At 69.6% G+C, this 112,016-nt stretch carries 104 protein-coding genes and 9 pseudogenes (1 of these 113 running past the window's edge); 50 read left to right on the plus strand and 63 right to left on the minus strand.

From position 1 onward, the window contains the following. Positions 1–219: 219 nt before the first annotated feature. Complete coding sequence (locus tag ACFY0T_RS37255) at positions 220–375, minus strand: VOC family protein (RefSeq protein ID WP_388881174.1); 156 nt, start codon at positions 373–375, stop codon at positions 220–222. A 161-nt stretch (positions 376–536) separates the two neighbouring features. Here ACFY0T_RS37255 and ACFY0T_RS37260 point away from each other — a divergent pair. Then, positions 537–1,064: pseudogene (locus tag ACFY0T_RS37260) on the plus strand (hypothetical protein); the annotation flags it as partial. Between the two features lie 81 nt (positions 1,065–1,145). Here ACFY0T_RS37260 and ACFY0T_RS37265 read toward each other — a convergent pair. Next, a complete protein-coding gene (locus tag ACFY0T_RS37265) occupies positions 1,146–1,997 on the minus strand; it encodes a DUF2182 domain-containing protein (protein WP_388881177.1) in 852 nt (283 codons plus the stop codon). Between the two features lie 205 nt (positions 1,998–2,202). Further along, positions 2,203–2,862: a TetR/AcrR family transcriptional regulator gene (locus ACFY0T_RS37270; protein WP_388881180.1), complete on the minus strand. Its 660-nt coding sequence runs from the start codon at positions 2,860–2,862 to the stop codon at positions 2,203–2,205. Between the two features lie 89 nt (positions 2,863–2,951). Here ACFY0T_RS37270 and ACFY0T_RS37275 point away from each other — a divergent pair, with 89 nt between their 5' ends. Next, positions 2,952–3,599, plus strand: coding sequence for a class I SAM-dependent methyltransferase (locus ACFY0T_RS37275; protein ID WP_388881183.1), 648 nt, complete (start codon positions 2,952–2,954; stop codon positions 3,597–3,599). Between the two features lie 232 nt (positions 3,600–3,831). Here the strand turns inward: ACFY0T_RS37275 and ACFY0T_RS37280 are convergent, their stop codons facing one another. Then, the gene (locus ACFY0T_RS37280; protein WP_388881186.1) at positions 3,832–5,097 is read right to left on the minus strand and encodes an MFS transporter; all 1,266 of its coding nucleotides are present in this window, start codon (positions 5,095–5,097) and stop codon (positions 3,832–3,834) included. Beyond that, positions 5,094–6,452, minus strand: a complete 1,359-nt coding sequence (locus ACFY0T_RS37285) for a rhodanese-like domain-containing protein (RefSeq protein WP_388881189.1) — start codon at positions 6,450–6,452, stop codon at positions 5,094–5,096. Before ACFY0T_RS37285 ends, ACFY0T_RS37280 begins: the two co-directional genes overlap by 4 nt. 86 nt (positions 6,453–6,538) lie before the next feature. Between ACFY0T_RS37285 and ACFY0T_RS37290 the strand changes: the two genes are divergently transcribed. The 3 genes from ACFY0T_RS37290 to phoU all read left to right on the plus strand — a co-directional run bounded on the left by ACFY0T_RS37290 (position 6,539) and on the right by phoU (position 10,631). Continuing rightward, entirely contained in the window at positions 6,539–7,207 is a 669-nt protein-coding gene (locus ACFY0T_RS37290) for an ArsR/SmtB family transcription factor (RefSeq protein WP_388881192.1), read from the plus strand. A 386-nt stretch (positions 7,208–7,593) separates the two neighbouring features. Then, positions 7,594–9,660: a SpoIIE family protein phosphatase gene (locus ACFY0T_RS37295; RefSeq protein WP_388881195.1), complete on the plus strand. Its 2,067-nt coding sequence runs from the start codon at positions 7,594–7,596 to the stop codon at positions 9,658–9,660. 296 nt (positions 9,661–9,956) lie between these two features. Then, positions 9,957–10,631: a phosphate signaling complex protein PhoU gene (phoU, locus tag ACFY0T_RS37300; protein ID WP_388881197.1), complete on the plus strand. Its 675-nt coding sequence runs from the start codon at positions 9,957–9,959 to the stop codon at positions 10,629–10,631. A gap of 203 nt (positions 10,632–10,834) precedes the next feature. Here phoU and ACFY0T_RS37305 read toward each other — a convergent pair. Both ACFY0T_RS37305 and ACFY0T_RS37310 read right to left on the minus strand, forming a co-directional pair. Then, positions 10,835–11,069: pseudogene (locus tag ACFY0T_RS37305) on the minus strand (DNA mismatch repair protein MutT); the annotation flags it as partial. Positions 11,070–11,086: 17 nt separating this feature from the next. Continuing rightward, a pseudogene (locus ACFY0T_RS37310) lies at positions 11,087–11,353 on the minus strand (tetratricopeptide repeat protein); the annotation flags it as partial. A gap of 112 nt (positions 11,354–11,465) precedes the next feature. Between ACFY0T_RS37310 and ACFY0T_RS37315 the strand changes: the two are divergent. Both ACFY0T_RS37315 and ACFY0T_RS37320 read left to right on the plus strand, forming a co-directional pair. Then, positions 11,466–11,615 carry a hypothetical protein gene (locus ACFY0T_RS37315; protein WP_388881200.1) on the plus strand — a complete coding sequence of 50 codons (150 nt, stop codon included), beginning with the start codon at positions 11,466–11,468 and terminating at the stop codon, positions 11,613–11,615. 469 nt (positions 11,616–12,084) lie between these two features. Then, positions 12,085–12,294 (plus strand): hypothetical protein, encoded by a 210-nt coding sequence (locus ACFY0T_RS37320; RefSeq protein ID WP_388881203.1) that lies wholly within the window; start codon positions 12,085–12,087, stop codon positions 12,292–12,294. 491 nt (positions 12,295–12,785) lie between these two features. Here ACFY0T_RS37320 and ACFY0T_RS37325 read toward each other — a convergent pair whose 3' ends face one another. The 17 genes from ACFY0T_RS37325 to ACFY0T_RS37405 form a co-directional block, all read right to left on the minus strand. Then, complete coding sequence (locus ACFY0T_RS37325) at positions 12,786–14,081, minus strand: ammonium transporter (RefSeq protein ID WP_388881206.1); 1,296 nt, start codon at positions 14,079–14,081, stop codon at positions 12,786–12,788. Between the two features lie 102 nt (positions 14,082–14,183). Next, positions 14,184–14,798 carry a helix-turn-helix domain-containing protein gene (locus ACFY0T_RS37330; protein WP_388881209.1) on the minus strand — a complete coding sequence of 205 codons (615 nt, stop codon included), beginning with the start codon at positions 14,796–14,798 and terminating at the stop codon, positions 14,184–14,186. Between the two features lie 9 nt (positions 14,799–14,807). Beyond that, positions 14,808–15,896: an N-methyl-L-tryptophan oxidase gene (gene solA / locus ACFY0T_RS37335; RefSeq protein WP_388881212.1), complete on the minus strand. Its 1,089-nt coding sequence runs from the start codon at positions 15,894–15,896 to the stop codon at positions 14,808–14,810. Continuing rightward, positions 15,893–17,212, minus strand: a complete 1,320-nt coding sequence (locus ACFY0T_RS37340; protein ID WP_388881215.1) for an FMN-binding glutamate synthase family protein — start codon at positions 17,210–17,212, stop codon at positions 15,893–15,895. The genes solA and ACFY0T_RS37340 overlap by 4 nt, the downstream gene beginning before the upstream one ends. 15 nt (positions 17,213–17,227) lie before the next feature. After that, positions 17,228–17,902 carry a glutamate synthase gene (locus ACFY0T_RS37345; protein WP_388881218.1) on the minus strand — a complete coding sequence of 225 codons (675 nt, stop codon included), beginning with the start codon at positions 17,900–17,902 and terminating at the stop codon, positions 17,228–17,230. Continuing rightward, positions 17,890–18,756 carry a glutamine amidotransferase family protein gene (locus ACFY0T_RS37350; RefSeq protein WP_388881221.1) on the minus strand — a complete coding sequence of 289 codons (867 nt, stop codon included), beginning with the start codon at positions 18,754–18,756 and terminating at the stop codon, positions 17,890–17,892. The genes ACFY0T_RS37345 and ACFY0T_RS37350 overlap by 13 nt, the downstream gene beginning before the upstream one ends. Positions 18,757–18,767: 11 nt before the next feature. Next, entirely contained in the window at positions 18,768–20,096 is a 1,329-nt protein-coding gene (gene glnT, locus ACFY0T_RS37355; protein ID WP_388881224.1) for a type III glutamate--ammonia ligase, read from the minus strand. A 1,535-nt stretch (positions 20,097–21,631) separates the two neighbouring features. Further along, positions 21,632–22,237, minus strand: a complete 606-nt coding sequence (locus ACFY0T_RS37360; RefSeq protein ID WP_388881227.1) for a DUF5994 family protein — start codon at positions 22,235–22,237, stop codon at positions 21,632–21,634. 199 nt (positions 22,238–22,436) lie between these two features. After that, positions 22,437–22,607: a hypothetical protein gene (locus ACFY0T_RS37365; RefSeq protein ID WP_388881230.1), complete on the minus strand. Its 171-nt coding sequence runs from the start codon at positions 22,605–22,607 to the stop codon at positions 22,437–22,439. A gap of 33 nt (positions 22,608–22,640) precedes the next feature. Then, the gene (locus ACFY0T_RS37370) at positions 22,641–22,997 is read right to left on the minus strand and encodes a PRC-barrel domain-containing protein (protein ID WP_388881233.1); all 357 of its coding nucleotides are present in this window, start codon (positions 22,995–22,997) and stop codon (positions 22,641–22,643) included. A 232-nt stretch (positions 22,998–23,229) separates the two neighbouring features. Further along, complete coding sequence (locus tag ACFY0T_RS37375; protein WP_388881236.1) at positions 23,230–23,556, minus strand: hypothetical protein; 327 nt, start codon at positions 23,554–23,556, stop codon at positions 23,230–23,232. Between the two features lie 719 nt (positions 23,557–24,275). Then, positions 24,276–25,463 (minus strand): fatty acid desaturase family protein, encoded by a 1,188-nt coding sequence (locus ACFY0T_RS37380; RefSeq protein WP_388881239.1) that lies wholly within the window; start codon positions 25,461–25,463, stop codon positions 24,276–24,278. A 19-nt stretch (positions 25,464–25,482) separates the two neighbouring features. Further along, positions 25,483–26,691: a ferredoxin reductase gene (locus ACFY0T_RS37385; RefSeq protein WP_388881242.1), complete on the minus strand. Its 1,209-nt coding sequence runs from the start codon at positions 26,689–26,691 to the stop codon at positions 25,483–25,485. Positions 26,692–27,176: 485 nt separating this feature from the next. Next, complete coding sequence (locus ACFY0T_RS37390; protein ID WP_388881245.1) at positions 27,177–27,614, minus strand: hypothetical protein; 438 nt, start codon at positions 27,612–27,614, stop codon at positions 27,177–27,179. Further along, positions 27,614–28,237 (minus strand): hypothetical protein, encoded by a 624-nt coding sequence (locus ACFY0T_RS37395; RefSeq protein ID WP_388881248.1) that lies wholly within the window; start codon positions 28,235–28,237, stop codon positions 27,614–27,616. Before ACFY0T_RS37395 ends, ACFY0T_RS37390 begins: the two co-directional genes overlap by 1 nt. A gap of 210 nt (positions 28,238–28,447) precedes the next feature. Further along, positions 28,448–28,597 carry a hydrophobic protein gene (locus tag ACFY0T_RS37400; RefSeq protein WP_356770226.1) on the minus strand — a complete coding sequence of 50 codons (150 nt, stop codon included), beginning with the start codon at positions 28,595–28,597 and terminating at the stop codon, positions 28,448–28,450. Positions 28,598–28,716: 119 nt separating this feature from the next. Next, complete coding sequence (locus ACFY0T_RS37405; protein ID WP_388881251.1) at positions 28,717–28,929, minus strand: hypothetical protein; 213 nt, start codon at positions 28,927–28,929, stop codon at positions 28,717–28,719. A gap of 380 nt (positions 28,930–29,309) precedes the next feature. Between ACFY0T_RS37405 and ACFY0T_RS37410 the strand changes: the two genes are divergently transcribed. Together ACFY0T_RS37410 and ACFY0T_RS37415 are read left to right on the plus strand one after the other, a co-directional pair. Further along, positions 29,310–29,579: a hypothetical protein gene (locus ACFY0T_RS37410; protein WP_388881254.1), complete on the plus strand. Its 270-nt coding sequence runs from the start codon at positions 29,310–29,312 to the stop codon at positions 29,577–29,579. 101 nt (positions 29,580–29,680) lie between these two features. Next, positions 29,681–30,040, plus strand: coding sequence for an ANTAR domain-containing protein (locus ACFY0T_RS37415; protein WP_388881257.1), 360 nt, complete (start codon positions 29,681–29,683; stop codon positions 30,038–30,040). Between the two features lie 52 nt (positions 30,041–30,092). Here ACFY0T_RS37415 and ACFY0T_RS37420 read toward each other — a convergent pair whose 3' ends face one another. The 7 genes from ACFY0T_RS37420 to ACFY0T_RS37450 form a co-directional block, all read right to left on the minus strand. Beyond that, positions 30,093–31,511: a PP2C family protein-serine/threonine phosphatase gene (locus ACFY0T_RS37420; RefSeq protein WP_388881260.1), complete on the minus strand. Its 1,419-nt coding sequence runs from the start codon at positions 31,509–31,511 to the stop codon at positions 30,093–30,095. Between the two features lie 46 nt (positions 31,512–31,557). Next, positions 31,558–32,214 carry a hypothetical protein gene (locus ACFY0T_RS37425; protein WP_388881263.1) on the minus strand — a complete coding sequence of 219 codons (657 nt, stop codon included), beginning with the start codon at positions 32,212–32,214 and terminating at the stop codon, positions 31,558–31,560. A gap of 478 nt (positions 32,215–32,692) precedes the next feature. Further along, positions 32,693–32,836, minus strand: a complete 144-nt coding sequence (locus ACFY0T_RS37430; RefSeq protein ID WP_388881266.1) for a hypothetical protein — start codon at positions 32,834–32,836, stop codon at positions 32,693–32,695. Between the two features lie 906 nt (positions 32,837–33,742). Continuing rightward, positions 33,743–34,459, minus strand: a complete 717-nt coding sequence (locus ACFY0T_RS37435) for an ANTAR domain-containing protein (protein ID WP_388881269.1) — start codon at positions 34,457–34,459, stop codon at positions 33,743–33,745. A 79-nt stretch (positions 34,460–34,538) separates the two neighbouring features. Beyond that, positions 34,539–35,318 carry an ANTAR domain-containing protein gene (locus ACFY0T_RS37440; protein WP_388881272.1) on the minus strand — a complete coding sequence of 260 codons (780 nt, stop codon included), beginning with the start codon at positions 35,316–35,318 and terminating at the stop codon, positions 34,539–34,541. Further along, entirely contained in the window at positions 35,315–35,980 is a 666-nt protein-coding gene (locus ACFY0T_RS37445) for a hypothetical protein (RefSeq protein WP_388881275.1), read from the minus strand. The genes ACFY0T_RS37440 and ACFY0T_RS37445 overlap by 4 nt, the downstream gene beginning before the upstream one ends. Further along, positions 35,977–36,411 (minus strand): STAS domain-containing protein, encoded by a 435-nt coding sequence (locus ACFY0T_RS37450; protein ID WP_388881278.1) that lies wholly within the window; start codon positions 36,409–36,411, stop codon positions 35,977–35,979. The genes ACFY0T_RS37445 and ACFY0T_RS37450 overlap by 4 nt, the downstream gene beginning before the upstream one ends. Positions 36,412–36,842: 431 nt before the next feature. Here ACFY0T_RS37450 and ACFY0T_RS37455 point away from each other — a divergent pair, with 431 nt between their 5' ends. From ACFY0T_RS37455 to argG, 4 genes are all read left to right on the plus strand, one after another. Further along, the gene (locus tag ACFY0T_RS37455; protein ID WP_388881281.1) at positions 36,843–37,337 is read left to right on the plus strand and encodes an Asp23/Gls24 family envelope stress response protein; all 495 of its coding nucleotides are present in this window, start codon (positions 36,843–36,845) and stop codon (positions 37,335–37,337) included. Positions 37,338–37,578: 241 nt separating this feature from the next. Further along, positions 37,579–38,445 (plus strand): PaaX family transcriptional regulator C-terminal domain-containing protein, encoded by an 867-nt coding sequence (locus ACFY0T_RS37460; protein WP_388881284.1) that lies wholly within the window; start codon positions 37,579–37,581, stop codon positions 38,443–38,445. A 228-nt stretch (positions 38,446–38,673) separates the two neighbouring features. After that, positions 38,674–40,278: an MFS transporter gene (locus ACFY0T_RS37465; protein WP_388881287.1), complete on the plus strand. Its 1,605-nt coding sequence runs from the start codon at positions 38,674–38,676 to the stop codon at positions 40,276–40,278. 247 nt (positions 40,279–40,525) lie between these two features. Next, complete coding sequence (argG, locus tag ACFY0T_RS37470; protein WP_388881290.1) at positions 40,526–41,980, plus strand: argininosuccinate synthase; 1,455 nt, start codon at positions 40,526–40,528, stop codon at positions 41,978–41,980. 202 nt (positions 41,981–42,182) lie between these two features. Here argG and ACFY0T_RS37475 read toward each other — a convergent pair whose 3' ends face one another. Further along, on the minus strand, positions 42,183–43,388 hold the full coding sequence (locus ACFY0T_RS37475) for a PucR family transcriptional regulator (protein WP_388881293.1): 1,206 nt from the start codon (positions 43,386–43,388) through the stop codon (positions 42,183–42,185). 150 nt (positions 43,389–43,538) lie between these two features. On the opposite strand from ACFY0T_RS37475, the gene ACFY0T_RS37480 reads away from it, so the two are divergent. Next, positions 43,539–45,026, plus strand: a complete 1,488-nt coding sequence (locus ACFY0T_RS37480; RefSeq protein ID WP_388881296.1) for a long-chain fatty acid--CoA ligase — start codon at positions 43,539–43,541, stop codon at positions 45,024–45,026. Positions 45,027–45,222: 196 nt separating this feature from the next. Here the strand turns inward: ACFY0T_RS37480 and ACFY0T_RS37485 are convergent, their stop codons facing one another. Continuing rightward, a complete protein-coding gene (locus ACFY0T_RS37485; protein WP_388881299.1) occupies positions 45,223–46,230 on the minus strand; it encodes a sigma-70 family RNA polymerase sigma factor in 1,008 nt (335 codons plus the stop codon). A gap of 155 nt (positions 46,231–46,385) precedes the next feature. Between ACFY0T_RS37485 and ACFY0T_RS37490 the strand changes: the two genes are divergently transcribed. From ACFY0T_RS37490 to ACFY0T_RS37500, 3 genes are all read left to right on the plus strand, one after another. Further along, the gene (locus ACFY0T_RS37490; protein ID WP_388881302.1) at positions 46,386–47,114 is read left to right on the plus strand and encodes an SDR family NAD(P)-dependent oxidoreductase; all 729 of its coding nucleotides are present in this window, start codon (positions 46,386–46,388) and stop codon (positions 47,112–47,114) included. 509 nt (positions 47,115–47,623) lie between these two features. After that, a complete protein-coding gene (locus ACFY0T_RS37495) occupies positions 47,624–48,442 on the plus strand; it encodes a DUF899 domain-containing protein (protein ID WP_388881305.1) in 819 nt (272 codons plus the stop codon). After that, a complete protein-coding gene (locus ACFY0T_RS37500) occupies positions 48,439–49,125 on the plus strand; it encodes an SDR family oxidoreductase (protein WP_388881309.1) in 687 nt (228 codons plus the stop codon). Before ACFY0T_RS37495 ends, ACFY0T_RS37500 begins: the two co-directional genes overlap by 4 nt. A 36-nt stretch (positions 49,126–49,161) precedes the next feature. Here the strand turns inward: ACFY0T_RS37500 and ACFY0T_RS37505 are convergent, their stop codons facing one another. Then, a complete protein-coding gene (locus tag ACFY0T_RS37505) occupies positions 49,162–49,320 on the minus strand; it encodes a hypothetical protein (RefSeq protein ID WP_388881312.1) in 159 nt (52 codons plus the stop codon). 17 nt (positions 49,321–49,337) lie between these two features. Here ACFY0T_RS37505 and ACFY0T_RS37510 point away from each other — a divergent pair, with 17 nt between their 5' ends. Further along, a complete protein-coding gene (locus ACFY0T_RS37510; RefSeq protein WP_388881315.1) occupies positions 49,338–49,646 on the plus strand; it encodes a hypothetical protein in 309 nt (102 codons plus the stop codon). Between the two features lie 86 nt (positions 49,647–49,732). Here the strand turns inward: ACFY0T_RS37510 and ACFY0T_RS37515 are convergent, their stop codons facing one another. Then, positions 49,733–50,704 (minus strand): sigma-70 family RNA polymerase sigma factor, encoded by a 972-nt coding sequence (locus ACFY0T_RS37515; RefSeq protein ID WP_388881318.1) that lies wholly within the window; start codon positions 50,702–50,704, stop codon positions 49,733–49,735. Between the two features lie 96 nt (positions 50,705–50,800). On the opposite strand from ACFY0T_RS37515, the gene ACFY0T_RS37520 reads away from it, so the two are divergent. Further along, positions 50,801–52,201 carry an MFS transporter gene (locus ACFY0T_RS37520; RefSeq protein WP_388881321.1) on the plus strand — a complete coding sequence of 467 codons (1,401 nt, stop codon included), beginning with the start codon at positions 50,801–50,803 and terminating at the stop codon, positions 52,199–52,201. Positions 52,202–52,422: 221 nt separating this feature from the next. Here the strand turns inward: ACFY0T_RS37520 and ACFY0T_RS37525 are convergent, their stop codons facing one another. Further along, complete coding sequence (locus ACFY0T_RS37525; protein WP_388881324.1) at positions 52,423–52,770, minus strand: hypothetical protein; 348 nt, start codon at positions 52,768–52,770, stop codon at positions 52,423–52,425. On the opposite strand from ACFY0T_RS37525, the gene ACFY0T_RS37530 reads away from it, so the two are divergent. The 3 genes from ACFY0T_RS37530 to ACFY0T_RS37540 all read left to right on the plus strand — a co-directional run bounded on the left by ACFY0T_RS37530 (position 52,750) and on the right by ACFY0T_RS37540 (position 56,945). Beyond that, the gene (locus ACFY0T_RS37530) at positions 52,750–53,709 is read left to right on the plus strand and encodes a LysR family transcriptional regulator (RefSeq protein ID WP_388881327.1); all 960 of its coding nucleotides are present in this window, start codon (positions 52,750–52,752) and stop codon (positions 53,707–53,709) included. The two genes, ACFY0T_RS37525 and ACFY0T_RS37530, sit on opposite strands and share 21 nt — an antisense overlap. Before the next feature lie 248 nt (positions 53,710–53,957). Continuing rightward, entirely contained in the window at positions 53,958–55,937 is a 1,980-nt protein-coding gene (locus tag ACFY0T_RS37535) for a collagenase (RefSeq protein ID WP_388881330.1), read from the plus strand. A 186-nt stretch (positions 55,938–56,123) separates the two neighbouring features. Next, positions 56,124–56,945, plus strand: a complete 822-nt coding sequence (locus ACFY0T_RS37540) for an SAM-dependent methyltransferase (protein ID WP_388881333.1) — start codon at positions 56,124–56,126, stop codon at positions 56,943–56,945. Between the two features lie 178 nt (positions 56,946–57,123). On the opposite strand, the gene ACFY0T_RS37545 is transcribed toward ACFY0T_RS37540, so the two are convergent. The 6 genes and pseudogenes from ACFY0T_RS37545 to ACFY0T_RS37570 form a co-directional block, all read right to left on the minus strand. After that, positions 57,124–57,666, minus strand: a complete 543-nt coding sequence (locus ACFY0T_RS37545; RefSeq protein ID WP_388881336.1) for an FABP family protein — start codon at positions 57,664–57,666, stop codon at positions 57,124–57,126. Positions 57,667–58,001: 335 nt separating this feature from the next. Next, positions 58,002–58,525 (minus strand): annotated as a pseudogene (locus ACFY0T_RS37550) (LysR substrate-binding domain-containing protein); the annotation flags it as partial. A gap of 339 nt (positions 58,526–58,864) precedes the next feature. Then, entirely contained in the window at positions 58,865–59,845 is a 981-nt protein-coding gene (locus tag ACFY0T_RS37555; RefSeq protein ID WP_388881691.1) for a phosphotransferase enzyme family protein, read from the minus strand. Positions 59,846–59,930: 85 nt separating this feature from the next. Further along, complete coding sequence (locus ACFY0T_RS37560) at positions 59,931–60,923, minus strand: aldo/keto reductase (protein WP_388881339.1); 993 nt, start codon at positions 60,921–60,923, stop codon at positions 59,931–59,933. A 99-nt stretch (positions 60,924–61,022) separates the two neighbouring features. Next, positions 61,023–62,645, minus strand: a complete 1,623-nt coding sequence (locus ACFY0T_RS37565; protein ID WP_388881342.1) for an acyltransferase family protein — start codon at positions 62,643–62,645, stop codon at positions 61,023–61,025. 49 nt (positions 62,646–62,694) lie between these two features. Continuing rightward, positions 62,695–63,714, minus strand: coding sequence for a hypothetical protein (locus ACFY0T_RS37570; RefSeq protein ID WP_388881345.1), 1,020 nt, complete (start codon positions 63,712–63,714; stop codon positions 62,695–62,697). 417 nt (positions 63,715–64,131) lie between these two features. Between ACFY0T_RS37570 and ACFY0T_RS37575 the strand changes: the two genes are divergently transcribed. Beyond that, positions 64,132–64,716, plus strand: a complete 585-nt coding sequence (locus ACFY0T_RS37575; protein ID WP_388881348.1) for an RNA polymerase sigma factor — start codon at positions 64,132–64,134, stop codon at positions 64,714–64,716. Next, entirely contained in the window at positions 64,709–65,455 is a 747-nt protein-coding gene (locus ACFY0T_RS37580) for a hypothetical protein (RefSeq protein ID WP_388881351.1), read from the plus strand. Before ACFY0T_RS37575 ends, ACFY0T_RS37580 begins: the two co-directional genes overlap by 8 nt. Before the next feature lie 60 nt (positions 65,456–65,515). Here the strand turns inward: ACFY0T_RS37580 and ACFY0T_RS37585 are convergent, their stop codons facing one another. After that, the gene (locus ACFY0T_RS37585; protein WP_388881353.1) at positions 65,516–66,436 is read right to left on the minus strand and encodes a serine/threonine-protein kinase; all 921 of its coding nucleotides are present in this window, start codon (positions 66,434–66,436) and stop codon (positions 65,516–65,518) included. Beyond that, positions 66,433–68,289, minus strand: a complete 1,857-nt coding sequence (locus tag ACFY0T_RS37590; protein ID WP_388881356.1) for an ABC transporter ATP-binding protein — start codon at positions 68,287–68,289, stop codon at positions 66,433–66,435. The genes ACFY0T_RS37585 and ACFY0T_RS37590 overlap by 4 nt, the downstream gene beginning before the upstream one ends. A 513-nt stretch (positions 68,290–68,802) precedes the next feature. Between ACFY0T_RS37590 and ACFY0T_RS37595 the strand changes: the two genes are divergently transcribed. Further along, positions 68,803–69,627, plus strand: coding sequence for an SDR family oxidoreductase (locus ACFY0T_RS37595; RefSeq protein ID WP_388881359.1), 825 nt, complete (start codon positions 68,803–68,805; stop codon positions 69,625–69,627). A gap of 530 nt (positions 69,628–70,157) precedes the next feature. Here the strand turns inward: ACFY0T_RS37595 and ACFY0T_RS37600 are convergent. The 3 genes and pseudogenes from ACFY0T_RS37600 to ACFY0T_RS37610 form a co-directional block, all read right to left on the minus strand. Continuing rightward, a pseudogene (locus tag ACFY0T_RS37600) lies at positions 70,158–70,418 on the minus strand (AMP-binding protein); the annotation flags it as partial. Beyond that, positions 70,304–70,831, minus strand: a complete 528-nt coding sequence (locus ACFY0T_RS37605) for an AMP-binding protein (RefSeq protein WP_388881362.1) — start codon at positions 70,829–70,831, stop codon at positions 70,304–70,306. The pseudogene ACFY0T_RS37600 and the gene ACFY0T_RS37605, both read right to left, overlap by 115 nt. Then, positions 70,828–71,940: a TauD/TfdA family dioxygenase gene (locus ACFY0T_RS37610; RefSeq protein ID WP_388881365.1), complete on the minus strand. Its 1,113-nt coding sequence runs from the start codon at positions 71,938–71,940 to the stop codon at positions 70,828–70,830. Before ACFY0T_RS37610 ends, ACFY0T_RS37605 begins: the two co-directional genes overlap by 4 nt. 170 nt (positions 71,941–72,110) lie before the next feature. Here ACFY0T_RS37610 and ACFY0T_RS37615 point away from each other — a divergent pair, with 170 nt between their 5' ends. The 7 genes from ACFY0T_RS37615 (at position 72,111) to ACFY0T_RS37645 (ending at position 80,525) form a co-directional block, all read left to right on the plus strand. Beyond that, entirely contained in the window at positions 72,111–73,121 is a 1,011-nt protein-coding gene (locus ACFY0T_RS37615) for an AraC family transcriptional regulator ligand-binding domain-containing protein (RefSeq protein ID WP_388881368.1), read from the plus strand. 336 nt (positions 73,122–73,457) lie between these two features. Further along, complete coding sequence (locus tag ACFY0T_RS37620) at positions 73,458–74,510, plus strand: 3-keto-5-aminohexanoate cleavage protein (RefSeq protein ID WP_388881371.1); 1,053 nt, start codon at positions 73,458–73,460, stop codon at positions 74,508–74,510. 107 nt (positions 74,511–74,617) lie between these two features. Then, the gene (locus tag ACFY0T_RS37625) at positions 74,618–75,592 is read left to right on the plus strand and encodes a quinone oxidoreductase family protein (protein ID WP_388881374.1); all 975 of its coding nucleotides are present in this window, start codon (positions 74,618–74,620) and stop codon (positions 75,590–75,592) included. Between the two features lie 39 nt (positions 75,593–75,631). Then, complete coding sequence (locus tag ACFY0T_RS37630; RefSeq protein WP_388881377.1) at positions 75,632–76,546, plus strand: TauD/TfdA dioxygenase family protein; 915 nt, start codon at positions 75,632–75,634, stop codon at positions 76,544–76,546. Positions 76,547–76,577: 31 nt separating this feature from the next. Then, positions 76,578–77,927 (plus strand): MFS transporter, encoded by a 1,350-nt coding sequence (locus ACFY0T_RS37635; RefSeq protein ID WP_388881380.1) that lies wholly within the window; start codon positions 76,578–76,580, stop codon positions 77,925–77,927. Continuing rightward, positions 77,924–78,502 (plus strand): RBBP9/YdeN family alpha/beta hydrolase, encoded by a 579-nt coding sequence (locus ACFY0T_RS37640; RefSeq protein ID WP_388881383.1) that lies wholly within the window; start codon positions 77,924–77,926, stop codon positions 78,500–78,502. Before ACFY0T_RS37635 ends, ACFY0T_RS37640 begins: the two co-directional genes overlap by 4 nt. A gap of 31 nt (positions 78,503–78,533) precedes the next feature. Continuing rightward, entirely contained in the window at positions 78,534–80,525 is a 1,992-nt protein-coding gene (locus tag ACFY0T_RS37645) for an acetoacetate--CoA ligase (RefSeq protein ID WP_388881386.1), read from the plus strand. A gap of 136 nt (positions 80,526–80,661) precedes the next feature. Here the strand turns inward: ACFY0T_RS37645 and ACFY0T_RS37650 are convergent, their stop codons facing one another. Continuing rightward, positions 80,662–81,285: a hypothetical protein gene (locus ACFY0T_RS37650; RefSeq protein WP_388881389.1), complete on the minus strand. Its 624-nt coding sequence runs from the start codon at positions 81,283–81,285 to the stop codon at positions 80,662–80,664. A gap of 10 nt (positions 81,286–81,295) precedes the next feature. On the opposite strand from ACFY0T_RS37650, the pseudogene ACFY0T_RS37655 reads away from it, so the two are divergent. Beyond that, positions 81,296–81,981: pseudogene (locus ACFY0T_RS37655) on the plus strand (HAD family hydrolase). A 7-nt stretch (positions 81,982–81,988) separates the two neighbouring features. Beyond that, positions 81,989–82,289: pseudogene (locus ACFY0T_RS37660) on the plus strand (IS5/IS1182 family transposase); the annotation flags it as partial. 11 nt (positions 82,290–82,300) lie between these two features. Here ACFY0T_RS37660 and ACFY0T_RS37665 read toward each other — a convergent pair. Continuing rightward, positions 82,301–82,756, minus strand: a complete 456-nt coding sequence (locus tag ACFY0T_RS37665) for an RpiB/LacA/LacB family sugar-phosphate isomerase (protein WP_388881392.1) — start codon at positions 82,754–82,756, stop codon at positions 82,301–82,303. 40 nt (positions 82,757–82,796) lie between these two features. Here ACFY0T_RS37665 and ACFY0T_RS37670 point away from each other — a divergent pair. Both ACFY0T_RS37670 and ACFY0T_RS37675 read left to right on the plus strand, forming a co-directional pair. Continuing rightward, positions 82,797–82,958, plus strand: a pseudogene (locus ACFY0T_RS37670) (TetR-like C-terminal domain-containing protein); the annotation flags it as partial. A gap of 360 nt (positions 82,959–83,318) precedes the next feature. Beyond that, complete coding sequence (locus tag ACFY0T_RS37675; protein WP_388881395.1) at positions 83,319–84,521, plus strand: PP2C family protein-serine/threonine phosphatase; 1,203 nt, start codon at positions 83,319–83,321, stop codon at positions 84,519–84,521. Here ACFY0T_RS37675 and ACFY0T_RS37680 read toward each other — a convergent pair. Next, on the minus strand, positions 84,518–85,528 hold the full coding sequence (locus ACFY0T_RS37680) for a serine/threonine-protein kinase (protein WP_388881398.1): 1,011 nt from the start codon (positions 85,526–85,528) through the stop codon (positions 84,518–84,520). The two genes, ACFY0T_RS37675 and ACFY0T_RS37680, sit on opposite strands and share 4 nt — an antisense overlap. Positions 85,529–86,154: 626 nt before the next feature. On the opposite strand from ACFY0T_RS37680, the gene ACFY0T_RS37685 reads away from it, so the two are divergent. The 3 genes from ACFY0T_RS37685 to ACFY0T_RS37695 all read left to right on the plus strand — a co-directional run bounded on the left by ACFY0T_RS37685 (position 86,155) and on the right by ACFY0T_RS37695 (position 89,575). Further along, complete coding sequence (locus ACFY0T_RS37685; RefSeq protein WP_388881401.1) at positions 86,155–86,628, plus strand: hypothetical protein; 474 nt, start codon at positions 86,155–86,157, stop codon at positions 86,626–86,628. A 578-nt stretch (positions 86,629–87,206) separates the two neighbouring features. Further along, a complete protein-coding gene (locus ACFY0T_RS37690; RefSeq protein ID WP_388881404.1) occupies positions 87,207–87,713 on the plus strand; it encodes a hypothetical protein in 507 nt (168 codons plus the stop codon). A gap of 1,163 nt (positions 87,714–88,876) precedes the next feature. Next, entirely contained in the window at positions 88,877–89,575 is a 699-nt protein-coding gene (locus tag ACFY0T_RS37695; RefSeq protein WP_388881407.1) for a CAP domain-containing protein, read from the plus strand. Positions 89,576–89,775: 200 nt separating this feature from the next. On the opposite strand, the gene ykgO is transcribed toward ACFY0T_RS37695, so the two are convergent. The 3 genes from ykgO to rpmG are packed head-to-tail and all read right to left on the minus strand — an operon-like array spanning position 89,776 to position 90,407. Then, on the minus strand, positions 89,776–89,898 hold the full coding sequence (gene ykgO, locus ACFY0T_RS37700; protein ID WP_020132570.1) for a type B 50S ribosomal protein L36: 123 nt from the start codon (positions 89,896–89,898) through the stop codon (positions 89,776–89,778). Positions 89,899–89,934: 36 nt separating this feature from the next. Beyond that, a complete protein-coding gene (locus ACFY0T_RS37705; RefSeq protein ID WP_388881410.1) occupies positions 89,935–90,195 on the minus strand; it encodes a type B 50S ribosomal protein L31 in 261 nt (86 codons plus the stop codon). Positions 90,196–90,242: 47 nt separating this feature from the next. Next, positions 90,243–90,407: a 50S ribosomal protein L33 gene (gene rpmG / locus ACFY0T_RS37710; RefSeq protein ID WP_388881413.1), complete on the minus strand. Its 165-nt coding sequence runs from the start codon at positions 90,405–90,407 to the stop codon at positions 90,243–90,245. A 455-nt stretch (positions 90,408–90,862) separates the two neighbouring features. Here rpmG and ACFY0T_RS37715 point away from each other — a divergent pair, with 455 nt between their 5' ends. After that, positions 90,863–91,405 (plus strand): hypothetical protein, encoded by a 543-nt coding sequence (locus ACFY0T_RS37715; RefSeq protein WP_388881416.1) that lies wholly within the window; start codon positions 90,863–90,865, stop codon positions 91,403–91,405. 282 nt (positions 91,406–91,687) lie between these two features. On the opposite strand, the pseudogene ACFY0T_RS37720 reads toward ACFY0T_RS37715, so the two are convergent. The 3 genes and pseudogenes from ACFY0T_RS37720 to ACFY0T_RS37730 form a co-directional block, all read right to left on the minus strand. Continuing rightward, positions 91,688–92,605 (minus strand): annotated as a pseudogene (locus tag ACFY0T_RS37720) (phosphotransferase). Between the two features lie 90 nt (positions 92,606–92,695). Beyond that, entirely contained in the window at positions 92,696–93,142 is a 447-nt protein-coding gene (locus tag ACFY0T_RS37725; RefSeq protein WP_388881694.1) for a PaaI family thioesterase, read from the minus strand. Positions 93,143–93,316: 174 nt separating this feature from the next. After that, positions 93,317–93,841: a hypothetical protein gene (locus tag ACFY0T_RS37730; RefSeq protein ID WP_388881419.1), complete on the minus strand. Its 525-nt coding sequence runs from the start codon at positions 93,839–93,841 to the stop codon at positions 93,317–93,319. 631 nt (positions 93,842–94,472) lie between these two features. Between ACFY0T_RS37730 and ACFY0T_RS37735 the strand changes: the two genes are divergently transcribed. Next, positions 94,473–94,886, plus strand: coding sequence for a VOC family protein (locus ACFY0T_RS37735; RefSeq protein WP_388881422.1), 414 nt, complete (start codon positions 94,473–94,475; stop codon positions 94,884–94,886). Positions 94,887–95,072: 186 nt separating this feature from the next. Here the strand turns inward: ACFY0T_RS37735 and ACFY0T_RS37740 are convergent, their stop codons facing one another. The 5 genes from ACFY0T_RS37740 to ACFY0T_RS37760 form a co-directional block, all read right to left on the minus strand. After that, positions 95,073–96,845: an RICIN domain-containing protein gene (locus tag ACFY0T_RS37740; RefSeq protein WP_388881425.1), complete on the minus strand. Its 1,773-nt coding sequence runs from the start codon at positions 96,843–96,845 to the stop codon at positions 95,073–95,075. Between the two features lie 52 nt (positions 96,846–96,897). Further along, positions 96,898–97,719, minus strand: coding sequence for a carbohydrate ABC transporter permease (locus tag ACFY0T_RS37745; protein WP_388881428.1), 822 nt, complete (start codon positions 97,717–97,719; stop codon positions 96,898–96,900). Then, positions 97,716–98,693: a carbohydrate ABC transporter permease gene (locus ACFY0T_RS37750; RefSeq protein WP_388881431.1), complete on the minus strand. Its 978-nt coding sequence runs from the start codon at positions 98,691–98,693 to the stop codon at positions 97,716–97,718. Before ACFY0T_RS37750 ends, ACFY0T_RS37745 begins: the two co-directional genes overlap by 4 nt. Before the next feature lie 51 nt (positions 98,694–98,744). Then, positions 98,745–99,995, minus strand: a complete 1,251-nt coding sequence (locus ACFY0T_RS37755) for an extracellular solute-binding protein (RefSeq protein WP_388881433.1) — start codon at positions 99,993–99,995, stop codon at positions 98,745–98,747. A gap of 64 nt (positions 99,996–100,059) precedes the next feature. Further along, positions 100,060–102,027, minus strand: a complete 1,968-nt coding sequence (locus tag ACFY0T_RS37760) for a glycoside hydrolase family 127 protein (RefSeq protein ID WP_388881436.1) — start codon at positions 102,025–102,027, stop codon at positions 100,060–100,062. Between the two features lie 251 nt (positions 102,028–102,278). Between ACFY0T_RS37760 and ACFY0T_RS37765 the strand changes: the two genes are divergently transcribed. The 6 genes from ACFY0T_RS37765 to ACFY0T_RS37790 all read left to right on the plus strand — a co-directional run bounded on the left by ACFY0T_RS37765 (position 102,279) and on the right by ACFY0T_RS37790 (position 106,273). Next, positions 102,279–103,298, plus strand: coding sequence for a LacI family DNA-binding transcriptional regulator (locus ACFY0T_RS37765; protein ID WP_388881439.1), 1,020 nt, complete (start codon positions 102,279–102,281; stop codon positions 103,296–103,298). 274 nt (positions 103,299–103,572) lie between these two features. Further along, on the plus strand, positions 103,573–103,752 hold the full coding sequence (locus ACFY0T_RS37770) for a hypothetical protein (RefSeq protein ID WP_388881442.1): 180 nt from the start codon (positions 103,573–103,575) through the stop codon (positions 103,750–103,752). Next, positions 103,749–103,880 (plus strand): hypothetical protein, encoded by a 132-nt coding sequence (locus tag ACFY0T_RS37775; protein WP_388881446.1) that lies wholly within the window; start codon positions 103,749–103,751, stop codon positions 103,878–103,880. Before ACFY0T_RS37770 ends, ACFY0T_RS37775 begins: the two co-directional genes overlap by 4 nt. A gap of 153 nt (positions 103,881–104,033) precedes the next feature. Further along, entirely contained in the window at positions 104,034–104,459 is a 426-nt protein-coding gene (locus tag ACFY0T_RS37780) for a VOC family protein (protein ID WP_388881448.1), read from the plus strand. 407 nt (positions 104,460–104,866) lie between these two features. Continuing rightward, on the plus strand, positions 104,867–105,649 hold the full coding sequence (locus tag ACFY0T_RS37785) for a class I SAM-dependent methyltransferase (RefSeq protein ID WP_388881451.1): 783 nt from the start codon (positions 104,867–104,869) through the stop codon (positions 105,647–105,649). Positions 105,650–105,802: 153 nt separating this feature from the next. Further along, positions 105,803–106,273, plus strand: coding sequence for a hypothetical protein (locus tag ACFY0T_RS37790; protein WP_388881454.1), 471 nt, complete (start codon positions 105,803–105,805; stop codon positions 106,271–106,273). Positions 106,274–106,469: 196 nt separating this feature from the next. Here the strand turns inward: ACFY0T_RS37790 and ACFY0T_RS37795 are convergent, their stop codons facing one another. Next, positions 106,470–107,444, minus strand: coding sequence for an XRE family transcriptional regulator (locus ACFY0T_RS37795; RefSeq protein WP_388881457.1), 975 nt, complete (start codon positions 107,442–107,444; stop codon positions 106,470–106,472). A gap of 355 nt (positions 107,445–107,799) precedes the next feature. On the opposite strand from ACFY0T_RS37795, the gene ACFY0T_RS37800 reads away from it, so the two are divergent. Beyond that, a complete protein-coding gene (locus tag ACFY0T_RS37800; protein ID WP_388881460.1) occupies positions 107,800–108,885 on the plus strand; it encodes a hypothetical protein in 1,086 nt (361 codons plus the stop codon). Positions 108,886–109,263: 378 nt separating this feature from the next. Here the strand turns inward: ACFY0T_RS37800 and ACFY0T_RS37805 are convergent, their stop codons facing one another. Then, positions 109,264–110,397: a glutathione-independent formaldehyde dehydrogenase gene (locus tag ACFY0T_RS37805; RefSeq protein WP_388881463.1), complete on the minus strand. Its 1,134-nt coding sequence runs from the start codon at positions 110,395–110,397 to the stop codon at positions 109,264–109,266. A gap of 171 nt (positions 110,398–110,568) precedes the next feature. Between ACFY0T_RS37805 and ACFY0T_RS37810 the strand changes: the two genes are divergently transcribed. Together ACFY0T_RS37810 and ACFY0T_RS37815 are read left to right on the plus strand one after the other, a co-directional pair. Continuing rightward, a complete protein-coding gene (locus tag ACFY0T_RS37810) occupies positions 110,569–110,760 on the plus strand; it encodes a hypothetical protein (protein WP_030190387.1) in 192 nt (63 codons plus the stop codon). 424 nt (positions 110,761–111,184) lie between these two features. Continuing rightward, a protein-coding gene (locus ACFY0T_RS37815; RefSeq protein ID WP_388881466.1) for a SpoIIE family protein phosphatase crosses the window boundary here: on the plus strand, positions 111,185–112,016 show its beginning. Its footprint extends 1,685 nt past the window's final position; 832 of the gene's 2,517 nt are visible here — the first part of the coding sequence; it begins with the start codon at positions 111,185–111,187; its stop codon lies off the right edge, out of view.

Genomic DNA, 112,016 nt, shown 5'->3' on the forward strand with positions numbered 1-112,016 from the left:
CAGATGTACGGCAGAGCAGGCTTCACCCTGCTCCGCCACCGAATCCTCCTCGGGTAACGTCACCCTCCGCTACCACCGAATGTGAGCCAGGGTCGAAAACATGACAGCCGCCCGGACGCCTTCGGATGTCACGACTGCCCGAACTGTCCCATGTTCGCGGATCAGCAGTCCGCCGTTCGTCGTGCGCTCAGCTCGAACCGCCGCCCGCGCTCGCGATGCTCATCCCATGTTCCCCTTCAACGACCTGGACCCCTGACCGAAGTTCTCGTCGGTGGCGATGTCCGCGTCGAGCCTCCAGCCCAACGCCGTGTAGAAATCCTTGGCCCGGTCGACGTCGGACACTGGCACCACGACGACTTTAAGTTTCATGTCCATGACTTGCTCCTCCCGCACTCGTAGAAGATGCCGATGCGACGAGATTCGCGCGGTCGGCCGCCGATTCGCGCCAGGGAATCTCACCGATAGACGGCCGGGGAAATTCCCCGGGGGGAACGCATCGTGTCCGAGCGTGAGGGCGGTGCGTTCGGGAGTTCTCGCAGTTCTACGGCGAGAACCTGGGCGTGGAGCGGGCGAGCATCTCCCTCACGGGCGGGGAGAAGCCCCGGCTCAGTGTCAACGGGAAGACGCAGCTCGAGTTCAAGGCCCTCCGCGGGCCCGACGGCGGACCGACGACGGTGAAGAACACGATGTTCGGATTCGCACCCGAGTTCACGATCGGCACCACCACCGGCAGCTCGCAGGCGTTCGGCCTGTCCTTCGAGCCGGTGTACGGCGAAGTGTCCGACTACACGTTCACAAGCGAACAGCCCGAGGGTGTGCGCCCACCGGTCGCGCGTAGCCGCGCAGGACACCGTGGCGTCGCACACGGTCAGCACGGGAGGCCGGTCACGTCTCCTCCCCCGCAGGCGCCGCCCCGGCTGCTGGCAACGGTGTTCTCCCGCGCGTCCTTGAGGCGATGCGTACCGATCGCACTCCTGGTCGGCACCGTGCTGTCCCTGGTCAATCAGGGTTCCGTCACGCGTCGGGCGACGCCGACGTGGCCACGGCCGTGCGCGTGGCGGTGAATTTCGTGGTGCCGTTCTGCGTGTCGAGCGCGGGATTCTTCAGCTGCCGACAGGCCGCATGGAGGGGGAAGCGGCAGCCGCTCAGGGCGCCTGCCCCATCATCTGGTCCATCGACGGAAACATCTGGTCCATCGACGGATCGGACATCTCCAGGCCGGGCAACAGCCAGTCCTGGAACGGGGCGAGCACGGCCAGGACGAGGAAGGCGAGGCCCACCGCCCAGCTGAGCCAGGGGCCGCCGCGCCACAGCTTCTCCAGAAAGATCACCACCGCCAGCCCCGCCATCGCGGCCACGTTCATGAAGCCGAGCGGGATCAGAACGATCATCAGGCCCCAGCAGCAGCCGACGCAGTAAACCCCGTGGTGAGCACCCACCCGCAGGTCCTTCGCCCGGGGCCGGAAACGCGCGTACCGCAGCAGCTGGAACATCGGGTTGCGGCAGTGCCGCAGGCAGACCCGCTTCAGGGGCCCGAACTGCTGCAGTCCCGCGAGCAGGAACGCGGCCGAGCCGATCCAGCGGCCCGCGTCGGGATGGCTGTCCACCAGCCGCCCGCTGGCCGCCAGGGCCCCGTACGCGAGGAGCCCGAACCCGGCCCAGGCGATCAGGTAGCCGCCGACGAATTCCGTGATGCGCAGCGCACGGACACGGCCCGCCGTGCTGCGGCTGATCGCCTGGACCCAGGTGAGAGCGACGGGTGCCAGCGACGGCAGCATCATCGCTGCCATCATGACCACCCACAGCAGCAGGAAGAGCGGAAGCGCCAGGCCCATGGTGCCCGGCTCCATCCCCATGTCGCGGGACTGGGCGATCGTGAGTATCCACGCCAGAGCGGCGATCAGCACCATCAGAGTCCAGCCGAGGGCCAGGTCACGCCTGGGCAGGAGGATTCCCGGCCGGGTGGGTGCCGGTGCGGCGAGATGGAGATGCGGCATCGCATGCCTCCCAGGAGCACCCGCCGCGGAGAGCGACAAACAGTCCGAAGACCTCTCCAGCAGATCACAGAATCGGAGGGCTCAAAAGCGGGGGCTTGGGGAGTGTGCTCGCGCCGGTCGGAGCGGTATTCGGATGGGACAGCCGTGGGAAGGCCGAGGGCTGCGGCGCCGCGGCAGGGGCGTCAGCCGGTTCGGTCCGCCCAGGTCAGCGGGCCGGACGGGTGAGCGCCTCCAGGGCGAGGTCGGTGAGCGCGGGTTCGATCGCGGTGCGCCGTGGCATGACCGCGCCTCGGAAGCCGTGCGCGTGCAGCAGGGTCATCAGCCACCACGCACCGGCCTCCGCATCCAGGTCGAGGCGGATGTCGCCGGCCTCCTGTCCCCGCCGCAGCAGATCGGCGATGGCGGTGGCGACATGACGTACGGAGCGCCGGGCCGCGTGGTCGATCTCCGGCCCGGCGGAGTGCGTCGTGGCGTCGGCGAACAGCACGCCCAGTGAGCCGCGGGAGTGCAGGCGGTCGATGTGGCCGGGGGAGAACCAGTCGGCGAGCAGCTCCGGAACCGGCTGCCCCGCCTCGACCGCCTCCCGCAGTTGTCCCGCGATGGTCGCCGCAGCCCTCTCCAGGACGGCGGCGAACAGGGCTGCCTTGGTGCCGAAGTTCTGGAAGACGACCGGCTCGCTGACGCCGACCCGGCGGGCGATGTCGGAGACCTTGCCGCGCTGGTAGCCGTGCTCGGTGAAGATCTCGGTGGCGGCGTCGAGGATCACCGCGCGGCGCTGCTCGGCCGTCATACGCGTACGACGAGTCGACGCCGTCACGGTCGGGGGCAGGGACTCGCGCGGCGACGGGGCGGGTGACTGGCTCACGCCCTTCAGGCTAGCCGCTCTTGCCCGCTTACTTAGTGGCGACTAAGCTCGAACCAACTTCTTAGTCGTGACTAAGTAAGGAGCCTCTCATGGCGCTCGGACACCTCCTGCACGGCAGCCATGACCCGGCGGCGCCCGGCGCCCTCGGGAACGCCCGCGGATACGAACTCTTCTGCAAGGTCGTGCTGTTCGGCCGACGGCGACGGATGTACGGGCAGCTCGTCGCGCTCAGCGGAGCCCGCCCCGGCGACCGCGTGCTCGATGTCGGCTGCGGCCCCGGCTACCTGACCCGCATGATGGCGCGCGCGGTCGCCCCGGACGGCTCGGCACTGGGCGTCGACGCGGCGCCCACCATGATCGGGTACGCGATCCAGCACACGCGCGAGTCCCACTGCACCTTCGTCCAAGGGCTCGGTGAGGCGCTGGACCTGGCGGACTCCTCCTTCGACGTCGTGGTGACCAGCCTGGCCGTGCACCACATCCCGGCGGACAAGCGGGCGCGTGCCGTCGAAGAGATGTACCGGGTGCTGCGGCCCGGCGGCCGCGTCCTCATCGCCGACTTCCGCCCTCCGTCCGGCAGGACGGCGTGGCATCTGGTGGGGCGGGCCGCAGGCCCGGAGATGGCGCACAACCCGATCCACATCCTCGGACCGCTCGCCGAATCGGCCGGATTCACGGAACTGAGCGGCGGAGACGTACGGCCGTTCCTGGCCTACGTGCGTGGCGTGAAGCCCTGACCTGCGCCGCTGCGGCCCGCCTCAGACCGGCACGTGATGGCCGATGCCAGGTGCGGGTCCACCTCACCGGGGACCGGGGCGGGATCGACGTGGCATCTCGCGTCGGCACCGCTGCGCCGCGACACCGACTGCGTCACCCTGTGCGGAGAGATCCTGGCGATGCCCGCCGAATCGCCTGCTTCGGACGGGTGCCGGCTTCGGACGGGTGATGGGCGTGGACCGGTCCCCCTGCTCAGGCGCCTGAGGGAGCGGGCCGTGGGTGCGTTTCGTACATCCGGATCGCAACGATCAGCCCGGAGGCCGCGGTAAGGGCGGCGACGGCCCAGATGGCGGTCGTGAGGCCGTAGGCATCGGCGAGGACGCCGGCGAACAGAGCGCCGATGGCGAAGCCGCCGTCGCGCCACAGGCGGTAGACGCCGACGGAACGGGCCCGCCAGGCGGGGTGCGCGACGTCGCCGATGACGGCCAGCAGGGTCGGGTAGACGAGGGCGGTGCCGAGGCCCAACAGGACCTGGGCGGTGGCCCAGACGCCGAAGGTGGTGCCGGTGGCGACCAGGGCGATCGCGGCGGCCTGCAGCAGCATGCCGGTGGTGATGAGGTGTTTGCGGCCGATGCGGTCGGACCACCAGCCGGTGAGGAGCTGGCCTGCGCCCCACACGGCCGGATAGAGGGCGGCCAGGACGCCGATCTGTCCGATGGACAGGCCGTGGGCGGCGAAGAGCAGGGGGAAGATGCCCCAGGCCAGGGCGTCGTTGAGGTTGTTGACCAGGCCGGCCTGACTGGCGGCGGACAGGGCCTTGTCGGTGAAGCTGGTCCGGCGGGCGATCTGTGCGGTGGTCAACTCCCGCTCGGTCAGGTCCTGTACGGGATGCAGGGCCGCTTCGGCGCGGGCGTGGTCGCGGGTCTCGCGGACGACGAGGGTGGACAGACCGAGGCCGAGCGCGGCGTATGCGGCGCCGAGCAGGAAGGGCTCGGGGCGTAGCCCCGCGTGGTCGGCGATGGCGCCGGTGGCCATCGCGGTGACGGCGACCGCGCCGTATCCGGCCGCCTCGTTGAGGCCCATGGCCAGGCCACGGCGGGCGGGTCCGGCGAGGTCGATCTTCATGATGACGGTGGTGGACCAGGTCAGGCCCTGGGAGGCGCCGAGCAGGATGTTCGCGGCGACGATCCAGGCCCAGCTGGGACCCCAGGCGAGCATGACGGGCACGGGCAGGGCGACCAGCCAGCCACCGACCAGGACGGGCTTACGGCCGTGACGGTCGGAGAGGGTGCCGGCGAAGAAGTTGGTGATCGCCTTGGTGGCGCCGAAGGCCAGGATGTAGGTGAGCGCGGCGGTGTAGGCGGTGAGGCCGAAGACCTGGTCGGCCAGCGGGGAGAGCACCGTGCGTTCTTGGCCGAGCATGCCGCCGACCAGGGCGTTGACGGCGACGAGCAGGGTGAACTGGGCGAGGTTGGCGCGCAGTCCGAGCCGTATGCCGCCGGGGGCGGTCGTGGTCACGCGCCCTCCTCGAGCGCGCGTCCGGTGGTCTTGGCCCAGTCGGCGGGGCCCCCGGCGAGGACGGCGAGGCCTCGATGCCCGGCGCGCCGCAGGAGGCTGGCGGCGGTCATGGCACGTTCGCCGTGTCCGCAGGCGACCACGGCACCGGTTGGTGCCTCGTCACTGCGGGCGGCCAGTTCGCCGAGTTCGATCCCCAGGGCTCCGGGGATGTGTCCGGCGAGATGCTCGGAGTGCTGGCGGATGTCGAGGACCGGGCGGTCGGCGATGCGGTCGGCGGTGAGGAGTTCGATGGCTTCCTGCTCGCCGCCGTCAGCCGTCCAGGCGCACATGTCCAAGTGGCCGCTCAGCCGCTCGTACCCGATCTTCAGGGCCTGCCAGGTGAGTTCGGTCAGGTCCTGGCCGGGTGCGGTGACGAACACGAGCGGAGTGTCATCGGGCAGCAGCCAACCCAGCCAGGTGGCGAACTGGTCGCGCAGCGGGATGGAGACCGCGCCGGGGATGTGTCCGGCGGCGAAGTCGGCGACCGGGCGGACGTCGACGAGCTGTGCGCCCTGGCCGAGCAGGCGGCGCACCTCGGACGCCGAGAGCGGGGCGAGGGTGGTGGCGGCATCCAGGACTTCGGGCCCACGCCGGTTGATCTCACCCAGCCGGTCGAAGTACGCCGGGTAGGAGCCGAGGCTGTCCAGCAACCGCCGTACGAAGGTGTCCTCGTCCGGCGCGGCGAGCAGGGCGTTGGCCCGCTTCTGGTCGCCGATGGTGGTGGTGCGCTCGGCGCCCGGCGGTGCGGAGCAGAAGGAACCGGCGCCATGGGTGGGCCACACCGCCGTCGCGTCCGGGAATTCGGCCAGCCGCCGCAGTGACCGGTACTGGGCGCGCGCCAGCTCCTCCGCGCGGTCGGCGCCGAGCAGGTCGGTCCGGGCCGCGGAGCCGACGATCAGGGAGCCGCCGGTGAACACCCCCAACTCCCGCGTGCCGTCCAGGAGCAGGAAGGACAGATGCTCGTCGGTGTGGCCGGGGGTGGCCAGGGCCCGCAGCGTCAGGCCGCCCAGGTCCGCCTCGTCGCCGTCGACGAGCGCGGCGTGCGGGAAGGCGCGGTGCCCGGCGGCGGAGGCCAGCACAGTGGCGCCGTCGTCTGCGGCGAGCTGGAGCGCGCCGGTGAGGAAGTCGGCGTGCAGGTGGGTGTCGGCAGCGAACGCGACGTTGAGCCCGCGCCGCTCGGCGGCGGTGCGCAGGGCACGCAGGTCCCGGCTCGCGTCCACGCCCAGCGCGCGACCGTCGCCGAGGTCGACGAGATAGGCGCTGTTGCCGAGCCCGGTGTCGACCAGCGGTATGACGTGGTCGTCGGCGAAGCCCATGGGGTCCTCCAGGTATCACGGTACGGACCGGGTGGCCTCCACGCTCACCCACATCTACAATATTCCATGGATTTATGGAGGATGCCATGGGAGACACCGCGCGCAAGACCGCGCTGTACGACGCCTTCGCCCGCACCGGCAAGGCGCTGAGTAGCGGAAAGCGCCTGGAACTGCTCGATCTGCTGGCCCAGGGCGAGCGCACCGTCGACGCCCTCGCCAAGGCCGCCGGGCTGAACCTGACCACCGCCTCGGCCCATCTGCAGACCCTCAAGCAGGCCGGACTCGTGAACACCCGTCGCGACGGCGTACGCATCCACTACCGGCTGGCCGGAGACGACGTCGCCGCCCTCTACGCCCTGCTGCGCCGGGTCGCCCAGGCCCACCAGACCGCCGTCGAGCCCGCCCGCACCGCCTACCTCGGCACGGACGACGCGGAAGAGGTCGACCGCGAGGAGCTGCTGGCCCGCGCGGCGGCGGGCGAGGTCGTCATCCTCGATGTGCGTCCGGCACAGGAGTACGCCGCCGGACACATCCCCGGCGCCCTCTCCATCCCGGTGGAGGAACTCGCCGACCGGATCGCCGAGTTGCCGCCGGAGACGGAGGTCGTGGCGTACTGCCGGGGCGCCTACTGCGTGCTGGCCTACGACGCCGTACGCCTACTGCGCGAGCGAGGACGCCGAGCCATCCGGCTCATGGACGGGATGCTGGAGTGGCGGCTGGCCGAGCTGCCCGTGGAGACGGAGACCGCCGCGTGATCCCCGCACACCCGGGCCTGGCGGACGGGCCGGTGTTTCTGGACTACGCCGGTGTACCTGGACTACAACGCCACACCGCGTAACCGCCGAGCGGACCGGCCGACCAACGCAGCTCACGCAAACGGTATGAGAGCGGTGGCAACGGGGACTGGAGCGGCCAGCGAGCAGACGCTCCAGGTCTGGCAAAGCGTCGTCGCGCCACATGGGGGTACCTGATCAGCGTGGCTCCACCCCGCTCGGCCTGGACATGCAAAAGCAGCTCGTACTGGGTTGGGCCGGCCACACCAAACAGAGGCAGCATGGAAATACCGGTAGCCAGTGACCGAGCGTGAAGCGGTGCCTGGACAGGTCGGCGCGTCCTGCCTGCGGGCGAAGGAGGATCTGGGATGACAGCAGAATCCTTCCAGCCCAGCGGTGACGAGTCCGGCCCCGAACCGCCCCGACCGACCGGCCTGCTGGACGTGCTCAGCGTCGCCGCGGTGGTTCTGGACGCCGACGGACGCATCGTGTTCTGGACCCCGCAGGCCGAGGAGCTCTTCGGCTACACCGCGGAAGAGGCCCTGGGCAAGTACGCAGCGCGACTGCTGATCCACCCGGACCACCTGCAGGCGGTCCTGAGTCTGTTCGCGGAGGTGCTCGCGACCGGCCGGAGCTGGGCCGGCGCCTTCCCCATCCTGCACAAGGACGGCAGCACCCGCCTGATGGAGTTCCGCAACATGCGGCTGCTGAACGACCTCGGGGATGTCTACGCCCTCGGTATCGCGGCCGACCACACCCTGCTCCAGCGCGTCGAGACCGACCTGGCCCTGTGCGAGCGGCTGATCAACCAGTCCCCGATCGGCCTGGCCCTCATGGACCCCGACCTGCGCTATCTCCTGGTCAACCCCGCCCTGGAGCGCATCGACGGCATACCCGCCGAAGACCACGTCGGCCGCCACCTGAGGGAGACCCTGCCCTTCCCGGACGTCGACACCATCGAGTCCGCTCTGCACCAAGTGCTCACCACCGGCACCCCGCTGCTCGACCAGTACCACGTGGGCCGCCCCCTGACCGACCCCGACCACGATCACGCCTGGTCCCTCTCCTTCTACCGGCTGGAGGATCCCGGCGGGCGCGTCCTGGGTGCCGCCGCCTCGGTCGTCGACGTCACCGAGCGGCACCGTGCGGCCATCGAGGCCGACCGGGCGCGACGTCGCCTTGCCCTCATTGCCGACGCCTCCACCCGCGTCGGCACCACTCTGGAGGTGGAGCAGACCGCCCGCGAACTGGCCGAGATCGCGACCCCCGAGCTCGCGGACGTGGTCGCCGTGGACGTCCTCGACTCCGCCCTGGCCTGCCGCCGCACACGCAAACCGGACAACGGCCCGGAGCTCTTCCGCGCGCTGGCCCTCAAAGCGGCCCATCCCACTCCGGCCCTCCGCGCCGCCGACCCTCCCGGTGACCTCGCCGCCTACGACGGCGACCGCCTGGTCACCCTGTGTGTCCACACCGGCCGACCGGTCCTCGTGCGCCACGTGGGCGAGCAGGATCTACCGCGCATCGCCCGCGACAAGGAGGCCACCACGCTCCTGGCCCGCGCCGGCGTCCACTCCTACCTCGCCGTGCCGCTGATCGCCCACGGCGAGGTGCTCGGCGCCCTCGACCTCAAGCGCACCCGCAATCCCCTCCCGTTCGACCAGGACGACGTCGTCCTGGCCAGTGAGCTCGCCAGCCGCGCCGCCGTGGCCATCGACAACGCCCGATGGTTCCAGAGCGTGCGCAACACCGCCCTCACCCTCCAGCGCAGCCTGCTGCCCGACCACCCGCCGCACCACACCGGCCTGGAACTCGCCTCCCGCTACCAGCCCGCCCAGGCCACCAGCGAAGTCGGCGGTGACTGGTACGACGTCATCCCCCTGACCGACGACAAGACCGCACTGGTCGTCGGCGACGTCATGGGCAACGGAATCGACGCCGCCGCCACCATGGGCCGACTGCGCACCGCCACCTGCGCCTACGCGGACCTCGACCTCGCCCCCGACGCTGTGCTCCAGCACCTGGACAAAATCACCTGCGACCTGGAGCACTACATCGTCACCTGCATCTACGCCGTGTACGACCCCCATCGCGGGCAGTGCCGCATCGCCAACGCAGGACACATGCCGCCCGCGCTGGCCCGACCAGGCCACGCCCCCACACTGCTCGACCTGCCCACCGGAGCCCCGCTCGGCGTTGGCGGCATCCCCTTCGAGACCACCACCGTCGACCTCAGCCCCGGCGACCTGCTGGTCCTCTACACCGACGGCCTCGTGGAGACCCGACACCACCCGATCGACGACCGTCTGAACGTCCTCCTCAGCTTCCTCGACGAGCCCCACCGCCCCCTTGAGCAGACCTGCGACCTCCTGCTGTACGGCCTGCGCCACCCCGACGACCACGACGACGTCGCGCTCCTCGTCGCTCGGGCCCTTTAGGTCACACGACGGCCGACCACCGTCCGCTCAATCTCACTCGTCGTCGGCAGCACCGGTCGTCTCAATCTCCAGTACACCGTCGTCCTGCAGGAGTTCGGCAGTCAGATGCCGCGCGTCGCCCGTGCCCTCCAGTCGCAGCAGCATGTGAGCAGCGGGATCGGTCCACTCCGGCAGCCGTTCAACCTTGACTACCAGTCCGAGAGTCCCCCGCCACAGGCAATGACGCGGCCGTACTCAGATGTGCAAGGCTGGGACGGCGGAAGCGGACGCCCACAGAAGGGGGCGGGAGGCGCACAATGCGGGACGCGTATCACGAGGAGCTTGACTCGATCAACGACGGTCTGGTCGAGATGGCGATGCTGACCGGCTCGGCCATCGGCCGGGCGACCACCGCCCTCCTCGATGCCGACCTCCAGCTCGCCGAAAGCGTGATCTCGGGCGATGAACGGATCGACGGCCTCCAGCGCGACCTGGAGGACAAGGCCATCGCGCTCCTGGCGCGCCAGCAGCCGGTCGCCACGGACCTGCGGGTCGTGGTCACCTCGCTACGGATGAGCGCGGATCTGGAACGTTCGGGCGACCTGGCCCAGCACCTGGCCAAACTGGCCCGCATGCGCTTCCCCGAAGCCTCCATACCCGCCGACCTCCACCGCACGATCCTGGAAATGGGCCAGCTCGCACAGCGCCTCATGGCCCAGGCAGCGGAAGTACTGATCACCAAAGATGTCGACGCGGCTCTCCAATTGGAGCAGGACGACGACCGCATGGACGAGCTGCACCGCGCCGTCTTCCAGCACCTCCTCGACGACCGCTGGAAGCACGGCGTCGAGACGGCAGTCGACGTCACCCTGGTCGGCCGCTACTACGAGCGCTTCGCCGACCACGCGGTGTCCGTCGCCCGCCGCATGGTCTACCTGGTCACCGGCGAACACGCGGACGAACTGCTAAGAGACCCGCCAGTCGCCCCGTGATCCCGCACCCACAGCCCCGCCGGGGGGGGCACACGAGCACGGGAAACGCACAGACCGGTGAGGACTACGGATGTTTTCGCTGTCCAGCGCACATCTCGCCGAGAAGCCCCAGGCCAGCACACCACCGCTGCCAATCTCTGCATCAATGGCAGGACGACTGACTGCACCGAGTTGGTGACACTGAGTCGCCCGTGTGGTGCCGTCTACCTCCAATCGTCCAACGACACCTGAGGACCGTTCGAGAGGTAGCGGTGAAGGGCATCGGCGGTGGTGTCCACGAACTCCTCGGGGATGGCGTCGGCGTCGACCCAGCAGACCTGCGCGTGCTTGCGCGGCTCGCGGTTCTCGGGTTCCCCCGTCCATTCGTGGGTGGCGAAGACGACGGTGAGGAAGCCGTTGGGGCTCGACGCCCCAGGCTCCGTGGATGATGCGGACGATGTCGGCTGCGACCAGTGTGCGAGGGCTGATCGGAGCGAGGTGATGACCTTGCGGGTGCGGTCGGAGGTCATGCCCGCCATGAGAGTCAGGGCCTGGGCCCAGGCGGCGACGGCCTCTTCGGCGCGGGCCTGGGCGGCGAGGCTGTCGCCGAGGCCCGCGTAGGTAAGGGCATCGACGCGCTTGTACTTCTCGGGGTCCCAGCGGGTGAGGGCGTCGCGGTGCTGTTGCTCGGTGCCGATGTGGTCGGTGAGAGTGCGGGCGGTGTGGCTGGCCACAGTTCCGGCTGGTGAGGCGTCGCGGCCCTGTCACACTGGAACGTCCGTCCGGTGCCCCACGTGGCCACCACGACCATCCGCAGCGTTCTGGCGACAGGGCTTCCGCCCAGGCTCCAGGCAGGTGCCAGACATCGAGGTGTCAGAAGGGAATCAAGTCTTCGACCGCAGCTACCTCTCCGAAGCCTCCATGGCCGAACTCCTCACCGCCAAACCGACCAAGGGCGACCACCAGCTTCCCCCACAGCCGGAACCGAATCAGCTCGACCGCTGACTACACCACAAGCCGGGACACCATCCGCGCCTGAGGTCGTCATGGACGTCCTGGTACGCGTCTGCCGGTACTCCGGCTTCAGTGAATCTGCACATCGAATGCGCAACCGCGTCTCGGTGCGCGATGCATCTGCACAAGGGATGCCGGATGCCGCTCTGTTGGTGTGGAGTGTCCTGTTCGGAATCTTGGTGGCAATGTCATTCGCGTCCCAGTGCCGCGCGGCATGTAGAGAAGCTGTCCTCAGACTGTGTGCGCGCCTGCACGGATGTGCAGCCTGCTCGTTCAACTTCCTGGGTGTGTATGCCGGTTGATTGGATGCCTGGCGTGCTCCGTGCTTTGATCTCTGCGCCGCGGGGCCCCGCGCGAAAGTCTCCGTAAACGGCTGTCGCACGCCTGCGGCCGAGGCCCGCTATCTGTCCCCAGCGGGGCCGCCCCCCTTGTGGATCACCATACGAAGGGAAGTTTCATCATGAACTCCGCTCCCCAGGTTGAGACCGTTGAGATCTCCGACGCCGAGCTCGACAACGTCTCCGGCGGCCTGAACCCGCACGCCAGCCTCGTCGTCGGCCCCACGGCGATCAGTGACGCGGATGTCCTGGCCCAGATCGACGCCGCCAAGAACGAGGCCCTGGGCGCCGCCGGCCAGTACAACCAGGTCGGCGTCAGCGCCTCCCTCTGATCCGCAGCCCGAACTCCAGTCGGTGAGCCCCGTCCAAGGTGTGGTTGGGGTGTTGGCGGATGGAGGCAGTGCGGAAAGGCAAAGCTCCTGGCAGCAACGGCCTCTTGACCGAGATCACCCGTGTCTGCCAGGAGCTTCGCGTGCTTGTTCACCCGTCGTCGATCTGTCTGGCCGCCCGTGGTACCTGAGGGTAACTCCGCACCCGACTGCACGAGAATGGGACACGGGGGTGACGCCGGCCAGCCGTCAAACCCGCAGCGGCCAGGGCCGCATCGCGGGCGCGGCCATCACGCGGGCCCAGGAAGGCGACGAGATCGCCTTCGCGGTCGCGTACCGGCTCGTGCAGGTCGGCCTCCTCGAGCCGCTGCCGTTCGGCGCCCGCCGTGCCGCTGTCCGCCACCATCGCCAGCCTCGTCGCAACCCGGCATTGCTCCCGGACGCGGACGTCCCAGACGGGGCCGCAATGGCTGGGCGGCGGAGGGTGGGCCTCCCTATCCCGCAGCGGCAGGCTCGGGGGTCGGGGCGGTGGTCGGCGAGTGGGTGAGGTCGTAGGCGCTCTCCGCGTGCAGGTGGACGTCGACGCCCTCCTGCTCCACCTCGGGGCGGACCCGCAGGCCCATCGTCTTGTCGAGCACCTTGGCGATCAGCCAGGTCACGCAGAAGGAGTACGCCAGTACGGCGAAGGCGCCGACCGCCTGCTTGCCGAGGAGAGAGAGGCCGCCGCCGTAGAGGAGGCCGGCTACGCCGTTCGGGGCGTCGGCCGTGCCGAGGATGCCGACCAGCAGAGTGCCGGTGACGCCTCCGACGAGGTGGATGCCGACGACGTCGAGGGAGTCGTCGTAGCCGAACTTGTACTTCAGACCGACGGCGAGGGCGCAGACCGCGCCGCCGATCGCGCCGAGGACGAGGGCGCCCACCGGGGAGACCGCGCCGCAGGACGGGGTGATGGCGACCAGTCCGGCGATCGCGCCGGACGCGGCGCCGAGGCTGGTGGAGTGGCCGTCGCGGAGCTTCTCGACGAGGAGCCAGCCGAGCATCGCGGAGCAGGTGGCGGTGAAGGTGTTCAGTACGACGACGGAGGCGGCGTTGCTCGACGTCAGCGCGGAGCCGCCGTTGAAGCCGAACCAGCCGAACCACAGCAGGCCCGCGCCGAGCATCACCAGGGGGAGGTTGTGCGGGCGTTCCTGGCCGCCCTCCTTCTGCCAGCCGATGCGCTTGCCGAGGACGAGGATCACGGCCAGGGCCGCCGCGCCGGAGTTGATGTGGACGGCCGTACCGCCGGCGAAGTCGATGGCGCCGAGCTTGTTCACGATCCAGCCGCCTACCACGCCCTTGCCGTCGAAGGCGAACACCCAGTGGGCGACCGGCAGATAGACCAGCGTCACCCAGATGCCGGTGAAGGCCATCCAGGCGCCGAACTTGATGCGGTCCGAGATCGCACCGCAGATCAGGGCGGCGGTGAGGGCCGCGAACAGGGCCTGGAAGGCGGCGAAGACCGAGAGCGGGATGACGGCCTTCGGGTCGTCCTTCATGACGCCGCTCAGGCCGAAGTACTCGGAGACGTCACCGAGGATTCCGGCGCCTCCGATCGAGTCGCCGAAGGAGGCCGAGAAGCCGTAGAGGACCCAGATGCAGCCGACCAGGGCGACGGCCCCGAAGGTCATCATGATCATGTTCAGGACGCTCTTGGCGGCGACCATGCCGCCGTAGAAGAGTGCGAGGCCCGGCACCATCAGACAGACGAGTGCTGTGCTCGCGAGCATCCAAGCGGTACTTCCGGTGTCCATGCGCACACTCCACAGAGAAGTCCAGCAGAAGGAAACGATGTTTCACCGCAGTAGACCGAGGGTGCGTTACAGGACAGCTGCATGGCCGGTTAAAGCCGGGTTTCAGTGCTGCGGGCTGTCCCCGAAGGCCGTCACCGTCAGGAAGCGGATCGGCAACTCGACCAGCCGCTCGGGGCCGTGCGGGGCCTCGCCGTCGAACTGGAGGGCGTCGCCGGGGCGCAGGGTGTAGCTGGACTTGCCGTGGCCGTAGACCATGACGCCCTCGAGCATGTAGATGATCTCGGTGCCGGCGTGCTGGAAGAGCGGGAAGACCTCGCTCTGTTCGGTCAGCGTGACCAGCAGGGCGTCCATCCGTTTGTGGGTGCCCCGCAGTGAGCCGAGCTGGGCGTACTCGTGACCGACGCGGGTGCCGCGCCGCACGATCCGGGCGCCGTGCCCCGCGGGGACGAAGACCGCCTCGCGTTCGTCGTCCATGCCGCGGAACAGGGCGGTGACCGGGACGTCGAGACCGCGCGCGAGCCGGGAGAGCGTGGTGAGGCTGCACGCGGTCTGGGCGTTCTCGATCTTCGACAGCATGGCCTTGGAGATGCCGACCCGCTGCGCCATCTCGCCGACCGAGAGCCCGGCCGCCTGCCGGTACTCGCGGGCCCGGACCGCGATGATGCGCTCCAGCGCCTTGTCGTCGGAGTCGTCGCCGTCTTCGTGGTGCTCGGTCACCGGCCGATCCTAGCCCGCACGGCCCAGCCGGAACCGAGGGTGGGGCTCGGCGCGGCCCGTGGCGAGGTCGGCGGCCATCGCGCCGACGAGCGGGGCGAACTTGGCGCCGTGACCGGAGCACGGGGAGACGATGACGAAGGGACCGTGGCGGTCGAGGACGAAGTCCTCGTCGGGGGTGGTGGTGTAGAGGCAGGTCGCTTCGGCCACGGGGTCGGGCTCGAGGCCCGGGAGCCGGTCACGGACGAAGCCGCTCACCCGCGTCCGCGACGACGGGTCGACGACCCCGTTGCGGGTGCGGGCGGTGGTGGGGGTGCCGCGGTCGTGCTCGGCGACCTTGACCGCGGGGAGCGGGCCGCCGTCGCTTCCCGACGGCAGGCCGTAGAGGTGCAGCGCCCCGTCCCAGATCAGGGTCGGCCACTTGACGGACGGGTCCCGCTGCCGGAAGTGGAAGACCTGCTGCTGGGTCACCTGCAACGGCGGCAGGGCGACGGGCAGTTCGAGCTCGGGCAGCCAGGCGCCGGCCGCGATCACGACCGTGTCGGCGACGACCTCGCGGCCGTCGTCGGTGTGCAGGAGCACCTTCTCGCTCGCCCGGGCGTCGATGCCGGTGACGCGGGTGCCGATGATCGCTTGCGCCCCGTGTTCGATCGCCCGTCGTACGCAGGCCGCGACCGTCTCATCGGCGTCGACCACGCCCGCGTCCGGGTGATAGAGCACTGGGCCAGTGATGCGGATGTACGGCCAGCGCTCCAAGGCGGCTTTAGGGCCGAGGAGTTCATGGGGCACTCCGGCCGCACCGAGGAGGTCGGCGATCGCCTTCGCGTCGCGTTCCTCGCCCATGTCGAGGCCACCGGTCGTGCGCAGCAAGGGAGTCGAGCTGTCGTCTTCCAGTTCCCGCCACTGTTCGTACGCCTGTCCGGTCAGCCGGACGTAGAAGGGGTCGGCGTACGCCCGCCGGAAGATCCGCGAGCTGCCGTGCGAACTGCCGTGCTTGTGGCCGATGTCGTACGCCTCGATCAGCGTGACCTCGTGGCCGCGCCGGGCCAGTTGCCAGGCGGTGGCCGCGCCCATCAGTCCGGCGCCGACGACGGCGATCACAGTCCCTCCCCGGGGATCCAGTTCGTGCCCGCGAGCGGGACGCGGGCCATGGCAGCGGACTCGATGGTAAGGGCAACCAGGTCCTCGGGCTCCAGGTGCAGGAGGTGGGCCTTGCCGCAGGCGCGGGCGAGGGTCTGGGCCTCCATAGTCATCACGCGGAGGAAGTTGGCGAGCCGGCGGCCGGCCTCGGCGGGGTCGAGGCGGGCGGCGAGGTCCTCGTCCTGGGTGGAGATGCCGACCGGGTCGCGGCCGTCCTGGTAGTCGTCGAAGTAGCCAGCCGCGGAGCCGAGTTGGCGGTACTCGGCGTCGTACTTCGGGTGGTTGTCGCCGAGCGCGATCAGCGCGGCCGTGCCGATCGCGACCGCGTCCGCACCCAGGGCGAGGGCCTTTGCCATATCGGCGCCGCTGCGGATGCCGCCGGAGACGATCAGCTGGACGTCTCGGTGGACTCCCAGCTCCTGCAGCGCTTGGACGGCTTGGGGCAGGGCGGCCAGGGTGGGGATGCCGACGTGCTCGATGAAGACGTCCTGGGTGGCGGCCGTGCCGCCCTGCATGCCGTCGACGACCACGACGTCGGCGCCGGCGTGGACGGCGAGCTTCACGTCGTAGTACGTCCGTGTCGCGCCGACCTTCACATAGATCGGCTTCTCCCAGTCGGTGATCTCGCGCAGCTCGAGGATCTTGATGGCGAGGTCGTCGGGGCCGGTCCAGTCGGGGTGGCGGCAGGCGCTGCGCTGGTCGATGCCGACGGGCAGGTTGCGCATCCCGGCGACCCGTTCGGTGATCTTCTGGCCGAGCAGCATGCCTCCGCCGCCGGGCTTGGCACCCTGGCCGAGGACGACCTCGATGGCGTCGGCGGCGCGCAGGTCGTCGGGGTTCATGCCGTAGCGGGACGGGAGGTACTGGTAGACGAGGTGCTTGGAGTGGCCGCGTTCCTCGGGGGTCATGCCGCCGTCGCCGGTGGTCGTCGAGGTGCCCGCCTCGCTGGCACCGCGGCCGAGGGCCTCCTTGGCCTGGGCGGACAGGGCACCGAAACTCATACCGGCGATGGTGACGGGGGTGGCGAGCCGCAGGGGGTGCTTGGCGTGCCGAGTGCCGAGCACAACGTCCGTGTCGCAGCGTTCGCGGTAGCCCTCCAGCGGATAGCGGGACATGGAGGCGCCGAGCAACAGCAGGTCGTCGAAGTGCGGGAGTTTCCGCTTGGCGCCCCAGCCGCGGATGTCGTAGATGCCGGTCTCGGCGGCGCGCTGGATGGCGTGGATGGTGGCGCGGTCGAAGGTCGCCGACTCGCGCAGGCCGTGGGATGCGGGTTCCATGTTCTTCGAACTCCCTCAGTACGCGGCCGAGTTGTCGACCTTGAAGTGGTACAGCTCCCGGGCCGATCCGTAACGGCGGAACTCGGTGGGGTCCTCGTCTCGCTCGGCTGCCTTGAGCAACTCGGCGAGCTCGGCGAGGTGTTCGGCGCGCATCTCCTTCTCGACGCAGTCGGCACCCAGGGACTTGACCGTGCCCCGGACGTATATCCGGGCCTCATAGAGGGAGTCACCCAACGCGTCGCCCGCGTCGCCGCAAACGACCAGGCGCCCGGCCTGGCCCATGAAGGCGCTCATGTGGCCGACGTCTCCGCCGACGACGATGTCCACGCCCTTCATGGAGATGCCGCAGCGGGCGGAGGCGTCGCCGTCGATCACCAGAAGACCGCCATGGGCGGTGGCGCCGGCGCACTGGGAGGCGTTGCCTCGCACCCGGACGGTGCCGGACATCATGTTCTCGGCGACTCCGGTGCCCGCGTTGCCGTGGACGGTGACCGTGGCGCGCTGGTTCATGCCGGCGCAGTAGTAGCCGACGTGACCTTCGATGTCCACGGCGAGATCCTCCCGGATCCCGCAGGCCACGGCGTGCGCGCCGCGCGGATTGAGGACCCGCCAGGACGTCGCGTCGGGGGCGTGCAGGGCCTGGTTGAGTTCCCGTACGGGGGTCTCGGCCAGGTCGATCAGCGTCGCCATACGTACACCTCTTCCGGCTCGGGTTCGAAGATGCGGGCGTTCTCGATGCCCGGCAGGACGTCCAGCGCCCGGTACTCGGAGGCCATCGCGACCCACGCGTCGGTTTCGGCGACGAGCGCCGGCTTGCAGGCGATGGCGTCGCGGACGACCGCGAAGGAGTCGCTGGTGGACACCAGCAGCGTGTAGAAGCCGTCGAACCGCTCGCACAGCAGCCGCAGCGCCTTCTCCAGGTCGGCGCCCTGCTCCAGTTGGTGGGCGATGAAGCGGGCGCCGACCTCGGAGTCGTTCTCGCTGTCGAACTCGACGCCCTGGGCGCGCAGTTCACGGCGGATGGTGGCGTGGTTGGCGAAGGAGCCGTTGTGCACCAGGCACTGTCCGGGGCCGACAGAGAAGGGATGGGCCCCCTCGGGTGTGACGGCGGACTCGGTGGCCATGCGGGTGTGGCCGACACCCTGCCATCCGGTGACGGTGGAGAGTCCGAAGGCGTCCGCCAACTCCACAGGGTTTCCCGTGCCCTTGAGTACGGCCATGTCGGGGCCGGAGCCGATGACGGTGGCGTGGGGCAACGCGGCCGGGATGGCTGTGAGCAGGTCGGTGTCCCCGTGCACCACCGTGGTGGCGTCGGCCGCGACGGCCACGGCACCGGGCAGCGCCGCCTCCGCCTCGGTCGGCGTGACCCCTAGCAGCGAGACGACGGCGCGTCCCGGCGGGGACAGCCGCGGGTCGCCGTAGACCGCGACCCCCGCCGAGTCCGGCCCGCGTTCGACGACCTGCCCCAGCATCGCGGTCAGCAACTCGCCGAGCCGCGGTTCAAGAGAGGACTCCCGTAGATGGAGCCCCACGATTCCGCACATCTCAAGTCCCTTCAGAAGGCGGTCAGATAGCGGTCGAGCTCCCAGGGGCCGACCGTGGCGTGCCAGTCGAAGAACTCCTCGCGCTTGAGGTCGGCGAAGTACCGGCTCACCCCGGTCCCGGCCGCGTCCAGCGCGCCGCTGATCACGTCGTCCGCCTGGAGGGCCTCGACGGCATGCAGCAGGGTGGGCGGGAGTTCCGGGCCCTTGCCGGCCGCGCCGGGCTCGCCCGGGTCGAGGCCGCGTTCGATGCCGTCGAGGCCCGCGGCGAGGGCGGCGGCCGCGGCGAGGTAGGGGTTGGCGGCACCGTCTCCGCCGCGCAGCTCGATGCGGTTGCCGTCGGGGACGCGGACGAAGTGGGTGCGGTCGTTGCCGCCGTAGCCCGCCATGCGCGGCGACCAGGTGGCACCCGAGCGGGTGGAAACCGCGCCGGTGCGCTTGTACGAGTTGACCGTCGGCGCGATGACGGCCTGGAGCGCCCGCGCGTGCTCGACGATCCCGGCGACGAAGGAGTAGGCGAGCGGGGAGAGACCGAGCCCGCGCCCGTCGGTCGCGTCGGGAAAGGCCGGCTCGTCGCCCCGCCACAGCGACATGTGCAGGTGCATGCCGGTGCCGGTGCGGTCGGTGAACGGCTTCGGCATGAACGTGGCCGTCATGCCGCGCTGTTCGGCCAGCACCGACACCAGGTACCGCATGGTGATGACCCGGTCGGCGGTGGTGAGGGCGTCGGCGTGCTTGAAGTTCTGCTCGAACTGGCCGTTGCCGTCCTCGTGGTCGTTGGCGTAGTTGCCCCAGCCGAGGGAGTTCATGGCGCTGGAGACCGCGGTGAGGTGGTCGTACATCCGGGTCAGGCCGCGCGCGTCGTAACAAGGCTGCGGCGCGGTGTCCTTGGCGTCGGCGACGCTGAGCACTCCGTGCTCGTCCCGGTTGACCAGGAAGTACTCGACCTCGGCGCCCACGGCCAGGGACAGCCCCTGGGCCGCGGCCCGCTCCAGCAGCCTGCGCAGGATGACGCGCGGGGCGTAGGGCCAGGGTTCGCCCTCCACGTACGGGTCGCAGTGGACGAGGGCGAGGCCGGGCTTGATGAAGGGGACGGGTGTGTACGAGGCGGCGTCCGGCCGGGCGATGACGTCGGGGTCGCTGGGCTGCTGGCCGAGAGCGCCGGCCGCGTACCCGGCGAACCCGACGCCCTCGTCGCGGAGTTCCTCGACGGCTTGGGCCGGGACGAGCTTGGCGCACGGCTTGCCGGTCAGGTCGACGAAGACGGCCAGCACGAACTCGATGCCGTCGGCGCGGACCAGCTCGGCGAGATCGGGGGCGTCCGCTGCTGGGTCGGTCGTCATGGGGCCTCCCTGGTCACGATGGAGCGTCTACTGTGATGAATCATCGTTGCATATGAGTAGACACCCCTGGAGTTACGGGAGCATTTCAGCGATGGAAGGTCCCCGTAAGCCGAAGGGAGGCCCCCGCAAGCCGAAGGGCCGGGCACCGCCCCCGAAGAGGCGGAACCCGGCCCTGAATCACCGTCAGGAGATGGCGGCGGACGGCTCGTTGGCAGCCAGATCGGGCGAACCGCCGGACGGCCCCCGCACCCACAGCGGCTTCAGGCGGTACGTCAGCAGGTACAGCACCGCACCCGCCCCGGCGGCGACGAGGAGCTGCTGGAGGGCGCCGCGGCCCGGCTGCTGGCCTTCCGGGGCAACGTTCCCGAGGTGGAGCGCCTGGCCGACAACATGCGCGAGGCCGACGAGGCGGTACGCAAGGGCGACGCCGAGCGGTCGCCCAACTGGTCCACGAGTTCCACGACCTGATCGTCGCCGGAGAGGACAACACCAAGCTGGAGGCGCACTACCTTCGGACACTTACGAGTCCGCCGCACCGGCGGCCGGCGGCTCACAGCTGCCCCCGGACGGCGACAGGTCCCGAGACGCCCGGCACCGGAGTCGTGCGCCCGCCACCCGTGTCCACAGTGACCTGGCCACCCCCGAAGCCTCGGATCACCAGTCCCGCCAACGGCGGAATCGCCGGCTCGTGCCACGCTCCCGGAGCACAACGACCGGCTCCCCGGACTTGAGTACCGTCGTTCCCCACATACGAATCGATCCAAAGCACCGTGTCCCCCTCGGCCCTCCTGCGCGGCCACTCCGACGGGACAACAGGCATCGGCACAGACATCCTTGACACTAGGTCAGTTTTCCCGGCCCGATGAGAGCGAGCGCCCTTTTCGGCCACGCCTGCCTCGATCGGTCCACACAGCATCCACGGACGTCCGGCCCCCGGACCGAACGAGTCTTCGGCAAACCATCCAGGTCAGGCCGTTGGGCAACCGGCCGCGCCGAACACTCGCGGGCTCCGGCGGAACGACGTCGACCAGAACTCATGAACAGCGCTTCCGCCACTCGTCCCGTAGACCAAAGGACTCGCACCCGAACCGTGGTACGTCACCTCAACCGCGCCTCGCCCGTCGCGTGCCCCCACGGCACACGCGTCCCCATCGGGTGGACCCTCGCCTGGGGGTGCGAAATCCGAGCGGGACTCAAACGGTGAGTCAGAGTACGTTCCGCCATTCCGGGCGGACCAACGATGCCCGGCGCCGACCAGAGCCGTCGCCTCACTTGTGTCCGGCGGGCGGTGCCCTGGACGGCTGGACGTGCCGTCACTCATTTCCCGGTGCGACGCCACGGCCGGAACCGTCGCAGTCCGCTCCTCACCGTGCGTGCTGCCGTCCGCCCCGAACCCCTGCCCGGCGACCTGGACCGGCCGGAGGGCAGAGTCGCGATGCGATCGCTGTGGCTCGTGGTGAACAGCTGAATCGCGAGTGCGCCCAGAGCGATCATCGCCAGGAGCATGATGACGGTCGCGAAGGTCTCCATGCCTGTCACATTCCTTCCGCCGGAATCGGCACGCGGTCGAGGCCGACCGATGCGGGGCTGCGAGAGGCCGTACGACGGGCGTCCTGCCCGCCTTCGGAGTCCCAGACTCGCTCCCGGGCAAAGTCCCAGTCGGCCTCGGCCGCGGTCCGGAAGAACTCCGCCTCCTGGATCAGGCCGCTCGCGGTGAGACTCCACGAGGGATCCGTGGCTGTGGTCATCAGCCGAGCGGCTGTGACGGCACTGGTCCCGGGCGGGATCACCAGGAGGTCCCAGCGGCCGACGGTGTAGGAGAACAGAAGCAGTTTGTGCGGGTCCTGCTCGGCCCTGAACCAGCCGACCTTCACCACATGCCCGTGGACAGGGACCGTACGGGGGATGACCGGCCAGCACGGGGGGTTCACGGTGACGTGCGTGATCCGCCCCCACAGCGGGTCCAGAACCGCGACGAGCGCCGGAAGTTCAGCCGTCAGATCGCGGGAGCGCGGCCACCATGCGCCGTCGATCAAGGCAGGGGCACTGCCGGTCGGCGCCAACCGGAGCCGAAGGAGCGGCGAAGCAGAAGAAGGGACCCGGTCTTCGACCGCAGGCTTGTGGAACATGGTTGCGGTCATGACGCGGACCCTGCCCCGGGCCGGTCTGCACCGGCCCGGCGTTGTGACTCGCCGAGAGCGACACGAGCGGGAAAGCCCATGTACGAAGTGTTCTCGGTATTTGCAGAGTACTCCCGGCCAGGGCCCGACAGAGGTTTGCAGCCGTACGAGTTGAACGGCACGCGGCAAGGTCGTGGTCGTCCGCTGCCACCCGTCGCCGTCAGCGGAGAGGACGCCGCCGGGCGCGCCGGGACAGCCGCACGGCGACTACGGTCACATCGGCCACGAGAACCACGATGCCGATGATCAGCAGATAGCCCAGACCTTCGGCTGTCGCGCCGATGATTCCCAGGACGACGGCAACAAGGACGAGCAAGAGGAAGTACGCCACGACTCGGACACCTCCCTTGGACCGTGCCGTCGCTCAGCGGCGTGCAAGCTTTCGTTCGCCGTTCGTGCCCGGCTGGTACGTCATCCCGTAGTGCTGGAAGATCGCTTCCTCCTGCTCGGCGGGCAGGATGTCGTCCGTGCCGATCGAAGGAGCCTTCCTGACCAGGCTCCTGGTGTAGGCGATCTTTACGTAGCCCGGCCCCAGGAGTGCGTCGTCGAGGGGCACGAAGACCAGGCGCCGGCGAGTCGGCAGCCCGGTCCGTACGGTGACCACGGCCGGTTCGTCGGTGGCGGTATCCACGTAGACCGCTTCGAGCACGCCGATCCTGTGCCCCTTCGGGTCGACGACGTCATGGGTGCGCCACTCTCGGATGTCGGCTGCCTGGATCATGCGCTGTCCCTCCTGAGCGGGACACCGGTCGACGCGAGCCGCGTCCCTTGGAAGGCCGCGGCCTGGCCGGAACCGGCAGTACGGCTGTGACAACGACTCCGGCGCAAACACGCCGGAGTCGCCCTTCCGGGCGGCTGCACGTGAGAGTGAGCCAACCCACGATCCATGCTACTGCGGCTGGTGCGGCTCGCACTCTTGATGGATACGCCAGTGCGGTGGATCCATGACCCGCTCACATGCGCAGCAGCCGTTGCGTGATCTCCCGGTACCCCCTCAGCGCGAGCCGGAGTCCGTCCGACTGCGTATCGGGGTCCGGGTCCTGCCAGCCCTCGTGGAGGACGCGCCGCCGTTCCGCGAGGGTGTTCGTGAGACGGACGACGGCTTCGTCGAAGGAGTCCTCGGCCTCTTCCAACGCCTGACGCGGACTGTCGGCGAAGGTGTTGAGGGCGTGCTGGAGGCGCGGGGTGCTCGGCCCGTTCGTCCGACGGGAGCAGCGGCTCCGGGCCCGGAGTGCGGCGTCCGGTGGAGCCAGAGAGTCTGTCCGGGGGCTGGTGAGCACGTGTCTGGTCGTACATGACGGCGGACCGGAGATGACGGCGCACGCGGTCCGCTCCTCGCGCTGTGAGCTCAACTCTCCGGTGCCTTCGCCCGGGCCAGGCCGCCGGACGCCTCTGCTGGGTGTCCCGCCCCGTGCATCCCAAACACCGGCCCGGCATTTCCTCGACCGTTCTGTCTTGTCCGTCGCCGAGGGTTTTCAGGGCAGCGTGGGCGTGCGGGCCGAGGTGACGCGCGAGGAGCGGACCGACCGGGCGCACCGGCGGCCCGGAGCCGCACCCCGATCGGACCATCAGATCGGGCCTCAGGTCTCGATCGTGTACGGGCCCCGATCCGGGCGTGGTTGAGGGCTGTGGTCGGGTAGGCGTCCCAGACCCCGGAGGCTTGTCGCTCAGCACCGATGACGGTGGCGATCGGAACCTTGGTCCGGTCACCCGGCGCATCGCCCTGGGGGGAACCCGGCCGTTTCAAGTCCGGAGCAGAAGTCGCCGGATCGGTTGCCGCTCCGCCTCCGCCGCACGTACACCCGACCGCGCCGGAAGCGCGCCACGAGGGGCCGGGAGCCCGGCGTCCCGCCTGCCTCGCTGCCCGGACGGTCTCCTGCGCTGTACAAGCTGTCCGGTCGAACAGGTCGTAAGGCATCCTCGCGGAGCGCCGGCAGACCTCGACGGACAAGGCGACGGACAAGGCGTTCGAGGCATTCCGCCGCCACGCCCGCGCCCGTCAGCTGCGGCTCCGGGACCTGGCCGGGCGTGTCGTCGACGGCGCCTTCGGCGCCTCGGCCACCCCCGTGCCGGCCGCCGCCCGGGCCGAAGTCCGGCGACGCCGGGACGCATCCGGCAGCGAGTGACGCAGGACGCGGCCCCACATGGACGCATACTGGCGCCACAGCGGCGCGCTCACGTACGTGATCCCGTGCCGGGCGCAGATCTCGCGCACCCGTGGCGCGAGTTCGGCGTAGCGGTTGCTGGGCAGGTCGGGGAAGACGTGGTGTTCGATCTGGTGGCTCAGGTTGCCGGTGAGGACGTGGAGGAGGAAACCGCCCTCGATGTTCGCCGAGCCCTGGATCTGGCGCAGGTACCACTGGCCGCGCGTCTCGCCCTCCAGCTGCTCCTCCTCGTACGAGAAGGTCTGGACGTCGCTCGGGAAGTGGCCGCAGAAGATCACGGTGTGCGCCCAGATGTTGCGGAGCCCGTTCGCGGTGACGTTGCCCAGCAGGCAGGGCAGTGCGGACGGCCCGGCGAGCAGGGGGAAGAGGACGTAGTCCTTGGCCGCCTGGCGTACGGCCTTGCGGGCCAGGCCGGCCAGGTCGCTGAGGAAGGCTCGCACGCTCTTGCGGCCGGACGGCACGGCGTCCGCCTCCAGGTCGTAGAGGGCGATGCCCCACTCGAAGACGGGGGCGAGCAGAGCGGTGTACAGCGGCTGGAGGAGGTGGCCCGGATGCCAGCGCTGGTCCGGGCTCATGCGCAGGATCGTGTAGCCGAGATCCCGGTCGAGGCCTACGACGTTGGTGTAGGTGTGGTGCAGGTGGTTGTGGGTGTGTTTCCAGGCGTCGGCGGGGGTGAGGAAGTCCCACTCCCAGGTGGTGGAGTGGATCGCCGGGTCGCCCATCCAGTCCCACTGGCCGTGCAGGATGTTGTGGCCCAGCTCCATGTTCTCCAGGATCTTGGCGGTGGTCAGCATCGCGGTGCCCGCGAGCCAGGCGGGCGGAAAGAGGGATACGGCGAGGGCGGCGCGACCGCCGGCCTCCAGACCGCGCTGGGCGGCGATCACCGTACGGATGTAGCGGGCGTCCTCGGCGCCGCGCGCCGCGACGACCTCGGCGCGGATCCGGTCGAGCTCCTCGCCAAGCAGCTCCGTGTGATCTTCGAGCGACTTAAAGGGTGTGACAGGTACGGCAGTTGTGGACATCGCAGGTTCCTTGAGGGGCCTAGAGAGCGAGGGCGAGCGGACCTGCCGCACCATTGACGCAGGTCTGGATCAACTCGCCTGGTTCACCGTGCAGTTCACCGGTCCGCAGATCGCGGACACGGCCGTGGACCAGCGGGACGAGGCAGCCGAAGCAGATCCCCCGGCGGCAGCCGTACGGCATCGCCACACCCGCCGCCTCGCCGGTCTCCAGGAGGGGGACGGCCGCGGCCGAGTCGGCCTCGACGCCGCTGCGGTCGAACCGGACCCGGCCGCCGGTCGTGCCGGCGCCCGGCGACAGCACGGGGGCCAGCCGGAAACGCTCCACGCGCAGCCGCTCACCGGCCCCGGCCGCCGCCCAGTGCCGCTCCAGTGCGTCGAGCAGTCCGTCCGGACCGCAGGCCCAGGTCTCCCGGTCGTACCAGTCCGGACAGAGCACGCCCATGTGCTCCGGGACCAGCCGGCCTGCGGTACGGGTGTACCGCGCGTGGACGCTCAGCCAGGGCAACCGAGCTGCCAGCCCGGCCAGTTCGGCACGGAAGAGGAACTCGTCCGGGCCGGGTGCGCTGTGCAGGAGTACGACGTCGGGGGCGGGCCCGGAGAAGCGGCGGCGCGCGAGGGTGCGCAGCATGCCCGCCACCGGGGTGATGCCGCTGCCCGCCGTCACCATCAGCATCCGCGGCGGCAGCGGATCCTCCGGCAACGTGAACTCGCCCTGCGCGGGGCCGAGTCGGAGCACCGCCCCGGGACGGGTCCGGTGCACCAGGTGCGGGGAGACCCGGCCGCCGGGTTCCTCCTTGACCGTGATCGTCAGTGTCCGGCCCGGCGCCTCGGGGGGTGAGGTGATCGAGTACGTACGCCAGTGCCGTACGCCGTCGATCTCCACCCCCACCGGCAGGTACTGCCCGGCCCGGTGCGCCGCCCAGCCGCGCCCGGGACGGATCTCCAGCGTGGCCGCCTCGGCGCACTCCGGCCGCACGGCGACCACCCGGCCCGCGGGATGGCGGGCGGACAGCAGCGGGTCGATCAGGCCGAGGTAGTCGTCCGGGGCGAGGGGACTCACCAGAGGGCTCACGAGAGCACTGGTGATCCGGCCCGCCACCGGCGGCACACGGCCGCCGCCCCACTCGGCGAGCTTGTCAGCAAGATCGACGAGAACGGCGAACAAGTCGGCCGTCGTACCGGAGACGGCCGACAGCGTCGACGGGGTCGGCGCGCGCAGAACCGGCATGGGATGAAACCCCTTTCTCACCACAGGGCACACGCAGCCGCCGGGCGCGTCGGGCGCATCACCAAACGCTAGCTCGCCGGGCGCATCACCGCATCACGTACTCGGGTTCGCCTCGGTCACGTACGTCGGCCGTCGGGTGGACGGCCGCAGCCGGCGTCCCGCCAGAGAACCACAACGACACGGCCCTCGGCGGACGAGGAATCAGATTCCGCCACCCCATACGTCCCTCCCCCACCCACGCCGAGCGGCACGCACGATCCCGCCCCGCGCACGGGGAAGGACCTCGCGAGCAACGCGTACGAACACCGCGCCCGTCCGACGCACCATGGCCGAATCCCGTCTGAGCACACGCCGTGTCAGTGCCCGTGCGGCCCGACGCACGCCAGTCCCCGGGCGCTGGGCGCAACCTGCTGAAGACGGTCCTGGACCACACCTCCGGGCGCCGCGACTACTGCGGCGGCTGTGCTTCTTTCGGGGTGACAGTGTCACTGACCGGCAGGCGCCGACATGTGCAGCAGCCGTTCGGCGATCCCCCGGTACTGCCTCAGCACGAGCCGTAGTTCCTCGGTCTCCGCTGCGGTGTCCGGGTCCTGCCAACTCTCGCGGAGAACGCACCGCTGTTCCGTCAGGGTGTTCGTGAGGTGGGTGGCGATTTCGTCGAAGACGGCGTCGGCCTCGCCCACAGCCTGGCGTGGGCTGTCGACAAAGGTGCTGAGGGCCTGTTGAAGGCGCAGGGTGAGCTTGTCCCGTTCGCCCTGCGGGAGCAGCTCCGAGCCCGGCCGGCGAGGGGGTCCTTCGGTGCTCGTGCCGGGCTCACGTGGTGCGTGAGCAGATTCGGTGAGAGGCGTCTGCGGGGCGCGATGCGTCCCGGGGTCCGGGCTTTCGGCCTGGGGCTGCTGTGCGTGTTCGGCGTTGTGCGACATCAGGTGCTGCTTCCCTTCGCGTGGCGTCGGGTCAGTGGCCACGGCGCGTGGCCGTGGTCGTCGGGGGACGGCGGGCTGCGCCGGTCCCGGTCGGCCGGCTCTTCGATGACCAGTGCCTCGAAGAGGCCTCGGGCTTCGACCATGGCCTCCCGCATCTCCTCGGTGCCGCTCTGGCCGCGGGCTGCTGTGTGCATGCTGCGGTAGCCCTGGACGAAGTAGGCGTGGTGGACGGAGAGGGCGGCCAACTGCTCCTCGAAGTGCTCGCCGTCGGGGAAGCCGCGGTCCCTTGCCAGATGCGCCAGCAGCGCGTCCGCCTCGGTGACGGCCTTCTGCGGTGACTCGACGAACTGCTCCTGGACGGCGGCCCACTGAGCCACGTACTGCTCGCGGGCCTCGGGCGACAGCGGCTGTTCCCGGAGGGAGCCGTGGCGCCTCACGCGCTCGCCGAGTTCCCGCTCCGCAGCCCGGACATCACCACTTTGACGGGCGATGGCACGCCCGTACTCGGGCCCGAACTGCCGCTTCAGCCCGCGTCCGCCGCTACCCCGGACTCGTCCACGTCCGGTGTAGAGGAGGGTGGCCAGGACGATGACGATCACGACGATGACTACGACGGTGAACATGGCTGCCTTCTCTGGCTCTCGGTTCGTGAGTCGGTCTGCTTCATTGGCGTCAGTTCCTGTCGGATCATTGAGTGTTGAGGCCCGCCGGGTGGTGTCCGCGCGACGTGGGCACCACCCGGGGGCGTTTGTGGTCAGCGCCTGGAAGCGTCCTTGGCCTTGTCACCGGCCTGCTTCAGGTTTCCCGAGACCCGGCAGGTCCTGCCTGGTGGACTACCGGCGCCTGCCACCACCGCGCCCCCGCATCGCGAAGCCGGCGATCCAGACGACCAGCAGTACGGCGGCGACCCACCAAAGGATCTGCATGGTGAAGCCGAACCCGAACACCACCAGGATCAGCAGAAGGAGAAGAATCCAGATCATTTCGCCGGGCCTCCAGATCGCGGGGATTTCCTGAGTTCCGCGGGGTCCGGGCGAAGCGGGTCGGTGGAATGCTGCCGCCGAACAATCCTCGGTGGCATATCCCTGCGCCGTGCCGCCAGTCAACGCCTGACGACCTCCCCTGTCAACGCGGTGTCGACACGGGGGAGTTCCAGGTGCTTGGCAGGGGCCACTGGGGTGAACAGAGCCTCGGCGGGTGCTTCGACCGGCTCGGCCGACGGCGACGGCAGGACGCGGTCCTCCCACCACGACAGGGCCATCACGACGGGGAGCAGGACGAAGGGGGTCGAAGCCGGAACGATCAGCGCGTACATGCGTACCGCCTGCGGTGGGATGCGTGCGACGCCGCGGGCGGCAGATCGTTGCCCGCTTGAGGCGCATCGAGGCTTCGCCGGGATCGCATGGCGACGGCGAGTGCGGGAGCGGCCCGTTGGTGGCGAGGCAGGTTCCGGCACCGATGCGCAAGGTGCGCCCCCGAAGGAGCGCGAGAGGTGATCGACGCTGCCGGGGGCTCGGGCCGTACCGCGCACGCTAGCCCTCGCCGCGCTCCCTGAACAGACGGCAAGTGGCCATCCGCTCCGGGTGCGAGACCGTTACATGTGGCGCTACCAGCAGTCTCTGGGCAGGGCTACGCTGTTCGAACAGGCCCCGGCCCCCGGCAGTGATGCTCTGTTCCGCTCCGGGGAGGCCCGCCGTGTTCGTCTTGCTTCTCGTTCTCATCGTGGTCCTGTTCGGCTTGAGCTCCCTCAGCCCCATCTGGTGGGTGGCCGCGGCCTCGGCCGTGCTGGTGTTCGGCGCCGCCCAATACGGGCGCGGTGGTGAAGGCGGGGGCTGGGACCGTGGCGGCAGTTCCGATCCCGGGGAGTACCGGGACTATCGGAAGCGCCGGGACCGCTGGGACCGCCGTCGGCATCGGGCGCGCTGGAGGCGCGAAGTCCGTCGGGACAGCGAGCACCGCAGGTGACCGACACACGGCCTGCCCCACCGGTCCGGTGCGGCCGGCGAACGGCAACTGGCGTGCCGCTGACCGCCTATGGAGGATGACTGCGTTGTGAGGTACGCACCATGCACCAGGTGACCACGCCCCGTGAAGAGCAGCCGCTGTTGACGGCTGTGGTTTCGGCGGAGGATGCGGCTCTGCTGGCCGAGGTCGTCGAACTGCGCGCCAGGAACGCGCAGTTGAGACGGGCGCTGGCAAGCCGTGCGGTGATCGACCAGGCGCGCGGCATGGTGATGGCCCTGGCGCCTTGTTCCAGTGAGAGGGCCTGGGATCTGCTGGTGGACGTGTCGCAGCACTGCAACATCAAGCTCCGGGACGTGGCTGCGGCTCTGATCGCCACGACGAAGGACGAGGCGCTCCCGGAACCGATACGACAGGAGCTGCGCCAGGCACTGCCGCGCCTCCATACGGCGGACCGGAGATGACGGCGTGCGCGCCCGGCGGACGGCCTGTCGGCTCCTGGCCCGTTCGGCCCGGTCAAGTGCTGTCGGGGGGTGGGAGGGGCACGCTGGTGTGTGCGGTGCCCGAGGCGCCGGAGGGTGCGGTGGCGGGCGTCGTGGAGGTGGCGCTGAGGGCGAGGAGCGCGACGTCGTCCGCGGGTCCTGCGGGGAAGGTGTTCAGCAGCGCGGTGAGGTCGCTGACGATCGCGGTGGCGCCGAGGGCTCGGTTGGTGGCGGCGTGGTGGGTGAGGTGGGAGGCCAGGCCGCTCTCGCCGAACCGGGCGCCTCGGGGAGTACGGGCCTCGGTGAGTCCGTTGCTGTAGAGGAAGAGCGCCTCGCCGGGCAGGAGTTGAACGTCCCGGAAGACGAAGTCCGCCTGCGGCAGGGCGCCGACGAGCATCCCTCCGGCCAGGTTCACCGGTTCGGCCCGGGCGACGGCTCGGGAGGGCCCGTCGCGGCGGGCGGGCCGCAGGTGGTGGGCCGGGAGGTGGCCGCCTCCGGCGAGGGTGATGGCGAAGCCGCCCGCGGGCTCGGGGGCGAGGGTGCCGAAGACCAGGGTGCAGAAGCCGCTGCCGTCGGACGATGCCGACAGCAGAGCCGAGTTCAGCGCCCGCAGTACGGCACACGGGTCCGGTTCCAACAGGGCGGTGGTGCGCAGGGTGTAGCGGATCAGCGAGGTGAGCGCGGCAGCCGGTGCGCCCCGGCCGCTGACGTCACCGAGGAAGAACGCCCACCGCCCGGCGCCGAGCGGGAAGACGTCGTAGAAGTCGCCGCCGACGTCGTGGACCGAAGCGGTGGTGTAGTGGCAGGCGGCCTCCAGGCCCGGCACTTCCGGCAGTGCCGGGGGCAGCAGGGTGCGCTGCAGGGTGGAGGCGTACGCGGCGATCTCCGACCCGTCCCGCTCGGCGCGCTCCCGTGCCGCGTGCTCGACCTCCACCAGTTCCCGTTCCACACGGAGCATGCGCAGGGCGGACAGCCGCAGTTCGAGTTCGTCCATCACGAGCGCGGCCAGGTCGGTCAGGGCGGTGGCCTGATCCGGTGTGATGTGGCGCGGCTTGGTGTCCAGGACGTCCACGGTGCCAAGGCGGTGACCGTCGCTGGTGGTGATCGGGGCGGCGGCGTAGAACCGCACCCGAGCCGGACCGGTCACCAGGGAGTGGGCGCGGGCAACCGGGTCGTCGAGGGTGTCGGGGACGACCAGAGGGCTGCCGGTGATGATCGCCGAGGTGCACAGCCCCGGGTCCCGGCCGATCTGCGTGACCCCCGCCAGACCGTACGCGGCCTTGAACCAGACCCGGTCGGTGTCCACGATCGTCACCGTGGCGGCCGGAGCGTCGAACAGGCGGGCGGCCAGCGCGGCGATCCGGTCGAAGGCACCGTCGGGCGGAGTGTCCAGGATGTCGTAACGACGCACCGCAGCGATCCGCCGCGCCTCCTGCTCCGGAGACAGATCCACCTGCTCCTCCACGCCTCCGCGCGCCGTGTCCGGCCGGTGCGGGCGGCTATTCGGGCCGTTGGGTCCGGTCGTTGTGGGTGAGGCCGTCCGGGTGTTCCTCCGTGCGCTCGCCAACAGGAAGAACCAGTACTCGCAAGGCCGTTGGGCCGGGCAGGCGGTGGATCTGCCCCGCCTCCTGCCAACCCCAGTCCTCGAATGCGGCACAGACCGAACGGGCGGACTGATCCACCAAGGTGACGCCGAGTGAAGCCTGGTGGTCGGCGAGCAGCCGCTCCTGCAGGCGGCGGGCGAGCCCGCGGGAGCGGGCGTGCTGGTGCGGATGGACGACGGTTTCGAGGATCGCGAAGACATGCCCGGACGCGGTCAGTTGCTCCAGGTTCTGCGGCAGCGGCCCGTCGAACCCCTGCCACCAGGAGCCGTCACGCGGCACGGGGAATCCGAAGACACAGCCGGTCAGGGACCGGGCCTCGGCGACCAGCATGTCGAACCCCGGCAGCCGTACGTCGTGCGCCAGGCGGTGCAGGAACTCCTGCCGGCGGCGGAACTCCTCGCCGGGCGGGGCGGCGGATGACTCCACGTACAGATCCGCCAGGTCCTCCCGCAGCCCCTCAGCCTGCCAGCGGTTCAGCCGGCGCAGCCGCACCACGTCCATGGCGGACGGCTTCGAGCCTTCGGGTTCGTGCGGTTGCCGCGGGGTGCGCATGGGGCGCCTCGGTTCAGGAGACCGGAACGTGCGGGAGTGCCATCGTGGCCGATGTGCCGTGCGGCGCCTGGGTCTGGGACGTCTGTACAGCAGCATAGCCCCGGATCGGCGCCGCGCCGGGGCCCGTTGGGGGCACGGGGCCACTGTGGCGCCGGCAGACGGACGCTGAATGAGCCGACCAACTTGTCGAGGACGAAGAGGAACGCGGCGACGAACCGGATTCGCCCGCACACCACCCGTGGGCAGCCGCAGTCGGGGGGGCGGAAACCCTGTTTGAACACGGGCTGTCCGGGAAGCCGTACGTCTGCTTCAGACCGGAGGCACGCCCGTGGGGGCAGCGGTCGCTGCTCCCCAACGTGCTGCGGTCTGCCGGCTCCCACGGTGAGCGACGCCACCGAACAGGCAGACACATGCCCATGCCGTACGAACGCACACAGATGCCGTACGCACGCGCGCCGAGCCCACGCAGCGCACACCCCTACGACGACGCCCCGGGCACCGACGCGGCGTTCCGCCGTATCGCCGCCCTGCCGGACGGCCCGGAGAAGACCGCGCGCTGCGGCAGGAGGTGGTGTGCGCGTGGGCGCGGATGGCCGTACGGCTCGCCCGGCGCTTCCTTCATCGCGGTGCCACGTCCTCATCGGTGTACTGGCCGGCCGGCGTGGTGAGTCGGCTGACCGCCAGGGCGTGCAGGTCACGGCGCGACCCTTCGGCCAGACGCGCCGTGGGCGCTGGTCGTCGGCTTCGGCTGTACGGGCCTGTGGCGAAGAGCTCGCGCAGCCATGGCCAAGGGCCCCGGCACAAGACCGCCTCGCGGATCCTTGACGCCGGCCAGGTGCTCCCCTGCGCCGCGGTCTGCTGCCGGCCAACCCCGCATACGCAGCGGGCGGCAGCCACGGCGGGAGCGACTACGCGAAGTCGCAGGACTGGACGGCATCCGCGCTGGACCTGCTGTACGGCCGACTGCTGGTGGGTGTCGCAGGACGCGTGTGACAACCGGCATCCGCCCGGTGCTCGCCGTACGGGTGAGCACTGCGGCGCTTCCTGCGGCAGGTGAATCTCGGCGCCATGAACCCACCACCCGACAGGGATCGTCATCCTGATGGCTGCCGTCCACTTCGACCCGCACGATGCCGGAGGCATGGACGCGACACCGCGCATCCGACCAGCGTTGACGCGAGACGAGCACACCTACGTCAGGCCCTGCTCCGCTCCTCCTGTATCCGCTCTAGGCTGCACGCGGGGAAGACGGGACTGCGACCGTGTCAGGCACCAGCAAGTCTCCCCACCCAGGCTCCCAGCCCCCGAGTCGGAAACGAGGCCGGGCCGGAGCCGCATCGCCGGAGAGCGCGGCTCCAGCCTCCATCCTCCCGGCATTTTCCAGACGGGGTGTTCCCACCAGTCCCGCCGCCGCGGAGGACAGCGCACGAGGACACGGTGGAGGGGGGCCTCCCATCCTCGCGCCACGACCGCGAACCCCGGCACAGGGGCGGCGGTCGGTGGCGCGTCGGCTGTGGCGCGGAGTGGGTCAGGACCCCAGACCGGGGAGGGGTTCGGAGTCGTCGATGAAGGCGCGGGCCAGTTCGGCCAGGCGGCGGTTGTGGGCGCGGGCGTAGCCGCGCAGGGCGGTGAAGGCCTGTTCCATGTCGACGCCCTGGCGTTCGGCGAGTTTGCCCTTGGCCTGTTCGATCAGTACGCGGCTGTTCAGCGCGGTCTGCAGTTGTTCGTTGAGGACGGTGCTGCGTTGGGTGGTGCGTTGTTGCAGGAGACTGATGGTGGCGACGTCGGCCAGGGCCTGGGCGATGGGTGAGGCGGCCGGGTCGAAGGGGCCGGGGGTGGTGCGGAAGAGGTTCAGGGCGCCGACGACCTCGTCCCGCAGACGCATCGGCAGCGCCTGGACCGCCCCGAACCCGCTGTGCTGGGCCGCCACTGCGAAGCGCGGCCAGCGGGCGGTCTCCGTCCTGAGGTCGGTGACTGCCATGGGTGTGCCGGTGCGGAAACATTCGAGGCAGGGGCCTTCGTCGTTCTGGAGCTGGAAGAGCTCCAGCAGGCGTACCTGTTCGTCGGAGGCGGCCATCACGCGCAGTTCGCCGTCGCGGTCGGCGAGCAGCACGCCTGCGGCGCTCGCGTCGAGCAGCCCCACGCAGCGGTCGGTGAGCAGGCGCAGGAAGTCGATCAGATCGAAGTCGGCGACCAGGTTGTCCGCCAGCTCGACGAAGGTCTTGGCCAGGAGCTGCTGATTCATCGTGACACCCTCGATTGAGACTAGTCCCGCCGGGAAGGGGCGGAAAGTGCAGCACGTTCAGCCGGACGGCACCAGTGCGTCAGGATTCCTCGTCGGTCTGGTCAGGCTCCGGCTCCGGCTCCGGCTCCGGCTCCGGAGAGAAACGGAGCCGACGGGCCACCACGTCGGCGGCCACGTCGGCGAGTCGGCGTCCCTGCATGAAGGCGTGGGCGCGGAGCCGGACGAATGCCTCGTCGATGCCGACGCCGAGCTGGACGGTGAGCATGCCGGTGGCCTGGTTGATCTCCGCCCGGTATCCGCCCAGGTCCTCGAAGCCGCGCTCCGGCACGGGTGCGCCGGCCGGCGCACCCGTCTCGTCGATCCGCGCATCGAGCAGGAGCAGCGTCGCGAGATCGGCGAACGCCAGCGCATCGGCCAGCTCCTCCGCATCCAGCACCGTCGGCACGTCGGCGTACAGGTCCAGAACTCCCGGGCTGATCGCCCCCATCTGCAGGGGGAGCGCGAACACCGCGCGTGCTCCGGCTTCCAGGGCCGCATCGGCGAACACGGCCCAGCGATCCTGTAGTTGACCAGCCAGCAGATCAGGCGCCAGGACGGCGGAGCCGTGCGTGAAGGCTTCCACGCATGGCCCCTCGCCCAGGGTGAGCTGGAGCTCCTCCAACTGCTCGCTGACGGTGTCGGTGCTGCACAGCGGATGGCTCGCCACGGCCCTGGACATCGCCGACAGCCCGGCCCCGCCGACCGGAAGCGCGGCCACGGCCGCGGTGCACACGTCCACCACACCGACCCGGGCACCGCGTCGCGCCGCCTGCTCGGCGACCAGCATCTGGATCCGGGCCGACCGGCTGTCGGGCCTCACCCGGACCACCGGGTCCCGGCATCCTCAGCGAGTCCCTCCAGCCTGGCCGTGGTTCGTTCCCCAAGGGGGAGAACCAGCGCACGGAGCATGGTGGGGCCTACCGGCCTCCACATCTCTCCGACGTCCAGCCATCCCCAGGAGCGGAGCGCGGTGAGGGTGGGGTGATCGGCCCGGTCGACCAAGGCGGCGCCGAGCGGCGCCTGGTGGTCGGTCAGCAGCCGCTCCTGCAACCGGCGGGCCAGAGGCCGGTCCTGCGGGTGGGACCGGACCAGGATCTCGGTGATCGCGAAGACGCCGCCGGACATGGTGAGTTGCTCGATGCTGCGCGGCACTGCTGCGTCGAAGCCGAGCCACCAGAAGCCGTCGCTGCGCACCGGGAATCCGTAGGTGCATCCCGCCAGGCCGTCCGCTTCCGCGATCACCATGGCGAACCCCGGCCGACACGTGTCGCCGAAGAGACGGGTGAGGAAGTCCCGGCGGCCGGGAGGGAGGTACTCCTCAGCCGGCGCCGTTGCGCAGGACTCCCCGTACAGATCGGCCAGTTCCGCACCGAGGCGCTCCGCCGACCAGCGGTTCACCCGACGCAACCGCACCGTGTCCCCGGCGGACGACTGGCCGCCACGGGACTTGTGCTGCTGCCCCCACCCTGGCCAGGCCGTCACCGCACATCACCCGAGACGACAGGCGCAAGCGGAACAGACCGGTGCGGCCGGCGTGGTGGGGCTTGAGCGGCCGCGGCCGGGGCGTCCACGAGCGAAGGCGGCACGTGCCCGAACGGAAGACCTAGGAGCAGGAACCCGCAGCCGGCGACGCCGACGATCAGGGCAAGCATCGGCGGCGGGTGGTGCAGTCGCAGGGTCCCGCCCGCCACGGTGATCTGCTGTGCGGCGTGCAGGAAGGTATTGAGGCCGCTGCAGTCGCAGAAGGTGACGGGGGTGAGGTCGACGTCGATGGTGCGCATGTCGTCGCGCAGACACCCATCCAGTGCCGCGCGCACCAGCAGCGCCGATTCCAGATCGATCTCACCGGACAGGGTGATCAGTGCCCGTTTCCTACGGTCATGGCGGTACACGGCGAGCTGCGGGAGCGACATGACGCCTCGGTTCTGAGGACCATCCGGCAGCGGACGCGGTGATGCCGGGGTACCCGGCCCCTTGGCGCGCTCCCGGTGGGGCGTACGTTCGGCGGAGTCGGAGCGAAGGCCGGTCCGACGGCCTGTGCGACAGGACAGAGGACCCAGCCGGTTCCCTCCAGGGATGCGCCGGGTGACAGACGACAAGTCCGCTCCCCGCGCCATCTGTGTCGAGCAACGACAAGCCGCCGGGGTCTGGGACGTCCGTACAGCAGCCTAGTCCTGGGCGCGGCCCGGTGGGTGGCCGGTAACCCACTTGTTCGTGGCCGCGATGTGATGCCGTACGGGCGTGTCCGACGCGCAGCACGGTACTCGGCAAGCGGCACGAAACGCGGCGGCCGACGGCCGCCCGGGCACGGCAGTCCGTGCACCACCCGAGAAGGTGGCTTCGCATGGCGGAGCCGAACGGTTCGACCCTGCACAAGTCCGAGCCCAATGAGCCCCGCACGGACCTGGGCACGGCGCTGCACGCCGCACGGCCCGGGACTCAGGAACCGCCGGAGACCCGCGCACGGACGACCATCGCGGGCGGGGTGGTGGAGAAGATCGCCGGCATCGCCGCACGGGAGGTCCTCGGAATCCACGCGCTGGGCGGCGGATTCACTCGCACCATGGGCGCGGTGCGCGACCGGGTCCCGGGCGGGCGTCCGAGCGCGGGGCCTGGCGTCAAGGTCGAGGTCGGTGAGAAGCAGACCGCCATCGACCTCCAGGTCGTCGTCGAATACGGGGTGAGTATCACCGACATCGCCGCAGAGGTCCGTGAGAACGTGATCACGGCGGTGGAACGGATGACGGGCCTGAAAGTCGTCGAGGTGAACATCGTGGTCAACGACGCGCACCTGCCGGACGAGGACACGCCGGAGACCAGCGAGGACCGGGTGCATTAGGACCTCGCCCGGGCAGACGCGGGCGTGGCTGCCCGGAGGCAGCGGCGGTGCGCGTCCGACAGGAAGGACGTCGACCAGGTCGAGCAGGCGATCTTCCAGTGCGTCACGTGGTACGACGAAGAACGCCTCCACTCCGCGAAGTGGAGTGGGAGAACGCGCCACCCCTTTCGAGGAAGCCGACGCCGTTCGCCGAGCCAACCCCGAGGCCCAAGGCACCCCTGAGCGGATCTACTCTTGGCCCGTGACCAGCTTCGATCAGGCAGGTAGCGCGCCGCGGCCGCAATCTTTGATGCTGAGTTTCTTCGGCATCCACGCGCTGGGCCGGGACGTCGCCCTGTCGGCCAGCAGTTTGATCGATGTGTTCGGGCAGGCCGGGATCACCGAGGATGCCGTGCGGTCCACGCTCACCCGTATGGTCAAACGCGGCCTCCTCGAACGGCACCGGCGGGGCCGCAAGACGTACTTCGGGCTGACACCGCGGGCCGCCGATGTCCTGCAGGACGGCCACGACCGGATCTGGCACACCGGAGCGGTCAACCGGGACTGGGACGGCACCTGGACCCTCGTCGGCTTCTCCCTCCCGGAGGCATGGCGCAGCGAGCGGCACGATCTGCGGTCCCGGCTGGTGTGGAACGGTTTCGGCCCGCTGCAGAACGGCCTTTGGGTGGCGCCCGGCACGGTGGACGTGCCCGAGGTGGTGTCGGGACTCGGCCTCGACTCGTACCTGCGGGTCTTCCAGGGAGCCACGGCCGTCGCTCCGACCGACGCCCGTACGGTCCTGCACACGGCGTTCGACGTGGAGTCCATCGCCAAGGGGTACGAGGCGTTCCTGACCCGCTGGAGCAACGGCGCCCAGGGGCCGGGGGGTCCGGGCGCGCAGGTCCCGAGCGAGGCGGGCGCCCTCGTACGGCAGCTGCTGCTGCACACCGACTGGCTGGAACAGGTCCGCCAGGATCCGCATCTGCCTGCCGAGCACCTGCCCGCGGACTGGCCGGCGGCCCGCGCGGAGGAACGGTTCCACGAACTGGCGCGGCGCTACGAGGAATCGGCACGCCAGGAGGCGGCGCGCGCGCTGGACGCGATCACGGTGACCGCCGCAGGCGAGTGACCTCGGCAAACAGACCGGTCACCGGAAGCTCCACTGTCCCGTAGTACGCCCTGCGGACAGCCCTGCCCCTCGATACCGGGCAATCTATTGACTGCCGTCGAAAAACTGCCCTACATTCGTCGCGTTCTCGGCGCCGTCGTCCCCACGGGCGCCACCATCCCCCTGCATCCCGGGCATTTCACGCAATCCCGAATGTTCGCCGCTCAAGCCGCTCAAAGGGGAGCCCACGTGTCCACCGAAACGCGCACCCAACCTGATTCCGCCGCCGCCCCGCACCCGTCCGGCGGCCTGCCCATCGGCACCCTCGTCGCCGGCTGCTTCGCGGTCTGTCTGGCCCAGATCGCCCTCGCCATGCCGGCCACGCTGAACGGGCTCTTCCAGGAGGACCTGCATCCCATCGGTTCGCAGCTGACCTGGATCTCGGACGCGTTCCTACTGCCCGTCTCCGTCCTGGAACTGACCTTCGGCGTCCTCGGTGACCTCTTCGGCCGCAAGCGGCTGCTGGTCGGCGGCGGTGCGCTGCTCGTGGTCGGCGAGGCACTGGCCGCCGCCAGCACCGGCATCCACATGCTCTGGCTGGGCCAGGCCATCGCCGGCCTGGGCGCGGCCGCGCTGTTCCCGACCTCGCTCGCGATGATCGCCGCGGGCACCCACTCGGCCCGGGACCGCGCCCGCACCATCACGATCTGGGCCGCCGCCCTGTCCAGCGGCGGCTTCATCGCACCCGTCCTGGGCGGAATCACCGGCAACTACGGCTCCTGGCGCTGGGCCTTCATCGTCGTCACGGGCCTCGCCGTGATCAGCACGCTCCTCAGCCAGCTCCTGGCGCACAACTCCAGCGCCCCGGAGGGCCGTTCGCTCGACCTGGCCGGCCAGATCACCATCGGCATCGGCATGTTCGCCCTGCTGTACGCGGTGATCCAGGGCCCGGCGGACGGCTGGACCGCGACGCCGGTGGTGATCGCGTACGTCGTCGCCGCGCTGTTCATCGGCCTGTTCATCGTGGCCGAGCGCCGCGCCGCCTCGCCCCTGCTCCGCCTCGACCTGTTCACCAACCGGGCGTTCGCGGTGGCGTCGTTCGTCGCAGTGGTCGGCATGTTCAGCTACCTCGGCACCGCCTACGCGACCAGCATCCGGCTCGGCCCGATCCAGCACCAGAGCCCGCTGCGCGGCTCGTTCGCCTTCATCCTGCTCAACTGCTGGACGCTGCTGCTGATGCCGTTGATCTCCCGGCTGCTGGAGCGGGTCAGCCCCCGCTGGGTGCTCGGCGCCGGTCTGGCACTGATGGCCGGCGGAGACTTCATCGCCGCCACGCTGCCGGTCGACGACCGCGCCCTGACCTCACTCATCCTCCCCATCGGGCTGGTCGGCATCGGCTTCGCACTCACCGTCTCCTCGATCACCGCGACGGCCGTCAACACGGTCCCGGTCCACTACGCCGGCATGGCCAGCGCGTCAACGAGCCTGCTGCGCGACTTCGGCTTCACGCTCGGCCCGGCCGTCATCGGCGCGATCGCCCTCAGCCGTGCCGCGAACGAGTTCACCGAGAAACTCGCCGCCTCCGACCTCTCCGCCCAGGTCAAGGCGGCGGCAGGGCAAGTCGCAGCCGAAGGCGGCCCGCTCGCCGCCAACTCCGTACCGCCGTCGTCCCCACCGGGAGGCGCGGCTCCCATCGCCCTCGAAGCCCTCGGCAACGGCTACGCGATCGGTTACGTGGTCTGCGGCATCGCGGCCCTGGCCTGCTGCCTCCTCAGCGTGATCGCACTGCGCGGGAAGGGTGACGACACCGCGACGGTGGGCATCACGAAGGAAGAGGAGCCCGCGGCCGTCTGACCGACGACTGCCCTACGCGAGTGGTGCCGGCCGCCTGAACGACGACGGCCCCACGCGAGTGGCGCCGGCCTACTGGGCGGCACCACTCGCGCCCTGCCTATGGCCCTGTCTCCGTCGGCGAGTGCCGACGGGGACCGGCCCTGGGCTTGCCGGCTGTGTGGTGAGTTCCGATAGGGGCTCATTGGCGGTGCAGAGCTCGTCCACACTGCACTTTGCATGATCATGCGTAATCCTGCATACTCTTCCTATGTCTAAGGTCCTCACCTCCCTTCCCGCCGGCGAGCGCGTCGGCATCGCCTTCTCGGGCGGCCTCGACACCTCGGTCGCGGTCGCATGGATGCGCGACAAGGGCGCCATCCCGTGCACCTACACCGCCGACATCGGCCAGTACGACGAGCCCGACATCGCCTCGGTGCCCGGCCGTGCGAAGACTTACGGCGCGGAGATCGCGCGCCTGGTCGACTGCCGCGCGGCGCTGGTCGAGGAGGGCCTGGCCGCGCTCACCTGCGGCGCGTTCCATATCCGCTCGGGCGGGCGTGCCTACTTCAACACCACGCCGCTCGGCCGCGCCGTCACGGGCACCCTCCTGGTCCGGGCGATGCTCGAGGACGACGTACAGATCTGGGGCGACGGCTCGACCTTCAAGGGCAACGACATCGAGCGGTTCTACCGGTACGGCCTGCTCGCCAACCCGCACCTGCGGATCTACAAGCCTTGGCTGGACGCGGACTTCGTGACCGAGCTCGGCGGCCGCAAGGAAATGTCGGAGTGGCTTCTCGCTCACGACCTGCCCTACCGCGACAGCACGGAGAAGGCGTACTCCACCGACGCCAACATCTGGGGCGCCACCCACGAGGCCAAGACCCTGGAGCACCTCGACACGGGCGTGGAGACCGTGGAGCCGATCATGGGCGTGCGGTTCTGGGACCCCGAGGTCGAGATCGCCACCGAGGACGTGACGATCGGCTTCGACCAGGGCCGTCCGGTGACGATCAACGGCAAGGAGTTCGCCTCCCCCGTCGACCTGGTGATGGAGGCCAACGCCATCGGCGGCCGCCACGGACTCGGCATGTCGGACCAGATCGAGAACCGGATCATCGAGGCCAAGAGCCGCGGCATCTACGAGGCGCCCGGCATGGCCCTGCTGCACGCGGCGTACGAGCGCCTGGTCAATGCGATCCACAACGAGGACACCCTGGCCCAGTACCACAACGAGGGACGGCGCCTGGGCCGGCTGATGTACGAGGGCCGCTGGCTGGACCCGCAGGCGCTGATGATCCGCGAGTCGCTGCAGCGCTGGGTCGGCGCGGCCGTCACCGGCGAGGTCACCCTGCGGCTGCGGCGTGGTGAGGACTACTCGATCCTCGACACCACGGGCCCGGCGTTCAGCTACCACCCGGACAAGCTGTCCATGGAGCGCACCGAGGACTCCGCGTTCGGCCCGTTGGACCGGATCGGCCAGCTCACCATGCGCAACCTCGACATCGCGGACTCGCGCGCCAAGCTGGAGCAGTACGCAGGGCTCGGCCTGATCGGCACCGGCAGTCCCGCCATCGGCGCCGCCCAGGCCGCCGCGACCGGGCTGATCGGCACCATGCCGGAGATGCCGGAGGGTGGCGCCGAGGCCATCGCCTCCCGCGGCGAGGTCTCCGAGGACGACGAGCTGCTGGACCGCGCCGCGATGGAGTTCGGCACGGACTGACCATCCCGTCGAGCGGAAGCTCGGCACCCCCGAGGGGGATGCACCAGCGGAAAGGCCGGCACGGCGCCAACGGCGTCGAGCCGGCCTTTCCGGTTACCCGGTGCCGGTGATCAGGAGGGGCCGGAGGCGCCGTCGCACCGATGTCGTCCAGACCTTAGCTGCCCGCCATCCCCTGGTGCGGGTAACACGGTTGGCAGGCATGTCAGTCCGACGTGGGTGTGGGGGACTTGCCGCGGCCCGTTGTTGTGCTGCGGACGGCCAGCAGTGCGGCGCCGAGGTCCGCTGCCGTTCGCGGATCGGAGAGGGAACGGCCCGTCAGTTCCTCAATGCGCCGCAGCCGGTACCGGACGGTGTTGGGGTGGACGAAGAGGGTCTGTGCCGCGTCGGCGGCGGAGCCGGCGGCGGCGAACCAGTGTTCCAAGGTTTCCAGGAGGCGGGCGCGTTCCGCGGCCGGGAGGTCGAGCAGGGGTTTGAGGACCACGTCCACCAAGTGCCCCGCCTCGGCTGGAGCGGCAGCGACGAGCATGGCCAGCGGGTTGTCGTCGAACCGCGCGATGCCGGGGCCGGCGCCTGGCAGGCCGGCCAGGGCAAGCCGGGCAAAGCGCAGAGCCTGTGGTGCGTCCCGCAACGAGTGGAAGCAGGGGCTGACGCCCATGCGGGCGTCGGCGTGGGTACGGCGCAGGATGCTCAGGCAGGTGTTCTCCGCCGTCGACGTGGCCAGGGCGACCACACCGATCTGCTGGTCGGGCAAGAGCCGCCAGGCGGAGGGGAGTTGGGCCTGACGCAGCGCGGACTCCACTCCTGTCAGAGGCTCCTCGCCGGGAGCGCCGGCCGCCGCCGCGACGACCGCGTAGGGCCCGCGTTCGGGCAGGCCCAGCTCGCGGGCGGCCTCCCACAGCGTGATGCGGTCAGCGATGACGCCGGTGAACAGCGCTTCCACCAATGCCGAGCGCCGGGCCTCGCGCTGCAGGGTCAGCTCGGCGGTGGTCTCCCGGTGGGCTGCCGCCACGGCCTCCGCGTACAGGCCGAACAGCGCCCAGATCTCCGCCGACTGGGAGACCAGATGGGCGTCGGAGACCTCGGGGTGGGTGCGTGCCTCATCGAGGATCTCCGACCACAGGAGCTCGAAGCCGATCCGGTACGCGTGGAGCGTGTCAGCCAGGGGCATGCCCTGCTCGGCGCGGAGGCGGCCGGTCTCGCGGGCCGGGCTCGGGTCCGGGGCGTCCGCGCGGTGGAAGTGGCTCAGGATCAGATCCGCGTTGGCGGTGCACGAGCGGCGCAGCGAGTCGAAGGGGATCAGCGACTCCTCCTTGTAGGCATCGACGTCCGAACGGATGCGCTGCGCCATCCGCTCGCCCAGTTCCGGAAGCCGTGCGTGAAGTGCCGATGCCACACCCGAGAGATCCATTCCCGCAGCTTAATGCCCTCGTTTTGTTCCCAGGAACAATCCGGGAGGGGAGGCGCTGTCATACGGCCCATAGGCCATGGCAGCGGACGGCAGCACGATGTCGTCCACGTGAACAGCGGATTTCAACGGTGACGTTCGTGGAGGCGGGTTATGGCCAATCTGGCGGAGTTCCTGGTGGAGACGGCAGGGCGGCAGCCGGGGCGGCCCGCGCTGCGCCTGGGAGGGCAGGTCACCAGCTACACGGAGCTCGACGAGGCCAGTGCCCGCGCCGCCGCGCTGCTCCGGGCCGAGGGCGTACGACCGGGAGACCGGGTCGCCCTGATGCTGCCCAACGTCCCCGAGTTCGTCGTCCTGTACTACGGCGTGCTGCGCGCCGGGGCGATCGTCGTGCCGTTGAACCCGCTGCTGAAGAAGCGGGAAACCGAGTACCACCTGACCGACTCCGGGGCCGTGCTGCTGTTCGAATGGCACCAGGCGCCGGGCGAGGGCGCGCAGGGCGCGGCCGCCGCCACGGTGCGGCACATGGACGTCGAGCCCGGCGCCTTCGCCGGACTGCTGGCCGGCCACGAGCCGCTGATCGAGGTGACGGAGACGGACGGCCAGGACGTGGCCGTGCTGCTGTACACCTCCGGCACCACGGGCCGGCCCAAGGGCGCCGCGCTCACCCACGCCGGGCTGCGGCACAACACCGAGGTCAACGCGATCCACGTGCAGCAGATGACGCCGGACGACGTGGTGGTGGGCTGTCTGCCGCTCTTCCATATCTTCGGCCAGATCTGCACGATGAGTGTGGCCGTCCGCAGCGGCGCCTCGCTCACGCTTGTCCCGCGTTTCGATCCGCAGACCGTGCTGGACGCCATCGCCCGCGACCGGGCCACGGTGTTCGAGGGGGTGCCGACCATGTACGCGGCACTGCTCCAGCACCCGTCGGAGGCCGACGTGTCTACGCTGCGGATGTGCGTCTCCGGCGGCGCCTCGCTGCCGGTGGAGATCCTGCACGGCTTCGAGCGGCGCTTCGGCTGCGCGGTGCTGGAGGGCTTCGGCATGTCCGAGACCAGTCCGGTGGTCACCTTCAACCACCCCGACCGGCCCCGCAAGGCAGGATCCATCGGCACCCCCATCCAGGACGTGGAGGTGCGACTGCTGGACGACAAGGGCCAGGACGTGGTCCTCGGCGACATCGGAGAGCTGGCCGTGCGCGGGCCGAACGTGATGAAGGGGTACTGGAACCGCCCCGAGGAGACGGCGGCCACCATCCCGGACGGCTGGCTGCGCACCGGCGACCTCGCCCGGCAGGACGAGGACGGCTACCTCTACATCGTCGACCGCAAGAAGGACATGATCATCCGCGGGGGCTACAACGTCTACCCACGCGAAATCGAGGAGGTGCTCCACGAGCACCCGGCCGTCGCGCTTGCTGCGGTGGTGGGTGTGCCGGACGCACATCTGGGCGAGGAGATCGCGGCCGCGGTGGTCCTGCGCCCGAGCGCGCAGGCCACGCCCGACGAACTGCGGAAGTTCGTCAAGGAACGGGTGGCGGCGTACAAGTACCCGCGAGAGGTGTGGCTCGTGGACAAGTTGCCGACGGGGCCCAGCGGCAAGATCCTCAAACGGGAGATCATCACACCGGCAGGGTGAACGCCACGAGGCCAGTCACCCCCTTCCGTGTCGATCCGCTCCCCCGCCCGAAGGCGACCAGCCAGCAGAAGATGGCCCGGGTGGGCGCGGGGGCAGGCACTCACGCGGCCGACGTGTTCGTCTTCGACGACGCTGGATCTCCCCCGTTGCGCGCTATTGGGCCAGGACGCAGTCACGTGATCGCCCGGATAAGTCCTTAAACGCGCAGCGTTCTCGGCAACCCGAACAACGGGAGGAGGCTGTTGTCGCCGAAGCGGGTGATGGCGGAGATCCGGTCGTCCTCCAGGGCGAGCACCACCAGCCCGTACGCGTGGGCGATCGGGCTCTTGGGATCGCGGAGGTAACAGCCGAACGCCGGCTGGCCGTTCGCGCGCGTGGGTACCAGCCGGAGCGCCTGACCGCCCCACCAGGCGCGGGTCCGGTAGAACCGGGCGATCGCCGTGTGTCCCTGGTACTCGAGGGGCTCGGGTGGCATCGTCAGCCATGCGTCGTCGGTCAGCAGAGCGACGAGCCGCTCGACGTCGGAGCTCTCCATCGCCTCCACGAACCGCCCGACGAGCTCGCGTTCACGCGGTGAGCGCGGCAGCGGCGCCCGGTCGCGCGCGGGCAGCTGGCCCTCCAGGGCCGCACGCGCCCGCTGCAGGGCGCTGTTCACCGAGACGGCGCTGCTGTCGAGCAGGTCGGCCACCTCGGCTGAGCGGAAGCCGAGCACGTCGCGCAGCACCAGTACCGCGCGCTGCCGCGGCGGCAGGCGCTGGAGTCCGGCCACGAACGCCAGCGCCAGCGCCTCCCTCGTTTCGTAGCGGGCCTCCGGTCCCGGGGCGGTGTCCGGCAGGTCCTCCAGCAGGGCGTCCGGGTAGGGCTCGAACCAGGTCGGTTCGGAGCGGCGCGTGGGCTCGGGCACGTCGAGCGGGGGGTGGGCCGGCTGCTGCGGCTGCGGTCGGCGGCCCGTGTCGCGCAGCGCGTTCAGGCAGCGGTTGGTCGCGATGCGGTACAGCCAGGCGCGTACGGAGGCCCGCTCCTGGAATCCCCGGAGCCCGCGCCAGGCGGCCAGGAGGGTCTCCTGGACCGTGTCCTCCGCGTCCTGCACGGAGCCGAGGATCCGATAGCAGTGCAGCTGGAGCTCGCGCCGGTAGGGCTCGGTGAGCTCGCGAAACGCTTCCCCGTCGCCCGCCCGGGCACGGGCCAGGGTCGATTCGATCACCACGACATTCTCGCCTCGCCTCTTCCACTCGTCCTCCAGATAAGGACACCGTCCGGGCCGAAAAGTCATCGGTGACTTCCGTGAGGCGGCCGTGTCTCAACAAGCGACCGCAATTCCACACCGCGTTTCCACGAGGAACAAGGGAGATCGTCGCCATGACGAACATCACGGGCAGTGCAGTTCTGATCACCGGGGGCAATCGCGGCATCGGCCGGGAGCTGGTCGAGGATGCCTTGAGCAGGGGCGCGGAGCGGGTGTATGTCGGGACGCGCGAGCCGCTGGCCCACCCGGACGGGCGTGTCACTCCCCTGGCCCTGGACGTGACCGACGCGGCGCAGATGCGACGAGCCGTCGATGAAGTCGAATCTCTCGATGTCCTCGTCAACAATGCCGGCATCGCGCTCTACGACGACCTGGACGATCGTTCCGTCCTCGAACGGCACCTCGCCGTCAACCTCTTCGGCACCTACGACGTGACGCAGGCGTTCCTGCCGCTACTGATTCGTTCTCGGGGAGCGATCGTCAACAACCTGTCGGTGAACGGCCTCGCTCCCTTGCCGCTGATTCCGGCCTACTCGGTCTCGAAGGCGGCCGCGTTCTCCCTGACCCAGTCGCTGCGCGCCCTGCTGGCCGGGCGGGGCGTGCGCGTTCATGCTGTCCTGACCGGCCCCGTGGACACCGACATGACCCAGGGCCTCGATGTGCCGAAGGCCTCTGCGGAGTCCGTCGCGCGGGCCATCTTCGACGGGGTGGAGAAGGACGAGGAGGACATCTTTCCCGATCCTCTGTCGGAGTCCCTGGCCGAGGGCTGGCGCGGCGGTGTGGTCAAGGCACTGGAGCTGCAGTTGGCGGAACTCTCGGCGGCGGAGCGTGCCAAGTCCTGAGCAACGGGGCTCGGTCGACACAGGAGCCGACGGGGTGACGAGCACCGGATTCCCGACGGCGGCGGCCGCCTTGACGGTGACGCTCGGGCTCACCACCGCGTCGTGGGTCGCTGCAGTCCGGCAGATGAACGGGACGACGGGACGATGGATTCGGCGTCTCGACCCGGCTGGATTCGTTCGGGTCCTTCATCGCCCTGTGGATGTGTCGATGAGGGCGGTGATGATGCTGCCGGGCGCGGCGCCGGCAGCTTTGAGGCGTGCTCGTGCCGACGGCGGTCGGGGGCGCGCGGTGCCGCTGTTCGATCGCCGTCCTCGTCCGCGCGCAGAAGCTGCTGCCCCCCGAAGGCCGCCCTCGTTGTGCCGCCGGCGCTGGCGATCGTGGGACTCGGACTCCTGATCATCATTGCGCCCTCGTCCGTTCCCGGACTCACGCCACCGATGTGAGACGACATCGGAGGGCGCGAGCCACACCCATCTGCCATGGCAGAAGCACAAGAGAGCGAGAGACCGTGACCGACCACAAGACCGGAACACGTGAAGAGTGGCTCGCGGCCAGGCTGGACCTGCTCGATGCCGAGAAGGTCCTGACGCGACACAGCGACGAACTGGCGCGGCAGCGGCAGGAGCTGCCCTGGGTCCGCATGGACAAGGAGTACCGCTTCGAGACCGACCAGGGCACAGCGTCCCTGGAGGATCTCTTTGGCGGACGCTCGCAACTCCTCATCTACCACTTCATGTTCGGGCCCGACTACAGGGCGGGGTGTCCGTCCTGCTCGGCGATCGCGGACGGCTTCGACGGCTCCGTCGTCCACCTCGCGCATCACGACGTCACCCTCTGCGTGGTGTCGCGGGCCCCGTTGGCGAAACTGCAGGCGTACAAGCAGCGGATGGGCTGGAACTTCCCCTGGGCGTCGTCGTACGGCAGCGACTTCAACTACGACTTCGGGGTGGCGCACACCGAGGAGGAGTGGCGGTCGGGAGCCGTCGAGTACAACTTCCGCGAGAACAGGGACTTCCGGCTGCCGCCCGGCGAACTGGGCGTCCGGCTCACCGAGTTCGCGTCGACCGTGGGCACGGACTGGGACACCTACCGGCGCGAGGGACCGGGCATGAGCGCGTTCGCGCGCGAGGACGGTGTCGTCTACCACACCTACTCGGCGTACGAGCGCGGCATCGACGGCCTCTGGAGCATGCAGCAGTGGCTCGACCGTGCACCGCTCGGCCGCAATGAGTCCGGCATGTGGTGGCGCCGCCACGACGAGTACGACAGCCCGGGACCCGCACGGAGGACACCTGCGGCTTCGACCCATCTGGGAGGAACACCGTGACCATCCGCAATGCCCTCGTCATCGGTGCCCGCAGCGGCGTCGGCCGCGCCACCGCCGACGCCCTCACCGCCGCCGGAGCCCGTGTCCTGGCCGCCGGTCACGAGCGGGACGCCACGGATCCCGCGCAGGTCGTCGCCCTCCTCGACGAGGCCGACCCGGACCTCGTGGTGGTCGCCGCGGGTACGCGGCCGCGGATGGCGCCGATCGAGGAGCAGAACTGGGAGTCGTTCTCGGCGCCGTGGAACGTCGACGTCAAGATCGCCTTCGAGGTCGGCCGCGCCGCACTGGCCCGGCCGCTGCGCGCGCACTCGACCGTGGTGCTCGTGTCGAGCGGCGCCGGGCTTGGCGGCTCGCCGCTGTCGGGCGGCTACGCGGGCGCCAAACGGATGCAGATGTTCCTGGCCGACTACCTTCAGTCCGCCGCCGACGCCCGCGAACTCGGGATCCGGTTCGTTGCCCTGGTCCCGCGCCAGTTGCTGGTCGGCACCCCGATCGGTGAGGCCGCGGCCGCCGCGTACGGCGCCAGGACCGGCCAGTCGGCCGAGGCCTACATGAAGGAGCACTACCCGGTGCCGCTCGACCCCGCCGGGGTCGCCCGCGCCATCCTCTCAATCGCCTCCGGCCAGGAACACCGCCAGAAGACGCTGCTGGCCGTGACGGGCAAGGGACTTGAGGCCATCTGATCCCTGTGCCGACAGGGGCGGGTCGCGTTCTGCCTCTCAGTCCAGGGCCTCGTGGACCGACTCCAGGAGCAGCCGCACCGCGGATCCGGGAGGCGCCGGCCAGACGGCGAGCGAGGTGATCACCTCCGGTCCGGCGAGCGGACGTACGGCTACCCGCCGGACCGGCACGACCTCCGCGGCCGCGCGGTAGACCATCGTATGAAGGCGCCCCGGTGCCGATCACCGCGGAACGGGGCGCGCCCCCTCCCTTCGCGGGCCTGACGGCACTGCGCGCCCCCCGGCTGGGCGGGAACCTGCTCGGTCGCCGCGTTCTGATCAGCGGCGCCGACGGCGGTGTGGGACGGTTCCAGGTCGAGCTGGCCGCGGCGGCGGGCGCGATCGTGACGGCCGTGGCGCAGCAGGACGAAGACCTCCTCGTCCTCGGTGCCTATACGTCGTGCCCGCCCGGAAGCGCCTACCGGTCGACCTGGTGGTCGAGTCGGTCGGCGGCACCTCGGCCCTGCGCCGGACCGCCCCCATGAGACGCTCGCCGCCCTACGCGACCGCCGCATCAACGGCAAGGCCGTCCTCACCCTCCGAGACATGCGGCCACCACTGCTGATCTTCCCTATGAGGCGTGTGGATCCGGGGAGTTGGGCGTTCCGATCCGCAGAGGCAGCCCGAACCGCCGTACGAGGGCAGGGTCGTGGAAGGCGGTGACGGCGGCGACGGCCGGGCCGCGCAAGGTGATGACCTGGACGGCGAAGGCGTCGCCGTTGTGGTACATGGCGAAGCCCGGCTGCGCGTTGGCCCGTAGGGGAACCAGCCGGGTGCCCTTGTTGCGCAGTCTGACGGCAAGCAGCCCGATGACGCTGTCGCGGCCGGCGAACCACGACGGATTGGGCGGCATCTGCCAGACCGCGTCCTCAGTCAGGAGCCGGGTCAGCGTGGCGATGTCGGCCCGCTCGAAGGCGTCGGCGTACCGGTCGAGCAGGTCGCGTTGTTCCTGCTCGGCGGGCTCGGCGATCTCTTCGATGGCCGGTTCCAGCCGGTCAAGGCGGGCCCGGGCGCGCTGCAGTGTGCTGTGCACCGCGGCTGGGGTGATGCCGAGCACATGGGCGGCCTCCTCCGCCGACCAGGCCAGCACGTCCCGCAGTATGAGCACTGTCCGCTGCCGCGCGGGCAGGTGCTGCAGGGCAGCGATGAGGGCCAGCCGCAGTCCGGCGCGCCCGGCCACGACGGCCGCCGGATCGGCCTGTTCGTCGGGGATCGGCTCCAGCCAAGGGATCTCCGGATCCCGCCGGCCCAGCGTGATGGGGTCGGTGGCCGGGCCGCCCAGCCCGGCAGGCAGCACTCGGCGGCTGCTGTGCCGCAGCGCGTTGAGGCAGGCGTTGGTGGCGATCCGGTAGAGCCAGGTGCGCAGCGAGGCGCGGCCCTGGAAGTCCTCGTACGACCGCCAGGCGCGCAGATAGGTTTCCTGCACGAGGTCCTCTGCGTCCTGCACCGACCCCAGCATCCGATAGCAGTAGGTCAGCAGTTCTCGTCGGAACGGCCCGGTCAGGCGGACGAACTCGTCGTGCGGCTGCTCGATCACGGTCACCCTGTGTTCCTCCCTTTCTTGTACAGACACGCCAGGCCTCCGGAATTCATCGGGTCCGGCCCGGCCAATTGAGCAGCGCCACCGGTCGGTACTCACATGGACAGAAAATGGGTTCTGGGGCTCGCCTCCGCGGCCTCGGTGATGGTGGCGCTCGACGCCACCGTGGTGACCACGGCACTGAGCCGGATCCGGCTGGATCTCGGCACCTCGATCGAACAACTCGAATGGACGGTGAACGCCTACAGCCTGAGCTTCGCCGTCCTGCTGATGACCGGTGCCGTGCTGGGCGACCGGTTCGGACGGCGGCTGGTCTTCACGACCGGGCTGGCGCTGTTCACCGCGGCCTCGGCCGCCTGCGCGCTCGCACCGGGCGTGGGCTGGCTGATCGCGGCGCGGGCGGTGCAGGGCGCGGGTGCGGCACTGGTGATGCCGCTCGCGATGGCGCTGCTCAGCGCCGTCTATCCGCCGCCGGACCGGCCGAAAGCGCTGGGGCTCTTCTCCGGACTGACCGGGCTCGCGGTGGTCGCCGGCCCGGTAGTGGGTGGCGCCGTCACCCAGGGACTCGCCTGGCAGTGGATCTTCTGGCTCAACCTGCCGATCGGCCTGGCCGTGATCCCGCTGGTGCTGCGCCGGGTCCCGGAAAGCCGCGGCGGTGAAGGCAGCGTGGACGCCGGCGGGCTGGTGCTGGTGAGCGGTGCCGCGCTCGGGCTGGTGTGGGGGCTGGTCCGCTCGCACGCCGCAGGGTGGGGCAGCACCGAGGTGGTCGGGGCGCTCATCGCGGGCGCGTTCTGCGGAGCCGCCTTCGTGGCTTGGCAACGGGTGGCCAAGCGGCCGATGGTGCCGCTGGGGCTGTTCCGGCTTCCCGGCTTCGCGGCGGGCAACGCGGTCGGAGTGTTCCTCTACGCCTCGCTGTACGGGTCCTTGTTCTTCACGGCGCAGTACTTCCAGACAGGGCGCGGCGACACTCCGCTGGGCGCCGGGCTGCACCTGCTGGCCTGGACCGCATCGGTAACGGTCGTGGCGCCGTTGGCGGGCAGGCTGACGAACCGGGTCGGCGCGCGGCCGCCGGCCGCACTCGGGCTCGCCTTGCAGGCGGCCGGGATGGGATGGCTCGCGCTCGTCGCCACACCGTCCGTGCCGTACGGGGAGATGATCGCTCCGATGCTCATCGCCGGGACCGGCGTGAGCATGGCGATGCCCGCCGCCCAGACCGCCGTACTCAACGCGGTCACGCCCGAGCAGATCGGCAAGGCCTCCGGGGTGTTCAACACCGGCCGCCAACTCGGCGGGGTGTTCGGAGTCGCGGTGCTGGCCCTGGTGTTCAGCAAGACCGGGAGCTACGCGGGCCCGGCCGCCTTCACCGACGGGTTCACCGCGTCGATCGCGGTCAGCGGTGCGCTGTCGCTGGCTGGAGCGGTGGCGGCACTGGCCATCCCGGGCCGCCGGATCACCCCGGCCCCCGCGCCCGACGCAGCAGTGCTGACGCCGAACCGTTGAGCTGCTGAGTCAGCCACGCAACGGCGCGTACGGCACGGAACAGCGCCGTGCCGTCCGCGCCGTGCAGCGGCACATGGTCCAGCGGTCTGGTGCCGACCGCCGTCCAGTGGGTGGTTGGCCTTCGGCGTAGGCCGGGTGCGTGGGCCTGTCTCACCGCTCGCTGGACCAGGCGCGGCGGGCGACGGGTGGCAGCACGCGACCGAACGCATGGTCGACGATCGTCAGTCGGCGGTCCCGGACACGGACCGGGTGCCTTCGGCGGACCGGGAGACAAGGATGCCCAGGCCGTCGCGGGAAGGCGTGCCGGGTTCAGCGGTCCAGACGTCGAGTTGCCGGCCGGGGTCGTTCACGCAGCCGAGGGCGTCCCAGTCGAGCGTCAGGTCGCCGACGACGGGATGGCGCAGCATCGTGCTGAAGCGGCGCATCCGTGTCTTGTGGGTAAGACGGTGCGATGGAACGCTTCCCCTCCGCTGGTGCAACCGGAGGGCGGCATCGTTGTCACGGTCGTGTGGCTGCGCGGCACGGTGATGCGGACGGGGAGAGGGCGGATGGAGCTGGAGCTTCGGCATCTGCGGGTGCTGTGCGCGATCGCCGATGCGGGGAGCGTGGGTCGGGCCGCGTCGGATCTGGGGTACTCACAACCGGCCATGAGCACCCAGCTCCAGCGGATCGAGCGCTTCTTCGGTCAGTCGCTGTTCGAGCGCGGGGTGTCGGGTGTGAGGCTGACGCCATACGGATGGGAGGTCGTTACTCAGGCACGGGACGTCCTCGCGCGCGCGGAGGCGATTGAGCGCCGTCCTGCCGGGGGCTCGGCGAGAACGCGTCGGATCCTGCGCGTGGCCGCGACCAACTCACCAGTGTTGTCGGGCATGGTGGTCCGGGTCCGAAGCCGGCTGCCGGACGTGTCGCTCACCGTCAGCAGCGTGTACGCGTCCTCTCAGATCGTCGAACTCCTGGAAGCGGGCGAGGTGGACGCGGCGATCGCCGCGGACTATCCCGGAATGGAATTACGCCATTCCGCAGCGGTGGCACATCGCGGGATCGTCACCGAGCCGACGTTTGTGGCCCTGTCGGCTCGTCACCGGCTCAGGCATCGCCCCCAGGTGGCGCTCGACGATCTGGCGGAGGATGCGTGGTTCGTGACACCTGACGACGGGGCCGGCTGGCCGGGAGTCTTCTATGCGGCGTGTGAGGCGGCCGGCTTCTCGCCGGTGGCGGTGCACGAATTCCTCGGCGACCAACTGCAGTTGCAGAACATGATTGCCGACGGTCTCGGGGTGTCCTTGGTGCAGGCGACGCTCCGGCCGACCCCGGACGTGTTGGTCAAACCGCTGATCGGCACACCGCTGTGGTGCCGCTACGTGCTGGCCTGGCGACGCGACAGGGTTCCCGACGAGGTGGCGGAGACGCTGTTCGTTTCCGCCACTGCGGCGTACCGCGAACTCATCGCGCAGTCACCGCACTTGAGGGCGTGGGCCTCGCGGACGTGGAGCGTGGCCGGTCCGTAGGGGCTGGGTTCAGGCCGCACCGGGCTGTGCGCGGCTGCCTGCCGGACCGGGCGTCCGACCGGATCTCGTGGCGACCGGCGTGGCAGGGCGCGGATGTCGTGGCCAAGGGTGTCGCAGGCCCGGATGTTATGGCCCGGCGGTGCAATGTGCTATGTCACACCCCATTGTTGGCACCGATGGGGATTGAGAAGGTGCCTCTCACGCCTCATCACCGCTTTCGAGGCGCATCTATCCGCGAAGGAGTCCAGATGCGCTACCGCTTCACCCTGCCCAGATGCGTGGTCGGTGCTCTCGCTGCCGGTGCCACCATCGCCAGCCTGCTGGCGACGCCGGCGCTCGCCGCGCCCCCGTCACCGGCTGACACCAACGCCGTTACCGGAACGCAAAACACGACGCCACCCGTGCCACCGACCGGTTCGACCCTCGGCGCCTCCGACCGGGATGTGCACGGCCGACGGGTGACTCCCGCTCAACTCCCGCCCCTCAAGGCAGCGACGCCCCCGCATGACCCGGCTGCCTCGGCCGGACCGAAGGAGTCGCCGAGGGCGGCCTCCTGCACTCCGGCCGACTTCGGCAGCCGGACCGGATCCGCGCTCGTTGCGTTCGTCAAGGCCTCGACCATGGACTGCGTCAACAGCCTGTTCACCGTCACCGGTACAGACGCGCACAAGATCTTCCGCGAGGCCCAGATGGCCACCATCGCGAATGCCTTCACGAGCGCGGCCAGGAGATACGGGGGCGACAACTCGGCCCACGTGTGGCAGCTCGTCCTGTTCCTGCGCGCCGGCTATTACGTGCAGTTCTACAACCCGTCAGACGTCGGCCCCTACGGCGCAGCCCTGACCACAGCCACGGGCCGCGGTATGGACGCCTTCTTCGCCCGCCCCCGTTCAAGGGACGTCACCTCCGCGAACGGCGACATCCTGGGTGACGTCATCATCCTCACCGACAGTGCGGACCTGCAGGACCGTTACCTGAACGTCTACCGGCGGGTGCTGGGCGCATACAACAGCTCCTACGACGCCATCAGCAGCATGGTGGCAGCCGTCAACGACGTCTACACCCCGCTGTGGCGCGGTAACTGGAACACCGCCTACGTCCGCGCGGTCACGGCCGACCCGGGAATCATCGACACCCTCAACACGTTCGCGCTCCACCACATGAACCTGCTGGGGACCGAGCGTGCCTACCTCGACTCCAACGCCGGAATGAACCTCGCCCGCTATGTCGAGCATCCCGCGCTGCAGGCCCGGGTCCGGCCGCTGGTCAAGGGCCTGTTGAACGCCTCGAAGATCACCGGCCCCACCGCCCAGCTGTGGGTCGCGGTCGCGACCCAAGCGGACTACTACGACACAGCCGGCTGCTCGTACTACGACGTCTGCGACCTGGCCGGCAAGTTGACGAAGGCGGCCCTGCCGATCACCCACGCCTGCGACGCGACGCACACCATCCGGGCGCAGGCACTGAGCGCCGCCGACCTCGACGCGACATGCGCCGACGTGCTGGCCCAGGACCCGTACTTCCACAGCATCGTCAAGGACGAGGGCCCCATACCCGGTCAGTACGTGTCAACCATCCAACTCGTTGTGTTCGCCAGCCGCGCCGACTACCAGACCTACGCCGGGGCGATCTTCGGCGTCAGCACGGACAACGGCGGCATCACCCTGACAGGAGATCCGACCGACCCCCACAACCAACCCGTTTCGGTCATGTACCAGAAGGACTACGACGACGGCTTCGTGGCCCGGATCTGGAACCTCAACCACGAGTACACGCACTACCTCGACGCCCGCGACGACATGAAGGGTGATTTCACCCAGCAGACCGCCGTTCCCGATGTCTGGTGGATCGAGGGCCTGGCCGAATACGTCTCCTACAGCTACCGCGGCATCACCGACGACCAGGCGGTCAGCGAGGCGGTCAAGCACACCTACACACTGAGCACGCTCTTCCAGAACACCTACGCAAACAGCGACGTGACCCGCACCTACCCCTGGGGCTACCTCGCGGTCCGCTACATGGCGGAGAACCACCCGGCGGACATCCAACGCATGCTCGCCCACTTCCGAGTCGGCGACTACACGGGCGGCTACGCCGTCTACAACTCCGACATCGGCACCCGCTACGACGCCGACTTCGACAACTGGCTCACCGCGTGCGCCGCAGGCGCCTGCGCCAAACCGGGCGCAGACGTCCTTCGACACGGCGGCCTCCGCCCGACGCGTTAGCCCGACCGACTCCGGCGCCAGGTCATCACCCGGCTTGTCCCCGGCAGCCGCATCTTGGCCGGCAGCGAGTCCCTTGTGTGGTCGCCCGTCCTCGGTCCGGTGCTGGGGATGGGCGGAGTCGCTGTTCTCAACTCCTGCCGCTAGGTTGCCTCTTGAGCGATTATCGGCTGACCTGGAGGACATCCCGTGACCGAGACCCCCGCCGCGTCGAGCGAGGTCCGCAAGAGAATCAAGACCGACCAGCCGCACACGGCCCGGATCTGGAACTACTGGCTGGGTGGCAAGGACAACTACGAGGTGGACCGGGAGGCCGGGGACCAGATCCGCAAGCTGCACCCCGGCATCGGCGACTACGCCCGCGCCGACCGGCTGTTCCTCGGGCGCGCCGTGCGGTACCTCGCGGGCGAGTGCGGGATACGGCAGTTCCTCGACATCGGCACCGGCCTGCCCACCGCCGACAACACGCACGAGGTCGCCCAGCGCGTCGCGCCGGAGTCCCGCATCGTCTATGTCGACAACGATCCGCTGGTGCTCGCGCACGCCCGTGCCCTACTGACCAGCACGCCGGAAGGGCGCACGGACTACCTCGACGAGGATCTGCGCAACGTGGACGCGATCCTGGAACAGGCGGCCCGGACCTTGGACTTCGGTCAGCCCGTGGCGCTGGTGCTGCTCGGCGTCGTCATCTTCATCGAGGACGACGAGGGGGCGTACGGCATCGTGCGGCGCCTCATGGACGCGCTCCCCCAAGGAAGCCACCTCGTCCTCTCACACACCATCACGCGGCCGGACATGCCCGACGTAGACGCCGCGGTGGCGTTCTGGAACGAGCACGGCACGCCGAAGCTGACGCAGCGCACCCCCGCCGCCGTCGCCGAGTTCTTCGGCGGGCTGGAACTCCTCGAACCCGGCGTGGTCTCCTGCAACCGGTGGCGTCCGGACGGCGGAGGTGACTCCGCTCCGCCTGCTGAGGTGGCCATGTTCGGTGGCGTGGGACGCAAGGCCTGATCACCTTCGGCCCGGGGCCCACGCAGTGCTGTGTGCCCCGGCCTCGGCCATGGCGGTGAGGGCAGCCCTGCGCATCGTGCTGGTTGTTGGCGCTTCCTGAAACGCTGGTCGGCGGACGGCACCTGGGACAGCATCCTCACGGCCGCCCAGGCCGACGCCGAGGGCCAGGCGGCCCGGCTTACCGCTTGCGTCGCAGCCGTGCCGAGAGATGGTGCTGCAGCGGCTGGCCGACCGCCGCGAGGTCGTGAACGAATGTGAGTGTGTCGCTGTCGGTCAGGGTGTAGCGGCGGCGGGTGGCGTTGACCTCCTTGGCAGTGGGGGTGCGGGCCACCTCGTGGGTGGAGAGGTCGACCGTGTCCTCGGCCGCATGCCCGACTGCGATCTCCGCGATGCCGGTGGGCTGGGTGATCAGCGCCTCCACCCGGCCGTCGGGCTGAAGCCGCCACCAGCCGCTCTCCCGGGCCGACGGACGCAGCGGTGCGCCGTCGGCGTCGAGCAGCCAGGCCCGGGCCTCGTAGCGCAGGAAGGGCCGGCCGTCATGGCTGAAGGTGATCTCCTGCGCGTACGCGAAGTCCCCGGCGAGCGTCGGGTACCCGCCTCGGCCCCGGCCGTGCCACGTACCCAGGAGGCCGAGCACGGGCGCGAGCAGTGCGTGCGGTGCGGGCACCTCGTCCGGCCGATATCCGTCGGGGTACGGGTACTCCGGTGCAGGGTCGAACACGATGACGCTCCTGGGGTCGGGCCGGTGCCGGGTGAAAGCCTAGGTGTTCTGTCCACGGAGGTCAGGGACGGTGAATGGTCCGGAAGCGGCGTTGATTCGCTACGTACTGAGGGTGTCGGCGAGTTGGGCCGGTTTCTGCGCGGATGGACTGCCGGATCGGCGTGGTGTACGACGAGGAGTGGTCCGTCGGCACTGGCGAGCAGGAGTCGTTCGTAGCGCAACTCCAACCGCCCCACCTGCGGATGATCCATCTGTGAGGAGCCAGAGGCTGCGCGAACGTTGTCCTTCGACGACGAGCCGACGGCAATGGGCCCGCACATCGTGTGCGTCGGCGAGGGTCGGGCCGGTGTGTCGGCGTCGAGGGCCGCGGCACGGAGGGCGGCTGCCACGCGGATGACCGGTTCGGTCGGTGGGTGGGGAAGGCGGGCCAGGAACAGGCGCCGTTGTTCTTGGGGCCCGCCACGCACCGGCAGGATCCGTACACCCGGTGGCGCGGCGGGGGCGAGTGTGGCGGGCACGGTGGTCAGCCCGCAGCCGGTGGCGACGAGGTGGAGCTTGGCCAGCCAGTCGCGGGCGGTGTGGGCGATCTCGGGCCGCTCGTCCAGGCCGGGCCACACCCCCATCAACCGGTCTTCGCCGGAGGAGGAAGCCGCGATCCAGCGCTGCCCACGCAGGTCGGCCACGTCGACGAAGTCCCCGCGGGCGAGGGGGCGGGTGGCGGGCACCGCGAGACACAGTGCACGTTCGGTGAGCGTCCGCAGCGCCAGCCGGGCGACTCGGCGTCCGGCGGGCCGAACGGTGGCGCCGAGGCCAGGAGGGCGAGGTCCAGACTGCCGGCCCGCAGGGCGCGCACCAGCGCGAGCGGCCGCCGACGCCTTCGAGGAGGGCGACCGCGTTGGAGATCACGACGTCGACCCCGCCGTGCCGTGTTCGTGAACGCTGTTGCTCGGCGCCACCCGGTGAGCCGTCCCGGCTGCCTGGCCCGTTGTCGCCCCCGCACCGCCGGGCGTCCGGCGAGTCACCGGCTGGATGATGCCACACCCCGTGCGCCCGGGCGACGAAGAACGCTGGCAGGCCTGTCCTGGCGGTCATGTCATGGTTCGGTTGAAGCCGTCATATGCCGGGGTCTGGAGTGGATCGCAACCGTGTGTGGTTGAGGTCTTCGGAGTGGTCTGCGACGACCTCGATGACTGACCGGTCACCACTCGGCCTCAAGGGCCTTGAGCAATCGGGAGGCCGCGGCCAGGTCCGGCACGTTCCGCAAGGAGGCGACGACTTGGCCGCTCGCGAACTCCCGCTGCGCGGCGGTCACCGTCGGATCGATCGCGCACTCGGCCTGCACGTAAAGATAGTTCAAGGCTGTTGCGAAAAGCATGGAGAACGAATCCAGGCTTTTGATGGCCGCGCGGCCTCCCGCATCCACATACGCGCGCGCCAATCGCCGAGCGGAATCCGCGTCGAACTGGTTCCCGCCCGACCATACATAAACGGCGCGTGCGAGCTCACGCTCCGCCGATGTGGATCCGGCGTTGTCCCAGTCGAGGAGAACCGGCCCGCCCGCACCGACCAGAACGTTCTGGGGCTGCAGATCGAGATGTGACGTCACCAAATCACCGGGGTCCGACGCGGTCACATGGTGCGTCAGTTCTGCCGCCGAGGTGGAGACGAATCGGCCCAGCGCGTCCGACCACGGCAGGCCGGCCTGGCGAATCTTCTTGTGCAGCTCTGTCCACTCGGCGTCCTGGTGGCACTCCTCGTACCAGGAGTTCGGTGTTACGGTCGCGCCCGCTCCGGCCATGTGGAGGAGTGCCAGGGTCCGGCCGAACCAGCTCAGGATTTCCGGATCGGAGGCGTCTGCCTCAGTACCGTTGACCCAGTTGTACAGCTTTACATAGGAGCCGCCCAACGAGGGAGGAAGTTGCGAGACGTATTCACCGTCGCGATTCGGGATGAATCGCGGCGACACGATCCCCAGTTTCTCCGTGGCGTTCCGCAGTGCGGCTTCTCGGTGGACCTGCTGCTTGTCGCAGCCGAAGAGAAGTTCCTTCACTGCCCATGAGGATCCGTTTCCCGCTAACTTCCAGATCTGGCCCAGTGCGCCACGGGTGACGGGCGTCATCGTCCACGGCCCGGTGCCGAGGGCATAGATGTCCGCTATGAAGTCGGCTGTGTCATGCATGCAGGTGCCTTTCCAGGTGCTGATGGCCACCGCTGGCTTCAGGGGCCCTTCCGGCTCGAGCGGCCGGGTGGTGAGGCTTCGCGGATCACCACTGGTTGTGGATCTGCGGACGGATCAGTTCGTCGTAGACGTCTTGCACGGCCTTGTGCGTGACCTGGTCCAACGGGGCCAGCGCGGCCGCGGCGGCGTTCGCGTGTGCCTGCTCGGCGTTGCGCGCGCCCGGGATGACGACGCTCACCGCCTGCTGGTCGACGATCCAGCGCAGCGCGAACTGAGCCAGCGTCACGCCCTCGGGCACCAGAGGACGCAGCCGCTCCACCGCCTCGAGCCCGGTCGCGTAATCCACGCCCGAGAAGGTCTCGCCGACGTCGAAGGCCTCGCCGCGCCGGTTGTAGGTGCGGTGGTCGTCCGCGCCGAAGACGGTCGCGGCCGTGTACAGCCCCGAAAGCAGCCCGCTGGCCAGCGGCACGCGCGCGATGATGCCGACCCCTGCCGCCGCCGCGGCGGGCAGTACCGCCTCCAACGGCTTGGTGCGGAAGGCGTTCAGGACGAGTTGGATCGTGGCGAGGTTCGGGCGGCGGATGGCGGCCAGCGCCTGCCGGCAGGTACGGACGCTGACTCCGTACGCCCCGATGGTCCCGTCCTCGACCAGCGCGTCGAGGGCGTCGAACACCTCGTCGCTCGCGTACACCGGGTCCGGCGGGCAGTGCAGTTGCACCAGGTCGAGCCGCTCGACCCCAAGGTTGCGCCGCGAACGGTCGGTCCACGCACGGAAGTTGGCGGCGTTGTAGTTCTCCGGCACCTGGGCCATTCGCCGGCCCATCTTCGTCGCCACGGTCAATTCCGGCGTGCCCGACCGCGCGAGCGACCGCAGGAGTTTGCCGATGATCTGCTCGCTCCGCCCGTCCCCGTACTCGTCGGCGGTGTCGATGAAGTCCACGCCCGACTCGAGCGCCGCGTGCAGCGTGCCGAGGGCGTCCGCCTCGTCCACCTGACCCCAGCCCGCGCCGAGCTGCCAGGCCCCGAGCCCGATCACCCCCACCTGCCTACCCGTACGCCCCAGCATCCTGATCTCCATGATCACGACTCTAGGGGGAAGGCGGGTTTGACCGCCGGGATTTTGGCGCCGGGGCCCTGCCCACAGGCCCTCGAAGTACTTGGCCTCGCCAGGCGGTGATCAGTCCTTGGCCTTGGCAGGCCGGGGCAGTTCGGCCGCGTTGGTCGTCTCGGCGAGTGCGAGACGGCCACCCTGCAGCTCGGGCACGTGGTGGTAGATGGTGGTGCGGGAGACGCCGAGGAGCTCGGCGATCGAAGTGACGGTGCTCTCCGGGCGGGCGAGCAGGTCGCGGGCATGGCGCACTTGCTCCTCGGTCATGGTCGGCGGGCGGCCGATTCGGACACCGTGGGCACGGGCGGCGTCCAGACCCTTCCAGCGTGAACGTCCTGCCGAGAACAAGGACTTCCACGACCGGTTTCGCTGGAAAGGCATCTCAAAGATCTTGGCGAATAGTCGTGCTCCCAGCACCGAAGCGGGAAGTCCCAGCATCACCGTGAACCAGAATGCAGGCAGGCCGGGCGATACGTACTGCGGGGCGATTTTTCGACCGACAATCATGACAATCGGCAAATGAATGAGGTAGAGACTGTACGAAAAGTTGCCGAGACTGCGAATGGGTCGCGTAGCCAGGAGCCACATGAGGAAGGCGGGTCTGCCCGTAGCAACCGCCGCAAGGAGCATCGTCATGGCGGGCACGACGGCAAGATCCACCCAGAAATAATGATCTACCGTCCAAACCGATCCCTTGATAGCGACGAGTGAGAGAACGGGCACAGCGGCCAGGGCCGCGAGCCAATGCCATGGCAGGCGCCGGACCTTCTCCGACGCAACAATGACGCCCGCGCCAACCAGACCGGCAACAAATACAGGGGCGAGATTCGGAGTCAGCCAGTTCACGCCCTCTACCGGGGATGCGTTTGCCGCCAACAAGCCGCGTGCGACCACCAGGGACGTCACACCCGCAACCAGGATTACTGCCCCCAGCCGCCGCCGGATCAAAAGGAGGAACGGAAAGACGAGATAGAGCTCCGCCTCCACGCCTATCGACCAGAATGCTCCATTCGGCGTTGGAGCCATAAATATGTCTTGGACTACGAGACCGTACACCAGAATCGATTTGTCGCTCGGCGGTCCCAAATGCGAGGCAGGCACCACAAACCAAGCAACCATCAAGCTCAACACGAGTGCCGCCCAGTATGGAGGCAGGATTCGCCAGGCGCGCCGACGCAGGAAACGAACACCACCGCCCAGTTGCCAACCGTTACGCGCTGGAGAGATAGCCAGGGAGAAACCGGACAGCACCAGAAAGAAGACAACAGCGAGACGTCCGTACATCAGCCAGCCCAGCCAGGAGGGACCCGAGTTGTCGGGAAACCCTGGAAAGGTGAGAAGCCAGCAGTGAAACAGGAGCACGTACAGTGCAGCCAAGCCGCGGAGCCCGTCAAGGCCCAGCACATGGTTGCGACTGTGCACTTCAAGCCGCTCCAGCGGCGGAGAGACGGGGAGTGGGGGTTCCATACTCATCCCAACGTGCCGTCCCGCGCCGATGTTCAACCGCGCGCCGATCGTCCGCCGGTACGCCTCGGAGTCGATGAACTGGCGCAGATGGAGTGTCTTGAAGACACGGCCGTAGTGCGCGAACCCATCCCACCGGCCGATCATCCGGTCACGGCTGGTCATCATGCGGAGCAGGTCGTACGTCCCCACCTTCCCAGTCTGCATGGACCCGGCGACGCTGAGCATGTCTTCCCAACGTCCGCGGTTGCTGAGGGTGCCAGTCGGAGGTTCGTTGCTACTTGAGGGCCTTGTAGCGGTTCGCGAGGGCGTGGAAGGCTTCCTTTGGCTCCCAGGGCATGTCGGGGTAGGTGCGCGCGTCCGCGAGGTAGCCGCTCTGCTCGTCGACGATCTTGACGATGCCGTAGGAGGCGAGGTCCGGGTCCGGTCCGGACAGGCGGTGCGGGGTGCCGTAGCCGGCGAAGCTGAACCAGAAGACGGAGTCGACGCCTTCGTCTTCGAAGATGGGCATGAGGTCGTCGAGGTAGCGGACTTGCTCGCCCTCGTCGCGCACCAGGTCCGGCTTGGGAGTGACACCGTCCGTCTCCATGGCCACATGCCAGCCCGCGCCGCCGTAGTCGCCCGCCCCTCGGAAGGTGCAACAGCCGACCTCCATGACGGCGACCGGCTTGCCGTGAGCGAACTCCTTGCGCAGGTCGTCGCGGTAGGTGGCGGCGTTGCGCAGGCCCCGGAAGGCGTCCAGGCCGACGATATCGAAGGGGCTCCAGTCCACGCCGTCCAGCGGGCAGGAGGCGTAGCTGACGGGACCGCCGAAGACCGGCCGCACCGCGGTGACGACCTTGCCGAGGAACGCGTTGACCTTGTCAGGGATGCCCAGGAGTGCGGCTTCGCGGCCGGGCCCGGCCAGGACCGGGACACGGGTGTTGAAGGTGTCGCCGGGCAGGTATCCGCGGGCGAACAGGCTCAGTTCGCAGCCGGTGACGAGGACGACGTCGGCGCCGTCGTGGCGCAGTCGTTCGGCCCGCTCGGCGCAATCGGCGAAGTACGGCAGCATCTGCTCGTTCGTCATCTCGCAGGGGAACGGCGAGAACCACACCTCCAGCCCGGCGGCCGCCGCATACCGCGCCGCGGTCTCGATCCGGTCCGGGTCGCCGCCCGTGATGCGGATCGCGGTGCAGTGCAGGTCCTCGGCGATGACCCGCATGTCCCGCTCGACGAGGTGGGGGTCGAAGACGGGGCGGGAGGTATCGCCGTTGGGAAAGGTGCCGGTGTCGTAGTGGATGCCGTTGCCGCGCATGACTGACGCCTCCGATCAGAATCACTGTGTCTCGTACGACGCGATCGTCGAGGCTCCAGCGGCGTCAGGGTCAAGACCGGATGGTGATCAGCCGGCGGGAACCCGGCGGCCCCGTCGCCCCTCAGGCTGCTTCGGATGACGGACAGGCCAGAAAGAGCACCTGGCGGTGTGTGAGGAGGCAGCAGGCGAGCCGAAGAGACGCTTCGTGGATGTCGGCCCTGCGCTCCCAATGACTGCCTGGACGCCACAAGCCGTGCACCTTGCCGCGCTGTCGCACTGCGGCCCGGCCGCTGCCCGAGCGCATGGACGCCAGCACCCTCGCCACATGCCGATTGGGGTGATGGACCGGACAATGGAAGGGTGATCTTCCGCCGTCACCAGGCAATCTTCTGGCCGGAATGGTCCGTATATGTGGGTATGCAGGGTTTTAGGCTCCCCGTAGGCCGCCTTCCGGACGAGGCTCTGCTGTCCGGACTGGCCACTGGCGACCCAGAACTCGCGGTTGCTTTCGTACGGCGGTTCCAGCACGCGGTCTTCGGTGTCGCCATCGCCGTCATCGGCGATCCACAGCTCGCTGAGGACATCGCCCAGCAGACGTTCGAGCGCGCGTGGCGGCACGCGCAGATCTATGACTCCCGCCGCGGTTCGGTGATGACCTGGCTGACGACCATTGCGCACAACCTCGCCATCGACGCCGTCCGATCACGTCGGCCGGAGCCGTTGGCCCCCGAGGAACTCGACGCGCTCCTCGGTGTCGTGACCGAGACCCCCGAGAAGCTCGCGCTCGCGGACGAGGCGTCGTCCAGGCTGCGGGCCGCCGTGGCACGACTGCCGCGCGAACAGGGGCGCGCCCTGGTGATGGCCGGCATCTACGGAATGACGGCTCAGCAGATCGCCGACTGGGAGAAGATCCCGCTGGGCACGGCGAAGACGCGGATCAGGACAGCGATGGGGAAACTGCGGACCACGCTCACGTCTCCGAAGCGAGGCGACCATGTCTAAGGACGTGACCTGCGAAAAGCTGCTGGCGATCGGTGCCGAGCTGGCTCTGGACGTTCTCCCGGGCCGAGAGCGGGCCGAGGCTGTCGCGCATCTGGACCGGTGCGCGGACTGCCGGGAGCACGTCGGGCAGCTCACCCTCGTCGGCGACGGGCTGGTCGGCCTGTTGCCGGGCAGCGAGCCGCCGGTCGGGTTCGAAACCCGGGTGGCACGGTCGCTGGCCCAGGCCACGGCGACGCCTGAGAGTGGCCGACTCGCGCGCGGGCAAGGTCGGAGGCGCAAGGGGTTCCTCGGACGTGTGCGGCTACGGGTCGCGTCCGCCGTCGCCGCCTTCGCGCTCGCCGCCGGGTTCGGCGGCTGGACCGTCGGCACGGCCATCGAGAACTGGGCCGCCCCTCCACGGCCCGCCGAGGTCGGGGCGGAAGTGATGGCCGCGGATCTGACGACAGTCGGCCCCCAGGGGGAGTCGGCGGGCAAGATCTTTGCCCATCCCGGATCGCCGAGCTGGGTCTACGTGTCCATTGACCTCGAGGACACCGGGATCGAGTACAGCGGGGCGGTCACCTGTCTGCTGGAGCGCACGGACGGCACCACCATGCGCGTGGGCACTTTCGCACTGCACGACGGCTACGGATCCTGGGAAGTCCCGTTGCCGGTGGAGCCGTCCACGCTCTCCGGCGCTCGCCTGACCTCGGCCGACGGCACCGTCCTCGCCACCGCGCACTTCGAAGCGGCGACATAGTCCTGGCCGTGCCCCGTCGGACCGGTGACGTTCCGGCTCCGGCGCGCCCCTGCACAACCGTCATGCTTGCGGCACGTGGCGTCGCTGCCACGGCAGAGCCGCGTCGAAGGCGGTGGCGAGTTCTGCGAGGGTGGGCCGGGCTGCCGGATCGGGCCGCAGGCAGCCGTCGATGGCCATGGCGAGGTCCCGCGGCAGGCGCCGGCGGGACCCGATCGGCGGGGCACGTTCTTCGAGCTGCGGATACCAGTCGTCCCGGCCGGTCGTGTCGTCACCGGTCTCTGCCCCCGCCTCGTCGCCGGCCTCTGCCCCCGTCTCGTCCACGGTCTCACCGCAGTCGAACGGCAGGTCGCCGGCAGCGATCTCGTACAACGTGATGCCGATGCCCCATACGTCGGTTGCGGCCGTCAGCGGACCGCCGCGCGCCTGCTCGGGTGCGAGATAGCAGAAGGTGCCGATGCCCGCTGGAGCGATGCCGGGCGGCCGCGCGACGCTGAGGTCGAGCACCTTGGCGTGCCCGCAGTCGACCACGACGTTGGACGGCTTGAGGTCGAGGTGCAGCAGGCCCTGACCATGGAGGTAGTGCATCGCGGAACACAGATGTACGCCGAGGAGGGCCACGTCCTCGGCGGCCGGCCGGCGCCGCAACCGGTGGATGAGGTGGGACAGCGTCTCGCCGGTGAGGGTTTCCAGTACGACGAGGGGCTCGGGGGATGCGAAGGTCTCGTACGCGCGGACCAGGTGCGGGTGGGTGAAGGACTGAAGCCAGCGGCCCTCACGCAGCAGCCTCTCGCACAGTCGTTCCTCGTGGCGTCGGTCGGGACGCACGACCTTGACAACGCACCGGCAGTCCCGTTCCTCGCTCCAGGCGTCGTACAGGTCGAGCCAGCCGGTCCGCGCCAGGTGTGCCAGGACCTCGTAGCCCGGCGCGGGTTTCGTTCCCGGTACCAGGGGCGGAGGCGGTGGTGCGGTGGCCCGGCTCATGACCGCACCTTCCCCTTGGGCGGAGTGGCGGCGAACGCGCTGGGAGCGTTCAGGCGGTGCAGCCGGGCGTAGGTTCCGTCGCGCGCCAGCAGGTCTTCGTGTGTGCCACGCTCGACGACCCGGCCGTGGTCGAGTACCAGGATGCGGGTGGCGTCGCGCACGGTGAGCAGGTTGTGCGAGATGACGATGGTGGTCCGCCCGGCCATGAGACGGCGCAGCGGTTCCATGATCCGCCGACCCGACTGGGCGTCCAGCCCGGTGGTCGGTTCGTCGAGCAGGAGTACGGGAGCGTCCCTGATCATCGCGCGGGCGATCGCGAGGCGCTGGCGCTGCCCACCGGACAGCGTCCGTCCGTGCTGGCCCACCACGGTGTCGTAGCCCTCCGGAAGCAGCCGGATGAACTCGTGGGCGTCGGCGGCGCGGGCCGCGGCGACGATGTCCGCCTGTGTCGCCTCCGGGCGGCCGTAGGCGATGTTCTCCCGCACGGTGCCGTGGAAGACCAGCGTCTCCTGCAGCACCACCGCGACACTGTCCCGCACCTCGGACAGCCGCAGGTCCCTCAGGTCGGTTCCGTCGAGGCGGACTGCGCCCTCATCCGGGTCGTAGAAGCGCAGTTGGAGCTTCGCGACGGTGGACTTGCCGGCGCCGCTCGCCCCGACCAGGGCGAGCGTCTCGCCGGGCGCCGCTTGGAACGACACGCCTGCGAGCGCCCACCGGGACGTGCCCGGATAGCGGAAGGAGACGCCCTCGAACTCCACATCTCCGCGGGCACGCCCGAGCCGCCGGGCTCCGGCGGCTTCAACCACCTGGGGGCGCTGGTCGAGCAACTCGATGATCCGCTCGGCGGAGGCGGACGCCGCGTAGAACGTGGTGCTGAGGCGGGACAGATCGCGGATCGGACCGTAGAGCTTGCTGATGAGCGCGAGGAAGACCAGCAACCCGCCGAGCGTCAGCCCGCCCTGTGCCAGCTTCCACGTGCCCAGCGCCATGACGGCCAACGCGCCGGTCACCTCGATGACCTCGACGATCGGCCCGTAGACGGCGCGGATCCGTGCCGACGTCATCGCCGCCCGGAACTTGCCCACGCTCTCGCGCTCGAAGCGGCGCTCCTCCCAGCCCTGCCGGTTGTACGCCTGCACCAGAGCGACGTTGCCGAGCGACTCCTCGGCGATGGCGCTGAGCGAACCACTGCGGCGCCTGCGCTCCCGTGAAGCGTCCTTGATCAGCCGCGAGAAGTGGCGGGCGGCGCCCCAGAACAGCGGCACGATCACGAGCGCGAGGAGGGTCAGATCCCACTGCAGGTAGAACAGCAGGCCGAGGAAGACGCCCACCTCGACCACGTAGTAGAGGGCGTTGGCCACGCCCGAGAGGAGGAATGTCTCGACCGCGTCGACATCGCCCGTGAGACGCGACAGCACATCGCCCAGCCGCCGTCGTTCGAAGAACCCGAGCGAGAGGCCCTGGACATGCCGGAACACATCCGCCCGCAGAGCCAGCAGGAATCGCTCGCTGACCCAGGTGGACGTCACGTCGTCGGCGAAGCCCAGCACGCCGGAGGCAATGATGATCCCCAGGTAGGCGAGTGCGATCCAGAGGAACGGGCTCAGATCTCGCGGGACGAGCACGTCGTCCACCACGATCTTGAAGATCCAGATCTCGGCCCCGTCGAGTACGGGCCCGATCAGGCTGAAGCAGAGGATGACAACCAGCCAGCGCCGGCCACCGCGCGTATAGGGCCAGAAACGCCGGAAGACCCCGCGCAGAGGCACCGGTGGTGCGGCAGCGACGACGGCATCGGGATCCTCCCCCACCGACAGCAGACGCCGCAGAACATGCCGCGGGACACGCGCCATGGCATGCGTTCCTCGAAGATCGCGGGCTCAGCGGACCGGAGTCGCGGACTCCGGCCCACTCAGCCGTGTGCGGTTACCAGTGACGGTGGTCACCGGTACGGCGACGGTGACGACGATGACGGCGCTTGCCGCTCGTGTCGTCGCGCCTTGAGGTCGTGTCCTTCTTGTGGTCATGGTCCTTCGCTGGCATGAGGTGACTGAAGATCGCCATAAGTTTCCCTCCTGGATGCATCCCCCAATGAGAGATACGTCTGCGAGTACGCACTGGATGGCGATTTCGTGATATTTCGTATGATTTCGCCCGATTCCTCGTCAGTCTGCTGCACCTCGTGGCCCAGACCTCGCGGTCCAGAGCTAGGCGCCTCGGATGCCGAGCGATGCATTCCGGTGCGTCGGGCGGGCCTCGTCCGGGAGGGCTGGAGTTGCCCTGGAGTGCACTCCAGGGTGTTCGCTGGTGCCAGAAGCGCCGCGACGTCACGACGAAGTGGCGACGAGTTTCACGAGGAGCACGCCATGACGCAGAAGATCTGGTTCATCACCGGTGCCTCACGCGGCTTCGGGCGGGAGTGGGCGATCGCGGCGCTGGAACGCGGCGACTCCGTGGCCGCAACGGCGCGCGATCTGTCCACGTTGGACGATCTCGGCGCGACCTACGGAGAACGGTTTCTGCCCCTGCAACTCGATGTCACGGACCGCGACGCCGACTTTGCCGCCGTGCGGCAGGCGCACGAGCGGTTCGGGCGCCTCGACGTGGTGGTCAACAATGCGGGCTACGGCCACTTCGGGATGGTTGAGGAACTCACAGAGGCGGAGGCCCGGGCGCAGCTGGAGACCAACCTGTTCGGGGCGCTGTGGGTCACCCAGGCGGCACTGCCGTTCCTGCGCGAGCAGGGCAGTGGCCACATCCTGCAGGTCTCTTCCATCGGTGGGATCAGCGCGTTCCCGCTGGTCGGCATCTACCACGCGTCGAAGTGGGCGCTCGAAGGGATCAGCCAGTCGCTGGCCCAGGAGGTGGCACCCTTCGGCATCAAGGTCACGCTGATCGAGCCCGGTGGGTTCGCCACCGATTGGGCGGGCTCCTCGTCGAGCACGTCCGAGCAGCTGCCGGCATACGCCGCATACCACGAGCAGGTACAGGAGCAGCGCCGCGAGCGCGTCGGCACCCCGGGAGACCCACAAGCGTCCGCCGCAGCCGTGCTGGAGCTCGTGGATGCCGATGAACCGCCGCTGCGATGCTTCTTCGGTACGGCGCCGCTGGCCATCGCCAAGGCCGACTACGAGCAACGTCTGGCGACGTGGGAGAAATGGCAGCCGGTGGCGGAGCTGGCCCAGGGCTGAGCGGATGGTCTCCGGCTGACCGACGTCGTACCCACGGCCCAGGCGTAGGCGTCTCGGCTGTCCCGGCGCGTTGAAGCAGCGAGCCCGTCCGCACACCGGACGGGCCCTCGTCGTGCAGGGATCCACCAGGATCATTCGGCTGGAACAACCTCCGCACTGGCATAAGAGCGTGTCCTACGTGGTGAGACGGACGAGCCGCTTGTAGCAGCAGATCGCCGCGCCGCCAGGCTTGCCCACCGCCGCGACACCCCCGGCGGCCGCCCGTGCACACAATTCGACCAGGATTCGACCCCAGGCCCTCTCACCGCAACGACCACGCGCATCGTCACCGGCTGCTCGTCGGTGACGATGCGTACGCCGACATGCTTCACAGGCCGGTGACGACGATCTCGCGCTTGAGGATCTTGCCGGTGGGGCCCTTGGGGAACTCGGCGTGAAGGAGCGCAGCGTACATCGTCGGCACGCCGAGGAAGGACGGTGACGCCGTCCCGGGCCATGATCTCCAGAGCCCGCCGCGGTGCGAACCGCGGCAGCAGGGTCAGCGTGGCGCCCGCGGCGACGGTGGTGTTGAGCGCACAGGTCTGGCCGAAGGCGTGGAAGAGCGGAAGGCCGCCGAAGAGGACGTCGTCGGGGCCGACCTGAAGCAGCGTCCTGGCCGTGGTGGCCGTGTTGGACGTCAGGTTGCGATGCGACAGTTCGGCGCCCTTCGACTCCCGGTGGTTCCCGAGGTGTAGAGGATCAGGGCTGGGTCGTCGCCGGACCGGTCGGCGATGCCCGGCATCGGCTCGCAGGCCCGTAGCATCTCCTCGAAGGTCCCGGGCTCGGTCACCAGGCATACGGTCCCGGTCTCGGCGCAGGCCTTCGCGACCTCGTCCGCGAACGGCGGGAACGCCAGCGCGATCCGCGCCCCGCAGTCGCGCAGGGTGAAGGCCACCTCGCGGGCCTTCAGGAGCGGATTCATCGGCACCACCACGCCGCCGGCCCGCAGAACGCCGTAGTAGAGCACCGGGAAGAGCGGGACGTTCGGCATGGTCAGCGCGATCCGGTCGCCGGGTTGGAGACCGCGGACGCGCAGGAGTGTGGCGACACGGGCGCTGGCCTCGTCCAGTTGTGCGTACGTCAGCGTGGAGTCGTCGTGGCGCACGGCGATGCGATCGCCCCGGACCGCGGCGGACTCCACCAGGAACGTGGCGAGGTTGGTCATGTCGGCAGTCTCCTTGGCTTTGTGTGGGCGACCGGCGCGGCGCCGGACACGGCCGCGACCGCCGCCTGGAACTGCCGCGTCGTGAGCGGACTCCGGGGACGGACGACGTCGCGCGGCGCGACTCCGTGGCGGGCGGCGTCGGGGCCGCGACAGTCCCCGAAGGCGAGCCACAGGCGCAGCAGGTGGCGCTTGAACTCGGGCGCGTCGAAGTCCTCGAACTCAGAACGGGCGTGCAGGGTCGCGTGGTTGTTGAACAGCAGCAGGTCGCCGGGCTCGAGGTCGATGTCGAGACGGAACTCCGGGGAACCCGCCAGCTCGTCGATGAGGTCGAACAGCTCCAGGTCCGCCGGTTCCAGCCGGGGCACGTCGGGGAAGCGCTGCGCGGACTCCAGGTAGCAGCGGTGGTAGCGCAGGCTCGGCCGGCCTGCGGACCGGGCGGTGAGCGGGGCAGCGAGGTACGGGGGCTCGCCGGGGGCATGCTCCTCGCGCCGGTCGAAGTAGTGCGTACGGCGAAGGCGTTCCGCCAGATCCGGGCGGAACTTCAGCACGGCGTCGTGCACCGCCGCCGAGCTGACCAGGGAGGTGCGGCCGCCGGAGCGGGCCGCCCTGAGGCACAGCAGCGCGAGCAGATCCGCCGCGTCGGTGTGGAAGGGCAGTGCTGCCCGCGTCTGGTACCCGCGGGTTGCCGGATCGGCCATGGTGCGGCCGGTGTCCCGGACGTGGCCGAGCACGTGCCCGTCCGCGTTCTGCGAGACAGGCCGTCCCAGGTACTGGCCGAGGCCCCAGAAGACGGCGCTCGCGGCCGCCTCGCTGAGCCGGTCGACCGGGATGCCCCTGATGAGTACAAAGCCGCGTCCGTGCTCCAGTACGTCGCCGATGCGCTCCAGCTCGCCGGCGAGGGTCGGCAGCGGGAAGTCGGCGACGGTCAGCCTCAGCAGCGTGACACCGCGCCGGCGGGCCGTGGACAGCGCCTCGGAGAGTTCGGCGAGCTGCCGGGGGGACAGACGCAGGAGCCACTCGTCGGTGGCCCGCAGGTCCGCGCCGCGCCATCCCGAGGGGCCTGCGCGGAACTCGCGCGGCACGTCACCCGCTCCTGTCCTGCCGGTCATGTCCACCTCCGTACCGTCCGGCCGCGCCGGTCCCGGACCAGCAACCGCGACCGCGACGCGGGGGTCCTGGGCTGTTCAGCGGGTGTCATGCTAGGTCGCACCACGCTCCGATGCTTGACCTCAGGTGACATCAAACTTAGCTTCTGGGGACACAACCGGGAGCGACGCCCATGAAGCCTCTTGTCCGCACCGCGGCATTGAGCGGCTATGTCGAGCTGAGCCGTTTCCTCGGCATCGACCCGCAGGCCCTGATGAAGCGCGTGGGGCTGGACACCGCGGATCTCGCGGTCCAGGACCGGTGGATCTCCGGCGCGGCCACGGCCCAGCTTCTGGAGCTGTCGGCAACCGCCTCGCGTCACGAGGACTTCGGCCTGCTCCTGGCGGAGCGCCGCCGCTTCTCCAATCTCGGCCCCATCAGCCTGGTCGTCCGCGAGGAGCCCGACGTGCGCAGCGCGCTCGAGATGCTGCTTCGGCACGAGCACATGTACAACGAGGCCCTGCACACCCGGCTGTCCCAAGGAAACGGCCTGGCCACGCTCAAGGTGGACCTGCGGCTCGGTGAGGCGATGCAGGCCCGGCAGGCCACCGAACTGGCCGTGGGCGCCTACCACCGGGTCCTGCGCGGATTCCTCGACCCCCGGTGGCAGCCCCTGTCCGTGTGGTTCACACACGCCGCTCCGGCGGACTCGGGTACCCACCGGCGCCTGTTCGGTCCCGGAGTGGAGTTCGACCGCGAGTTCGACGGCATCGTCTTCTACGCCGGCGATCTCGACGCTCCCAACGCGATGGCGGACCCGCAGCTGCGGACCTACGCCCGGCAGTACTTCGAAGCCATCGCGGTCCCCAGGGACACGTCGGAGGCGGACCGGGTGCGCGAACTGATCGAAGCCCTGCTGCCGACCGGGCGCTGCTCCGTCGACCAGGTCGCGCGCAGCCTGGGCGTCGACCGCCGCACCGTGCACCGGCATCTGGCCTCCTCGGGCGAGACGTTCTCCTCGCTGCTCAACACCACGCGTGCGCGCCTCGCCGAGCAGTTCGTGGCCAATCCGCGCCGCTCCCTGACGGAGATCTCCGATCTGCTGGGCTTCTCCTCACTGAGCGCGTTCTCACGCTGGTTCCGCGAGCAGTTCGGATGCAGTGCGCGGGAGTGGCGCAACCGGCGGATCCCGCGGCAGGGCTGACGCCGCCGGGCACGCGATCCGCCGGGGGGCGGCACGCGCGACGGGCACGGCCGCGCACCCATGTCCCCAAATGACAAGTCGACCGTCACCACGAGTCAAACATCCCTCCGCGCTCGGCCCTACCTTGGCAGCACCGCGGAGAGGCGGATCGGCCTCCGGAGGGTCGTGCAACTCCCCCTAGAGCACGCTCCCTCCGGACCAGCCGAACGTACGCGGGCCGAGTGCGCCCGGGTCCTCCGCTGCCCCACTCCGATCCTCGCCAGATGTCACAGGCCCCGGCATCGTACTCCGCGATGCCCCAGCGAGTGATCACCGATCCGACGAAGGAGACGGACCGTGCATTTCCACGACGACTCACTCTTCCCTGAGAACCAGGAGAAGCTGGTCATCCAGGCCGCTCCGTACGGGCCCGAGTGGCTGCCCGGTGACGCCGATGACCTGCCGCTCACCATGGACGAGCACGTGCAGGCAGCCGTCGACTGCTACAACGCGGGCGCCACCGTCCTGCACATCCACGTCCGCGAGCTCGACGGCAAGGGCTCCAAGCGGATGTCCATGTTCAACGAACTGCTGGGCCGGCTGCGCGAGGCGGTGCCGGACATGGTGCTGCAGATCGGCGGGTCGATCTCCTTCGCCCCCGAGGACGAGGGCAGCGAGGCCAAGTGGCTCAGCTACGACACCCGCCACCTGCTCGCGGACCTCACACCGGCGCCGGACCAAGTGACCATCGCGATCAACACCAGCCAGATGAACATCGTCGAGATCATGACCGACGACGACCTCGAAGGCACCTCGATCGCGAAACCGGAGTACTACAAGGCCTACCGCGACATGGTCGTCGAGGCAGGCCCGGACTTCTACCTCGAGCACCTCAAGCGCCTGCACGCGAGCGGCATCCAGCCCCATTTCCAACTCGCCACGCTGGCCCAGCTCGAGACGGTAGAGCGGCTCATCCGGGCGGGCATCTACACCGGCCCGCTCATCCTCAACTACGTCGCCATCGGCGGCGGTTTCGCGGGCCGGCACCCCGCCGACCTGATCGAGTTCGTCCGCCGCACGCCCGACGGCGCCGTCCTCACCATCGAGAGCTCGATGCGTGCCGTCGCGCCGATGAACACGATCGGCATCGCGCTCGGCGTGCACGTGCGTGTCGGCAACGAGGACAACCTCTGGCGCCGCAAGGGCGAGCGCATGACCACCGTCGAGCAGGTCGAGCAGATGGTCCACATTTCCGAAACGCTCGGCCGCGACATCGCGACCGGCGCCGAGGCCAAGAAGATCTACAAGCTCGGCGAGTACTACGCGAACGCCGACGAGACCCTGGCCCAACTCGGCATGGTGCCCAACCGTCGGCCCGGCCGGCGTGGCTTCATGCAACGCGACGTCTGATCGCGCGTTACCCGCGTCCACGCGACAACCACACGGCCGCCGGGGCCCAACCCCCCGGCACCGGCGGCCCGTTCTTCCTCTCGCCCCACAAACAACGGAGCACAACCGTGGCGCACGCCATCCGCTTCAAGGAGACCGGCGGTCCCGAGGTCCTGCACTGGGAGGAGGTCGTCGTCGGCGACCCCGGCCCGGGCGAGGTGCGGATCCGGCACGAGGCCGTCGGACTCAACTTCGCCGACACCTACTTCCGCACCGGCCTCTACCCGGCCCCACTGCCCGCCGGGCTCGGCGTCGAGGCCGCGGGCGTCGTCGAGGCTGTCGGCGAGGGCGTGACGCACGTCGCCGAGGGCGACCGCGTCACCTACACCGGCAGCCCGCTCGGCGCGTACAGCACCGAACGCGTCATGCCCGCCGACTCCTTGATCAGGCTGCCGGACGGGATCAGCTGTGAGACCGCCGCCGCGATGACCATGCGCGGCCTCACCTCGGCCTACCTGCTGCGCAGGATCCACCCGCTCAAGGCCGGGGACACGATACTGCTGACCGCAGCGGCGGGCGGTGTCGGCCTGATCGTATGTCAGTGGGCAAAGCTCCTCGGCCTCACCGTCATTGGCACGGTCTCCAGCGAGGAGAAGGCCGAGCTGGCCCGCGCCCACGGCTGCGACCACGTCATCCACTACCGGCGCGAAGACGTCGCCCAGCGGGTGCGCGAGCTGACCGACGGCGCCGGGGTGCCGGTCGCCTTCGACAGCGTCGGCAAGACGATGTTCGCTGCCTCGCTCGCCTCGCTGCGCCGCCGCGGCCTGCTGGTCTGCTTCGGCACGGCCTCCGGGCCGGTGCCGCCGATCGACGCGATGCAACTGGCCATCGGCGGCTCCCTCTTCGTGACCCGCCCGGCGCTGGCCGACTACATCGCGGACCCCGCTGAGCGAGCCGAGCTGGCGGGCGAGCTGTTCGGCCACGTCTCCGCCGGACGCATCCGCATCGAGATCAACCAGCGTTTCGCACTCGATGACGCCGCCGAGGCGCACCGCGCGCTCGAGGCCGGGCGGACCACGGGATCGTCCGTACTCCTGCCCTGAGCACCACGTGCATCACCACCCTCTCCAGGAGGAAGCACCATGGAACAGACCCTCAGCCCTGTCGAGGGCGCACCCGCGCTGGTGCACCCGGACTCCCGCAACTCTCTCAAGGTCGAACCGCTGACCTGCACCATCGGCGCCGAGCTGATCGGCGTGAACCTCGCCGACGCCGCACGCGACGACGATCTGTTCGCCGAGATCAAGGCCCTGCTGCTGCAGTACAAGGTCCTCTTCCTGCGGGACCAGGACATCACCCGCGCCGACCACGTCGCCTTCGCCGAGCGCTTCGGCCCGCTGGAAGACCACCCCGTGGCCGGCAGCGACCCCGACCACCCGGGCCTGGTCCGGATCTACAAGGACCTGGACAGCCCCGCCGAGCACTACGAGAACGCCCTGCACACCGACGGCACATGGCGCGAGAACCCGTCCATGGGCGCCGTACTGCGGTGCGTGGAATCGCCCCCGGTGGGCGGCGACACGATCTGGGTCAACATGGTCGAGGCCTACCGCCGCCTGCCCGAGCACATCAAGACGCAGATCGAGGGCCTGCGAGCCCGGCACAGCATCGAGGCCACCTTCGGCGCCGTCATGCCGCACGAGCAGCGCCACGCGCTCAAGGCCCGGTTCCCCGACGCGGAGCACCCGGTGGTGCGCACCCACCCCGAGACCGGCGAGCAGATCCTTTTCGTCAACAGCTTCGCGACGCACTTCGTCAACTACCACACGCCCGAGCGGGTGCGCTTCGGGCAGGACTACGCCCCGGGCGCGAGCCACCTCCTGAACTACCTGGCCGGCCAGGCCGCGATCCCCGAGTACCAGGTGCGCTGGCGCTGGACGCCGAACAGCGTCGCCATCTGGGACAACCGCTCCACCCAGCACTACGCCGTGCAGGACTACTGGCCCGCCGTCCGCCGGATGGAGCGCGCCGGGATCGTCGGCGACAGACCTTTCTGACCTTCCTTCAAGAGCGCGTGAGGTGATGACAATGGAGTTGCACACCACTGCGAAGCCCCTTCCGGAGACGGCGACGACGTCCTCGTCCCGGTGGCCGGTGTCCAGGCGCTATGCCTGGGTGGTCTTCGCCCTGAGTTTCGGCCTGCTGCTGTCCGACTACATGTCCCGGCAGGTCCTCAACGCCGTCTTCCCGATGCTGAAGGCCGAATGGCTGCTCTCCGACGCGAGGCTGGGCTCGCTCAGCGGCGTCGTCGCGCTGATGGTCGGCCTGCTCACCTTCCCCATGTCGCTCATGGCGGACCGCTGGGGCCGGGTGAAAAGCCTGCTGCTGGCCGCGGCCATGTGGAGCGTGGCGACCCTGGGCTGCGCCGTGTCGGCGAGCTACGGCCAGATGTTCGTCGGCCGCCTCTTCGTCGGCATCGGTGAAGCGGCGTACGGCAGCGTCGGCATCGCCGTCGTCCTGAGCATCTTCCCGGTCGCCCTGCGGGCCACCCTCTCCGGCGCCTTCATCGCGGGCGGGGCCTTCGGCTCGGTCCTGGGCGTGTCAATCGGCGGCGCCGTGGCCCAACAGTTCGGCTGGCGCTGGGCGTTCGGCGTGATGGGCATCTTCGGCCTCGTGCTGGCCGCGGTGTACGGCCTCGTGGTCACCGAGAAGAGGCTGGCGCCGAAGGCGAGTTCCCCCGACGCCACGGACGACGCCGGCGCACGCGACAGACTGCGCACGCTCCTGCCGCGGCTGTTCTCCTCCGTCTCGGTGATCAGCGCCTACGTGGGCAGCGGACTCCAACTGTTCATCGCCGCCGCGCTCATGGCCTGGCTGCCCAGCTACTTCAACCGCTACTACGACATGCCCACCGCGAAGGCGGGCGCGACCGCCGGGGCCTTTGTCCTGATCATCGGCATCGGCATGATCGTCGGCGGGATCGCCTCGGACCGGATCAGCCAGGCGTTCCCCATCCGGAAGTGGGCTGTGGCCATCACCTGCAGCATCGGATCGCTGATCCTGCTGATGGCGGCGTTCCGCCTGCCGGCCGGCCCGGCGCAGTTGCTGGTTCTGGCAGCCGGGGCCCTGCTCTCGGCCGGGACGGCCGGCCCCGCCGCCGCCATGGTGGCCAATCTGACCCCGGCCTCCATCTCCGCGACGGCCTTCGCCACCCTCACCCTGGCCAACAGCCTCCTTGGGCTCGCCCCCGGACCCGCGCTCACCGGCGCGCTCGCGGACCGCGTGGACCTGCTCGGCGCGCTGCGGGTCATCCCGCTCACCGCGCTCGCCGCCACCGCGGCCTTCCTGATCGGCCGCCACTACTACGACCGTGATCTGCGCCGTCTGACCGGGCTCGCCCCGGTGGCGGAGCCGGAGGAAGCGGAGGCGTCCTCATGAGCCGTACCACCGAACCAGTGGTCGTGATCGTCCCCGGTCTGCGCGACCACGTCGAGGAGCACTGGCAGACCCTGCTGGCCAACCGGCTCACCGAGGCAGGGCGCACGGTCCGCACCGTTCCCCCGCTGACGAAGGACCAGCTCAGCCGGGAGGCCCGCGTGGCCGCCCTCACCAAGGTGATCTCGGAGGTGGACGGGCCGGTCGTGCTGGTCGCCCACAGCGCCGGTGTGATCACCACCGTGCACTGGTCGCAGTGGCACGAAGCCGACGTCAGGGGCGCGCTCCTGGTCACCCCGCCGGACTTCGAGAGGCCGCTGCCGGAGGGCTACCCCACCCCCGAGGTGCTCGCCGAGAACGGATGGATCCCGGTCCCCCGGTCGCCGCTGCCCTTCCCGAGCTTTGTCGCGGCCAGTTCCAACGATCCCCTGGGAACCCTCGAGCGGGTCGCCGAGCTGACCCGGAACTGGTGCAGCCACCTTGTGAAACTGGGCGCGGTCGGACACCTCAACCCCGCCTCCGGCCACGGTCCGTGGCCGCGTGCGGAAGAACTCCTCCGCGAACTCGAGCTCGGCTGAGCTCCCCTGTGCAGCCCCCGGAAAGGCAACGATGAACACCGACACCGACCTGCTGTGGTCTCCCGGTCGCCGCGAGCTGGAGGACTCCAACGTCGCGTGCTTCGTGGAATGGCTGGACGAGGTGCGGGGGTTGCACTTCGCCGACTACGCCGCGCTGTGGCGGTGGAGCTCCACCGACCTGCCCGGCTTCTGGTCGGCGGTGTGGGAGTACTACGGGCTGGATGCCGTCACCGGCTACGACGAGGTGCTGGGCGACGCTTCGATGCCGGGCGCCACGTGGTTCCCCGGTGCCCGGCTGAACTTCGCCGAGCGGTGCCTGGCCCAGGCCACCGACGCCCGCCCGGCGCTGGTCAGCGTGGCCGAGGGCGACGCCACGCCCGTGGAGACCTCGTGGGAGCAGCTGCGCCGGCGGGTGGCCGACGTCGCGGCGGCCCTGCGCCGGATGGGCGTCGGGCCCGGCGACTGCGTGGCCGGATACCTTCCCAACCTCCCGCAGGCCGTCGTCGCACTGCTGGCCACCGCCGCCATCGGCGCCGTGTGGACGGCGTGCTCACCGGACTTCGGCACCCCGAGCGTCCTCGCCCGGCTCCGGCAGGCACGGCCGGTCGTGTTCGTGGCCGCCGACGGCTACCGTCACGGCGGCAAGGAGTACGACCGGCGCCCCGCAGTCGCCGAACTCGTGGAGGGGCTGCCCACCCTCCGCCACGTCCTCGCGGTCGACCACCTCTTCCCGGCGCCGGCCGAACCCTGGCCGGCGCCGCCCGGTGTGGAGCACCACGTCTGGTCCGCGCTGCCGGCCGCCGAAGGGCCGCTGGAGTTCGCCGACGTGCCCTTCGACCACCCGTTGTGGATCCTGTGGTCGTCGGGGACCACCGGACTGCCCAAGGGGATCGTCCAAGGGCACGGCGGCATCGTCGTCGAACTGCTCAAGGCCCTCGGGCTGGGCGCCGATCTGCGCCCCGACGACCGCTATCTGTTCATCACGTCCACCAGCTGGATGGTCTGGAACTTCCTGGTCGGCGGTCTGCTGCACGGCAGCACGATCGTCCTGTACGACGGCAGCCCGACCTTCCCCGACGTGAACGGGGCCTGGCGGGTCGCCGAACGGACCGGCGCCACCATGGTCGGCGTGGGCGCGGCCTACCTCGCCGCCGTCGAGAAGTCCGGCACCCACCCCGCGGCCGCGTTCGACCTCAACCGGCTGCGTTCCATCCTGCAGACCGGCTCGGCCCTGCCCCCCAGTACCTGGCGTTGGGTCCACGACCGGCTCGCCCCTGGCGTCTGGCTGCAGTCGATCTGCGGCGGCACTGACATCTGCTCCGTCCTCGCGGGCGGTTCCGCGCTGCTGCCCGTTCGGGTGGGCCGCATCCCAGGCCCGGCGCTCGGCGTCGCACTCGCCGCGTGGGATCCATCCGGGCGGCCCCTGACCAGTGCGCAGGGCGAGATGGTGGTCACCGCGCCCCTGCCGTCCATGCCGCTCCACTTCGTCGGCGACCCCGACGGCACCCGCTACCGGGCCGCCTACTTCGACACCTACCCCGGTGTCTGGCGGCACGGCGACTGGGTCACCATCGACGCCGACCTGTCGGTCGTCGTCGCGGGCCGCTCGGACTCCACGCTCAACCGCATGGGCGTGCGCATGGGCTCCGCCGACATCTACGCCGTCGTCGAACAGCTCCCCGAAGTTGCCGACAGCCTCGTCGTGGGCGTGGAGCGGCCCGACGGGGGCTACTTCATGCCGCTCTTCGTCGTGACGACGGGGAGCACCGCGCTCGACGAGGGTCTGCGCCAACGCATCGCCACAGCCATCAGGCACCACTTGTCGCCGCGGCACGTGCCCGACGTCATCGTTCCGATCCCCGCCGTCCCGCGCACGCTGACCGGCAAGAAGCTCGAGGTACCGGTCAAGCGCATCCTGCAGGGTGCTCGGGTCGCCGATGTCAGCAGCGAGGGAGCCGTCACCCACCCGCAGATGCTCTCCTGGTTCGCCGACTTCGCGGGCCGTACCATGCCGGACGAGTGAGCGGCGAGGATCGTCATGAGCTGGGCGAGGCCCTCGACGTCGTCGTTGATCCTCGCTCTGGACAGCAGGGAGCCAGCGTCGTCGACCACAACGACGTCGTGGTGATCGCCGGCCCCGTCGATGCTGCGGAACACACTCAATCCGCGTTCCGGGCGAGGTCGGTGCCAGGGACGAAGCCCGGGTTGTAGGCGACGGCGTCGATCCCGGCCGGCCTGGCGGCGCGCGTGCTCGTGCACGAGACAGATGGCGGCCAGTTTGCTCGTCGAGTACGCGGTGCGCCCGGCGGCCGTGGTGTCCGGCCGGTGAAGGCGCCCGTGCGGGCGAGGACGTCCGGCGAGTGCCAGACCGGACCGGGCACCATGCCCAGGTTGTGCCTGAAGTCGCCGAAGCGGGTGTCGCTGGCGGTGATCACGATCCGGGCGGGAGCGGTGAAGCGGTCCTGGAGGGGGCGGACGAACAGGTGGTTGGCGAGCACGTTGACGGCGAAGGTGGATTCGAGACTGTCGGGCGTTTCGGTGAGCCCGTTCGTGTACTGCATGCCCGCGTTGCCCACGAAGCCGCGCAGCGGCGGGAGTTCACCGCTGTCCAGCCGGTCCCGGATCTCGGTGGCGTCCGAGCGGACGCTCTCGAGCGATACGAGGCCGGCCGCGACGTACGAGACCGCGTGCCCGCCCGAGCCGAGCTCAGCGGACAGCCGTGCGCCAGAGGAGCCACAGGCGACGACGAGGTGCGAAGTCGGGGACTGGCGCAGGATGCGCAATGATCAAGGCATGACCAGCGGACCCGCTCAGCCCCGCCCCAAGAGGTACGTCCTGTTCGATGTCGACGGGACATTGATCGATGCCGTGGACAACCAGCGCCGGGTCTGGCAAACGTGGGCGGAACGTTATGGGTTGGATCCTGGCGAGGTCTATCAGGTGGCGCTGCGGACGAGGCCCCTGGAGACCTTTGCCAAGGTTGCTCCGGACCGTGATCCCCGGGAGTGCCTGGCCACGCTGCACGAGTTGGAGGACGAGGACGTTCGGTCCGGCGTCTACGCGGCGTTCGACGGTGCGGCAGAGCTGCTGTCCGGCCTGCCAACCGGGTCCTGGGCGCTGGTGACCTCGAACTATGAGCACCGGGTGCACGGACGGTTCATCCGGACCGGCTTGCCGGTACCCGGCTTGATCGTGGACGCCGCCGCCGTCGAGGAGGGCAAGCCGTCCCCCGTTCCCTACCTCCAGGCCGCCGCGCGTCTTGGTGCCGGGCCGGAGGACTGCTTGGTCGTCGAGGACGCCCCGTCGGGAGTGCAGTCCGGGCTGCGAGCCGGCATGACGGTGTGGGGCGTCAACGTTCCTGAGGCGGTTGAGGGCGTGCACCGCACTTCGGTAGCCTGCGCGAAGCGGTCCGCGACATCCTTGCCTTCGCGTCCGGAGCCCACCTTCACCAACCGGAAGGATCAGCCCCGTCGGAATGATCTTACTGTGGCTGGTGTGCTCACGGCGTCGGAGCCGTCTCGGGCAACCCCGTTCACGGGGCTGAGCCCACGCCAGTTCGTGAAGCAGGTGACCGCACTACGTCGCGGGGGTGTCGACGCGGTCCGCCCTGGTCGGCCATGGAGCTTGCCGCAGGAAGACCGGACCGTGTTGGTCGCGGCGTTATTGACTCACGTACTTGACGCTGCGCCAACTCGCCCCGCTGTCCGGTCACTCGAAGTCCGCGGCCGACCGCGTCATCGACCGCCTCGGGCCGCTACCGGCGCTGCGGCCCAGACGGCGAATGGCCGCAAGTCTCAGCTATGGGGCACTTCTGCCGAGGTCAAGCCGTCCCACATGGGCCACGTTCTCTCGGTCGTCGGCGTCCTCACTGGCTTCGGCTGCGAACCAGGCGTCAAGGATCTCCTTGAGCAACGGCTCGGACGTCAGCCGCAAACTGAGCGCCAACACATTGGCGTCGTTCCAACGGCGTGCCCCATCCGCCGTGTACGCGTCCGTACACAGGGCCGCTCGTACCCCTGGCACCTTGTTCGCGGCGATCGATGCGCCTGTGCCGGTCCAGCAGCACACGACCGCCTGGTCCGACTTCCCGGCGACGACGTCGCGGGCAGCCGCCTCCGAGCACGCCGCCCATTGCGTGTCATCTCCAGGGTGCAGCGCCCCGTGCGCCACCACCTCGTGACCGCGGCTGCGCAACTCCGCGAGCAGGGTGCGGGCCACGGGTTCGTCCATGTCCGAAGAAACGGAGATACGCATGTCTCGGAGACTACCTCGGAGGCCACTCAGTGGATGAGCCCGCCAGCTGCAGGCCATGCTCGACAGGGCCCGCGAACGAGGCGAGCAACCGCCCGACGTCCTGGATGTACGCGACCACACCCTGGCCCCGATGTACGTGCGCGTCCTGTTCGCGGCCGGCCCACTCACCCCCGACTACATCGACACGCTGGTCGACCGCCTGCGGCTCTCCCCCAACGCGGGCCCCGAAGCCAGACAAGACGCGAGCGGGCTTGCCGCCCACGCAAACAGCGTCCCAGGTCGCACGGAGCCGTGACGGCAGCGGAGATCACCAGGACCACGCGGCCCGGACCGGTGAGGTGCGCCTGTGCCACGCCAGGTCCGTCCCCTGACATGCCGCTGAGTGGAGCAATGACCGGTACGCCGTGCCGGGGCGCAGCAGGCTGGGTCTCTTGTCGAATCCGTGCCAGGAGTCCCGTGTGTGCAGGCTGCGTCAATCGAGCCGTCAGGTGCGTCGTCCGCTGGCAGGCCCCGCCGTGGGACATCCCACCGGTTCGGCGGCTTGCGGACGGAGGAGGGGGCAGTGAGGTGGCCCGGCCGCACCTCGGAGGCGAGCCGCCGCAAGCTGGTGCCGGGCGGCGGCGGTCAGGCACTGCCGGCACCACCCGCATGGATGCGCTGGATGCCCGCTTTCTATGTCGCGGCCGTCCTGGTGCTCGAGCCCGTCACGCCTGTGCAATGGCCGGTGAGCTTCCTGCTGATCGCCCTGCCGTTGGTGGCCGCCTTCGCCCACGGCAGCGCCTTCGTCGCCGGCATCACCGTGTTCGCCATCGTCTTCGAGGGGGTCCTGGCCGGCACCCCGTGCTGCGCGGGCCGTTCCGTGGGGTACCTGTGGGACCGCCACTACGTGGCCGCGTATCTCTGCACCGCTCTGGTCGGCACCCTGGGAACCTTCCTGGCCGCCCACCGCACACGACGAGAACGCACACTCGCCACCGTGCGCTTCGTGGCCGACATCGCGCAGCGCGTCCTACTCAGGCCCGTCCCCCGCCGGATCGGCAACATCTCCGTGGAGACGTTCTACCTCTCGGCCGCCGCGGAGGCTCGCATCGGCGGCGACCTCTACGAGGCCGTGCCCACCACGCACGGGGTACGCCTGCTGATCGGAGACGTCCGCGGCAAAGGCCTGGGAGCGGTGGAAACCGCCGCCGCCCTGCTCGGCGCGTTCCGCGAAGCGGCCCACGACGAACCCGACCTCGCCGCCCTGGCGGGCCGGGTGGAGACCAGCATGGACCGCAGGGCCGCTCTGCTCCCCGGGAGCGACATGGGCGAGCGTTTTGTCACCGCCGTCTTCGCGGAGATCGTCGCCCACGACCACATCGTCCGTATCGTCAACTGCGGTCACCCGCCGCCCCTGCTCATCCGTTCCGACGAGGTCAGTGAGCTGGAGACGTCGCGGTCCGCACCGCCCCTCAACCTCGGCGTGCTCGTCGGGGAGCCCTATCACGTCGACGAACACGCCTTTCGCCCCGGCGACCAGTTGCTCCTCTACACCGACGGCATCACCGAAACCCGCGACCCGGACGGCACCTTCTACCCGCTCATCCAGCGCGTCCGCTCCTGGGGCCCGCTCCCACCCCGACAACTCCTGGACCACCTCCACCACGACCTCCTCGCCTACAGCGACAACCACCTGCACGACGACACCGCCGCGCTCACGGCCTGCCTCCTCCCCGACGAGAGGCCACACGACGAGACCCGGCACAGCCCACCGGACAGAACCTAACCGGGCAGACGACCAAAGACGGGCCGCGCCCAGGCCGGCGGTTCCGGAACCGGCCCCGACCCCGACTGCTGCGCGCCCGTGGCACCCCCGGATCCCAGGCGCACCTGGGGATGCGGACCCTTGCCGGCAGCGGCACGCAGAGCCGCCACGAACTCCAGGCAGGAGTCGTAACGGTCCTCGGGAACCTTCGCCAGGGCCTTCGCCAGAACACCGTCCAACCCCGGCGGCAACCCCGGCCGCTTCTCACTCAGGGCCGGCGGCTGATCGTACTGATGCGCCCACAGCAGCGCGATGTCCTCATCCCGCTGGAAGGGCGGCCCGCCCACAAGAGTTTCGTAGACGACACAGGCAAGACTGTAAAGATCACACCGGCCATCTACCGGACGCCCCGAAATCTGCTCCGGCGCCACATAATCCAGCGTGCCGACAAACTCGCCCACCGTGGTGAAACCGGTCAGCGACAGCGACTTCTTCGTCAATCCGAAATCCGTCAGATAAACATGCTCAGGATGATCGCTGTCCGTGCCCTGCGCCACCAGAATATTGCCCGGCTTCACATCTCGGTGCACCAAATCGTGCTCATGCGCCGCATCCAGCGCCGACGCGACCTGAGCAGCAATACGCAGCGCGGTCTCCACCGTCAGCGGACCATCCCGGTCCAGCAGGGCCCGCAAATCCAGTCCCGATACATAACGCATGGCGATATACAAGACGCCATCCGTCTCACCGGCTTCAAAGATCGGCACAATATGCGGATGGTCGATCGCGGCAGCCACGCGAGACTCGTGTGTGAAACGTCGCCGGAACGTGTCATTGCGGGCCATCTCCGGGGCCAGCAGTTTCAACGCAACCGTCCGCTCCAGACGCAAATCCCTCGCACAGTACACAACGGCCATCCCCCCACGACCGAGCTCACGCTCCACGCGGTAACCCGCTATCTGCGCCCCGATCAGCCCGGAAGCCCGACCCGAATAGAGACCCGTCCCCCCATCCGACGCCGCACCCATCACGCGCCACCCCCACCCCACGGCACGACAGCCGCACCGCAGCCGTCGGCCACCGACGATGCCGTCCGAACACACGACTCGCCGCGGCCCCACACCCCCCACACACCGCGGGCACCCACCCCACGGCGTCCGCCCGGACCCAGCACCCTGCCACTGGAACCTGCCTCACAAACACGTCCCAGCGTCACCAAGCCGACAAACCGCCCACCCATACCCAAATTCTATCCAGCCACCCACACCACCATCGATTGAGACCACCCGCCCCCTGCGCCGCAGGTCCACCACGAAACACACCGGGAGACAGACGAAAACGCCTGCCGCCCTGGGATCCCGGCGTGCGCGCCACCGACAGCGCGCGCTCAGCCCGGGCCAGGCCCTCGGGCCGGGGACCACCACACGCGGCACCCTGAATACGGCACCACAACACGCTCACAAAGACCCCGACGCTACTCCGTACGAGTGGTGCATCCGCTGACACGGTCGTAGCGTCAACACAGAGACGAGCGCTGGCGATGTAATGGCATACCGTCCTGCGTCAGCCCACAACCAGACCTCGCCGGGCGAGCAGACCAGAGGTCCCCAAGCGCGGAGCCAGAGGCAGTGCGGACAGGCGGGCGGGAGCAGACATGCGGAGACACACAGCCAGAACCGCGGTAACGCTCTGTGCGGCCACATCGCTCGCAGCAGTCATGGCAACGGCCTCCGCCGCCCCGTCGGCTACGCAGGCGCCGCAGGCCTCGCAGGTCGTTCAACAACAGCAGGGACGCCCGGTGATCGTCGACTGCTTCTGGCACCCAGAGGTACGCCCCGCCGACTTCATCCTCGCCTGCGGTGACGGCAACAGCCGACTCACCTCGCTCCACTGGTCGCAGTGGCTCCCGGACTCGGCATCGGCCACCGGCTTCAACGCAGTCAACGACTGCAAACCGTACTGCGCGGCGGGCAAGTTCCACTCGTACCCGGTCATCGTGCGGCTCGACCACCCGCAGCCCTGGAAGAAGCACCCGGAGCTGCAGCACTACACCCGGATCAGCCTGGTCTACACCAACGACAGGCCGGACGGATTCGAGCGAACGGTCACCTATCCACTGTGGAACTGAGCTCCCCTGCGGCCCGCCACACGCCCTCGGCAGGCCAGCAAGGTGGTCGAACACGCGCAGTGCCATTTGGTTGTTGAGCAGCGGCACGGCCTTCTGCACGGTGGATAGCGCGCTGCGCAAGTTGCGTTGGCGAAGAGGATGTCGGTGCGGCGCCCATCGGCGGTGATGCTTGCTGTTCGGTGACGGACCAGAGGACGGCCTCCCCTGTGCCGCGGGAACGGCCGTTCGCGCGCCCGAGTTACTAGCCGACCCGTCCAGTGGTCTCCTATGATCACGCGCGGTTGGGGGCAGGGGGCTGGAGAGACATGATCGGGACGACCCCACTCGTGCGCGCCGGGGTGCTGACCACGCTGGGCCTGTGGCTGCTGGCCACCACCGGGTGCACCCACGCCCCGGTCGGCGCACGGCCGGTGCGCGCCAGCGAGCGGAGCTCGGGGCACGGCCGCCAGGCCGCATCCCCCTCTGCGTCCCCGTCCCCGTCCCCGTCCCCGTCCCAGCCCTCGGGTCCCGCGCTGGCCGTGGGGTCAGGACGGCTGGGACCAAAGGACACGGCCCTGTCGCGGCTGTTCCAGGAAAACGTGGAGGAGCTTCTGCACGAGGGCCAACCCGTGCCCCCACTCAACACGGTCGTGGTCATCAATCGCGCACGAGGCGGCGGGGCAGATTTCGGCTGGTTGCCCGACGCCACACACTTCTGCCTCGTTTCGCTGCACGGGCGCGACGTGGTCAAGCAGCTCGAATGCGGATCGCTGCCCGCCGAGGAAGACGCCCACACAGCCGCGGCGGGTCCATTCATGAGATGGCTCCACCCGGAGAAGTTCCCCTTCTACCTAGCCATCGTCTTCAACAAGCCCGGCCCCTTCCGCTTCACCAGTGGCCCCGGCCCCACGTACGGCCCTCTGCACCAGGCCACGGCGGTCTTCGCCTCGGGCGAGACCGCCACCTTCCTCGAATACGACTCGATTCAGCACCGAATCGAACCCCGCGAGATCTGTAACACCGATCACTCGGCCTGTTTTCAGACGGACGACATTCCGTCACTCGGCACCGTGACGATCGAGGAGTCTGAATCCCCGACGCCCTAGCTGTGCGACTGACGTACGTCTATGACAGTGGGTCTCGGGCCAAATAGCGGCCGGTCGCCGCCGCGTGCCGCTCACTCCCTCGACGTGCGCAGTACCGTCGGCCGATGCCGGGTACGGCGAGGGCCGCATCCTCGACGGAGACGCCCACGGCGTGACCGTCGGCTGACCCCCGCGCGGTGGGCATCGCGGACGCTGAGAGGACCACCGCACAGGGCGCTCATGCCTGCGGGACGAAGAGGAAGTGATAGGCCTCCCGAACGGAACACCCACAGCAGGAAGCGGCTGTCGGCGAGCACGGCGAACGAGAACTCGGGCCCGTCGATCGTGCAGATCACCAAATCGCCGCTGCCACTGCGATACGGCCGTTCGAACTCCGCACCCGGCCGCTCAACTAGCTCGGTGCCCACCTCCAAAGTCAAGGCACGTCGTGCGCCCGCGCCTCGCTGCGCACCAGGACCGTGCCGTGGCTGATCTGCACGGGCCCGGCATCGACGGGAAGGTCCGTCCAGAACGGCCGCTCCGGCTCGCCGGCCGCCCCTACGGGCAGTGATCACGTTGATGGCCCGAGAAGCTCACCGCGTCGGCTCATGCAGCCGTTCGCTCGACTTCCGTCACCGGGTGCCCGCCAGGTTCCGCACCCAACTGGCCATTTCATGACGTTTTGCGCAATTGGCGACGCAGGCATACAGCGCTTCGGGAGGGTCCCAGGGCCGGCTGCAGGCCGCTCCGACGCCTCCGCCGGGAATGGTTGCAGCGGATCACAGTGACATCCATCACGCCGACCTCCCGCATCAACGCGGTGCGGTAGTACATCGCGCCCGGGCGATATAGAGAGACTTGCCCACCGGAAAGGGGCATAAGGCGCACCTGATCCGACGGCATGCACCGCGCTCGATTCCTTCACACCGCTCGCCAGGCATGTGAGGCCTCCTGACGGGGCATCAAGCTTTGCCGCTCCCCGATGAGCCGGGTCAGCACACCCGTGCGCCCGATTCAAGGGCGTTCGAGAACTACGAAGCCAGGTAGTAGCAGCGCTCGTTGCTGCTCTCTCACTGAGCTTTTAACAATGACGGCCCCAGACGGCGTCACCGCAGCTCAGGCAGAGCATCCGTGCAGAGCCGAGCCCACCGGAGGCGCACCCGCGACGACCGAGCGAGGGCCGCATGAGGAAGCACCGCAGGAAGACGCGCCACCGGCAGATAGCCATCGCTGCCGTCGCGCTGAGCGCGCTGGCAGTACCGTCCGCCGCCATGGCCTGCCTCAACGATCCGGACGCCGAGGGCGCCGAGCCCTACGGTCACTGGAACCACTGGAAGCACTGGAAGAACGCGTCCTTGGAGGAGCGATGGAGGGGCGGCGAGTGGACCTCGCAGCCCTCGGCACCGGCTTCGCAGGCAGCCACCGCGCCCGCCTCGACGGCAGCCGCCACACCCACGGCGCCCGCAGCCCCGTCCCCGAGCGCCTCCACCAAGGCGACCCCGGCGTCCAGCGCCGTGGCTCGCGTCGTGGCCCTGGTCAACAGCGAGCGCAGCAAGGCCGGCTGCTCCCCAGTGACTCTGAACGCGAAGCTCTCGAAGGCCGCCCAGGATCACAGCGCGGACATGGCGAGCCACCAGAACATGTCGCACACGGGCTCCGACGGGTCGGATCCGGGTGAACGGATCACGCGTGCCGGCTACAGCTGGAGTTCCTACGGCGAGAACGTCGCGTACGGATACTCCACCCCCGAGCAGGTCATGGCGGGCTGGATGTCCAGCCCCGGCCACAAGCACAACATCCTGACCTGCGGTTTCAAGGAGATCGGCGTCGGCCTCGCGCAGCCCGGCAGCTACTGGACGCAGGACTTCGGCACGCCCCGCTGACCGCTCGCGTCGGTTCCGTACGCCTCGCGACGTTCCTGACCCTGCCGCGAACCGGGGCCCACTCGGAAAGGGGCGGTCCCGACTGCCCGGGTGCCGAGACGGATTGCGGTTCGTACGAAGGCGCAGTACCGCCGTCAGACGGCCGGCCCGGTCCACACACTGTGTGTGGACCGGGCCGGCCGCCTTCTCCCGGTGCCGTGTCAGCCCTGGCGGGCCTTGAAGCGCGGGTTCTTCTTGTTGACGACGAAGACCACGCCCCGTCGGCGGACCACCTGGGCCCCAGGCCTCGACTTCAGTGAGCGCAAGGACTTGCGCACCTTCATAGCTCTACTCTCCTCCTGCTGGGCACCGGCCTGTGGTCAGCGCTGGATCGAGGCGACGCGGCCGTAGCGACGCTCGAAGCGCTCCACGCGGCCGGCGGTGTCCACGACCCGCGAGGCCCTGGTGTAGAACGGATGGCTCGCCGACGAGATCTCCACGTCGATCAGCGGGTAGGTGTTGCCGTCCTCCCACTCGATCGTCCTGGGCGAGTGCGCGGTCGAACGGGTCAGAAACGCGACGTCCGCGGCACGGTCGCGGAAGACGACCGGCCGGGATTCGGGGTGGATGCGGGTCCTCATAGAGCTTCCTTCCTTGCGACGGTCCGACTGGTGACGCCGGGCTTGGCTCAGCGTTCCTCCCGGAACGGGACGTGCTCCCCGGCCACCGGGTCGTACTTGCGCAGTACGAGTCGGTCGGGGTCGTTGAGACGGTTCTTGCGCGTCACGTAGGTGGCGCCGGTTCCGGCCGTCGACTTCAGCGTGACGACTGGGCGCGTGTTGTTGCGTGCCATGAGGTCCTCCTTCCGCCCACATCGCGCGATTTTGACTCGCGCATGTCAGCTCTGTGCGGTGTAACAGCGGCCCTGGTCGCCGCATTCCCGCCGCCTAGTGGCGCTCGGCAGGCAGGTAGCGCTCGTCACGGTGGTGCCCCTTCCGGCCGCCGCGCGGCCATCGGCCCGGTTCCCGCCAGGTCGAGCCACGGCGCCAAAGCAATGACACCGGACGTCGCCCATGACAGATGCCCCGGCTCATGCGCCGCCGCGAACACCGGCGCCGCGACGGAGATGACGCCCGGAATGACGCCGGACCTCGGCGAGCTCCAACACCACGCCCAGGAAGAAATAAGACCAACGGTGAACGGTGCAACCTTTCGACTATCCAACGTGTCTTGTGTGATACCAGTCACATATAGGCCTAGGGGGACATCATGGGTCGAAGCAGAACGACATGGGCGACACTCGCGCTCATGGGAGCCACGTTCGGGGTGACGGCGATCCCGGCCGACGCCGCTCCAGCCACCACCACACAAGCCACGGCCTGCCCCACAGGCTGGGGCAGCCTCGGCAAGACCGGTGTCTCGTCCACGACGGCGCCGCTGGAGAACATCAGGACCGGCCGCCACGCCTGCTACGACCGGATGGTCTTCGACATTCCGGGCGCGACTGGCAGCGGCTTCGGCTACTCCGTCAGGTACGTCGACCACCTCTACCAGGACGGATCGGGTCGCCTTATACCCGTCGGCGGCGGAGCCGTCCTCGAGGTACGGGTCACCGCACCCAGCTACGACCCCGAGACCGGCGCACCCACGTATCCCGGACGAGCGGGCCGCCCCCTGCCGGGCGTGGACCTCACCGGATACCGCACCTTCAGGGACACACGGTTCGCGAGCAGCTTCGAAGGCGACACGCAGATCGGGGTCGGTGTCCGCGCCCGACTGCCGTTCCGGGTGCTGCGGCTGAGCGACCGCGTCGTGGTGGACGTCGCCCACAACTGGAACGGCACACGCTGACGGCCTGGCGGTTCACCAGGCCCCCTTCCCACACGCCTCCCGTCCGGCTACGCCGCCGCCCCGCCCCCGCCCGACTCTCGCATGCCGCACAACTGCGGGTCCTGGCCGAGCTGCTGGACGAGGCGGCGGCCGCCTGCCGTGAGCGGCGTCCGGTCTCCTGTCGTCAACGGTGTAGGGGCTGACCGGCTGGTCGAGGTACTCCGCCGGGCAGCAGCCCATCTCGCCGGACGGCGGAAGCGTCCACGGCGGCACATTGCTGGTCGGCGGCGCGACAGGCACGCGTCACGCCGTGCCGAACCGTGCCTCCGCGAGCGAAAGCAGCGTTCCTTCGGCCGGGACGCGCAGTTCCCTCATGTACCAGGGGAGGTCGCTGTACACGTGCAGCAACGTGTACGCGAGCAGTTCGGACGTCTCGAAGGAGTGACCGTACGCCCTGGTGAGCCGGGCCAGCAGGTCCGCCTCACCGCGGGTGACGAACAGGCCGACACCTACGAAGTCGTACGCGCGGTCACCGATCATGGCTGGTTCGAAGTCGAAGAGCCCGGTCAGGCGCCACCCGTCGGGATCGACGAGGAAGTGCTGCTGCATGAACTCGGTGTGCAGCAGACAACGCTGCGGGGTGCGCGGCAGGGGAACCGAGGCGAGGAAGTCCGGGATCTGCTCCAGCCAGGCGGCCGGCAGTCCGTGGGCGCGCTGCTGTTCCACGGCACCGGCACCTTGGCGGCCCAAGAAGGCGCCTCAGTCTCCGGGGCCGAGGACGTCCCCGAGGGGATCGGGGCTGAGGGAGTGCAGCGCCGCCAGGGTCTCACCGACGTCGGTGACGAGCCGTTCACGGTGGCTGCGCGGTACGCGGCCCCAGAGGCGGGCCAGGTTCTCACCGCGGAGCCGGGACATCAGGACGTACTGCCAGCCGTTCTCGTACGGCCCGACGTCACGCACCTGCGGTGTCGGTACCGGCAGCCGTCCTGGACGTGGGTGAGGACGCGGCCTTCTGCGACGCCGTCCTGAGCGGCGGCACCGGGGAACAGCTTGAGAACGTGCACCCATCGTGTAGACCGGCTGCGACCCGTCAGGGAAACGAGTCAGCGGTGCGCCGGCGAGACCAAGGCGTGCACCGATGTCCTCCGCTCCGGGGCGCATCACCGTCTCGTCGGGGACGACCGCGTCCCACTCTTCGTCCGTTTCCACCGGAGGCAGCATGATCGGGACCGTAGGCAGCAGGCGGCAGGCGGCAGGCGGCCGGGGAGCAACGGAATTTCACGGCCCTCGGGCGCAGAGCGATCAGAAGCTTCACTCTTCGGGTCGCGCGTTGACGCAGATCAGCGTCTGCTGGCCTGTCGCAACGAGCGACCTCTGCCCAGACTGGACTCCAAACACTTCCAGTTGGCACACGGTCAGCGTTCGTCCTGACTTCACAACCGCACCCACGGCCTCGATGTGGTCACCCCCAGCAGGTGCCAGGAGATTGATCTTGTACTCGACCGTGAGCACCGACGAGTTCTCGGGGAACAGGGTGAACGCCGCGTAGCCGCCCGCGCTGTCAGCGATGGCACTGGTGGCTCCCGCGTGGAAGTAGCCGTTCTGCTGCGTCACTTCGGGCCGGCAGGGCAGCACGATGTGCACGCGTCCCGGTGCGATATGCGCTATGCGCGCACCGAGGTGGCCCATCAGTCCCTGGCGCTCGAAACTGGCCTGGACACGCGCCTGTACCTCGGGGCTTGCCTGTTCCTGCTGCATCTGGTTTTCCACGTGCTCTCCTAGAGCGGGCATTGCGGCCGGTGCGGCGGATCGGGAGCGGTGAGGTGGCCCTGTCTTCCAAGGTGCAGACGGCGCGGGGGCCATCATCCCGGCGGGCGCTCCACAAGGAGGCACCCGCCGATGACGATCATCATGGCACCGCACGCCGGCCCCTCATTCCCCCACCTGCCTCCGACCAGCCAGGGTCGGCAGAGGTAACGCAGCACTACCAGGTGCGGGGTGGCCCTGGAGGTGGGACAGCTCGTTCACGGAACGCTGCAGAGTCAGCTCCAGGACCTCGGGCATGGTCAGCGTGCCGGTGCCGTCCGGCGGGCACAGCCAGCGCAGCGCGCCCCAGCGGCAGTGCGGCGCGGGAGCGGCGATCCACGCCCCCTTGCTGAGGCGGCGCAAGCCGGTGCCGATCCACACGGTCTCCGGCTCCGGGGGCAGAAAGAAGCCCACGTGGTGCCGTCGGGCATCCAGCAGGCAGGGACCGGGGGCGAGCAGCGGAAGTTCGTCCAGGAGGGCGGCGACGCGCAGTCCCAACTCCTCCGGCACGATCAGCACGTCCCAGAACCGTCCGGCGGCCAGGAGGGTGACTCCGGTACGGCCGTTCTGCCACTCGTTCTTGCAGGCGCGGGGGTCCTCGGACGCCGCAGCCAGCCACTCCATTGACCTCGTCCACTCTGTGAGTGCCATCAAAGCCTCCTTGTGGTGCGCCAACGCCTGAGACGGCCACTGCACGACCCGTCTGGTCTCTCACCTTGATCAGCTGTCGAAGCCGCCGGTCGAAAGGTGCGGGCAGCCGCTGAGTCCGGCAGCGCCTGGGCCCGCGGCGGGAGCCCTCTACGGACAACGGGCTGTCCGAGCACCATCCCTCAGACAGCCGCCTGCCCCGTGACGCGAGCCACCCGGGATCGGCGTGCTGTCCGTCCGCCCTGGCGTGCTCGGGGCATGACCAGGGTGATCCATATGCTGTTGTTGCCGACCACCAGTCGTGGATGACCGGTTCATGCCCCAGTGCATCGGCTGCCACGTGCCGCGGCCAGACAGAGGGGGCTCAATTCGCCGCATGGGGCGAGCGCCCGCGCGCCAAACCGGCAGATATATGCAGGCGTGCGCCCCCGCACCACCGAAGGGCGGCGGAACCGCCCTCGCAGGAGGAGCGCGGCAGGACAGCGGGTGGAAGACAGCGATTTCGCGGATCCCATGCGGTCTCTGCGGCTCAGCAGCGGCCCCGGGGAATGCGGTCCCGCATGGGAGGCCGTTGTCGGCGGCCCGCGCTAGTCTGCGCAGATCCGTATGTTTTGCCCCGTATCGGGAGGTTTTCATGGAGTCGCGACTCAACCCGTATATCAGCTTCGACGGCAACGCCCGGCAGGCGATGGAGTTCTACAAGGAGGTCTTCGGCGGCGCACTCCGCCTCAACACCTTCGGGGAGTTCGGCCAGAAGGACACCCCGGAGGCCGACAAGATCATGCACAGCATGCTGGAGACGCCCAGCGGCTTCACCCTGATGGGCGCCGACACCCCACCGGGCATGGAGCTCGCCAAAGGCAACAACTTCTCGGTGAGCCTCAGCGGCGACGACGACACCGAACTGCGCGGCTACTGGGACAAGCTGTCCGCCGACGGCTCCGTGTCCGTCCCGCTGGAGAAGCAGGTGTGGGGCGACGTGTTCGGCATGTGTACGGACCGCTTCGGCATCCCCTGGATGGTCAACATTGCCCAGCCCCAGAAATGACCGGAGCCACCCGAGGGTGGTCGAGAGCATCCCGGGCATCTCCCCGTCCTGAAGGAACCGTGGGAGGCCACCGCGCCGAGCTGCGTGGACTTGGATCGCCGAGGCCAGTGATACCGGCAGGCACCGACAGTGATGGCTCCCGCGCCCGCGGTGGACGGCAGGTGCGGGAGCGATCACCGGGTCACCTCAGCGAGAGGTCAGCTTCCACAGATGGTCGGCGGTGCCGTTGTCGTCCCACTGGAGGACCTGGGCGCCGGAGCTGGTGCTCATGTTGTTGACTCCCAGGAGCAGGCCGCTGTTGTAGTTGGCGATCTTGTAGTAGCCGCCGTCGGACGGGATCAGCTGCCAGAGGTGGTCGGCGGTGCCGTTGTCGCCCCAGATCAGGGCGGTACCTCCGTCACTCGTACTCATGTTGTTGATGCCGAGCAGCAGTCCGCTCGCCTGGTTGACGATCTTGTAGAGGCCCGAACCCGCCGACACCAGCGTCCAGTTCTGGTCGGTGCCGGTGGTCGAGGTCGCCTGGACGACGGCGGTGCCCTGTGCGGTGCCGGCGTTCTGGGTGTCCAGGGCGAGGCCGCTGTTCTTGTTGGTGATCTGGTAGCGGCCGGCCAGCGAGGTGGACGTGCCGCTGGGCGTGACGACCAGGTGGTAGCCGTCGGAGGCGTTCATGGCGACCGGGACGGTGATGGAGCCGTTGCTGACGGTGTAGTCGGCCTCGGAGATGGTGTACGGGGCCGAGACGGCCGTCGTACGTCCCTTGGACGGGGTGTACTCCAGCTTCACATGCACCTTGCTGCCGAAGGCGGACAGCGAGCCAAGTCCGTTGACGGTGACGGCCGTTGAGCCGGTTCCGCCGCCGAAGATGACGCTGATCTGCCTGCCGTCACCGGTGAGCGAGGCGGCCCCGTCGATACCCGTCTGGGCCGGAGGTGTGGTGGTGAGCATGTTGCCGGACATGTCGCCGTACCACTTGTACAGCCAGTACGAGCCGTTGGGCGAGCCGCCGGTGTCGGTCAGGGTGTCGCCGAGGGTGCCGTAGTGGTTCCAGAAGGCGAGTTCTGCGTCGCGGACGCCGGCGCGCTCGAACTTGGCGACATAGCCGATGAGGGAACCCGGTATGCCCATCTCGCTGGGGGTGGCGTACTCCTCGATGGAGATCGGGCGCGGGCTGATGCCGAGGCTGCTCTCCAGGGAGCGGTAGGCGGAGACATGGGCGGCGATGTCCTTGCTGCCCTGGAGTTCGTGCCAGGCGATGACGTCCGGGACGGTGCCGCTCGCCTTGGCGTCGGTGAGGAACTGGCTCATCCAGCTCTGGTTCCACACCGAGTAACTCGGTCCCTGGATGGGCGTGCTGGTGTCCTTGGCTCGTACCTCCTTGAACGTGCGCGCCCAACCGGCGTTGAAGGCACCGGCGTTGGTGGTGTCCCAGGTCCAGTCGGGCTCGTTCCACAGCTCGTACGCGCTGATGTTGGTGGCGCCGGAGGACTTCACGGAGGCGACCTGGGTGTCGACAGCGGACAGCCAGTCGCTCCAACTCACCCATTTGTAGGGGAAGTTCGGATACCAGTCGGGCATCCGGACGACGACCTTCGCGCCGGCCCGCGCGGCCTTGGAGGCGACGACCAGGGAGTCGCCGGCGGGGGTGGGCTCCCCGTTGGGCAGCTGCTTACCGCCGGGGGCCATCTGCACGAAGGTGTTCGGCTTCAGCGGCTGTACGAGGCTGTCGGCCGGGGTGCTCGCGTCGGCGAGGCCGTACAGGCTGCCCGTGGCGACATGAGTGACGGACCGCAGGGTCTGCCCCGCGTTGACGACCAGGGTGGTGGACGCCGTGGGGGCCGCTTGGGCGGGGGTGCCCGTGAGGGCGGTCGCGGCGGCGGCCAGGGCCGTCGCCAGGACGGCCGCGGTGGATCGGCCGAACAGCCTTCTATGTAGGGGAAGTTGGGATCTCGGGACAGGCATGGGTGGCGGCTCTCCTGACACATAGGAGGTGGATAGGGGGTTGACGTCCCGGTCAGTCCTTGACCGCGCCCGCGGTGACCCCGGCGGCCACGTACCGCTGCGCGAGGACGAGAAGGGCGGCGGCGGGTAGGGAGGCGACGACGGCGGTTGCCATGATCGCGTTCCATTCCTGGTTGTTGTTGCCGATGTACCGGTAGATGCCGAGGGTGATCGGGCGCATGTCGCCGCCGCCGTCGAGGGTGTTGGCGAAGACGAAGTCGGACCAGGCCCACAGGAAGCTGAACAGCGAGACGGTGACCACGGCGTTGCGGCTCACCGGCAGCACGACGGACCAGAAGGTGCGCAGCGTGCCCGCCCCGTCGATGCGGGCGGCGGCGGTGAGTTCGTCGGGGATGCCCGACATGAACGCCGTGAAGATCATGACGCCGAAGGGCACGGCGATGGTGGAGTCCGCGATGATCAGGCCCCACCAGGAGTTCAGCAGCCCGGCGTTGAGGAAGATCCCGTAGAAGCCCATCGCCATGACGATGCCGGGGATCATCTGCGCGATCAGCAGGGCCAGGCTGAGGATGCCGCCGCCGCTCGGGCGGAGCTTGGCCAGCGAGTAGCCGGCCGGGGCGGCGAGGACGAGGGTGACGACGACCGTGCCGAGGCCGATGAGCAGGCTGGTGCCCAGGTAGGGCATCTGGTCGTTGAGGACGGCTCGGTAGCCCTCGAAGGTGGGGTGCAGTGGGAGCAGGTCGGGCGGGGACTTGCGCATGTCCTGCTGCGGGGTGAGGGACACGTTCAGCATCCAGTACACCGGGAACAGCATCAGCCCGGTGAGCAGGAGGCCGACAGCGGTGTAACGGCGGGAACCGGTACGGGACTTCACGCTTCCTGCCTCCTCTGGACGCGGATGTAGAGCAGGCCGAAGACGAGCGCGATGAGGATGAGGATGTTGCCGACGGCGGCTCCGGGGCCGAACTTCGGGAGCAGGGTGCCGAATCCGAGCTGGTACGACCAGGTGGCGAGCGTGGACGAGGAGTCGCCGGGACCGCCCTTGGTCATGATCCAGATCAGGTCGAACACCTTGAGCGTGTACACCAGGCCCAGCAGCAGCGTGATCGCCGAGACCGGCCGCAGCAGGGGGAAGGTGATGCGCCGGAACTGCTGCCAGCCGCTCGCCCCGTCCAGCGAGGCGGCCTCGTACAGCTCCCCCGGGATGTTCTGCAGTCCGCTGTAGAGGATGACCAGATTGAACGGGATGCCGATCCAGACATTGGCGATGATGACCGAGGTCAGCGCCCAGTGCGGCGAGGTCAGCCAGTCGACGGGCGAGACACCGACCAGATGGAGGGCGTAATTGACCACGCCCGACTCGCTGTTGAGCATCCAGGACCAGGTCGACGCCGACACGATGAGCGGCAGCAGCCACGGGATCAGGAACAGCGCCCTGAGGGTGGCGGCCAGCCGGAAGTGCCGGTTGAAGAAGACCGCGAGCGCCAGCCCGGCCGCGTACTGGAAGACGATCGACACGAAGGTGAAGACCATCGTGTGGCGCAGGGCGGGCCCGAAGGTCGGGTCGTTCAGGACGTGGGAGAAGTTGTCCCAGCCCGAGAACGGCGCGTTGTTGTCGACGAACGACCGGACCGTGTAGTTCCGCAGGCTCAGATCGAGGTTGCGGTAGAGCGGATAGAGATAGAACGCGACGAGGTAGGCGACGAGCGGGGCGACGAAGGCCAGCGCGGTCAGCCGGTTCCTGCGGCGCGCACGGTGTGACAGGGAGTCGCGCCGGCCGGCTGTGCCCGTCACTCCGGACACGGCCGGGGACCGCTTCGGGCGGCGATCGACTCGGGCGATGGTCATGCGAACTCCTGGATGCGGGTGGCGGTGTCCGGTACGCGGCGCCGCTCGGCGTCAGCCCTTGCCCTGCTCGGCCGCGGTCTGTGCCGTGTTGAGGGCGTCCTTGGGGCTCTTGCCGCCGGACAGGGCCCCCTGCACTGCGGTCCACATCGGCTGCGAGATGGTCGGGTACTTCGTGCCCAGACCGCCACTGGTCCGGCCACGCGCGGCGGCCACGGCCTCGACCCACGGCTTGAGCTTCGGGTTCGCCTTGACCTGCTCGGTCTGCACCGTCGCGGTGGGAGCGACGTACGTCAGGGCCGTGTCGCTGGCCAGCAGGTTCTTGGAGCTGGTCAGACAGGTGACGATCTTCTTGCTGACGTCGTAGCGGGCGGTGTCCTTCTGCACCGGGACGGTGACGAACTCGCCGCCCGTCGGCACCGGCGCCGAACCGCCGTTCTGCCCGGGAATGTTGACGATCCCGTACGAGAATCCGGCCTTCTCCGCGTTGCCCAGCTGCCAGGTGCCGTTCTCACCGAAGGCGTAGTCGCCGGTGGCGAACTCCTGCCAGCTGGTGGTCTGGGTGTTGTTCAGGACGTCCTTGGGCGCGTAGCCCGCGTCGACCCACTGCTTCCACAGCGTCAGCGCGGCAACTCCCTTGGCGGAGTTGAGCTTGGTGAGGTCGCCGCCCGCGCCCCAGAACCACGGCAGGAACTGGAAGCTGCCCTCCTCCGTGTTGATCGCGGAGAAGGTGATGCCCTTCTTTCCCGCCGACTTGACCTTCTTCAGGGCGGCCGTCAGCGACGCCCAGTCCTTGATGGAGACGGGGTCGACGTGCGCGGCGGTCAGGATCTTCTTGTTGTAGTAGAGGGCGAGGGTGTTGGCGCCGATCGGTACACCGTAGGAGGCGCCGTCGAGGGTGCCCGCGCCGATGATGTTCTTCTGGATCGCGGACGTGTCCAGCCCGAGGTCGCTGGTCTTGTTGAGGATTCCGGCCTCCACCAGCGTGGAGACGACCGGGTTGTCCACCAGCATCACGTCGGGCGCATTGACCTGCTGGGCCGCCAGCAGCGCCTTGTTGCCCAGGTCTGTGGTGTCGTACCCGGTGCGCTGGATCTTGACGCCGGCCTCGGTGCCGCACTGGGCGACGCGCTTGCCCCAGTCCGAGGAGTCGTCGAACTGCGGGTACGGATCCCAGAACGTGTACGTCCCCGACTTGGCGGAGGAGTCGGAGGAGCCCGAACCGCCGCCCCCGCAGGCGGTGACGGAGGCCAAGGTGCCGACGGCGGCGAGGCAGGCGAGGAGGGTGCGGCGGGTGCTTCTCATTGCGGTGACCTCGTTGTCAGGTGTGGTCATGAGGGTTCGGGAGGAGGCGAGCGGGGGGCGTACGTCAGGAGGTGGGCAGCCAGACGCGCATGCTGCCGTCCTGGCGGTTGGCCCAGGCGTAGTAAGGGATCGCGGTCAGTTCGACGGGCTCGCCCGAGGGTGCGGGCTCGGGCGCGGCTTCGGCGGACCGGTAGGGCCACCAGCCGATGTCCGGGATCTGGCGGCGCCGGCCCGCGGCGACCACCGTGGTGACGCCGCCGAGCAGATCCGGCCGCTGCTTCACAGCCAGCGGGCGGGCGGTGTCGATGACGATGTCGTCGAGCCCGCCCCCGGGGTGGTCCACCTGCTCCAGGCAGTACACGAGCGGCCCGCGCTCGATGGCCACGCAGCCGCGGACCGCGTCCACCCGAGGGTCGGCCGCGGTGAGCCGGGGTTCGAGACCGAGCTCCAGGACAACCCGGTCACCGGGCGCCCAGGTCCGCTCCAGCCGCAGCCAGCCGTCCGCGAGAGGGGCGTCCGTCTGGTCGTACGTCCGGCTGCCGCACCGCACGCGGTACTCGCGGCACCACTGCGGGATGCGGAGGGAGAGCGTCCAAGGGCTATCGGCGGGGGTCTCCTCGACGGTGAGAGCGATCGTGCCATGCCAGGGGTAGTCGGTCTCGGCGCGTACGGCGACCGAGGCGCCGTCGGCGAGATCGGCGGCGTACTGGCCGGTGACGTACTGGTGGATCTGCAGGCCCTGCCCGCCCGCGTCGGTCGAGGACAGGTAGTGCTCCAGGCCCGCCAGCAGCCGCATGACGTTCGGGGGGCAGCAGGCGCAGCGGAACCAGCGGGTGCGGCGGGCCGACTGGTCGCCGCCGGTGTCCGTGTGGCCGTCGCGGACCTGGAGCGGATTGACGTACAGCCAGCTCTCGCCGTCCAGGGAGACACCGGCGAGGAAGCCGTTGTAGAGGGTGCGCTCGATCAGATCGCTGTAGCGGGCCTCGCCGGTGAGCAGGGCCAGGCGCCAGCTCCAGTGGATCGAGGCGATGGCCGCGCACGTCTCGCAGTAGGCACGTTCGTTGGGCAGCTCGAACGGGTCGCCGAAGTCTTCCTCATCGTGGTGGGCACCGAGCCCGCCGGTCAGGTGGGTCTTGGTGGCGGTCATCGCCTGCCACAACCGCTCGGCGGCGGCGCGCAGTTCGGCGTCGCCCGTCTCCGTGGCCAGGTCCGTCGCACCGGCCAGCAGATAGAGCTGACGTACGGCGTGTCCTTCGACGTTGGTCGCCTCGCGCAGCGGCACGCGGTCCTGGCAGTAGGCCTCTCCGCCGAGCAGACCGTGGCCGTAGCGGTCGACGAAGTAGCCGGCGAGATCCACGTAGCGGCGCTCGCCGGTCTCCCGGTACAGCTCGACCAGTGCGGTCTCGACTTCAGGGTGGCCGTCGATGCCGTCCATGGGCTTTCCGCTGCCGGGAAGGCCGAAAACGGAGTCGATGTGATCGGCGAAACGGCGTGCCACATCGAGGAGTTCGTCGCGACCGGTGGCCCGGTGGTGGGCCACGGCCGCCTGGATCAGATGGCCCGCGCAGTACAACTCGTGGCCCCAGCGCAGGTCCTTGTAGCGCTCGCCGCCCTTGCGGACCTGGAACCAGGTGTTGAGGTAGCCGTCGGGCTGCTGGGCGCCGGCGACCAAGGAGACGATCCGGTCGACGTCGGCGGCGAGTTGACGCTCCTCGGGGGTGCCCTGCTCCCCGCCCTGAGCGAGCTGCCAGGACGCGGCCTCCAGCCACTTGTAGACGTCGGTGTCCACGAACGGGTAGGCACCTTCGAATTCACCCTGCGCCGTACCCGCCGCCAGGCGCAGGTTGTGCAGGTTTCCCGCGGACTCCAACAGGCCGGGGCCCTGTGGGATGGACGTGCGCGCGTTGACCTCCCGGCGGGCGTGCCAGAAGCCGGTGCGCACGTCGGCGGTGGCGGGACGCAGCGCGGCGCGGGCATCCGGGCCGAGGCGGACCGGGCCCCTTGCGGGCAGGGTGGAGCGGGTGCGGGGCATGGTTCTCCGGGAGGTGGTGGCGGGACGGGACCGGCATGCGGGGCAGGGCGCGGCGGCCCCCGGTGCTCGGACGTGACACGTTCATCGGAACTCGTTTGAGCAACCGTTTTCTCTGCCGAGAAGTACAGGGCAGTGGAGTGGGCGGGTCAAGAGTCGCGGCACGATATTTTTCTGTCGCTCGGCGGCTGGCACTCACCCCCGGGTGACTGCGACGATGAGGGAGCCGCTACCCTCAAGGAAAAGGTTTGCTCGTGACCGTTGCTCCAGGTTCTCGCTCCGCAGGCCCGGCGAAGCTCGCCGACGTCGCCGCCCTGGCAGGCGTCAGCGTGGGCACGGCGTCGAAAGCGCTGAACGGCGGCGGGCGGATGAGGCCCGAAACCCGCCAGCGGGTCCTCGACGCCGTGGAAGCACTCGGGTTCCGGCCCAACCAGCATGCGCAGAGCCTGCATACCGGCCGGAGCTGGACGGTCGGGCTGATGACGACCGACGGCATCGGCCGCTTCAGCACACCCGTGCTGCTCGGCGCCGAGGACGCGCTGGGAGCCGGAAAGATCTCCGTGCTGCTGTGCGACACCCGCGGCGACGCCATCCGTGAGCAGCATCATCTGCGCAACCTGATGGACCGCCGTGTCGACGGCATCATCGTCACCGGCCGCCGGACGGATCCGCGTCCGCCCCTGACCGGCATCGAGGCCGTCCCCATCGTCTATGCGCTGTCGCCCTCCACCGACCCGGCCGACACCTCCGTGGTCTCCGACGACCGGGGCGGCGCCAGACTCGCGGTGGAGCACCTGCTGGCCACCGGCCGCACCCGGATCGCGCACGTCACGGGCCCGGAACACCACGCGGCCGCCCGGGACCGCGCCCGGCACGCGGTCGAGCACCTGGAGCACGCCTCGCTGACCCTCGCCACCGCCCGGGTCCACTACGGCGAGTGGAGCGAGGCGTGGGGGCGCCGCGCCGCCGATGCGGTGCTACGCACCGCGCCGGACACGGACGCCTTCTTCTGCGGCAACGACCAGATCGCCCGCGGCGTGGCGGACGCGCTCCGCGAGCGAGGGGTGAGCGTCCCCGGCGACATCGCCATCGTCGGCTACGACAACTGGGACACCATGGCCCTGGCCTCCCGTCCCCCGCTCACAACGATCGACATGGACCTCACCGAGATCGGCCGGATCGCCGCCCTTCGGCTCCTGGAAGCCATCGACTCCGACCCTGCGCCGGGCGTGCACACCGTCCCGTGCCGGCTGATCGTCCGCGACTCCAGTTGAGCTGATCCCTGCGAGCGCCCCCGCTCAGGCCGAGATCTGCACGCGAGTCCTGGGCGAGCGCCGTCCCCGTCTGGACTTCGCCACTGCGCTCCGCAGGAGCCGCGCAGCCGTAGCGGCTGGTGCTGGGGCCCGGCGCGGGCATCCGGGGTCACTCAGATGGACGCGGCGCTCGCCCTGCGGTCCGCCCACCAGCGGCCGGGCAGCCGCACGGCGGGGGGAGCATCAGCAGGTCGTCTCCGTCTTCCGCGAGGCGTGCGAGACCGGCGACCTCGACGTGCTGGTCGCCGCGTTGGATCCCGACGTCGAGTCGCGCAGCGACGGCGGCGGCAAGGTGCGGGCGGCCCCGCGACCGGTCGTCGGCCGGGACAAGGCGGCCCGCCTCTTCGTTGGCCTCATGCGTAAGGAACCCGAGGTGGCACTCGGGGAGGAGGACATCAACAGCACCCCGGCGTGACCGTCCGTATCGCCGGCACCACCATCGCCGTCCTCGCCATGGACGTCCACGACGGCCTGATCACCAACCTGTGGCTCGTGGTCAACGCCGACAAGCTCCCCGCGTGGAGGGGGGAGGACACCCAGTGAGTGGACCACCGTCGCGTGGAGATTCCCTGTGAGCTCTCAGGGCCATCCGCTGGTTTGGCTGCTCCGCAGCACCCACTTTTCGGTGACGCCACCGCCGTGGCTCGCGCCTGTTGCCTACGCGTCTCCAGCCGCTGCTCACGGCAGAGTAGAGCCATGAACGCAGACGACAGGAACATGCTGGCCCAGGCGAGCGTGGCGACCAGGCTGCCGGCCCAGGACCTGGACCGGGCGCGGCGTTTCTACTCCGAGCAGCTCGGTCTGGACCCCGTCGATGAGCGGCCCGGCGGGCTGCTGTATCGGTGCGGAGGCGTGGAGTTCGTGGTGTTCCAATCGACGGGCGCCTCTCCCGGCACCTTCACGCAGATGGCGTGGACGGTCGATGACATCGAGACGGTCGTGTCGGAACTCAGACGGCGCGGCGTGGTGCTCGAAGACGTCGATGTGCCTGGGCTGCGTACGAAGGACGGGATCGCCGAGATCGACGGGAACTACCCGAGCAAGGGCGCACGAGGTGAACGCGGCGCCTGGTTCCGCGACAGCGAGGGGAACCTGCTGGGCATCGGCGAGCCGGTCGTCTGAGCAGAGCGCCGCGGCCTCACCGGCAAATGATCAGGCTCACAGCTCAGGTTGTGCTCTACGCGACGACTGACGTGCTCGGGCCAGCCGGGCACCGGGTCCGCCTTCCGCGAGCGGCGGGCCAGCCGGCCACCGGGTGCGCCTTCCGCGAGCGGCGACAGGCCGTGGCGGGTTCTGGTCCCCGAGCCGGAAATCCAGCGCGATCGGCGCCCGGGACCGCGGCGGTGGGCAGCCCGTCGCCTCGCTATGGCGTTGCGTCACTTCGGGACCTTGACTTCGTCGGTGGCCAGGCCGTGATTTCGTCGGTGGCCAGGCCGTCCACCGCCCGCCCTCCGGCTGGGGGCGGCCAACCATGCGCTCGCCCCCGGTCCGACCGCCCAGCCCGGCAACCACGCTCTAGCGTGGGGTACATGGCCGCATTCTCGGCGAGGGACTTTTACGACGACCTCGCCCCCGACTACCACCTGATCTTCCCTGACTGGGATGCGAGCATGGCACGCCAGGCGAAGGTATTGGACAAGCTTGTCCACCATCGTTTGGGGGCGGGACCGCACCGAGTCCTGGACTGCTCCTGCGGGATCGGAACCCAGGCGATCGGGCTGGCCCTGGCCGGGCACAAGGTCGTCGGCAGCGACCTGAGCCCCATCGCCGCAGCACGGGCCGTGGCCGAGGCGGCTGCCCGGGGCGCCGGCCTTCCGGTGGCTGCCGCGGACATGCGGCGGCTGCCGTTTGCGTCATCCGCCTTCGACGTCGTCGTCTGCGCCGACAACTCGCTCCCGCACCTGCTGTCCGCGCAAGACGTTACGGCGGCACTCCTCGACATGCGACGGGTACTCCGCGACGGCGGGCTGCTGGTGATCACTGTCCGGGCGTACGACGAGGCCCGCCGGACCAAACCCACCGCGACACCGCCCCAGGTTTCGGAAACCCGCGACGGCAAGGTGATCACCTTTCAGCTGTGGCACTGGCACGAGGACGGCGAACACTACGACGTGGAGCACTTCCAGCTCATCCCCGTGGCGAACACCTGGACAGTCCGAGTCCGCCGGGCCACCTACTGGGCACTGACCCGCCAGCAGGCGACAGAGTTCGTGGCCGACGCCGGCTTCACCGACATCACCTGGCACACCCCAGCCACCAGCGGGTACTACCAGCCCGTGCTCACCGCCCGGCGAGCCCCGTCCGCGCCATAGCCCTACACAGCGGCGGCACCACGGCATGGCCCGCCGACCGCTCCCTCCCCACGACCGAGCGATCCATTCGCAGCGGTCGAATGAACGATGAATCGGGCCATCGCCTCCAGTCATCACTGGTAGGCAATGTCCAGCCGAGGAGAGGAAAATCCGATGCGGCAACCGACACCCCATACCGCGCTGCGCCAGTTGGACGTCCTCGTGGGCGAGTGGGACATGTGGGCCGCCGGCCATCGCGTCGGACCGGTCCGGACCGAGTTTTCCTGGCTGGAGGGCGGAGTCTTTCTCGTCCAACGCGCGGATGTAGGCCCCGAGTCGGCCCTTCCCGCCGAGTGGGGCCCGAACGCGCCGTTCCCCACCGTCACACTGACCGGCTACGACGAAACCGCCGGAGACTTCACGACCCTGTACGCCGATGGTCGCGGTGTCGCGCGCGTCTACCGGACGAGCGTCAGCGGCGGCACATGGAAGCAGTGGCGGGTCGCGCCCGGATTCCATCAGCGGTTCAACGCCAGCTTCAACGACAGGGGCGACACGATCAAGGGCGGCTGGGAACGGTCGGAAGACGGCGAGCACTGGATGCTGGACTTCGACGTGACGTACACCCGGGTCGGGGCCGCATAACCGCAGGACACGTGAGAGAGCCGCCTTCGCTGGAATGCGTCGAGACTCTGGCGCGCCTCCGGCTACCGGACACCAGGGTGCACCCGGCCCAACTGCTCCTGGACGGCGCATCGTTCGAGGAGGCCACCAGCCTCGTCCGCCTGGGGCGAGGATCCAGCGGAGTGGCTGTTCCTGCAGTCGGCCGTGGTGAGGACCGTCAGCCCGTCCGGATGAGGAAGCGCTGGTCGGCCGTGCCGGTACATCGCTCTTGGATCGCTTCGGCTTCCTCGGTGGTGTCACGGTCGGCGATGCCGATGCACCTGCTGCTGTTGGCCGGGCGAAGCCGGAAACCCTCGACGCTGTCGGCGGCGGTGGCTTCCACACGGAACAGGGTGGCCTGGCCACAGTCGTCCCGTGGCTCGAGCATGCCCTTGACCGGACCGGTGCTCATGACCGTCAGGCATCCTCTCCCGTGCTGGGGATGATGCCACTGGATCCGATAGAGGCCCTCGCCGGCCGGTTCGAGGTAGGTGCGCGGCACGGTGGCCTGGGCGCAGGGGAGTTGGACGGCGACGGCGCTGGCATAGGCGCCGTCCCGGTCGCGTCCGTCGGTCAGACAGAGGTCGGGCGTACGGGCAGGGCGGATGGTGACCCAGCCGACGGCGGGAATCCGGGGGGTCGTGGCCGCAGCGGCCGGTGCGCCCGGAGCATCGGAGCTGCCGGAGGCCAACGCCCAGATGACCAAGGCGAGCAGCGAGACCGTGAGACCGGTCGCGAGCACGACCGTGCGCCCCCTGGTCCGGCGTGGACGCGAGCCCATGGATTGCTCGATCCGTGGTTGATCCTCGGCGCCGGCCTCGGTGTCGGGGTCGGGGTTGGGCGCCGTGGGGGCCGCGGCCGCGGTATCCGCGGCTATCCGGTCCCTGGCGTCCAGCCAGGCGCCGACCCGCCGGCCGTCCCCGCACGCGCGGACGAACGCGGCCAGCACGTCGGGGCGCGGCAAACTCGTCCGTCGCAGGATGTCGGCCAGCGTGCTGCGCGCCAGCACGTCACCGCTTCGGGCGGCCCGCTCCTCCAATTCCCGATACGTCAGCCCCGAACGCTCCTTGAGCCGCTGCATCGACTCAACAAAGCCGGCGGCGTCTCGGGCTTCGTACGGCGACAACTCCCCCAGGTTCCCCACGAACGTCATCTTGCTGCGGCCATGACACCGGGACAACAGCGGATTCCGCCATGCCTCCGCTGTCCGGTACGTAACCCGGACAAGGCCCTGACCAGCCCGGACAGACCGCGGCTGTCCGGGACAGCCGGTTGGCGTTGCCTCGGTCCAGCGACGGTCAGCAGGCTCTGTGGTGCCACGGCTGGCCCCACCGTCGCCACGACGCGGCGAAGCGGCACCGCTGAATCAAGGTCGGCTGCTGAGTGACCACAGGGGGAGGCCGCGGAGCGGACGACTGCCCGCTCCGCGGCGAAGCAAGCAGTGCTCAGACCACACCACGACCGCGCACCGCGCGGGAACGGCATGCCCATCCGAAGGAGCGAGCATCATGCATCAACAACCATGGAGACGAACAGCGTTACTGGTTGCCGGACTCGTCACCGCCGCGACCGTCACGACCGGCGCCGCACAGGCGTCCGCTGCTCCGGCCGCAAGCGAGGGCGACACCGTCATTTCCATTTCGGCCGACCAGTTCCGTCAGGCCCGGGCGAAGTCCCGGGCAGCCGACGCCAAGGCTCTTCGGACCGCCTCCGCGGCGGCTCCGGCCCGTGAACGCGAGCGAACCTCCTACCTGCGGGAAAGCCGCAGGCAGGGCGTCGACGACGTCTCACGCGCGGACATCGACGTCGTGGACCTCGGCCACGATCTCCTGCTCACCCTGCCCACGGAGACCGACATCAAGTCGGTGACCGTCACCAAGCAGGACGACGGGCGGTTCAGCGCCGAGGTGGAGGACGTACCGCAGGCCTTCGGCGCGGACTCTTCGGCCGCTTCGGCGGCCTCCGTTGGTACGGACGCCGGCACCGCCGCCGTACAGGGGGAGATCGACTGCCCGCTGACCAGCTCGACCGGGCAGTGGAAACTGACCATGCTCGGTGTCGGGTACATGTACGCCTACTGGCAGAAGTGCAAGGCGGGTTCTACCTCCACCCATGACGTCTGGGTCTACAAGCGGTGGGCGGTCGGGCGTCCGGTGGACGTTCCGGGGGATGACTGGTCCGTCGTCGGCATGTACCTCGGCTCGTACGCCAAGCCTGGCCACGAGTCCAAGTTCCTCTCCAACATCGACCAGCAGCCCCGCACCACCCAGTCGAGGTGCGACGACGTCTTCAACGCAACGGTGACCACGGGCGTCCCGGGCTTCGGCGTCGAGGTGAGCTTCCCCATCAAGGACTGCACCGACTACACGGTGAGCTGGGGCAGCACCCCGGGCAAGTACAGCGTCTACATGGATCAGGGCTTCAGCTACCACGACGGGGACCAGGAGGCCGAGTACGCCCAGGCGGTCAAGATCAAGAAGGGGCAGACGCCCTACTGGAGCGACCGCCAGCGGATCGAGTGGGCCCGCTGGACCCTGCCGACCATCCCCTGCGAGTCGGTGAACTCCAACAAGGTCTGCGACCCCAACGCATAAGTCTCGTATCCGCCTCGTGAGTGACCGGACACTCTGATCGGGTCCGGAGATCCACCGTCGCGCCGCGAGGGCACGGCCGGGAACGCGTGACGCGTTCCCGGCCGATGTCGTTCTGGTGCATCGCCACGGGGCTGTCGGCGACGGGTGAAAAATGCCCTCCCCTGTGACGATCACGGGCGTCTTGCCGAGCGCAGGCCACCATGCTGGCGTCAGAGCCAATCTGCGGAGGGCCTTCCGGCGCGCGGAGCAGTGGCAGGTGCCCGCGTGCCCTGGTCAGGTAGCCGCAGACACGGCAGCTCCGTCGGGAGGCGAAGTCATACGCTGCCGGCTGCGGCGGGGAAGCGACCCCGACGCAGCCGGCCGTTCCGGTCTACAGGACTACGGGTGCAGCACCACCTTCGTGTAGCCCTCGATCCGCTTGTCGAACTTGTCGTAGGCCGACGGCGCCTGGTCCAGGGTCAGTTCGTGGGAGACGACGAAGCTGGGCTTCGCCCGACCCTCGATGATCATGTCTCGCAGGTACCGGTTGTAGCGCTTCACGTTGCACTGTCCCGTACCCATCCGCAGGCCCTTCTCGAAGAGCTTGCCGATCGCGACGGAGAGCATGCCGTGTTTGGCCTGATCGTCCGGGCCTCCGGGGTCGGCCGGGACATAGAGGCCGGGCACGCCGAGCGCTCCGGTGGCTCGGACCGTGCCGACGAGCGAGTTCAGGACGGTCGCCGGTTCCTCGCGGTCCGTGCCGTGCGCCATCGCCTGGTAGCCGACAGCGTCAACGCCCTTGTCCGTGCCGACGCCCTCGGTCTGTTCCTTGATCTGCTCAACCGGGTCGCCCTCGGCGAAGTTGATCGGAACCGCGCCTATCTCCTCGGCCTTCTGCAGCCGCTCGGGGACCCTGTCGACGACGAACACCTTCTTCGCGCCGCGGAGCAGCGCCGAGTAGGCGGCCATGAGGCCCACGGGCCCTCCGCCGTACACCGCGACGCTCTCCCCAGGCCGGACCTGGGCGAGTTCACAGCCGTGGTAGCCGGTGGGGAAGATGTCCGCGAGCAATATGAAATCGCTCTCCTGCTCGTTTCCCGGCGGCAGCTTCAGGCAGTTGAAGTCGGCGTAGGGAACGCGCAGATATTCGGCCTGGCCGCCCTTCCAGGGCCCCATGGCGACATAGCCGTAAGCCCCGCCCGCGAAACCGGGATTGACGGTCTGACAGAATCCGGTAAAGCCCTCGACGCAGTTGGTGCAGAACCCGCAGGCAACATTGAAGGGCATGACCACGCGGTCGCCCTCCTTGAGCGCGGTGACGCCCTGGCCGAGTTCCTCGATGATTCCCATGTTCTCGTGGCCGAACACAATGCCCGGCTCGGCAGCGGTGCGACCCTCGTACATGTGCAGATCGGAGCCGCATATCGCGGTGGAGGTGATCCGTACGATCACATCGTTCGGATGCTGGATGCTGGGCTTTTCAACCTCTTCGACCGCAACGGTGAACGGCCCCTTGTATACGACGGCCTTCATGGCTGTCACCTCCCGCTCGGCGATGCACGTGTCTAGTTGCCACGCTCCCTCCCACGTTCTCCACGTGACCTATCTCTCATGTTTCTCCGACCTGCCCAATAGGACAACCCGGTAATCTCGGATGAATAACTAGTCGGCGCCGCACAAAGAAATGGAGAGGGTGGGCGAAACGTGTCAGCACAGCGACTGGGAACCCTGCTTGTCCCTGTACCAGGGCTCTCCGGCACCACCTACCCGCCAGGAACGACCGTGACTGTCCGCGGTCGAGGCGCGACGGTCGACGCCTTCGTCAACGGCGACTGGCTTCCCTTGTCGTGGTGGGAATTCTCCGACGGCCTCCGCGAGGACATCGCCGACCGCTGACATCCCCTGCGCCGTCGGTGGGTCTGGACCTGCGGACGCTCAAAGCGGAGGCAGGGCGCGGACCGCGCGCCAAGCGGATCCAACGGGCGCCCGGCGATAGGTCCGGGCGGCATGGCGGACCCCATGTACGCGGCATGGCGGACCCCATTTACTACGGTGACCCGGGCTTCAGCCGACTGCATCCGCCCCGGAACACTCCCTGAGGGTCAGGCGCGAAGGCGGACAGGCGATCGATGTCGCGGCAGGGCACCATCACGCCCGCCGGTATCGATCTGGAAGGGCCGCACTCCCCTCCGTCACCACGAGCAGACCATGCCGGAGGGCGGAAGTCCGCCCTGGGTTTCACCCCGCCCCATTCCGTACGAGAATGGACGAGCGCCTCAGATATACGTGCCGCGCCAAAAGTGCAGTGATCGGGGTCAGCATGTCGTCCACCGAGAGCAAGTTGGGTGCGCACCCCTTCGGTACGACGAGCGCCGAGAGGGCGGCGGAACGTGACGATGCACTGGTTGATGCGCTGCTCAAGGCGGTCGAGGTGACCGAGGCGCATGCCGGGAGCGTCTTCCTGGTGTCGGGCGATGGCAGCACGCTGGTCCTGGCCGCGGCGGCGGGCATGCCGCCGTCGCTGATGGGCGGTTGGCGGCGGATCTCGGTGAGCAGTCCAGTTCCGGTGGCGGAAGCGTTCGGCACCGGGCGGACGGTTCATCTGGCGGACGCCGAGGAAACCGTACGGCGGTTCCCCCAGCTCGCCGTGGCCATGCCCTACCCGTTCGGCTCGGCCTCCGTACCGGTGGCGGCGGGACAGGAGACCTTCGGGGCCATGGCCGTGGTGTGGGCAGCCCAGCCCGGGGGGCAAGGGCTCTCCAAGGCGCAGCGGCGGCACCTGCGCACCACGGCCAACCACCTGGGCACATCGCTGGCCCGGCTGCGCGCGCACGGCACCGACACCGGGGGCGATCTGGGGAGCGATCCGGTGGAGATCCCGATCCCCGCCGTCTCCGCGGTGCGGGTGGGCCTGTTCGACTGGGACGTGAGCACCGGGCTTCTCGCCGCGGATGCCACGGTGTGTGCGGCCTTCGGTCTGGCCCCGGACGAGTTCGACGGGCAGGCGGCCACGCTGGCGGCCCAGGTGCACCCGGCGGACCGTCCCGCATTCCGGGCCGCCGCCCGCACCGCGGTCAAGGAGGGCCGGATCCTGGCTCGGTGCGTGCGCATCCCGGAGGCGGGTGGCGGGCACCGCACCATCGAGCTGTGGG

Origin of the sequence: Streptomyces sp. NPDC001530, assembly GCF_042894545.1 — a bacterium.
GTDB lineage: Bacteria > Actinomycetota > Actinomycetes > Streptomycetales > Streptomycetaceae > Streptomyces.

Excerpts from the sequence above, each read along its gene's own strand:
- ACFY0T_RS37255 (WP_388881174.1), bottom strand. The coding sequence starts at position 375 with ATGGACATGAAACTTAAAGTCGTCGTGGTGCCAGTGTCCGACGTCGAC.
- ACFY0T_RS37265 (WP_388881177.1), bottom strand. The coding sequence starts at position 1,997 with ATGCCGCATCTCCATCTCGCCGCACCGGCACCCACCCGGCCGGGAATC.
- ACFY0T_RS37275 (WP_388881183.1), top strand. The coding sequence starts at position 2,952 with ATGGCGCTCGGACACCTCCTGCACGGCAGCCATGACCCGGCGGCGCCC.
- ACFY0T_RS37285 (WP_388881189.1), bottom strand. The coding sequence starts at position 6,452 with ATGGGCTTCGCCGACGACCACGTCATACCGCTGGTCGACACCGGGCTC.
- ACFY0T_RS37290 (WP_388881192.1), top strand. The coding sequence starts at position 6,539 with ATGGGAGACACCGCGCGCAAGACCGCGCTGTACGACGCCTTCGCCCGC.
- ACFY0T_RS37295 (WP_388881195.1), top strand. The coding sequence starts at position 7,594 with ATGACAGCAGAATCCTTCCAGCCCAGCGGTGACGAGTCCGGCCCCGAA.
- phoU (WP_388881197.1), top strand. The coding sequence starts at position 9,957 with ATGCGGGACGCGTATCACGAGGAGCTTGACTCGATCAACGACGGTCTG.
- ACFY0T_RS37320 (WP_388881203.1), top strand. The coding sequence starts at position 12,085 with ATGAACTCCGCTCCCCAGGTTGAGACCGTTGAGATCTCCGACGCCGAG.
- ACFY0T_RS37325 (WP_388881206.1), bottom strand. The coding sequence starts at position 14,081 with ATGGACACCGGAAGTACCGCTTGGATGCTCGCGAGCACAGCACTCGTC.
- ACFY0T_RS37340 (WP_388881215.1), bottom strand. The coding sequence starts at position 17,212 with ATGGAACCCGCATCCCACGGCCTGCGCGAGTCGGCGACCTTCGACCGC.
- ACFY0T_RS37345 (WP_388881218.1), bottom strand. The coding sequence starts at position 17,902 with ATGGCGACGCTGATCGACCTGGCCGAGACCCCCGTACGGGAACTCAAC.
- ACFY0T_RS37350 (WP_388881221.1), bottom strand. The coding sequence starts at position 18,756 with ATGTGCGGAATCGTGGGGCTCCATCTACGGGAGTCCTCTCTTGAACCG.
- glnT (WP_388881224.1), bottom strand. The coding sequence starts at position 20,096 with ATGACGACCGACCCAGCAGCGGACGCCCCCGATCTCGCCGAGCTGGTC.
- ACFY0T_RS37360 (WP_388881227.1), bottom strand. The coding sequence starts at position 22,237 with ATGACCGCAACCATGTTCCACAAGCCTGCGGTCGAAGACCGGGTCCCT.
- ACFY0T_RS37370 (WP_388881233.1), bottom strand. The coding sequence starts at position 22,997 with ATGATCCAGGCAGCCGACATCCGAGAGTGGCGCACCCATGACGTCGTC.
- ACFY0T_RS37380 (WP_388881239.1), bottom strand. The coding sequence starts at position 25,463 with ATGTCCACAACTGCCGTACCTGTCACACCCTTTAAGTCGCTCGAAGAT.
- ACFY0T_RS37385 (WP_388881242.1), bottom strand. The coding sequence starts at position 26,691 with ATGCCGGTTCTGCGCGCGCCGACCCCGTCGACGCTGTCGGCCGTCTCC.
- ACFY0T_RS37390 (WP_388881245.1), bottom strand. The coding sequence starts at position 27,614 with ATGTCGCACAACGCCGAACACGCACAGCAGCCCCAGGCCGAAAGCCCG.
- ACFY0T_RS37395 (WP_388881248.1), bottom strand. The coding sequence starts at position 28,237 with ATGTTCACCGTCGTAGTCATCGTCGTGATCGTCATCGTCCTGGCCACC.
- ACFY0T_RS37400 (WP_356770226.1), bottom strand. The coding sequence starts at position 28,597 with ATGATCTGGATTCTTCTCCTTCTGCTGATCCTGGTGGTGTTCGGGTTC.
- ACFY0T_RS37405 (WP_388881251.1), bottom strand. The coding sequence starts at position 28,929 with ATGTACGCGCTGATCGTTCCGGCTTCGACCCCCTTCGTCCTGCTCCCC.
- ACFY0T_RS37415 (WP_388881257.1), top strand. The coding sequence starts at position 29,681 with ATGCACCAGGTGACCACGCCCCGTGAAGAGCAGCCGCTGTTGACGGCT.
- ACFY0T_RS37425 (WP_388881263.1), bottom strand. The coding sequence starts at position 32,214 with ATGCGCACCCCGCGGCAACCGCACGAACCCGAAGGCTCGAAGCCGTCC.
- ACFY0T_RS37430 (WP_388881266.1), bottom strand. The coding sequence starts at position 32,836 with ATGAAGGAAGCGCCGGGCGAGCCGTACGGCCATCCGCGCCCACGCGCA.
- ACFY0T_RS37435 (WP_388881269.1), bottom strand. The coding sequence starts at position 34,459 with ATGAATCAGCAGCTCCTGGCCAAGACCTTCGTCGAGCTGGCGGACAAC.
- ACFY0T_RS37450 (WP_388881278.1), bottom strand. The coding sequence starts at position 36,411 with ATGTCGCTCCCGCAGCTCGCCGTGTACCGCCATGACCGTAGGAAACGG.
- ACFY0T_RS37455 (WP_388881281.1), top strand. The coding sequence starts at position 36,843 with ATGGCGGAGCCGAACGGTTCGACCCTGCACAAGTCCGAGCCCAATGAG.
- argG (WP_388881290.1), top strand. The coding sequence starts at position 40,526 with ATGTCTAAGGTCCTCACCTCCCTTCCCGCCGGCGAGCGCGTCGGCATC.
- ACFY0T_RS37475 (WP_388881293.1), bottom strand. The coding sequence starts at position 43,388 with ATGGATCTCTCGGGTGTGGCATCGGCACTTCACGCACGGCTTCCGGAA.
- ACFY0T_RS37480 (WP_388881296.1), top strand. The coding sequence starts at position 43,539 with ATGGCCAATCTGGCGGAGTTCCTGGTGGAGACGGCAGGGCGGCAGCCG.
- ACFY0T_RS37490 (WP_388881302.1), top strand. The coding sequence starts at position 46,386 with ATGACGAACATCACGGGCAGTGCAGTTCTGATCACCGGGGGCAATCGC.
- ACFY0T_RS37505 (WP_388881312.1), bottom strand. The coding sequence starts at position 49,320 with ATGGTCTACCGCGCGGCCGCGGAGGTCGTGCCGGTCCGGCGGGTAGCC.
- ACFY0T_RS37520 (WP_388881321.1), top strand. The coding sequence starts at position 50,801 with ATGGACAGAAAATGGGTTCTGGGGCTCGCCTCCGCGGCCTCGGTGATG.
- ACFY0T_RS37530 (WP_388881327.1), top strand. The coding sequence starts at position 52,750 with ATGGAGCTGGAGCTTCGGCATCTGCGGGTGCTGTGCGCGATCGCCGAT.
- ACFY0T_RS37525 (WP_388881324.1), bottom strand. The coding sequence starts at position 52,770 with ATGCCGAAGCTCCAGCTCCATCCGCCCTCTCCCCGTCCGCATCACCGT.
- ACFY0T_RS37535 (WP_388881330.1), top strand. The coding sequence starts at position 53,958 with ATGCGCTACCGCTTCACCCTGCCCAGATGCGTGGTCGGTGCTCTCGCT.
- ACFY0T_RS37555 (WP_388881691.1), bottom strand. The coding sequence starts at position 59,845 with ATGCATGACACAGCCGACTTCATAGCGGACATCTATGCCCTCGGCACC.
- ACFY0T_RS37560 (WP_388881339.1), bottom strand. The coding sequence starts at position 60,923 with ATGGAGATCAGGATGCTGGGGCGTACGGGTAGGCAGGTGGGGGTGATC.
- ACFY0T_RS37565 (WP_388881342.1), bottom strand. The coding sequence starts at position 62,645 with ATGCTCAGCGTCGCCGGGTCCATGCAGACTGGGAAGGTGGGGACGTAC.
- ACFY0T_RS37570 (WP_388881345.1), bottom strand. The coding sequence starts at position 63,714 with ATGCGCGGCAACGGCATCCACTACGACACCGGCACCTTTCCCAACGGC.
- ACFY0T_RS37575 (WP_388881348.1), top strand. The coding sequence starts at position 64,132 with ATGCAGGGTTTTAGGCTCCCCGTAGGCCGCCTTCCGGACGAGGCTCTG.
- ACFY0T_RS37580 (WP_388881351.1), top strand. The coding sequence starts at position 64,709 with ATGTCTAAGGACGTGACCTGCGAAAAGCTGCTGGCGATCGGTGCCGAG.
- ACFY0T_RS37585 (WP_388881353.1), bottom strand. The coding sequence starts at position 66,436 with ATGAGCCGGGCCACCGCACCACCGCCTCCGCCCCTGGTACCGGGAACG.
- ACFY0T_RS37590 (WP_388881356.1), bottom strand. The coding sequence starts at position 68,289 with ATGGCGCGTGTCCCGCGGCATGTTCTGCGGCGTCTGCTGTCGGTGGGG.
- ACFY0T_RS37595 (WP_388881359.1), top strand. The coding sequence starts at position 68,803 with ATGACGCAGAAGATCTGGTTCATCACCGGTGCCTCACGCGGCTTCGGG.
- ACFY0T_RS37605 (WP_388881362.1), bottom strand. The coding sequence starts at position 70,831 with ATGACCAACCTCGCCACGTTCCTGGTGGAGTCCGCCGCGGTCCGGGGC.
- ACFY0T_RS37610 (WP_388881365.1), bottom strand. The coding sequence starts at position 71,940 with ATGACCGGCAGGACAGGAGCGGGTGACGTGCCGCGCGAGTTCCGCGCA.
- ACFY0T_RS37615 (WP_388881368.1), top strand. The coding sequence starts at position 72,111 with ATGAAGCCTCTTGTCCGCACCGCGGCATTGAGCGGCTATGTCGAGCTG.
- ACFY0T_RS37630 (WP_388881377.1), top strand. The coding sequence starts at position 75,632 with ATGGAACAGACCCTCAGCCCTGTCGAGGGCGCACCCGCGCTGGTGCAC.
- ACFY0T_RS37635 (WP_388881380.1), top strand. The coding sequence starts at position 76,578 with ATGGAGTTGCACACCACTGCGAAGCCCCTTCCGGAGACGGCGACGACG.
- ACFY0T_RS37640 (WP_388881383.1), top strand. The coding sequence starts at position 77,924 with ATGAGCCGTACCACCGAACCAGTGGTCGTGATCGTCCCCGGTCTGCGC.
- ACFY0T_RS37645 (WP_388881386.1), top strand. The coding sequence starts at position 78,534 with ATGAACACCGACACCGACCTGCTGTGGTCTCCCGGTCGCCGCGAGCTG.
- ACFY0T_RS37665 (WP_388881392.1), bottom strand. The coding sequence starts at position 82,756 with ATGCGTATCTCCGTTTCTTCGGACATGGACGAACCCGTGGCCCGCACC.
- ACFY0T_RS37680 (WP_388881398.1), bottom strand. The coding sequence starts at position 85,528 with ATGGGTGCGGCGTCGGATGGGGGGACGGGTCTCTATTCGGGTCGGGCT.
- ACFY0T_RS37685 (WP_388881401.1), top strand. The coding sequence starts at position 86,155 with ATGCGGAGACACACAGCCAGAACCGCGGTAACGCTCTGTGCGGCCACA.
- ACFY0T_RS37695 (WP_388881407.1), top strand. The coding sequence starts at position 88,877 with ATGAGGAAGCACCGCAGGAAGACGCGCCACCGGCAGATAGCCATCGCT.
- ykgO (WP_020132570.1), bottom strand. The coding sequence starts at position 89,898 with ATGAAGGTGCGCAAGTCCTTGCGCTCACTGAAGTCGAGGCCTGGGGCC.
- ACFY0T_RS37705 (WP_388881410.1), bottom strand. The coding sequence starts at position 90,195 with ATGAGGACCCGCATCCACCCCGAATCCCGGCCGGTCGTCTTCCGCGAC.
- rpmG (WP_388881413.1), bottom strand. The coding sequence starts at position 90,407 with ATGGCACGCAACAACACGCGCCCAGTCGTCACGCTGAAGTCGACGGCC.
- ACFY0T_RS37715 (WP_388881416.1), top strand. The coding sequence starts at position 90,863 with ATGGGAGCCACGTTCGGGGTGACGGCGATCCCGGCCGACGCCGCTCCA.
- ACFY0T_RS37725 (WP_388881694.1), bottom strand. The coding sequence starts at position 93,142 with ATGCAGCAGGAACAGGCAAGCCCCGAGGTACAGGCGCGTGTCCAGGCC.
- ACFY0T_RS37730 (WP_388881419.1), bottom strand. The coding sequence starts at position 93,841 with ATGGCACTCACAGAGTGGACGAGGTCAATGGAGTGGCTGGCTGCGGCG.
- ACFY0T_RS37735 (WP_388881422.1), top strand. The coding sequence starts at position 94,473 with ATGGAGTCGCGACTCAACCCGTATATCAGCTTCGACGGCAACGCCCGG.
- ACFY0T_RS37740 (WP_388881425.1), bottom strand. The coding sequence starts at position 96,845 with ATGCCTGTCCCGAGATCCCAACTTCCCCTACATAGAAGGCTGTTCGGC.
- ACFY0T_RS37750 (WP_388881431.1), bottom strand. The coding sequence starts at position 98,693 with ATGACCATCGCCCGAGTCGATCGCCGCCCGAAGCGGTCCCCGGCCGTG.
- ACFY0T_RS37755 (WP_388881433.1), bottom strand. The coding sequence starts at position 99,995 with ATGAGAAGCACCCGCCGCACCCTCCTCGCCTGCCTCGCCGCCGTCGGC.
- ACFY0T_RS37760 (WP_388881436.1), bottom strand. The coding sequence starts at position 102,027 with ATGCCCCGCACCCGCTCCACCCTGCCCGCAAGGGGCCCGGTCCGCCTC.
- ACFY0T_RS37780 (WP_388881448.1), top strand. The coding sequence starts at position 104,034 with ATGAACGCAGACGACAGGAACATGCTGGCCCAGGCGAGCGTGGCGACC.
- ACFY0T_RS37785 (WP_388881451.1), top strand. The coding sequence starts at position 104,867 with ATGGCCGCATTCTCGGCGAGGGACTTTTACGACGACCTCGCCCCCGAC.
- ACFY0T_RS37790 (WP_388881454.1), top strand. The coding sequence starts at position 105,803 with ATGCGGCAACCGACACCCCATACCGCGCTGCGCCAGTTGGACGTCCTC.
- ACFY0T_RS37795 (WP_388881457.1), bottom strand. The coding sequence starts at position 107,444 with ATGACGTTCGTGGGGAACCTGGGGGAGTTGTCGCCGTACGAAGCCCGA.
- ACFY0T_RS37800 (WP_388881460.1), top strand. The coding sequence starts at position 107,800 with ATGCATCAACAACCATGGAGACGAACAGCGTTACTGGTTGCCGGACTC.
- ACFY0T_RS37805 (WP_388881463.1), bottom strand. The coding sequence starts at position 110,397 with ATGAAGGCCGTCGTATACAAGGGGCCGTTCACCGTTGCGGTCGAAGAG.